General features: G+C 70.0%; 104 protein-coding genes (1 of these 104 running past the window's edge). 47 read left to right on the top strand and 57 right to left on the bottom strand.

Annotation, left to right across the window (positions count from 1 at the left end; all coding sequences use genetic code 11):
* Window positions 1-193 precede the first annotated feature (193 nt).
* Together ACFW0G_RS01320 and ACFW0G_RS01315 are read left to right on the top strand one after the other, a co-directional pair.
* The gene (locus ACFW0G_RS01320; RefSeq protein WP_378322616.1) at window positions 194-556 is read left to right on the top strand and encodes a hypothetical protein; all 363 of its coding nucleotides are present in this window, start codon (window positions 194-196) and stop codon (window positions 554-556) included.
* A 165-nt stretch (window positions 557-721) separates the two neighbouring features.
* Entirely contained in the window at window positions 722-1,492 is a 771-nt protein-coding gene (locus ACFW0G_RS01315; RefSeq protein ID WP_378322615.1) for an alpha/beta fold hydrolase, read from the top strand.
* Here the strand turns inward: ACFW0G_RS01315 and ACFW0G_RS01310 are convergent.
* Window positions 1,485-2,591 (bottom strand): S1 family peptidase, encoded by a 1,107-nt coding sequence (locus ACFW0G_RS01310; protein ID WP_378322614.1) that lies wholly within the window; start codon window positions 2,589-2,591, stop codon window positions 1,485-1,487. The two genes, ACFW0G_RS01315 and ACFW0G_RS01310, sit on opposite strands and share 8 nt — an antisense overlap.
* Before the next feature lie 302 nt (window positions 2,592-2,893).
* Here ACFW0G_RS01310 and ACFW0G_RS01305 point away from each other — a divergent pair, with 302 nt between their 5' ends.
* The 3 genes from ACFW0G_RS01305 (at window position 2,894) to car (ending at window position 8,923) form a co-directional block, all read left to right on the top strand.
* Window positions 2,894-3,691, top strand: coding sequence for a hypothetical protein (locus tag ACFW0G_RS01305; RefSeq protein WP_378322613.1), 798 nt, complete (start codon window positions 2,894-2,896; stop codon window positions 3,689-3,691).
* Between the two features lie 46 nt (window positions 3,692-3,737).
* Complete coding sequence (locus ACFW0G_RS01300) at window positions 3,738-5,081, top strand: amidase family protein (protein ID WP_378322612.1); 1,344 nt, start codon at window positions 3,738-3,740, stop codon at window positions 5,079-5,081.
* 344 nt (window positions 5,082-5,425) lie between these two features.
* Window positions 5,426-8,923, top strand: coding sequence for a carboxylic acid reductase (gene car / locus ACFW0G_RS01295; RefSeq protein WP_378322611.1), 3,498 nt, complete (start codon window positions 5,426-5,428; stop codon window positions 8,921-8,923).
* Between the two features lie 83 nt (window positions 8,924-9,006).
* On the opposite strand, the gene fahA is transcribed toward car, so the two are convergent.
* From fahA to ACFW0G_RS01255, 8 genes are all read right to left on the bottom strand, one after another.
* Window positions 9,007-10,185, bottom strand: coding sequence for a fumarylacetoacetase (fahA, locus tag ACFW0G_RS01290; RefSeq protein ID WP_378322610.1), 1,179 nt, complete (start codon window positions 10,183-10,185; stop codon window positions 9,007-9,009).
* On the bottom strand, window positions 10,182-11,009 hold the full coding sequence (locus tag ACFW0G_RS01285) for a hypothetical protein (RefSeq protein WP_378322609.1): 828 nt from the start codon (window positions 11,007-11,009) through the stop codon (window positions 10,182-10,184). The genes fahA and ACFW0G_RS01285 overlap by 4 nt, the downstream gene beginning before the upstream one ends.
* An 87-nt stretch (window positions 11,010-11,096) precedes the next feature.
* Entirely contained in the window at window positions 11,097-11,621 is a 525-nt protein-coding gene (locus ACFW0G_RS01280) for a MarR family winged helix-turn-helix transcriptional regulator (RefSeq protein ID WP_378322608.1), read from the bottom strand.
* Window positions 11,622-11,630: 9 nt separating this feature from the next.
* Window positions 11,631-12,992 (bottom strand): MFS transporter, encoded by a 1,362-nt coding sequence (locus ACFW0G_RS01275; protein WP_378322607.1) that lies wholly within the window; start codon window positions 12,990-12,992, stop codon window positions 11,631-11,633.
* On the bottom strand, window positions 12,989-14,398 hold the full coding sequence (locus ACFW0G_RS01270; RefSeq protein ID WP_378322606.1) for an FAD-dependent oxidoreductase: 1,410 nt from the start codon (window positions 14,396-14,398) through the stop codon (window positions 12,989-12,991). The genes ACFW0G_RS01275 and ACFW0G_RS01270 overlap by 4 nt, the downstream gene beginning before the upstream one ends.
* Window positions 14,395-15,174, bottom strand: a complete 780-nt coding sequence (locus ACFW0G_RS01265) for an SDR family NAD(P)-dependent oxidoreductase (RefSeq protein ID WP_378322605.1) — start codon at window positions 15,172-15,174, stop codon at window positions 14,395-14,397. The genes ACFW0G_RS01270 and ACFW0G_RS01265 overlap by 4 nt, the downstream gene beginning before the upstream one ends.
* A complete protein-coding gene (locus tag ACFW0G_RS01260) occupies window positions 15,167-15,985 on the bottom strand; it encodes an SDR family NAD(P)-dependent oxidoreductase (protein WP_378322604.1) in 819 nt (272 codons plus the stop codon). The genes ACFW0G_RS01265 and ACFW0G_RS01260 overlap by 8 nt, the downstream gene beginning before the upstream one ends.
* Window positions 15,982-16,431 (bottom strand): nuclear transport factor 2 family protein, encoded by a 450-nt coding sequence (locus ACFW0G_RS01255; RefSeq protein WP_378322603.1) that lies wholly within the window; start codon window positions 16,429-16,431, stop codon window positions 15,982-15,984. The genes ACFW0G_RS01260 and ACFW0G_RS01255 overlap by 4 nt, the downstream gene beginning before the upstream one ends.
* A 109-nt stretch (window positions 16,432-16,540) precedes the next feature.
* On the opposite strand from ACFW0G_RS01255, the gene ACFW0G_RS01250 reads away from it, so the two are divergent.
* Window positions 16,541-17,236, top strand: a complete 696-nt coding sequence (locus tag ACFW0G_RS01250) for an IclR family transcriptional regulator (protein WP_378322602.1) — start codon at window positions 16,541-16,543, stop codon at window positions 17,234-17,236.
* Window positions 17,237-17,298: 62 nt separating this feature from the next.
* Here the strand turns inward: ACFW0G_RS01250 and ACFW0G_RS01245 are convergent, their stop codons facing one another.
* The 4 genes from ACFW0G_RS01245 to ACFW0G_RS01230 all read right to left on the bottom strand — a co-directional run bounded on the left by ACFW0G_RS01245 (window position 17,299) and on the right by ACFW0G_RS01230 (window position 20,998).
* Complete coding sequence (locus ACFW0G_RS01245; protein WP_378322600.1) at window positions 17,299-18,846, bottom strand: TetR/AcrR family transcriptional regulator; 1,548 nt, start codon at window positions 18,844-18,846, stop codon at window positions 17,299-17,301.
* Window positions 18,847-18,943: 97 nt separating this feature from the next.
* Window positions 18,944-19,819: a LysR substrate-binding domain-containing protein gene (locus ACFW0G_RS01240; protein ID WP_378322599.1), complete on the bottom strand. Its 876-nt coding sequence runs from the start codon at window positions 19,817-19,819 to the stop codon at window positions 18,944-18,946.
* A 42-nt stretch (window positions 19,820-19,861) separates the two neighbouring features.
* The gene (locus tag ACFW0G_RS01235; RefSeq protein ID WP_378322598.1) at window positions 19,862-20,176 is read right to left on the bottom strand and encodes a nuclear transport factor 2 family protein; all 315 of its coding nucleotides are present in this window, start codon (window positions 20,174-20,176) and stop codon (window positions 19,862-19,864) included.
* Window positions 20,177-20,242: 66 nt separating this feature from the next.
* Complete coding sequence (locus ACFW0G_RS01230; RefSeq protein ID WP_378322597.1) at window positions 20,243-20,998, bottom strand: SDR family oxidoreductase; 756 nt, start codon at window positions 20,996-20,998, stop codon at window positions 20,243-20,245.
* A 169-nt stretch (window positions 20,999-21,167) separates the two neighbouring features.
* Between ACFW0G_RS01230 and ACFW0G_RS01225 the strand changes: the two genes are divergently transcribed.
* Both ACFW0G_RS01225 and ACFW0G_RS01220 read left to right on the top strand, forming a co-directional pair.
* Complete coding sequence (locus ACFW0G_RS01225) at window positions 21,168-21,722, top strand: TetR/AcrR family transcriptional regulator (RefSeq protein WP_378322596.1); 555 nt, start codon at window positions 21,168-21,170, stop codon at window positions 21,720-21,722.
* A gap of 30 nt (window positions 21,723-21,752) precedes the next feature.
* Window positions 21,753-22,142 (top strand): tautomerase family protein, encoded by a 390-nt coding sequence (locus ACFW0G_RS01220; protein ID WP_378322595.1) that lies wholly within the window; start codon window positions 21,753-21,755, stop codon window positions 22,140-22,142.
* A 39-nt stretch (window positions 22,143-22,181) separates the two neighbouring features.
* Here the strand turns inward: ACFW0G_RS01220 and ACFW0G_RS01215 are convergent, their stop codons facing one another.
* The 7 genes from ACFW0G_RS01215 to ACFW0G_RS01185 all read right to left on the bottom strand — a co-directional run bounded on the left by ACFW0G_RS01215 (window position 22,182) and on the right by ACFW0G_RS01185 (window position 26,731).
* Window positions 22,182-22,622 (bottom strand): hypothetical protein, encoded by a 441-nt coding sequence (locus tag ACFW0G_RS01215; RefSeq protein ID WP_378322594.1) that lies wholly within the window; start codon window positions 22,620-22,622, stop codon window positions 22,182-22,184.
* 138 nt (window positions 22,623-22,760) lie between these two features.
* Window positions 22,761-23,210, bottom strand: coding sequence for a DUF4383 domain-containing protein (locus ACFW0G_RS01210; protein WP_378322593.1), 450 nt, complete (start codon window positions 23,208-23,210; stop codon window positions 22,761-22,763).
* A gap of 24 nt (window positions 23,211-23,234) precedes the next feature.
* Window positions 23,235-23,891: a fasciclin domain-containing protein gene (locus ACFW0G_RS01205; protein ID WP_378322746.1), complete on the bottom strand. Its 657-nt coding sequence runs from the start codon at window positions 23,889-23,891 to the stop codon at window positions 23,235-23,237.
* Between the two features lie 128 nt (window positions 23,892-24,019).
* Window positions 24,020-24,715: an anti-sigma factor domain-containing protein gene (locus ACFW0G_RS01200; RefSeq protein WP_378322592.1), complete on the bottom strand. Its 696-nt coding sequence runs from the start codon at window positions 24,713-24,715 to the stop codon at window positions 24,020-24,022.
* Complete coding sequence (sigK, locus tag ACFW0G_RS01195; RefSeq protein ID WP_378322591.1) at window positions 24,712-25,308, bottom strand: ECF RNA polymerase sigma factor SigK; 597 nt, start codon at window positions 25,306-25,308, stop codon at window positions 24,712-24,714. Before sigK ends, ACFW0G_RS01200 begins: the two co-directional genes overlap by 4 nt.
* Window positions 25,309-25,460: 152 nt before the next feature.
* Window positions 25,461-26,000, bottom strand: coding sequence for a snapalysin family zinc-dependent metalloprotease (locus ACFW0G_RS01190; RefSeq protein ID WP_378322590.1), 540 nt, complete (start codon window positions 25,998-26,000; stop codon window positions 25,461-25,463).
* A complete protein-coding gene (locus tag ACFW0G_RS01185) occupies window positions 25,997-26,731 on the bottom strand; it encodes a S1 family peptidase (RefSeq protein WP_378322589.1) in 735 nt (244 codons plus the stop codon). The genes ACFW0G_RS01190 and ACFW0G_RS01185 overlap by 4 nt, the downstream gene beginning before the upstream one ends.
* 494 nt (window positions 26,732-27,225) lie before the next feature.
* Here ACFW0G_RS01185 and ACFW0G_RS01180 point away from each other — a divergent pair, with 494 nt between their 5' ends.
* Window positions 27,226-27,885, top strand: coding sequence for a response regulator (locus ACFW0G_RS01180; RefSeq protein WP_378322588.1), 660 nt, complete (start codon window positions 27,226-27,228; stop codon window positions 27,883-27,885).
* A gap of 7 nt (window positions 27,886-27,892) precedes the next feature.
* On the opposite strand, the gene lepB is transcribed toward ACFW0G_RS01180, so the two are convergent.
* The 4 genes from lepB to ACFW0G_RS01160 all read right to left on the bottom strand — a co-directional run bounded on the left by lepB (window position 27,893) and on the right by ACFW0G_RS01160 (window position 29,959).
* Window positions 27,893-28,453, bottom strand: coding sequence for a signal peptidase I (gene lepB, locus ACFW0G_RS01175; RefSeq protein WP_378322587.1), 561 nt, complete (start codon window positions 28,451-28,453; stop codon window positions 27,893-27,895).
* A 75-nt stretch (window positions 28,454-28,528) separates the two neighbouring features.
* The gene (locus ACFW0G_RS01170) at window positions 28,529-29,401 is read right to left on the bottom strand and encodes an ion transporter (protein ID WP_378322586.1); all 873 of its coding nucleotides are present in this window, start codon (window positions 29,399-29,401) and stop codon (window positions 28,529-28,531) included.
* Between the two features lie 106 nt (window positions 29,402-29,507).
* Window positions 29,508-29,819: a zinc finger protein gene (locus ACFW0G_RS01165; RefSeq protein ID WP_378322585.1), complete on the bottom strand. Its 312-nt coding sequence runs from the start codon at window positions 29,817-29,819 to the stop codon at window positions 29,508-29,510.
* The gene (locus ACFW0G_RS01160; RefSeq protein ID WP_378322583.1) at window positions 29,816-29,959 is read right to left on the bottom strand and encodes a hypothetical protein; all 144 of its coding nucleotides are present in this window, start codon (window positions 29,957-29,959) and stop codon (window positions 29,816-29,818) included. The genes ACFW0G_RS01165 and ACFW0G_RS01160 overlap by 4 nt, the downstream gene beginning before the upstream one ends.
* Window positions 29,960-30,139: 180 nt before the next feature.
* Here ACFW0G_RS01160 and ACFW0G_RS01155 point away from each other — a divergent pair, with 180 nt between their 5' ends.
* Together ACFW0G_RS01155 and ACFW0G_RS01150 are read left to right on the top strand one after the other, a co-directional pair.
* A complete protein-coding gene (locus ACFW0G_RS01155; RefSeq protein ID WP_378322581.1) occupies window positions 30,140-30,628 on the top strand; it encodes an NUDIX domain-containing protein in 489 nt (162 codons plus the stop codon).
* A 35-nt stretch (window positions 30,629-30,663) separates the two neighbouring features.
* Window positions 30,664-31,896: a helix-turn-helix domain-containing protein gene (locus ACFW0G_RS01150; protein WP_378322580.1), complete on the top strand. Its 1,233-nt coding sequence runs from the start codon at window positions 30,664-30,666 to the stop codon at window positions 31,894-31,896.
* Here the strand turns inward: ACFW0G_RS01150 and ACFW0G_RS01145 are convergent.
* The 3 genes from ACFW0G_RS01145 to ACFW0G_RS01135 all read right to left on the bottom strand — a co-directional run bounded on the left by ACFW0G_RS01145 (window position 31,871) and on the right by ACFW0G_RS01135 (window position 35,273).
* Window positions 31,871-32,467 (bottom strand): AAA family ATPase, encoded by a 597-nt coding sequence (locus ACFW0G_RS01145; RefSeq protein ID WP_378322579.1) that lies wholly within the window; start codon window positions 32,465-32,467, stop codon window positions 31,871-31,873. The two genes, ACFW0G_RS01150 and ACFW0G_RS01145, sit on opposite strands and share 26 nt — an antisense overlap.
* Before the next feature lie 82 nt (window positions 32,468-32,549).
* Window positions 32,550-34,079 carry an aldehyde dehydrogenase family protein gene (locus tag ACFW0G_RS01140; protein WP_378322577.1) on the bottom strand — a complete coding sequence of 510 codons (1,530 nt, stop codon included), beginning with the start codon at window positions 34,077-34,079 and terminating at the stop codon, window positions 32,550-32,552.
* Between the two features lie 30 nt (window positions 34,080-34,109).
* A complete protein-coding gene (locus tag ACFW0G_RS01135) occupies window positions 34,110-35,273 on the bottom strand; it encodes an NAD(P)/FAD-dependent oxidoreductase (RefSeq protein ID WP_378322576.1) in 1,164 nt (387 codons plus the stop codon).
* A gap of 100 nt (window positions 35,274-35,373) precedes the next feature.
* Between ACFW0G_RS01135 and ACFW0G_RS01130 the strand changes: the two genes are divergently transcribed.
* A complete protein-coding gene (locus ACFW0G_RS01130; RefSeq protein ID WP_378322574.1) occupies window positions 35,374-36,279 on the top strand; it encodes a LysR family transcriptional regulator in 906 nt (301 codons plus the stop codon).
* A 116-nt stretch (window positions 36,280-36,395) separates the two neighbouring features.
* Here the strand turns inward: ACFW0G_RS01130 and ACFW0G_RS01125 are convergent, their stop codons facing one another.
* Window positions 36,396-36,992 carry an HAD family acid phosphatase gene (locus ACFW0G_RS01125; RefSeq protein ID WP_378322573.1) on the bottom strand — a complete coding sequence of 199 codons (597 nt, stop codon included), beginning with the start codon at window positions 36,990-36,992 and terminating at the stop codon, window positions 36,396-36,398.
* A 377-nt stretch (window positions 36,993-37,369) separates the two neighbouring features.
* Entirely contained in the window at window positions 37,370-38,551 is a 1,182-nt protein-coding gene (locus ACFW0G_RS01120; RefSeq protein WP_378322572.1) for a cytochrome P450, read from the bottom strand.
* Between the two features lie 103 nt (window positions 38,552-38,654).
* Here ACFW0G_RS01120 and ACFW0G_RS01115 point away from each other — a divergent pair, with 103 nt between their 5' ends.
* From ACFW0G_RS01115 to ACFW0G_RS01105, 3 genes are all read left to right on the top strand, one after another.
* Window positions 38,655-39,767: a TetR/AcrR family transcriptional regulator gene (locus tag ACFW0G_RS01115; RefSeq protein WP_378322571.1), complete on the top strand. Its 1,113-nt coding sequence runs from the start codon at window positions 38,655-38,657 to the stop codon at window positions 39,765-39,767.
* 108 nt (window positions 39,768-39,875) lie between these two features.
* Window positions 39,876-41,993 (top strand): transglycosylase domain-containing protein, encoded by a 2,118-nt coding sequence (locus ACFW0G_RS01110; protein WP_378322745.1) that lies wholly within the window; start codon window positions 39,876-39,878, stop codon window positions 41,991-41,993.
* 123 nt (window positions 41,994-42,116) lie between these two features.
* On the top strand, window positions 42,117-43,727 hold the full coding sequence (locus ACFW0G_RS01105) for a PQQ-binding-like beta-propeller repeat protein (protein ID WP_378322570.1): 1,611 nt from the start codon (window positions 42,117-42,119) through the stop codon (window positions 43,725-43,727).
* A 70-nt stretch (window positions 43,728-43,797) separates the two neighbouring features.
* On the opposite strand, the gene ACFW0G_RS01100 is transcribed toward ACFW0G_RS01105, so the two are convergent.
* The 4 genes from ACFW0G_RS01100 to ACFW0G_RS01085 all read right to left on the bottom strand — a co-directional run bounded on the left by ACFW0G_RS01100 (window position 43,798) and on the right by ACFW0G_RS01085 (window position 47,390).
* Window positions 43,798-45,081 (bottom strand): acetyl-CoA hydrolase/transferase family protein, encoded by a 1,284-nt coding sequence (locus ACFW0G_RS01100; RefSeq protein ID WP_378322568.1) that lies wholly within the window; start codon window positions 45,079-45,081, stop codon window positions 43,798-43,800.
* Window positions 45,078-45,887 carry an HpcH/HpaI aldolase/citrate lyase family protein gene (locus ACFW0G_RS01095; RefSeq protein ID WP_378322567.1) on the bottom strand — a complete coding sequence of 270 codons (810 nt, stop codon included), beginning with the start codon at window positions 45,885-45,887 and terminating at the stop codon, window positions 45,078-45,080. Before ACFW0G_RS01095 ends, ACFW0G_RS01100 begins: the two co-directional genes overlap by 4 nt.
* Complete coding sequence (locus ACFW0G_RS01090) at window positions 45,884-46,414, bottom strand: MaoC family dehydratase (protein ID WP_378322566.1); 531 nt, start codon at window positions 46,412-46,414, stop codon at window positions 45,884-45,886. Before ACFW0G_RS01090 ends, ACFW0G_RS01095 begins: the two co-directional genes overlap by 4 nt.
* 79 nt (window positions 46,415-46,493) lie before the next feature.
* Window positions 46,494-47,390, bottom strand: coding sequence for a LysR family transcriptional regulator (locus ACFW0G_RS01085; protein WP_378322565.1), 897 nt, complete (start codon window positions 47,388-47,390; stop codon window positions 46,494-46,496).
* 109 nt (window positions 47,391-47,499) lie between these two features.
* Between ACFW0G_RS01085 and ACFW0G_RS01080 the strand changes: the two genes are divergently transcribed.
* Entirely contained in the window at window positions 47,500-48,642 is a 1,143-nt protein-coding gene (locus tag ACFW0G_RS01080; RefSeq protein ID WP_378322564.1) for a CaiB/BaiF CoA transferase family protein, read from the top strand.
* 7 nt (window positions 48,643-48,649) lie between these two features.
* Here the strand turns inward: ACFW0G_RS01080 and ACFW0G_RS01075 are convergent, their stop codons facing one another.
* Entirely contained in the window at window positions 48,650-49,618 is a 969-nt protein-coding gene (locus tag ACFW0G_RS01075; RefSeq protein ID WP_378322744.1) for an alpha/beta hydrolase family esterase, read from the bottom strand.
* Window positions 49,619-49,965: 347 nt separating this feature from the next.
* Between ACFW0G_RS01075 and vanY-N the strand changes: the two genes are divergently transcribed.
* From vanY-N to ACFW0G_RS01040, 7 genes are all read left to right on the top strand, one after another.
* Window positions 49,966-50,517 carry a D,D-peptidase/D,D-carboxypeptidase VanY-N gene (gene vanY-N / locus ACFW0G_RS01070; protein WP_378322563.1) on the top strand — a complete coding sequence of 184 codons (552 nt, stop codon included), beginning with the start codon at window positions 49,966-49,968 and terminating at the stop codon, window positions 50,515-50,517.
* Window positions 50,518-50,571: 54 nt separating this feature from the next.
* Entirely contained in the window at window positions 50,572-51,261 is a 690-nt protein-coding gene (locus tag ACFW0G_RS01065; protein WP_378322562.1) for a response regulator, read from the top strand.
* Entirely contained in the window at window positions 51,258-52,694 is a 1,437-nt protein-coding gene (locus tag ACFW0G_RS01060; protein WP_378322561.1) for an ATP-binding protein, read from the top strand. The genes ACFW0G_RS01065 and ACFW0G_RS01060 overlap by 4 nt, the downstream gene beginning before the upstream one ends.
* A 412-nt stretch (window positions 52,695-53,106) precedes the next feature.
* A complete protein-coding gene (locus ACFW0G_RS01055; RefSeq protein WP_378322560.1) occupies window positions 53,107-53,907 on the top strand; it encodes a RimK family alpha-L-glutamate ligase in 801 nt (266 codons plus the stop codon).
* Complete coding sequence (locus tag ACFW0G_RS01050; protein ID WP_378322559.1) at window positions 53,908-56,088, top strand: phosphotransferase; 2,181 nt, start codon at window positions 53,908-53,910, stop codon at window positions 56,086-56,088. It begins immediately after the preceding gene.
* A complete protein-coding gene (locus ACFW0G_RS01045; RefSeq protein WP_378322558.1) occupies window positions 56,085-57,956 on the top strand; it encodes an ABC transporter ATP-binding protein in 1,872 nt (623 codons plus the stop codon). The genes ACFW0G_RS01050 and ACFW0G_RS01045 overlap by 4 nt, the downstream gene beginning before the upstream one ends.
* Before the next feature lie 35 nt (window positions 57,957-57,991).
* Complete coding sequence (locus ACFW0G_RS01040) at window positions 57,992-58,459, top strand: GNAT family N-acetyltransferase (protein WP_378322557.1); 468 nt, start codon at window positions 57,992-57,994, stop codon at window positions 58,457-58,459.
* 18 nt (window positions 58,460-58,477) lie between these two features.
* On the opposite strand, the gene ctaD is transcribed toward ACFW0G_RS01040, so the two are convergent.
* Both ctaD and ACFW0G_RS01030 read right to left on the bottom strand, forming a co-directional pair.
* Window positions 58,478-60,223, bottom strand: coding sequence for a cytochrome c oxidase subunit I (ctaD, locus tag ACFW0G_RS01035; RefSeq protein ID WP_378322555.1), 1,746 nt, complete (start codon window positions 60,221-60,223; stop codon window positions 58,478-58,480).
* Window positions 60,224-60,274: 51 nt separating this feature from the next.
* Window positions 60,275-60,781: a hypothetical protein gene (locus ACFW0G_RS01030; RefSeq protein ID WP_378322554.1), complete on the bottom strand. Its 507-nt coding sequence runs from the start codon at window positions 60,779-60,781 to the stop codon at window positions 60,275-60,277.
* Window positions 60,782-60,872: 91 nt separating this feature from the next.
* Between ACFW0G_RS01030 and ACFW0G_RS01025 the strand changes: the two genes are divergently transcribed.
* On the top strand, window positions 60,873-61,328 hold the full coding sequence (locus tag ACFW0G_RS01025; protein ID WP_378322553.1) for an ATP-binding protein: 456 nt from the start codon (window positions 60,873-60,875) through the stop codon (window positions 61,326-61,328).
* Complete coding sequence (locus tag ACFW0G_RS01020; RefSeq protein ID WP_378322552.1) at window positions 61,325-62,125, top strand: SigB/SigF/SigG family RNA polymerase sigma factor; 801 nt, start codon at window positions 61,325-61,327, stop codon at window positions 62,123-62,125. Before ACFW0G_RS01025 ends, ACFW0G_RS01020 begins: the two co-directional genes overlap by 4 nt.
* Window positions 62,126-62,200: 75 nt before the next feature.
* Here ACFW0G_RS01020 and ACFW0G_RS01015 read toward each other — a convergent pair whose 3' ends face one another.
* Entirely contained in the window at window positions 62,201-62,731 is a 531-nt protein-coding gene (locus tag ACFW0G_RS01015; RefSeq protein ID WP_378322551.1) for a nitroreductase/quinone reductase family protein, read from the bottom strand.
* Between the two features lie 89 nt (window positions 62,732-62,820).
* Between ACFW0G_RS01015 and ACFW0G_RS01010 the strand changes: the two genes are divergently transcribed.
* Entirely contained in the window at window positions 62,821-63,498 is a 678-nt protein-coding gene (locus tag ACFW0G_RS01010) for a TetR/AcrR family transcriptional regulator (protein WP_378322550.1), read from the top strand.
* 3 nt (window positions 63,499-63,501) lie between these two features.
* Here the strand turns inward: ACFW0G_RS01010 and ACFW0G_RS01005 are convergent, their stop codons facing one another.
* Together ACFW0G_RS01005 and ACFW0G_RS01000 are read right to left on the bottom strand one after the other, a co-directional pair.
* Window positions 63,502-63,876: an STAS domain-containing protein gene (locus ACFW0G_RS01005; RefSeq protein WP_378322549.1), complete on the bottom strand. Its 375-nt coding sequence runs from the start codon at window positions 63,874-63,876 to the stop codon at window positions 63,502-63,504.
* A gap of 138 nt (window positions 63,877-64,014) precedes the next feature.
* Window positions 64,015-64,905 (bottom strand): glycosyltransferase family 2 protein, encoded by an 891-nt coding sequence (locus tag ACFW0G_RS01000; protein ID WP_378322548.1) that lies wholly within the window; start codon window positions 64,903-64,905, stop codon window positions 64,015-64,017.
* Window positions 64,906-65,013: 108 nt separating this feature from the next.
* Here ACFW0G_RS01000 and ACFW0G_RS00995 point away from each other — a divergent pair, with 108 nt between their 5' ends.
* Both ACFW0G_RS00995 and ACFW0G_RS00990 read left to right on the top strand, forming a co-directional pair.
* A complete protein-coding gene (locus ACFW0G_RS00995) occupies window positions 65,014-65,163 on the top strand; it encodes a hypothetical protein (RefSeq protein ID WP_378322547.1) in 150 nt (49 codons plus the stop codon).
* Window positions 65,160-66,356 carry a S1 family peptidase gene (locus ACFW0G_RS00990; RefSeq protein ID WP_378322546.1) on the top strand — a complete coding sequence of 399 codons (1,197 nt, stop codon included), beginning with the start codon at window positions 65,160-65,162 and terminating at the stop codon, window positions 66,354-66,356. The genes ACFW0G_RS00995 and ACFW0G_RS00990 overlap by 4 nt, the downstream gene beginning before the upstream one ends.
* A 68-nt stretch (window positions 66,357-66,424) precedes the next feature.
* Here ACFW0G_RS00990 and ACFW0G_RS00985 read toward each other — a convergent pair whose 3' ends face one another.
* Window positions 66,425-68,158: a pyruvate dehydrogenase gene (locus tag ACFW0G_RS00985; protein WP_378322545.1), complete on the bottom strand. Its 1,734-nt coding sequence runs from the start codon at window positions 68,156-68,158 to the stop codon at window positions 66,425-66,427.
* 111 nt (window positions 68,159-68,269) lie between these two features.
* Between ACFW0G_RS00985 and ACFW0G_RS00980 the strand changes: the two genes are divergently transcribed.
* Window positions 68,270-69,199, top strand: coding sequence for a LysR family transcriptional regulator (locus ACFW0G_RS00980; RefSeq protein ID WP_378322544.1), 930 nt, complete (start codon window positions 68,270-68,272; stop codon window positions 69,197-69,199).
* Here the strand turns inward: ACFW0G_RS00980 and ACFW0G_RS00975 are convergent.
* Complete coding sequence (locus ACFW0G_RS00975) at window positions 69,147-70,118, bottom strand: Lrp/AsnC family transcriptional regulator (RefSeq protein ID WP_378322543.1); 972 nt, start codon at window positions 70,116-70,118, stop codon at window positions 69,147-69,149. The two genes, ACFW0G_RS00980 and ACFW0G_RS00975, sit on opposite strands and share 53 nt — an antisense overlap.
* 115 nt (window positions 70,119-70,233) lie before the next feature.
* On the opposite strand from ACFW0G_RS00975, the gene ACFW0G_RS00970 reads away from it, so the two are divergent.
* A complete protein-coding gene (locus ACFW0G_RS00970; protein WP_378322542.1) occupies window positions 70,234-71,745 on the top strand; it encodes an MFS transporter in 1,512 nt (503 codons plus the stop codon).
* An 8-nt stretch (window positions 71,746-71,753) separates the two neighbouring features.
* Here ACFW0G_RS00970 and ACFW0G_RS00965 read toward each other — a convergent pair whose 3' ends face one another.
* Both ACFW0G_RS00965 and ACFW0G_RS00960 read right to left on the bottom strand, forming a co-directional pair.
* Window positions 71,754-72,743, bottom strand: a complete 990-nt coding sequence (locus tag ACFW0G_RS00965) for an amidohydrolase family protein (RefSeq protein WP_378322540.1) — start codon at window positions 72,741-72,743, stop codon at window positions 71,754-71,756.
* 43 nt (window positions 72,744-72,786) lie between these two features.
* Window positions 72,787-73,311, bottom strand: coding sequence for a 3-hydroxyanthranilate 3,4-dioxygenase (locus ACFW0G_RS00960; RefSeq protein ID WP_378322539.1), 525 nt, complete (start codon window positions 73,309-73,311; stop codon window positions 72,787-72,789).
* A 116-nt stretch (window positions 73,312-73,427) separates the two neighbouring features.
* Between ACFW0G_RS00960 and ACFW0G_RS00955 the strand changes: the two genes are divergently transcribed.
* Window positions 73,428-74,360, top strand: coding sequence for a LysR substrate-binding domain-containing protein (locus ACFW0G_RS00955; protein ID WP_378322538.1), 933 nt, complete (start codon window positions 73,428-73,430; stop codon window positions 74,358-74,360).
* Here the strand turns inward: ACFW0G_RS00955 and ACFW0G_RS00950 are convergent.
* The 4 genes from ACFW0G_RS00950 to ACFW0G_RS00935 all read right to left on the bottom strand — a co-directional run bounded on the left by ACFW0G_RS00950 (window position 74,355) and on the right by ACFW0G_RS00935 (window position 77,972).
* The gene (locus ACFW0G_RS00950; RefSeq protein ID WP_378322536.1) at window positions 74,355-74,777 is read right to left on the bottom strand and encodes a RidA family protein; all 423 of its coding nucleotides are present in this window, start codon (window positions 74,775-74,777) and stop codon (window positions 74,355-74,357) included. The two genes, ACFW0G_RS00955 and ACFW0G_RS00950, sit on opposite strands and share 6 nt — an antisense overlap.
* Entirely contained in the window at window positions 74,774-76,240 is a 1,467-nt protein-coding gene (locus tag ACFW0G_RS00945) for a 2-hydroxymuconic semialdehyde dehydrogenase (RefSeq protein ID WP_378322535.1), read from the bottom strand. Before ACFW0G_RS00945 ends, ACFW0G_RS00950 begins: the two co-directional genes overlap by 4 nt.
* Before the next feature lie 102 nt (window positions 76,241-76,342).
* On the bottom strand, window positions 76,343-77,443 hold the full coding sequence (locus tag ACFW0G_RS00940; RefSeq protein WP_378322534.1) for a serine hydrolase domain-containing protein: 1,101 nt from the start codon (window positions 77,441-77,443) through the stop codon (window positions 76,343-76,345).
* Between the two features lie 19 nt (window positions 77,444-77,462).
* Window positions 77,463-77,972, bottom strand: a complete 510-nt coding sequence (locus tag ACFW0G_RS00935; RefSeq protein WP_378322532.1) for an ArsR family transcriptional regulator — start codon at window positions 77,970-77,972, stop codon at window positions 77,463-77,465.
* A 272-nt stretch (window positions 77,973-78,244) separates the two neighbouring features.
* Between ACFW0G_RS00935 and ACFW0G_RS00930 the strand changes: the two genes are divergently transcribed.
* The 3 genes from ACFW0G_RS00930 (at window position 78,245) to ACFW0G_RS00920 (ending at window position 80,622) form a co-directional block, all read left to right on the top strand.
* Window positions 78,245-78,919 (top strand): hypothetical protein, encoded by a 675-nt coding sequence (locus ACFW0G_RS00930; protein WP_378322531.1) that lies wholly within the window; start codon window positions 78,245-78,247, stop codon window positions 78,917-78,919.
* 19 nt (window positions 78,920-78,938) lie between these two features.
* Window positions 78,939-79,556, top strand: a complete 618-nt coding sequence (locus ACFW0G_RS00925; RefSeq protein WP_378322530.1) for a transglycosylase SLT domain-containing protein — start codon at window positions 78,939-78,941, stop codon at window positions 79,554-79,556.
* Window positions 79,557-79,665: 109 nt separating this feature from the next.
* Window positions 79,666-80,622 carry a cation diffusion facilitator family transporter gene (locus ACFW0G_RS00920; protein WP_378322529.1) on the top strand — a complete coding sequence of 319 codons (957 nt, stop codon included), beginning with the start codon at window positions 79,666-79,668 and terminating at the stop codon, window positions 80,620-80,622.
* Window positions 80,623-80,648: 26 nt separating this feature from the next.
* Here ACFW0G_RS00920 and ACFW0G_RS00915 read toward each other — a convergent pair whose 3' ends face one another.
* Complete coding sequence (locus ACFW0G_RS00915; RefSeq protein WP_378322528.1) at window positions 80,649-82,013, bottom strand: NtaA/DmoA family FMN-dependent monooxygenase; 1,365 nt, start codon at window positions 82,011-82,013, stop codon at window positions 80,649-80,651.
* Window positions 82,014-82,030: 17 nt separating this feature from the next.
* Window positions 82,031-83,230 (bottom strand): LLM class flavin-dependent oxidoreductase, encoded by a 1,200-nt coding sequence (locus tag ACFW0G_RS00910; protein WP_378322527.1) that lies wholly within the window; start codon window positions 83,228-83,230, stop codon window positions 82,031-82,033.
* 191 nt (window positions 83,231-83,421) lie between these two features.
* Here ACFW0G_RS00910 and ACFW0G_RS00905 point away from each other — a divergent pair, with 191 nt between their 5' ends.
* Together ACFW0G_RS00905 and ACFW0G_RS00900 are read left to right on the top strand one after the other, a co-directional pair.
* On the top strand, window positions 83,422-84,924 hold the full coding sequence (locus ACFW0G_RS00905; protein WP_378322525.1) for an ArnT family glycosyltransferase: 1,503 nt from the start codon (window positions 83,422-83,424) through the stop codon (window positions 84,922-84,924).
* A 24-nt stretch (window positions 84,925-84,948) separates the two neighbouring features.
* A complete protein-coding gene (locus ACFW0G_RS00900; RefSeq protein WP_378322524.1) occupies window positions 84,949-85,290 on the top strand; it encodes a cupin domain-containing protein in 342 nt (113 codons plus the stop codon).
* Window positions 85,291-85,382: 92 nt separating this feature from the next.
* Here the strand turns inward: ACFW0G_RS00900 and ACFW0G_RS00895 are convergent, their stop codons facing one another.
* Window positions 85,383-85,610 (bottom strand): transposase, encoded by a 228-nt coding sequence (locus ACFW0G_RS00895; RefSeq protein ID WP_378322523.1) that lies wholly within the window; start codon window positions 85,608-85,610, stop codon window positions 85,383-85,385.
* Window positions 85,611-85,875: 265 nt separating this feature from the next.
* Between ACFW0G_RS00895 and ACFW0G_RS00890 the strand changes: the two genes are divergently transcribed.
* From ACFW0G_RS00890 to ACFW0G_RS00845, 10 genes are all read left to right on the top strand, one after another.
* On the top strand, window positions 85,876-87,135 hold the full coding sequence (locus ACFW0G_RS00890; protein ID WP_378322522.1) for a DUF222 domain-containing protein: 1,260 nt from the start codon (window positions 85,876-85,878) through the stop codon (window positions 87,133-87,135).
* A gap of 214 nt (window positions 87,136-87,349) precedes the next feature.
* Window positions 87,350-88,672 carry a helix-turn-helix domain-containing protein gene (locus ACFW0G_RS00885; protein ID WP_378322521.1) on the top strand — a complete coding sequence of 441 codons (1,323 nt, stop codon included), beginning with the start codon at window positions 87,350-87,352 and terminating at the stop codon, window positions 88,670-88,672.
* Between the two features lie 105 nt (window positions 88,673-88,777).
* Entirely contained in the window at window positions 88,778-90,079 is a 1,302-nt protein-coding gene (locus ACFW0G_RS00880; protein WP_378322520.1) for an ABC transporter substrate-binding protein, read from the top strand.
* An 8-nt stretch (window positions 90,080-90,087) separates the two neighbouring features.
* The gene (locus ACFW0G_RS00875; protein ID WP_378322519.1) at window positions 90,088-90,975 is read left to right on the top strand and encodes a carbohydrate ABC transporter permease; all 888 of its coding nucleotides are present in this window, start codon (window positions 90,088-90,090) and stop codon (window positions 90,973-90,975) included.
* Window positions 90,972-91,856 (top strand): carbohydrate ABC transporter permease, encoded by an 885-nt coding sequence (locus ACFW0G_RS00870; RefSeq protein ID WP_378322518.1) that lies wholly within the window; start codon window positions 90,972-90,974, stop codon window positions 91,854-91,856. The genes ACFW0G_RS00875 and ACFW0G_RS00870 overlap by 4 nt, the downstream gene beginning before the upstream one ends.
* Window positions 91,857-91,860: 4 nt before the next feature.
* Complete coding sequence (locus ACFW0G_RS00865) at window positions 91,861-92,952, top strand: ABC transporter ATP-binding protein (RefSeq protein ID WP_378322517.1); 1,092 nt, start codon at window positions 91,861-91,863, stop codon at window positions 92,950-92,952.
* A gap of 4 nt (window positions 92,953-92,956) precedes the next feature.
* Window positions 92,957-93,916 carry an acetylxylan esterase gene (locus ACFW0G_RS00860; protein ID WP_378322515.1) on the top strand — a complete coding sequence of 320 codons (960 nt, stop codon included), beginning with the start codon at window positions 92,957-92,959 and terminating at the stop codon, window positions 93,914-93,916.
* Window positions 93,913-94,773: an acetylxylan esterase gene (locus ACFW0G_RS00855; RefSeq protein ID WP_378322514.1), complete on the top strand. Its 861-nt coding sequence runs from the start codon at window positions 93,913-93,915 to the stop codon at window positions 94,771-94,773. The genes ACFW0G_RS00860 and ACFW0G_RS00855 overlap by 4 nt, the downstream gene beginning before the upstream one ends.
* Window positions 94,770-95,879, top strand: a complete 1,110-nt coding sequence (locus ACFW0G_RS00850) for an aminotransferase class V-fold PLP-dependent enzyme (RefSeq protein WP_378322513.1) — start codon at window positions 94,770-94,772, stop codon at window positions 95,877-95,879. Before ACFW0G_RS00855 ends, ACFW0G_RS00850 begins: the two co-directional genes overlap by 4 nt.
* A gap of 274 nt (window positions 95,880-96,153) precedes the next feature.
* Entirely contained in the window at window positions 96,154-97,365 is a 1,212-nt protein-coding gene (locus ACFW0G_RS00845; RefSeq protein ID WP_378322512.1) for an SGNH/GDSL hydrolase family protein, read from the top strand.
* Here the strand turns inward: ACFW0G_RS00845 and ACFW0G_RS00840 are convergent.
* Window positions 97,352-98,635 carry an MFS transporter gene (locus tag ACFW0G_RS00840; protein WP_378322511.1) on the bottom strand — a complete coding sequence of 428 codons (1,284 nt, stop codon included), beginning with the start codon at window positions 98,633-98,635 and terminating at the stop codon, window positions 97,352-97,354. The two genes, ACFW0G_RS00845 and ACFW0G_RS00840, sit on opposite strands and share 14 nt — an antisense overlap.
* A 100-nt stretch (window positions 98,636-98,735) precedes the next feature.
* Window positions 98,736-99,284 (bottom strand): GNAT family N-acetyltransferase, encoded by a 549-nt coding sequence (locus tag ACFW0G_RS00835; RefSeq protein WP_378322510.1) that lies wholly within the window; start codon window positions 99,282-99,284, stop codon window positions 98,736-98,738.
* Between the two features lie 166 nt (window positions 99,285-99,450).
* Between ACFW0G_RS00835 and ACFW0G_RS00830 the strand changes: the two genes are divergently transcribed.
* Window positions 99,451-100,392 carry a hypothetical protein gene (locus ACFW0G_RS00830; RefSeq protein ID WP_378322509.1) on the top strand — a complete coding sequence of 314 codons (942 nt, stop codon included), beginning with the start codon at window positions 99,451-99,453 and terminating at the stop codon, window positions 100,390-100,392.
* Between the two features lie 24 nt (window positions 100,393-100,416).
* On the opposite strand, the gene ACFW0G_RS00825 is transcribed toward ACFW0G_RS00830, so the two are convergent.
* From ACFW0G_RS00825 to ACFW0G_RS00805, 5 genes are all read right to left on the bottom strand, one after another.
* Window positions 100,417-101,109, bottom strand: coding sequence for a flavin reductase family protein (locus tag ACFW0G_RS00825; protein WP_378322743.1), 693 nt, complete (start codon window positions 101,107-101,109; stop codon window positions 100,417-100,419).
* A gap of 81 nt (window positions 101,110-101,190) precedes the next feature.
* Window positions 101,191-102,402 (bottom strand): hypothetical protein, encoded by a 1,212-nt coding sequence (locus ACFW0G_RS00820; RefSeq protein WP_378322507.1) that lies wholly within the window; start codon window positions 102,400-102,402, stop codon window positions 101,191-101,193.
* A gap of 27 nt (window positions 102,403-102,429) precedes the next feature.
* Complete coding sequence (locus ACFW0G_RS00815; RefSeq protein WP_378322506.1) at window positions 102,430-103,728, bottom strand: hypothetical protein; 1,299 nt, start codon at window positions 103,726-103,728, stop codon at window positions 102,430-102,432.
* A complete protein-coding gene (locus ACFW0G_RS00810) occupies window positions 103,712-104,188 on the bottom strand; it encodes a hypothetical protein (RefSeq protein ID WP_378322505.1) in 477 nt (158 codons plus the stop codon). Before ACFW0G_RS00810 ends, ACFW0G_RS00815 begins: the two co-directional genes overlap by 17 nt.
* Window positions 104,185-104,483, bottom strand: partial view of a hypothetical protein gene (locus ACFW0G_RS00805; protein ID WP_378322504.1) — the 3' end only. Its footprint extends 1,060 nt past the window's final position; the window shows 299 of its 1,359 coding nt (coding positions 1,061-1,359); its start codon lies beyond the right edge, outside the window — the gene reads right to left on this strand; its stop codon occupies window positions 104,185-104,187. Before ACFW0G_RS00805 ends, ACFW0G_RS00810 begins: the two co-directional genes overlap by 4 nt.

The following is a 104,483-nucleotide window of genomic DNA, read 5'->3' as shown; positions in this document are numbered from 1 at the left end:
CTCGTGTTTTTGCCCCCGTCTGCGCCGTCGGCGGCATCGCCCCCTGGGTGCCGCGGCGGTTTTCCCTGTTCTCTGCCCCCCTGCCGGCCGGGGCCCCCACGCACCTGGCACTGTGGGCGAAACGGGTTGTGTCGCTGCTCCGCCTGGCTGAGACCGCCCGCCGCGCGGCCCGGAACTGTCGGTGGTGTCGGGCATGCTGGTGAACGTGGACGACCGATACGAGGCCTACGACGATCCGCCGGCGCTTTTCGCGGTGGGCCGCACACCGTTGCGGACGTTCCGGCGCCGTATGCCACCTCATCACCGCCGAGGGCCGCTCCGTCCGGACGACCTGGCCGGCTGGGTGGCCCGGCACGGCGGTGGTGTCCGTGGCCGCGCCCCGTCCGGCACGGTGCACCGCATGCTCCCGGACGACTGGCTTCCCGCGTGCGGGGCCGGGCTGAACGGGTGGAACCCGGAGCAGCTCACCCCGGTCGACGAGCCGGTGAGCTGCGGGCGCTGTGCGGCGCTCGTCGAGCCGGACGGGCCGGGCAAGCACCAGCTCGCGCTGTTCTGACAGGCCGCGGCCTGTCCGGTAGCGTTCCACCAGGCACAGCGAAGGTGGCGCAGGGGCCCTTCATGGCACCGAAAGTCCATAAAGGACAGCCGGGAAAGCCGTGGCACAGCACAGCGTGCGTCGTGGGCGCCGGAAATGTCGGTGGGCGGGGATAGAGTTCGCGGAGTGACCATCGACCTCGGACCGATCCGCACCGGCACGGAGTCCGCCGGCGACCTGACCATCGGCTTTCGTGAGATCGGCGACCCCGCGAGGCAGCCGGTCGTGTTGCTGCACGGTCTCGGGAGCGGCGCGGTGACCTGGGACGCGTTCGCGGCCGCGCTCGCGGCGGCCGGCCGTTGGGCGATCGCCCTCGACGCCCGCGGGCACGGCGCCAGCTCGCGCCCGGGAAACTACTCGCTGGAACTGATGATCGGCGACGTGCTGGCGTTCCTCGACCACCGCGGGCTCGGCGAGGTGGACCTCGTCGGGCACTCGATGGGCGGCAGCGTCGCGCAGCTGTTCGCGGCGGGCCATCCCGAACGCGTCCGGCGGCTGGTCGTCGAGGAAGCGGCCCCGCCGCCGCACACGGTCCCGGCCGGACCGCTCCCCGAGCCACCCGCCGAACCGCCGACGCCTGTCGACTACGACTGGCGGCTGGTGGGCCCGCTGTTCCGCCGGTTCCGTACCCCCGACCCGGCCTGGTGGAGCCGGCTCGCCTCGATCACCGCGCCCACCCTCGTCGTCGCGGGCGGCCCGGCCAGCATGGTTTCCCAGGAACGGATCCGGCTGCTGGCGGAGGCAATCCCGGACGCCCGGCTCGTCGAGGTCGCCGCCGGGCATCGCGTGCACCGGGACGCGCCCGGCGCGTTCGTCGAAGCCGTCCTGCCGTTCTTGTCCGGAGACGAGAACACCCCGGCACGGCGGCCGGGGCGTTCTCCTACCGGGTTCAGTTGAGGGTGACGCCGTAGGCGCTCAGCGCGTCGCCGACCGGCTGGAAGTAGGACGTCCCGCCGCCCTTGCCGGAGGTGATGCCGAGGCCGACACTGCCGGCGAACAGGCAGCCGCCCGAGTCACCGGGGTTGACCAGCGCACTGGTCTGGATCAGCCCGCGCACCGCGCCCTCGGCGTAGTTCACGGTCACGTTCAGGCGCTGCACCGATCCCGTGGTGAGATGCGTCGTGCTGCCGCTCTTGCTGATCCGCTGGCCGACCGTCGCCGCGGCCGACGAGCTGATCTTCTGGTTGGAGCCGTTCCACAGGGTGACCGCGCCGGGCGCGCTGCCGGTTGTGTTGCGGATCAGGCCGTAGTCCTTGCCAGGGAAGGTGGAACCCTGCGACGGGCCGACGTTCCACTGCGAAACCGCACGGGTGCAGTGCCCCGCGTCGACGATGTAGTTCTGGCCGCCCTTGTTGGTGTTGAAGCCGACCGAGCAGCGCGTGCCACCGCCGGTGATGGCCTCACCGTTGTAGATCGCGGTGTGCATCTCGCCGGAGAGCCGCTCCACCCGGACCCGGTCGCCGAGCGACTCGGCGGCCTGCAGCAGTGCGTCGGTGCCCTTGGCCGCGTCGGCCACGGTCAGCACGATCTGGTTGGTCTTCGGGTCGAGGCCGATCGACGTGTGCGTGACCGCGGGCAGCGCCTGCAGGGCGTCCTGCGCGGCCGTCAGCGCCGCGCTGGAGTGCTTGACCAGCCGTGCCTGCGCGCCCGCCGCGGTGACCTGGTCCGCGGCGGCCTGGTCGAGCACGTTGACCACGGGTTTCGCCGCGGCGTCGAGGTAACCGCCGGCGGCGCGGGCACCGAGCGAGGTCGTGACCTTCTGCAGGGTTTCGGCGCTCGCGGCCTGCGTGCGCAGCAGCTGGGTCGCGGCCGCCTCGGTGATCCCGGCTTCCGCGGCGAGGTCCGCGACGGCGGCGCGCTGCACCGTGGGCGAATAGCCCTCGATGGTCGTCGCGGTGGCGGTGGCCGGGGCGATGAAGCCGATGGCCGCGCCCGCGGCTACCAAGGTGATGGCGGAGCGGGCGAGCAGACGTCGCCCTGGAGACGTTGTGCGCATACCGGCAAACTCACTTTCGCGAGGGGAGGTTCCGGCGCGAGGAATGCCGCGCCGTTCACACTGGCGTAGCCCGGACACGAACACCGTGGCCGGGACCGGTGATCCGGTGCGCTCAAGGGTGATTCCTGCCGAGATGCGGCAGTAGCGACTTTCGTCGCGATCCGCGAAAAATAGGTACCCCCGATCCGGCTACCGCATTGTTCCCGCGCAGCAACCGGCCCGGCGGGGGCGGCGTCCCGCACTGTTCGCCCGACGGCGTTTTTGCCGGTGTCCCTTCGGCTCCCGGCTGCTTGGCTGACCGGATGATCGACGGGAAGGACATGTTCACCGACCTCGGGCCGCTGCTCGGCAGGCACCGGGTGGACAACCGGAAGCGGTGGGCCAACGCCGGCTGGGCACTGGTGATCGCGGTCGCCGGCGGCTGGCTGGGACTGTGGGCGCTGCTCGGCGGCGACGCGGACAGCACGGCCGGCCGCAGGGCCGTCGGCGTGCTGCTCGGGCTCACGCTGGTCGGCGCGATCATCATGGTGTCCCAGGCGGTCCGGGCGCTGCGGGGCGGGCGGGACGAGTTCGTCGAGGTGCGGGAGCACGGCGTGGTGTACGCCGGACGGCGGCGGCTCGCGGGCTGGTCGTGGGACCGGGTCACCGCCATCACCGTCAAGGGCGGCGAGGCGCGGCACGCGCTCCAACGGCACCTGGGCACGGGGTACACCTGCGTGCTCCACTTCGCCGACGGCGAGCGGGTCCGGGTGGACGGGCTGGCCGCCGACCACACCGCCGTGGGCCGGACCGCGCTGGCGCGGTGCCCGGACGCGAAGCGGCTCACCGGTGAGGAGTGGCAGCGCGAGCGCGGCGGCTGGCTGCTGGCGGGTGCCGCCGCGTGTCTCGCCGCGATCGTCGCCGGGATCCTGTACCTCGTGACCCATCCCGACAGCGAGGAGCGGTACATCGACCCGGCCACCGGGATTTCCGGGGAACACCTCGTCCATGGCGTCTCCGAAGCCGGGATCGCCGTCATCGTGATCGGCGGCCTGGTGTGCCTGTGCGCCGCGGGCGGCTTCCTCACTTCCTACGTTCGGGGCAGAAGACTGCCGCGGTGAGCTTTTCCGTTCCCGGACCGCCGCCCGCCTGGCAAACTGCTCCCCCATGCGACACGACGACCACGACCTCCACGCCTCTGCGCCGGAATGGGCGGAGCTCGTCGAGCGGGCCCGGGAAAGCGCTACGTCGCACGGCGCATGGATCGCCGTCGGGACGGCGGCCGGCGCCCGAGCCGACGGGCCGCTGGCAGGAATTCCCTTGGCGGTCAAGGACAACATCGACGTCGCGGGGTTCGCCACCACGGCCGGTAGCCCGCTCTTCGACGGTTCCGTGGCCAATGCGGACGCCGGAGTCGTCAGCGCCCTCAAGGCAGCGGGCGCGACGGTACTGGGCAAGACGAACCTCCACGAGCTCGCGTTCGGCATCACCAGCGACAACGCGTTCACCGGGCCGGTCCGCCATCCGAGGGATCCTTCGCGGTCGGCGGGTGGTTCCAGCGGGGGCAGCGCCGTCGCCGTGGCGCTCGGCGCCGTGCCGATCGGGCTCGGCACCGACACCGGCGGGTCCGTCACCATTCCGTCGGCCTTCTGCGGGATCGTCGGGTTCCGGCCGTCCACGGGCCGCTACCCCGGCGGCGGGCTGGTCAACCTGTCGCACAGCCGGGACACCGTGGGCGTCCACGCCCGCACCGTGCACGACGTCCGGATCGTCGACGAGGTGATCACCGGGACCTCCGCGCCGCGCGAGCCGCTCACCGTGGACGGTCTGCGGATCGGCGTGCTCCGCAACCGATTCCACGACCTCGACCCCGCCGTGGCGGCCACCGCGCACGCCGCGTTGGCCGTGCTGGAAGAAGCCGGGGCGAAGCTCGTCGACGTCGAGGTGCGCGACGACCTCACGACCGCCATCGGATCCGGCATCGAGATCGTCCGGTTCGAATGCGCCCGCCTGCTGCGGCAGCGGCTGGTGCTCACGGGGTCACCGCTGGCCACCGCCGGGTTCGACGAGATCGCGTCGCGCGTCGCCTCACCGGACGTCCGCGCGTTGATCGAAGGCTTGGCCTCCGCGCCCGTGACCGCGGAGCGCTATGCCGCCGCGTGCGCTGCCCGCTGGCGGTTGCGCTCGGCGTACCGGGAAGCGTTCGAAACCTCCGGCGCCGAGGCATTCCTCTGGCCCACCTGCCCCGTCCCGCCGGCACGAATCGGCGAGAACGACACCGTCGTGCTCAACGGGCGCACGCTGCCGCGCTTCCCGGCCGTCATCCGCAACACCGAGCCGGGCACCGTCGCCGGGCAGCCCGCGCTGACCGTGCCCGCGCCGATTGCAGCCGGGGCGCTGCCGGTCGGAATGTGCCTCGAAGGCCGGATCTTCGAAGACGGTGAGCTGCTCCGGATCGCCACCGCCGTGGAAGCCGTGTTCGCCGCGGACCGGAGCGCGACAACGTACTGATCGCGGGAATTCCGGCGCGGTGCTCTCGCCATCTGGGACGTCCTTTGTGGATTCCCGCCTGTGAAATTTCACAGTGCGGTCAAGGGAATTCAGCGAATCACCGCAGCCGTGGCGCCGTGAGCGCGGAAAACACCGAGGCCAGGCGGCCCGCGCCGCGGTGTCCCCACAGGACAGTCAACCTGTACCAGCCGTGACGGATCAGACACAAGGAGTTCCAGATCACAGGGCGCTTTCCCGCGACCGTCCGAATGCGAAGCGTAAATTTAGTTGTAGTGCACATCTACTTTCCGGTGTCAGTGCCGCCACCGGAACCCAGGAGGTCGAGACCCAAGGAGGGCTGAACGATGGCGAACAACGCCGGGGCCGACGAACGGGAAGCACGCCGGATCGCCGAGCTGTCCAAGACGGACCCGCAGGTCCGCGACGCTCAGCCGCTCGCGGGCGTCACCGAAGCGATCCACCGGCCCAGGCTTGCGCTCGCGGAGCTCGTGGCGACGGTGATGGACGGCTACGCCGGCCGGCCCGCGCTCGGCGAACGCGCCGCGGAACTGGTCACCGATCCGGCCACCGGCCGGTCCACCCGGCGCCTGCTGCCGCGGTTCGACACGGTGAGCTACCGCGAGCTGTGGTCCCGCGTCGGCGCGATCGCGGCCGAATGGCAGCGTGACCCCCACGCCCCTGTCCACGACGGCGATTTCGTGGCCACGCTGGGATTCACCAGCGCCGACTACGCCGCGCTCGACCTCGCGTGCGTCCGGCTGGGCGCGGTGTCCGTCCCGCTCCAGGCCGGCGCCACCGCCGGTCACCTCAAGCCCATCATCGCCGAGACCGGCCCGCGCCTGCTCGCCGCGAGCGTCGAGAACCTGGCCACAGCCGTCGAAGTGGTCTCCGACAGCGAATCCGTCCGGCGGCTGATCGTCTTCGACTACTACCCGGAGGTCGACGACGAGCGCGAGGAGTTCGAGGCCGCGCGCGTCAGGCTCACCGAGCTGGGCAGCACCATCGCGCTGGACTCGCTCACCGACGTGCTGGCGCGCGGCAAAGCGCTGCCGCCGGCGGCGGAATTCACCGGCGCGGACGAAGACCGGCTGGCGCTGCTGATCTACACCTCCGGCAGCACCGGGACGCCCAAGGGCGCCATCTACACCGATCGCCTTGTCGTCGAGCTGTGGCGCGGCTTCTGGCCGGAACGGGCCGAGCTGCCGCTCCTCGGCGTCAACTTCATGCCGATGAGCCATCTGGCAGGCCGCGCCGTCCTGTTCGGCACCCTTGCCAAGGGGGGCACCTCGTACTTCGTCGCGAAAAGCGATCTGTCCACGCTGTTCGAGGACATCGGGCTCGCGCGGCCGACCGAGCTCATGCTGGTCCCCCGTATCTGCGACATGCTGTTCCAGCGGTTCCAGAGCGAGCTGGACGCGCGGGGCGCGGATCGCCCGGCAGTGGAGGCCGAGGTGAAGGCCGAACTGCGGGAGCACTTCCTCGGCGGCCGGATCGCCTGGGCGGGCTCCGGCTCCGCACCGCTTTCGGCCGAGCTGACCGCGTTCATGGAGTCCATTTTGGACGTTCCGCTGCACGACGCCTACGGCTCGACCGAAGCGGGTGGCGTCCTCTTCGACCGGAAGATCACGCGCGGGCGGGTGCTCGGCTACAAGCTCATCGACGTCCCGGAACTGGGGTACTTCCACACGGACTCGCCGCATCCGCGCGGCGAGCTGCTGCTCAAGTCGACCACGCTCGTGCCCGGCTACTTCAAGCGTCCCGACACCACGGCCGAGGTCTTCGACGAGGACGGCTACTACCACACCGGCGACATCATGGCGGAAGTCGCGCCGGGCGAACTCGTCTACGTCGACCGGCGCAAGAACGTGCTGAAGCTTTCGCAGGGCGAGTTCGTCGCCGCGTCCCGGCTCGAAGCGCTTTTCGCCGCCAGCCCGGTGATCCGGCAGATCTACGTCTACGGCAGCAGCGAGCGCGCGTACCTGCTCGCGGTCGTCGTCCCGACCCCGGAGGCGCTCGAACGCGCCGGCGGCGCCACCGAGAAGGTGAAGACGCTGGTCAGCGAGTCCCTGCAGCGGATCGCCAAGGACGAGGACCTCAACTCCTACGAGATCCCGCGCGACTTCCTCATCGAGACCGAGCCGTTCTCCCCGGAAAACGGCCTGCTGTCCGGGATCCGGAAGCTGCTGCGGCCCCAGCTCAAAGCACACTACGGAGAGCGGCTGGAGCAGCTGTACGCCGAGCTGGCCGACCGCGAAACCAGCGCGCTGCGCGAACTGCGCGCGACCGGGCGGGACAAGCCGGTGTTCGACACCGTCGCGCGGGCCGCGGCGGCCGTGCTCGGCTCGGCCTCCGGGGAGCTCGGCGCGGACGTGCATTTCCTGGACCTGGGCGGCGACTCGCTGTCCGCGTTGTCGTTTTCCACGCTGCTCAAGGAAATCTTCGGCGTCGAGGTCCCGGTTGGCGTCGTCATCAGCGCGGCCAGCACCCTCGGGACGCTCGCGGACTACGTCGAAAAGGCCCTCCAGCCGGGAACGAAGCGGCCGAGCTTCGCCACCGTCCACGGCGAGGGCAGCACCGAGGCCAGTGCCGCCGACCTCACGCTCGACAAGTTCATCGACCCGGACACGCTCTCCGGCGCGACGGCGCTCTCCCGCCCGGACCGTCCTCTTCGGACGGTCCTGCTCACCGGCGCGAACGGCTACCTCGGCCGCTTCCTGTGCCTGGAATGGCTGGAACGGCTCGCGCCGGACGGCGGCAAGGTGGTCTGCGTCGTCCGCGGCAGCACCGCGGAGGCCGCGCGCAAACGGCTCGACGACGCGTTCGAGAGCGGCGACTCCGCGTTGCGGTCGCATTTCCAGGATCTGGCCGCCGAGCATCTCGAGGTGCTCGCGGGCGACATCAGCGAACCGGATCTCGGTCTCGACGAGCCGACGTGGCAGCGGCTGGCCGCCGACGTCGACCTGATCGTGCACCCGGCCGCGCTGGTGAACCACGTGCTGCCCTACGACCAGCTGTTCGGGCCGAACGTGGCCGGCACGGCCGAGCTGATCCGCCTGGCGCTCACCACGAAACTCAAGCCGGTCACCTACCTGTCGACGGTGGCCGTGATCGCGGCGCAGGCCTCGTCCGGCGACGAAGAGTCCGACATCCGCGTCACCAGCCCGGTGCGCGTGCTGGACGACAGCTACGCCAACGGATACGCGACCAGCAAGTGGGCGGGCGAGGTGCTGCTGCGCGAGGCCCACGAGCGGTACGGCCTGCCGGTGGCCGTGTTCCGGTCCGACATGATCCTGGCGCACAGCCGGTACACCGGTCAGCTCAACGTGCCGGACATGTTCACCCGGCTGCTGCTCAGCCTCGTCGTCACCGGCATCGCGCCGGGTTCGTTCTACCGGACCACCGAGCCCGCCCACTACGACGGCCTGCCCGCCGACTTCACCGCCGAGGCCATCGCCACGCTCGGCGCCGGGACCACCGAGGGCTACGAGACCTACAACGTGCTGAACCCGCACGAGGACGGGATCTCGCTCGACACCTACGTCGACTGGCTGACCGCGGCCGGTTACCCGATCGAACGCGTCGACGACTACGACGAGTGGTTCACTCGCTTCGAGACGGCGATCCGCGCCCTGCCGGAAAAGCAGAAGCAGCACTCACTCCTGCCGCTCCTGCACGCCTTCGCCCAGCCCGCCGAACCCGTGGCGGGCAGCGGGATCCCGACCGCGCACTTCCGCGCCGCCGTGCGCGACGCCGAAGTGGGCTCGGACAAGGACATCCCGCACGTGACGGCGTCCCTGATCCGCAAGTACGCGGACGACCTGAAGCAGCTCCACCTGATCTGACCAGGCGGGCTGAAGGGGACTTTCCTCTCATCGCATGCGAGGAAAGTCCCCCTTCAGCTCATCCTGCGCGAGGAAAGTCCCCTTCAGCTCTCCGTCGCCGGGAGGATGCGGCCGCGTACCTCACCGAAGCCGATCCTGGCGCCGTCCGAGCCTGGGGCGGTGGCCGTGATGACGACCTCGTCGCCGTCCTCCAGGAAGGTGCGCTCCTCGCCACCCACAAGGATCGGCTCTTTGCCGCCCCAGGTCAGCTCGATGAACGCGCCGCGCTGTGCCTTCTCCGGTCCGGAGATGGTGCCCGAGGCGTACAGGTCGCCGGTCCGCGACGACGCGCCGTTGACCGTCAGATGCGCCAGCATCTGGGCGGGCGACCAGTACATCGAGCGGTACGGCGGCCGGGAGACCTCTTCGCCGTTCCACGAGACCGACAGGTCGATGTCCAGCCCCCACGGCTCGCTCTCTCGCAGGTACGGCAAGGGTTCCGGGCTCTGCACAGGAGTGGGCACGCGCGCGGCCTCCAGCGCGAGCAGCGGCACCACCCACGGCGAGATCGACGTCGCGAAGCTCTTGCCGAGGAACGGGCCCAGCGGCACGTACTCCCACGCTTGGATGTCGCGGGCCGACCAGTCGTTGACCAGCACCGCGCCGAACACCCGCCGGGAGAACTCCGCGGCGGGCACGGCCGAACCCAGCGGCGAGCCGGTGCCGACGATGAAGCCCAGTTCGGCCTCGATGTCGAGACGGCGGCACGCGCCGAACGTCGGCGCGCTCTCGCTCGGCGCCTTGCGCTGGCCGTTCGGGCGCACGATCCCGGTGCCGGAGACCACGACCGTCCCGGCCTTGCCGTGGTAGCCCACGGGCAGGTGCTTCCAGTTGGGCAGCAACGGTTCCGCGTCCGGCCGGAAGAGCCTGCCGAGGTTGGAGGCGTGGTGTTCGGAGGCGTAGAAGTCGACGTAATCCGCGACCTCCACCGGCAGGTGCAGCCGCACCTCGCCCACCGGGTGCACGGCCGTGTCCGGCACGTCCCCGCCGACCAGCTCGGTGATCCGGCGGCGCGTCTCGACCCAGAAGTCGTATCCCCGCGCCATGAACGCGTTCAGCGTCGGCCGCGCGAAGACGTCGTCGCCGAGCACGACGGCGAGGTCGACGACGGAATCGCCGACCCGCACGCCGACCCGTGGCTCGGCACCGGATGCGGAGAACACGCCGTAAGGCAGGTTTTCCTTGCCGAACAACGAATCCCAGGGGATTTCGATCCTGGTCACGCGGTCTCTCCTTCTTCCTCGGCCAGCTCGGCCGGTACCAGGCCGAGTGCCGCCAGCTCGGTGACGGGCTCGATGACACTGCAGGTGCCGAACGACCGGAACCGCTCGCGCACCGCACCATCCACAGTGGACACCCCGGCGGCGATCTTCCCGCCGTCCCGTTCGGCGAGCACGGCGACCAGCTCGGCGTCGTCGGCGCCGGACATCGCCGCCGCGGTCGCCAGCAGCAGGTTCAGGAACCCGTGCTGCTCGAATCCGGTATCCGGATCGGTGTTGCGGATCGCGTGGTGCAGCCCGGCGGTCGCCTTGAACGGCACCCCGGCCGCCACGACCGCGCGGATCGCCGCGGCCAGCTCGGCTTCGTCCGGGTACAGGTCGGCGCGCACACCGCCGGTACGGAACTTGGCCTGACGGCCGGTTTCCGCACAGGTCGCGATGAATTCCGCGCGACGCTCGTCACGGGGGATCTCGACGAACACGGGCACTTCGCCCGCCGGGGCCAGCGCGCCGAAGAACTCGGCGGCGCTCATTCCCTCCGGCGCCGCGACTTCGAGGCCCTGGAGCCGGACGGGCAGTCCGGCGGCGGCGGTCATCACGCCGGGCAGCTGCGCGGGCCCGCCCGGCGCGGTCACCGCGAGGTCGAGCGGACCGTCGAGGAGCGCGCCCAGCCCGTCCAGCGCGGGCGCGGCGAGAACGAGCGGGCCGACCATGTCGGCGTAGCGGGAACGCAGATGCCGGGCGTGGGCGGGCACGGCCTCGGGCAGGGGTTTGAGTCCCGGTGGGAACACCGCCGCGTCGTCGAGCAACCCGGCAAAGACGCTCATCGGGCAGATCCTTCCTCCGGTTCGGGCGATGTAGTCAAGGTATTTACTACCTGAGGGGGACGCAAGGGTCCGATGGTCCCCTCCTGCTCAGGTCCGGCCGCGCACGTCGAACTGGTCGCGGTCGGTGATGAGCTTGTTCAGCAACATGACGAGGATGCGCTGCTCGGCCTCGGTCAGCACGTTCGTCCATTCGTACTCGCGGCGGTTCTGCCGCTCGAACACCTCGACCATCTCGCGCTCACCGCGCTCGGTGAGGGCCAGCAGCACCGAGCGTCCGTCGTTCTCGCTCGGCGCCCGGCCCAGCAGGCCTTCCTCGACCAGGGGTTTGGCCAGGTTCGACACCGCGGCACGGCTCATCCCGGTGAGTTCGGCGGCCTTCTTCGCCTCCAGCGGCCCGGCGAGCCAGGTGACGAACAGCAGCCGGAACGCCGACCACGACCGGCCACTCGGCCGGTGCACGCTGGCCTCCAGGTCGTAGGTGACGATGCCGGAGGCCCGGTTGAGCGTGAGCAGCACCTCGGTGGCCAGCTGGTGTTCGAACCCGAACTCGTCGGCGAGACGGCGGTGGGCGAGCTCGACGAAGGACCAGAAGTCGAGCTCGCCCTCGGCCATGATCCCGCCCTAACGTCCGGACAAGTAGTTAACGTCTAAACTACCTGACACCGGCGTCTCTCGCGGACCACGGGAGACCCGCAGGAACGCGAGCATCACGGCGCAGACCACCAGGCAGCCGATCGGGAAGTAGAGCCCCACGGTCACGTTGTCGGCGGTCGCGTTCTTGCCGATCACGTAGGGGCCGAAGAACCCGCCCAGCGCGGCGATCGAGTTGATCGCGGCCAGCCCCACCGCCGTGTGCTCCTTGGACAGTATCCGCGAGGCGAGCGCCCAGTACGGAGCCAGGTAGCCGAGCACGCCGACCGCCACCAGCGACAGGCAGATCAGCGCCGCCGCCGGCGTGTGCCGGAACTGGATCGCCCCGAACAGCCCGATCGCGGCCAGCAGCATCATCGCGATGACGTGCCCGCGCCGCTCGCCCGTCCGGTCGGAGTTGCGGGCGACCAGCAGCATGCCGAGCGCGCCGACCACCCACGGGATGACGCCGAGGAAGCCGATGTTGGTGGCCGAGTACGAGGAGTCCATCTGCTTGACGATCTGCGGCAGGAAGAACGTGAACCCGTACAGCCCGCACGCCGCGAAGAAGTTGGCGACGGCCAGGTGCAGCACCCGCCGGTCCTTCATGATCCGAAGCTGGCCGAGGAAGGTTTCCTTCTGCTCCGGCACGTAGTCCTTGTCGATCTCGCCCTGCAGCCACGTTCGCTCCTCCGTCGAGAGGAAACGCGCCTGAGCGGGAGTGCTCGGCAGCAGGACGAGCACGATGACGCCGATGAGTACCGCGGGCAGGCCCTGCAGGATGAAGACCCAGCGCCAGCCCGCCAGCCCGAACCAGTGCACGTGATCGAGGATGACCCCGCCGGTGAGACTGCCGAGGATCATGGCCAGCGGCTGGGCGAGCGCCAGCGTCGCGATCGCGCGGCCGCGTTCCTTGCCGCGGAACCACAATGTCAGGTAGAGCAGGAGCCCGGGATAGAGCCCTGCCTCGGCGACACCGAGCACGATCCGCGCGATGTAGAGCTGCGGGACGTTCTGCACGAACCCGGTGACGGCGGTGACGATGCCCCAGCTGATCGCGATGCGGGCGAGCCACACCCGCGCGCCGAGCTTCTTCATGATCATGTTGCTCGGCACCTCGAAGACCACGTAGGCGAGGAAGAAGATCGCCGACGCGGTGCCGAACACGGCCGTGGTGATCGCCAGTTCGCGCTGCATGCCGAGCTGGGCGTAGCTGATGTTCGAGCGGTCCATGTAGTTGAACACGTACAGCAGGGCGACCAGCGGGAGGACGCGTCTGGTCACCTTGCGGACGGTCCGGCTGCCGATGTCGGTGTCCACGGTTTTCTCCTCGTCGTTGAGGCGGATGGTCATCGGGCGGGAAAGGCGTTCGTGGCGGCAATCCGGCCCATGGTGACGGCGTTGGCGACGGCGTTGCCGCCGCCGACGTAACGCTCGCCGAGCACGCCCGCGCCCGCCTCGCCCGCCGCGAACAGGCCGGGGATGACGTCGCCGAGTTCGTCGCGGACCGCCCCGCGCGCGTCGATCTCCAGCCCGGCGTGAGTGCAGACCAGTTCCGCGGGCAGCGTGCGCGCCGCGTAGAACGGCGGCTCGCCGATCGGCGCCGGTGGCGTGTCCGATCCCTTGTTGGCCAGTGTGCGGTGCCGCAGGAACTCGGGGTCGGTTCCCTGGGGCAGATGCTCGTTCCACCGCCGCACGGTGGTGGTCAGCGCCGGGGCGGGAACACCGATGCGCTCGGCCAGCTTCTCCAGGCTGTCGGCGCGGATGGTCCGCCCTGCCTCGGCCTCGCGCAGCACGGCGTCGGCGTCCCAGTGCGCGTACCCGGCGGGCAGCGAAAGTCGGGCGCGCTCGTCGAAGACTGTCCACACTGGACCATTCTGCGCATCGATGATGCCGCTGGAGACCGCGTAGGAAGCGTCCTCGTCCATGAAGCGGCGGCCACGAGAGTTGACGAGGATCCGGGACTTCGGCGGGAAACCGGACTGCCAGTGGTGCAGCCGCTGGAAATACGCCGTCGGCAGCATCAGCCCCCAGCCGTCGCCGGTCACCGCCGCGCCGACCTGTTCACCGAACCGAAGGTGGTCGCCTCGGCTGCCCTGCGCGGCGACGACGAACAGATCCTCGCCCGCCCGCAACGCCGCCGGGTAGTACCGCGCCAGGAGCGCGGGGTCCTGGGCGAAACCACCGCTGGCCACCACGACGGCACCGGCCCGCACCTCGACGTCGTCGGCGACCACGCCGGCGACCCGGCCGTGGTCCGAGATCAGCCGGTCCACGCGGGTGTTGAGCACGATCTCGACGCGGTGTTTCCTGGCGGCCTTCGCCAGCACTCCGACGATGCCGTAGCCCTGGTCCTTCGGCACGTGCCCTCGCCAGACGTCCTCGACTCCAGCCTGGCACAGGCCCGGCATGTGCGCGTTGCCCGAGACCCGCGCCGGGATCTCGACGCCGAGGCCCATCAGCCATTCCAGCGCGGGGCCCGCCTGCGCGCAGAATGCCGCCACCAGGCCGGGTTCGAGCATCCAGTGGTTGAGATCCATGTAGTGCTGGAAGAACTTCTCCGGCGAGTCCTCGATCCCCAGCCCGGCCTGCACGCTGGTGCCCGCCGCGGTGAACATCCCCGCGGACAGCTGCGTCGACCCGCCGAGTTCCGGCTCGGACTCGAACAGCAGTACCCGGGCGCCCCGCTCGGCCGCGGTGACCGCGGCGGCCAGCCCGGCTCCCCCGCCGCCGATCACGACGACGTCGTATTCGCTCACAGGTCTCCTCCCGTTTCCGCGAGAATCCGGTGGTACAGCCCGTTCGAGACGAGCCCTCCGTCCACTGTGACCTCACTTCCGGTCATGTAGCTCGAGCGGTCCGAGAGCAGGAACAGCACCGCCTCCGTGACTTCCTCCGGCCGCGCCATCCGCCCGGCGGGGACGCTGGCGAGCGCGGCGTCGACGAACGAGTCGGATCCGGCCAGCAGCGCCGTGTCGACCAACCCGGGATGTACCGAGTTGACCCGGATCCCCCAGCGCGCGAAGTTCCCGGCGGCGGATTTCGACAGGCCGGTCAGTCCCCATTTGCTCGACGAGTACGCGGGCGAAAAGTAGCCGATCTGGCCGGAGATCGAGGAGATGTTGACGATCGAGCCGCCACCCGAGTCCCGCATCGGCTCCGCGACGGCCTTCATGCCGTGGAACGGGCCGAACAGGTTGACCCGCAGCACCCGCTCCCAGATTTCGTCGGTGGTGTCGAGGAATTCCAGCCGCCGCGAGATCCCGGCATTGTTCACCAGGCCGCCGAGCGAGCCGTGGGCGGCGTGAATCCCGGCCACCACCCGTGCCCAGTCTCCCGGCTCGGTGACGTCGAGCCGGTGCGCGGACGCGGACCCGCCCGCCGCGATGATCTCCTCGGCCACTGCACCGGCGTCCGCGACGTCGGCGAGGCATACGTGCGAACCGCGGGCCGCGAGTGCGCGGGCGTGCCCGGCACCCATGCCCGCGGCGGCACCGGTGATCAGCACGACGTCCGGGTACTCCCCGTCAGACATGCCGCGAACCGCCGTCGACGGCGATGCTGTGCCCGGTGACGTACCGGGCGCTGTCCGACAACAGGAACAGCAGCGGGCCCGCCACCTCCTCCGGCGAGCCGAGCCGGTGCAGCGGCACGACGTCCAGCGCGTGCTGGAGCGCGGCCGGATCCTCCTTGACCCAGCGGGTCATCTCGGTGTCGACGTAGCCGGGAGCCAGCGCGTTGACCCGGATGCCGCGGTCACCGAACTCCACGGCGAGCGATTCGGTCAGATGCGCGACCGCGGCCTTGGAGGTGCAGTAGGCGCCCCGGCCCCGCCGCACCCGCACCGCGGAAACCGAGGACATGTTGACGATCGCGCCGCCGGGCTCCATGTGCCGCGCGGCGGCCTGCGTACCGAACAGCACACCCTCCACATTGACCGAAAGCGTCGCGCCGATCTGTTCGGCGGAGATCTCGTCCGCGAGCGCGAACGGGAAGATTCCCGCGTTGTTGACCCAGAAATCGAGGCGGCCGAACTGGTCCAGCGCCAGTTGCGCCACGGTCTCGTGGTCCTCGGCCTTGGTGACGTCGGCGCGGGTGCCGATGACAAGGCCGGGCTTCTCGTGCACCGAACCGGCCGCCAGCTCGCGGTTCAGTTCCTCGGCGGTGGCCGCCATCCGCGCCTCGTCGATGTCGGCACCGACCACGTGGACGCCGCGAGTGGCCAGCGCCGCGGTGAACCGCGCGCCCATCCCCTGTGCCGCGCCGGTGACCACGGCGACCTTGCCCGGGAACTCCGGGTAGACCGCGGTCGCCGGCTCGTGCCGCACACGTCCGATTTCGCTCATCGAGTGCTCTCCTGTTCATCGTCACGACGCACGGTCCGGCGGCGGATCCGCCAGGCCCCGGCGTCGAGGACCAGTTCGTCGGTGATCGTGGTCTGGCGGACCAACCGTGACGGCCCACCCACGGGGGTGGCCACGATCTGCAGATAGGCGTACGCGGTGGCCGCCTCCGGCCCGGCGGGCACCACGAAGACATTCGTGATGACGTGCCGGGTGACTTCCCCGGCTTCCTGCCCGCCGGTGAAGAACCGCTCGGCGAACCGGGTCAGCTCCGCCGTTCCCACGACGGGTGCCGGGTAGCTCGGCGAGTGGAACTCGCCGTCCACGGTGAAGGTGCCCGCCCACGCCCGAGCGTGGCCGTTGTCGATGAAATGGCTCTGCGCACCGTAAAGCTGGTGAACGCGGGCGAGCGTCGCGGGATCGACGTCGACGACAACATCTGGTGGCACGGCCTACCTCCATGGCTTGCACGTCCCGCTCGACGTGCTATTATCGCACGCATCGTGCGAACTGCGGAAACAGTAGGTCGGCTTCCGCGGGCCCGTCAAGAGGAGCGTCATGTCCGAAAACCCTGTCCAGCTCGACTCGGGTATGTCGAAAACCCTCCACAACGGACTGGAGATCCTCGAACTGCTCGTGACACACCCGCGGGGACTGACACTCACCGAGATCGCCGACGAGATCGGCGTCCACCGCACGGTCGCCCACCGGCTGGTGCGCACGCTGGAAGCGCACCAGCTGTGCCGCCGCGACCGCTTCAAGCGCATCTCGCTGGGCAACGGGCTGGTGCGGCTCGCCGAGCCGGTCGAACAGGATCTGCGTACCCTCGCCCGGCCGATCCTCGAAGAACTGACGGAGCTGGCGCAGTCCACCGCACATCTGGTGGTCCGCGAGAACGAACGGCAGGTCCGGATGCTGATGATCGTCGAGCCGCGGCAGGCGCGAATGCACGTCAGTTTCCGGCCGGGGCAGGTCGACCCGATCGACCGCGGCTCGGCGGGGCTGGCGATGCTGGCCGCCGCCCCCGCGACGCCGGACGAACGGGACGAGATCGCGCGAGCACGCGGACGGGGTTTCGCCGTGTCCTACGGCGAAATCGCGCCCTCGGTCATCGGCATCTCCGCGACGGTCCCGCAGCGCGACCCGGCCGGGGGCATCAGCATCGGCCTGTCCCTGTTCGAGGCACCGGACGAAGAGCGGCTCGGCCAAGCCGTGGTCGACGCCGCACGGCGGCTCGGCGCCCTGCTGCGCTGACATTCGCTCCCGGACTGAACCGCCGCTCGGACTTGAGAACAGGCTCGCTGCGAGCGTGCCGGTCAGGCGAAATCGAGTTCGTAGCTGGTCGCCCGGCCGTCACGGGACGCCAGTACCAGCTCGATCTCACCCACCGCGTCGGTGAGCCGGTTGACCGTGATGGTCAGCTCCCGCTCACGCAGCACAGCCTTGCCGCTGTGGTCCGCGTGGACGTGGGTCACCCCTGGGGACAAGGGAACTCGGCCGTTTCGCTGGCCGAAACTGACTTCGTAGCTGTTCGCCGGGCCACCGTCCACGGTGACGGTGAGACCGACGCAGCCCTGGTCGTCGGGACGTCGCACGGTGACCCGCGCCGCGCCGTCCTCGACGGTGACCTGGTCCGCCTTCCGCGAGCTGTGTGCCTGTTCGTCCAGTGCGGCGAGCACCTCTCGCGGCGAGCCCAGCAGCCGGGAGTTCCGTTCGAGGAAGGCCATCTCACGCTGGGTAAGATTCCGGGCGGCGATGGCGCCGTCCACCTTCAGCAGGAACACCGAACCGGCTTGGATGCAAGCGTTCTGCTCCGAGCCGAGCGCGGTGATCAACTTCGCGACCGCGTCGGCCCGCGCCGCGTCGATCTCCGCCTGTGGCTTGTGCAGGGTGGGCATCTCGATCGCGCGCTCGATGCGCGTCATGATGTCCGCCATCTCGGCCGAGGTCACCGCTTTCTTCGTGCGCCCCAGCATCAGTTTGAACCACGAACCGATGACCGGTGGCCGTTCCTCGACGATCTCGATCCCGGACGCGTCCAGCACCTCCAGGACCGCCTGGCGAACCTCGTCCGCGTCAGCCCCGGACTCCAGGTAGACCGACACCGGTACCGGACGGACGACGGCGGGCTCGACCGGCCCGGACTGTACCAGGTGCCGCCGCCCTTCCTGGGCCGCCGCGTAACGCCGGTCCAACTCCGTCACGGCGGTCCGCTGTGCCACCGGGGCCAGTGCCCCGGTGGCAGCATGCCCGGCCACCCGCGCGATGAACCGCTCGGCCTCCTGCCGATCGAACGAGGCCGAATCGCTGTCACGCCACAATCGGACGGCCGAGTCGATGGCGCCGGTCAGCATCGCACCGAGGAGGGCAAGCTGCTCCTGGTCGAGTGCGTCGTCGGCCGCCACAGCGTCGATGACCACCTCGGCGACTTCCCGCTCCACGCGGCGAAGTACCTCTTGTACCGCAGGTTCCCCGCGCACGTCGGAATCGAGCAGCAGCCGCCCTGCCCCGTCGCCCCCGGTGGCGAATTCGAGGTATGCGTGCGTAACCGCGCGCACCCGTTCTTCGGCGCCGCCCGCCGTGGCCGCCAGCACCGTGCCGACGGTCTCGACCAGGTGGTCACCGACCACGTTCAGCAGTTCCAGGTACATCTCGAGCTTGCCCTCGAAGTGGCGGTACAGCACCGGCTTGGTGATACCGGCCAGTGCGGCGATCTCGTCCATGGGCGCGGCGTGATAGCCGTCTGCCAGGAACACCTCCCGCGCGGCCGTCAAAATCTGGGCACGACGCTCGCCTTGCCACCGCGACCACCGATCCCTCCGCTGCAGGCGCGTTTCCGTTTCGGTCTGGTCGCGGGAACTCACGATCGCTCACCTTCCGCCCGGATGGCATCGGTGCGCATTCTTCCGCGCGACCCTGGCCTGCCACCATCACCTCGACCGATCTGGACGACGACCGCCGTCACTGACCGTTGGAGGCGAGGAATTCGTCGCGGATCTCGCTGCTTGTGTGCGGATTCCACAGTGCGTGCAGCGGCGCGTGGATCGCGGGCCGCACCTCGAGGACGTGTACGCGCCCATCCGCGACAGTGCCGGGCCGCGCCGTCACGAAGGCGACGTGCCGGGTGCCGAGCACGGCGGTGACCGGCGGGGTGCCCTGGATCGGGTTCCGGGTGACGCGCGGTTCGAACCCGGCCCCGCGGCAGTGGTCGAGCAGGAGATCGGTGTAGCCGGACCGGCCGGGTTCGCCCCACACCACGAGCTGCTCGCCGGCGAGTTCGGGCAGGTCGACGTGGTCCCGGCCGGCGAGCGGATGGTCCGCGTCGACGGCTATCGCCAGCCGGTGCCTGGCCAGCGTGGTGCGCGTCAGCCCGTGCGGCGGCCGCGTTCCCCGGCACAGCCCGATCTCCAGCTCGCCACCGAGAAGCTGTTCGACGAGCTGGCCGGGATACCGCTGGTTCACCTCGGTGCGCAAGTCGGGCAGTTCCACGAGCACGGTCCGGAGCAACGCGGTGACCTCCTCGCCGGTCACCGCCGGGGTGTGCCCGATCCGCAGCGTCGCGGCCTCTCCCCGGCCGATCCGCCGCGCCCGCCGGACGGCGGACCGGGCGACGCCGTGCAGCACACGGGCGTCCTCGATCAGGGCCAGCCCGGCGGGCAGCGCGGTGACGCCGGTGGCGTCGCGGTCCAGCAGCGGAACGCCGACCTCGCGTTCGAGGGTGCGGATCGAGGTGCTCAGCGCCTGCTGGGAAAGGTGCAGACGCGCGGCGGCGCGGGTGAAACTGCCTTCCTCGGCCACGGCGATCAGATGGTCCAGCTTGCGCAGATCCAAGCCCATCTCACCCTCCCGCGCGTTCCGCTCGCCCGCCGGGCGGCGGGGTCAAGCCTGCCCGGTGTCGAACCGGGCGATCCTGCCGTCCCGCACGGTGAACCGCCAGCGCGTCCGCATCGCGCCCCACGTCGAGTTCGTGAACGTGGCCACCAGTGCCATTCCACCGTCCTCTTCGGACTCGACGGCCATCCGCCCGTCCGCGGAGAAGATCTCCTTGTCCACCCACGCGGCCAGATCCCGGTCCGAGCCGTCGTCGGACATGCTCGCGTCGTCGGTCAGCAGGGCGTCGAACGCGGCCCTGTCCCCGGCGTTGATCGCGGTCACGAACGCCTTGACGACCGGGTTCGTCGGTTGCTGCGTCATTTCCTGCTCCTTCTCGTGCGCCGGACGACCCGTCGATCATCACCCATCCGGCGCCGCGTGGCGTGGTCAGCGGGTGGTGTAACCGCCGTTGGCGAAGATCGTCTGACCGGTGATCCACCAGCCGTCGGTGGCCAGGAACCGGATCAGCGGCACGATGTCCTCGATCCTGGTGAGCTGGTTGCCCAGCGCCTGGGACTTGTGGAACTCCACCCGTTCGGGGGTCTCCTGCGGGTAGAAGAACGGGGTGTCCATCGGCCCGGGGGCGACGTTCGTGACCGAGATCCCGCGTGCCGCGAACTCCTTGGACGCCGCGCGGGTGAAGTGCTCCAGCGGTGCCTTGCCGCCGGCGTAGGTGGAGTAGCCGTCGGTGTAGGCGGCCAGCAGGGAGGTGGCCAGGCTGATGATCTTGCCGTGGTCGTTGAGCCTGCGGCCCGCCTCCTGAAGGAAGAAGTACGCGGCCTTGGCGTTGATCGCCAGCATCGTGTCGTACTCGTCCTCGGTGGTCTCCAGGATCGGCTTGCGCAGCACCATCCCGGCCGTGTTCACCGCCACGTCGACGCCGCCGAACTCGTCGACCGCGGCGTCGAACAGCCGCCGCACCTCCCCGACCCGCGTCAGATCCGCCTGCACGGTGACCGCCTGCGAACCCGCGGCGCGCACCGCGTCGGCGGTCTTCTCGGCGTCCGCTTCGGAACCGTCGCCGTGGTAGTGGATCACGATCTTCGCACCGGCGTCCGCGAACGTCGTGCTCGTCAGCCCGCCCAGGTTCTTCGCACCCCCGGCGATCACCGCGACCTTGCCCCGCAATGTGTGTTCCGTCATCGATCCGCTCCTTTTTCCCTTGCACCCGGCGAATTTCCGGGCCTGTCCCCACGCTAGGCAGCGGAACCGGGCGCTGGGAAACACAAAGATCGGGTGTCCCGACAAGGCCGATGGATACCCCCAGGCCGACGCCCTCCGGCCTGTACCTACTAGTATGTATACTGAGGGCATGGACACGAGGGAGCGGCTCATCGAGAGCACGCGCGCACTGCTGTGGGAACGCGGTTACGTGGGCACCAGCCCGAAGGCGATCCAGGAGCGGTCCGGCGCGGGGCAGGGCAGCATGTACCACCACTTCCAGGGCAAGCCCGACCTCGCGCTGGCCGCCATCGACCGGAGCGCGGCGGATCTGCGGGCCAGGGCCGAGGCCGAACTCGACGGTCCTGGCCCCGTGCTCGACCGGGTCACCGCCTACCTGCGGCGGGAACGGGACGCGCTGAAGGGCTGCCCGGTCGGACGTCTCACCCAGGACCCCGACGTCATGGCGGATCCCGAACTGCGCAAGCCGGTCGAAGAGACCTTCGCCTGGCTCACCGGCAAACTGGCCGCGCTTCTCGCCGAAGGCCGGGAGAACGGCGAACTCGACGTCGCACTCGATCCGGCCGCGACGGCCACCGCACTCGTCGCCGTACTGCAGGGCGGTTACGTCCTGGCCCGCGCCGCCGGTTCGGCCACGGTGTACGCCAAGGCCGTCGACGGCGCCCTCGGCCTGCTCGCCCGCTGATCCCCCACCCCACCGAAGGAGAACACCGCCATGCCTTTCGTCCGCATCGACGCGCTCAAGGCGGACACCGCCCGGCTCGACGCGCTCGGCCGCGCCGTGCACGAGGCGATGACCGAGACGATCGACATCCCGGCCGACGACCGGTTCCAGGTCCTCACCAGTCACGACGGCACCCGCGGCACGCTGCGCTACGACGACGGTTACCTCGGCATCCGCCGCGACGACGACCTCGTGTTCGTCTCGATCACCATGCGGCGAGGGCGCACGCCCGCGCAGAAACAGGCGCTGTACCGCCGGATCGCCGAACTCGCCGAGGAGTACGCGGGCACCGAGCCGCGGAACGTGTTCGTCCGGCTGACCGAGAACGAGCCGATCGACTGGTCGTTCGGCGACGGCGTGGCCCAGTACGCCGCCGGATGACGCCGATCGCGGTGTCCGAAGTGGACGGAAGCGCGAGGCTCAGCTCAGCCACTGGAAGCCGGACGGGCGGGCTGGCGGCATGTTGCCCGCGGCGACCATCTTGAACACGGTCACCACGTTCACTTCCTCGTTCTGGTCGGCGAGCATCGTCATCACCCGGCTGACACACGGATAGACGAGCTGTTCGTCCGCTGTGGTGACCGCGAAGCCCTGCCAGGCACCGTCGGTGACGTACCGCCACCGCCAGCCGAGCTTCAACCGCCACTGCTCGCCGAGCAGGTATCCGAGCGCCGTGGCCTCCGCGACGAGCTCGTCCTCACCGAGACAAGTGGTGCGGCGTCGGGAAATCCGCTTCGCGACCGCCCGGACGACACGGCGCGGGGAGGCGTAACGCCGAAGCCCGAGTTCGACGCGGGCACGTGCGGCCTTCCGGGTGATCTCGACCCGTTCCGGCTCGGTCGGTTCCCGTGCCCAAGCCATCGCGGCCCCCGGTTCAGCCCGTCATCGTCGACGACTCCCGGGATACCACATGGCGGCCCCGAACACGAGGCCGCCGATGAACATCCGCCCGAGCGCCACGGCGGCCCGACCCGTTCGCCGGACCGGGCCGCCCGGCGATCACCGCGTGCTCGCCACCCGCTGCCGGGTGAGCACACCGAGCGCGATCATCACGACACCGAGAGCGAGATGCAGCCAGTTGTCCGCGGTGTTGACCGGGACGAAGTTGGCGGCACTGCCCTGATCGACGATCAGGCCGAACAACCACAGCACGAGGTAGACCGCTCCCCCGCCGAGCAGGAAGCCCCTGGCCCCGCCCGCACTGCGGGCCAGCGCCAGTCCGGCGACGCCGAAGAGCAGGTGCACGACGTTGTGCAGGCCCGAAACCGAGAACACGCCCAGCAGCAACGCCGTCGAGTGATGCCCGAACATCGTGAAGCCGTCCATTCCGGTCGTGACACCGGGGACGAATCCCAGGATCCCGACGAGCAGGAAGACCGAACCCACTCCCACCGCGACGATCTGTGCGGCGGCTCGCGCGGTGAGCAGGGAACGCGGCGCGTTCGTCATGACTTCTCCTTTCCGCGCGACGGATTACTTGTTCGTCCCCGGGGCGAGGACCTTGTCGATGACGAAAACGGTGGCGTTCCGGGTCGGAATGTTCCCGCAGAGGATCTTGGCGCCGTTGACCGTCATGGTCTCGCCGGAACCCTCGATCTTCAGTGGCCCTCCCGTGCTGTCGAGGGAGGTGACACTGCCCGCCGCGGCGAGTCCCTTGGCGTCGTAGCGTTTCCCGGAGACGTGGTACTGCAGGATGGGGGCCAGTTTGTCCGGGCTCGCCGCCAGTTCCTTGAACTTCGCGTCGCCCAGCGCGGCGAACGCCGGATCCGCCGGGGCGAACACGGTGATCGCCTGCTGACTGTTGAGCGTGTCGACCAGGTTGGTCGCCTTCACCGCCGCGACCAGCTTGGTCAGCAACGGGTTCGTCGACGCCGCGCTCGCCACCGGCATCGGCCCCATCGAGTCCAGGCTGCCGGGCGCGTTCCCTTGTGGCAGCTGGGAACACGCCGGGCCGAACACGTCGGCGTTCGTGGTGACACCGGCGGCCGCCGCAGGCGCGCTCGCCGGATTCGACGGAGCGGGAGCACTCGAACCGCTGCCCGGGGAAGCGCTTCCACCGCCGCAGGCGGCGACCGAGAAAACACCGGCGACGGCGACCGCGGTCCCGGCGAGACGAATCTTCACGTGAATCCCTCCACTGTGCGATGCACTGCCCTGTAGTGGATCGTGCTGTGAGTAATTCGTTGGCGCGCCCGAAAAGGATTGCCACCCATACGGGTGATCTTATGTCCTTTGTGGATATCTAGACGTAATCCGTGTCAGACAAGGGAAATCATCGTGACGGCCGGAGTGGTCGGACGCGCCGAGCCACCGGTGGGCTCGACGGTGATCCCCACCCGGTCGGCTCCCTGAGGTATCGCCGCGAGTACCGGAGGGGCCTGTTGCCCGGTCAGCAGGCCGGCCGAACGCGGACCGTCCTGGCCGATCAGCCACACCTGGTACACCCGGGCCGGATCGAGCGCGGGCAGCCCCGCCGCCAGCACGACGATCTCACCTCGCGCTCGCGAAACCACGACCCGCGTGCCCGCCCCCGACCCGGTGCCGTGCAGGGTGACGGCGTCGGGCGCGGTGAGCACGCTGCCGACCGCCGCCTCGTACCGCTCTGCGGGATCCGGCGTCTGCCCCGGTCCCGCCATGACGACCCCGGCGACGACCGCCGCCGCGGCCGCGATGGCCCAGCGCCGCCACCGCCGCGCGGACCTGCCGTCCTCGGCCGTCACGATCGGCGGCCGCTGCCGCGTCCGGGCGATCCCGTCGAGCACGGCCGCACGCAGCAGGGCCGGTGGGTCCACCACCGACGCCACACCCAGCCGTGCGGCGGTTTCCCTGAGTTCGAAGACCTCCTGACGGCACGTCGCACAGTCGGCGAGGTGCCGCTCGAAGGCGATCCGTTCGGTCTCCGAGACGGCGTCGAGCGCGTACGCGCCGGTCAAGGTGTGGACGTCGGCGTTCATCGTCCCACCCCCAGGCAGTCCCGCAGCCGGATCAACCCGTCGCGGATCCGTGTCTTCACCGTCCCGGCCGGGGCGCGGAGCACTTCGGCGACCTCGGCGTAGGTGTAGCCGTTGAAGTAGGCCAGCACGATCGACTCCCGTTGCAACCCGGTCAGCGCCGACAGACAGCCCCGCACCCGCTCGCGTTCGAGGTTCGCCAGCACCGACTCGGTCACCGAATCGAACGGCCGTTGCCGGTCGAGCACACCGGCGCGCTCCTCGCGCTCGTCCGCCGCGGACTCCGAACGCAGCCGGTCCACCGCCCGCCGGTGGGTGATCATCAGCACCCACGCCATGACGTTCCCCCGCTCCGGCGAGTACCGCGCCGCGCGGCGCCAGACGTCCACCAGCGCCTCCTGCGCCACCTCCTCGGCCTGCGCCCGATCCCGCATCACCCGTACGGCCAGCCCGAACACCGCGCCCGACACCGCGTCGTACAGTCGCGAAAACGCGGCCTCGTCCCCGGCGCCGACCCGCTGCACCAGCTCCGCGAGCTCGGTGCCCGCCGTCCGTTCACCGTTTCCGGGCGCGGAAAATCCCACGCGCTCACCCATGCTCGTCCTCACCGCCCGCATCGGCCCCCGCCGGACCGACACCTCCACCGGACATTCGTCACGGATGCCGGACGCGGATTGGCCGGGCCGGGAAACGAGGGCGCCGCCCGTACCCGATGTCCGGTACGGACGGCGCCGTCGAGCGGTGCGGTTCAGCGGTAGACGCGCATGCCGTTGGCCGCCGCGGCGGCGAATCCGTTGGCGAAGTTCTCGTCGACCTGCGCGCGTTCCCGCGCGTCGGGAATCGCGTTCTTGCAGGAGATCCCTGGCCCGTGGCCGGACATCAGCTCGGAACAGGGACCGGTGTAGTGATCGGGAAGACCGAGGTTGTGCCCGATCTCGTGGGCGAGGATCCGGGTGGGATCGTTGCCCTCGGCCACCTGCTCGGTGTCGATGTAGATGTCGCCCCTGCCGTGCCCGTCGGTCTGCGTGTACGAACCGCCGCCGGTCACCTCGTGGATCAGGATCGTGGCGGCGCCGCCCGCGTCGAGATGCACGTTGTGCACCGCGCCGTTCCAGTTCGCCGCGGCCTGGGTGGCCTCGGCCTGGTAGTCGGGTGCGTCCGAGGCGTCGTAGTACAGGTTCACCACCAGCGGCGAGGCTTCGGCGGCGGTCGCCGCCTGGACGCCCGAGAGCGGGAGCAGGACGGCCGCCAGACCGGTCGCGGCGTAGGCGAAACGACGCCGGTTCATCGCGTGCCTCCCGCGAAACCGCCGATCTGCCCGTCGATCCACGAGCGGTACTGGGCGATGCCGGTGTAGAGCGTGCTCGTCGCGCACTCGCCCCCGTTGTCGCCCGGCCCGTGGGTCTCGCCCACGAGCGTCCAATTGCCCGAGGAGCCGACGACCGCCGGACCGCCGGAGTCACCGTGACAGGCGGAATGCGCGTAGTCCCCGGAAATGCAGACGTCCTCGGCGCCGCCGCCACCCTCGGCACACGAACCGCTGTCGAGAACGGTGAGGTCGATTTCCTGCAGCGTCTCCGGAGTCTGGCAGCTGGGCCAGCTCAGGCAGCCCCAGCCGAGCAGACGGGCGCTGGTGCCCGGCGCGGGGTTGCTGTCGGCCATCCGGACCGGGGCCGACCGGGCGGGCTGCGAAAGGTGCATCAGGGTCAGGTCGGTACCCGGGTTGGTGATGGTGCGGTCGATCCGGCCGACCTCGCCGCCGGAACTGTGCTGAGTGGAGCCGATGCGCCCCTGGGAAGCGCTTCCACAGTGGTGGGCGGTCACGATCCACTGCGGAGCGACGAGACTGCCACCGCAGCCGTTGCTCAACGCCACCATGAACGAATACGTTTCGGTGGCGTCACCGCCGCCGATGATGGACGGCTGGGCGGTGTCCGGCGACGACGACGCCGACGCCGGGACGGCGAGTGCGAACACCACGGCGCACGCGCCGAGTGCTGCCAACAGGATTCTGCGCACAGCGATTCCCTCCATACGTAATCAAGTGCCCTAAACGGACAACCGACACAAGCGAGACAGCCACGCACCGGACGTTCGGTGGGGAGCGGTGCATTCGTCCGGCGGCCACAGGATTGCAGGGTTCGAAAAACCCGGACACCTTCGAAGGGAGGGAATTAACCGACCATCGAGGCCGCCTCGCGCGCCTGAGATTTTCACCGGGCCCCGCGCTCTCGTATTCCGGAATTCCCGGCGAATTTTCCGCGGGGTACCGTGAATCCCCGGAACTCCGGAACACCGGCCCGTGCGATCCCGCAGGAAAAGCGGATATCACAGGACCCGAGGTCAAGAGGAACACGAACTCCGCGGGGATCGCACGACCGCGGCGCCGGTGGCGGCGACGGCCGTCGCCGCTAGGGCACGAAGTCCCTTCGCCCGGTGACTTTGTCGCCGGGCTCAGCGTGCTTCCGGGCGAGTACCGTCATGGCGCGACGTCCGTTGCTTGGAGGTGGTGCGTGGTGACCCGGGTGTTCCTGGTCGACGATCACGAAATCGTCCGGCGTGGCCTGGCCGACCTGCTCGGCAGCGAGCCCGACCTGGAGATCGCCGGAGAAGCCGCTTCCGCGGCCGAAGCGCTGACCCGGATTCCCGGCAGCGACACCGACGTCGCGGTCCTGGACGTCCGCCTGCCCGACGGCAACGGCGTCGAACTGTGCCGCGAACTGCTCTCCACCGTGCCGGGCCTGCGCTGCCTGATGCTCACGTCCTACGCGGACGACGAGGCCCTGTTCAACGCGATCATGGCCGGCGCCGCGGGCTTCGTGCTCAAGCAGGTACTCGGAAACGACCTCGTCTCCGCCATCCGCACCGTCGCCTCCGGCGGCTCGCTGCTCGACAGCCGCACCACCGCCGCGCTGCTCAACCGCATCCGCAAGGAACGCGACACCAGCGACCCCGTCGCCGCCCTGTCCGAGCAGGAACGCGCCGTGTTCGACCTCATCGGCGAGGGACTCACCAACCGCGAGATCGGCGAGCGCCTCTTCCTGGCCGAGAAGACCGTCAAGAACTACGTCTCCCGCCTGCTCGGCAAACTCGGCATGCAGCGCCGCACCCAGGCCGCCGTCCTCGCCACCGAACTCCGCCGCGCCGCGGGCCAGGCGCGGCCGCCGGAATAGGCGCTGCCTACCGCGGTGGGTCCAGGACGCCGATGACGTTCCCGGCGGGGACCGCGCCACGCGGCCCGCCCGCACCCCGGACCCGCGAGTCCGCCGCTTCGGCGCGGTTGTCACCCAGCAGCCACAGGCTGTTCTCCGGGATCATGACCGGGCCGAACCGCCGCTGCCCGCCGTCGGCCTCGCCCGGCTTCGCGTGGACATACGGTTCGTCCAGCGGCGTGCCGTCGACCAGCATGTGATCCGCCGGGTCGCAGCACACCACGGTCTGGCCGCCGGACGCGACGACACGCAGCATCATCCGGTGCCCGTCGCCCACCCGCCAGGCGGGCGGCGGGGCGAACAGCACGATGTCCCCGGGATGAGCGCGATACGTGCCCGGCACCACCGAGCGGAAGGTGACGTTCTCACCCTCACGGAGCGTGGGCGCCATCGCCGCCGAGTCGACCGGCCTGCTTTCCGTGGTGGCCGGGGCGGGAGCCGGGGCGCCGTCCACGGCCTCCGGTCCGCATCCGGTGAGCAGGGCGACCGCCACGAGCCCGGGTAAGAACCGCATACGCTGCTGGACCATCGTTTCCTTCCAGGTGACCGACGTTCACCCGGATCCTGCCGACGGCGGATGAATTCCCGATGACACGCGACCGCGTCACGCCCCGGGCCCGCGGTGCTGCTCGTCGAACTCCCGGCCCGCCGAACGCTGCGTCCGCACCCGCAGCAACCGCTCCTTCTCCGCGGAATCCTCCTCGTTGAGGCCCAGTTCCACGGCTCGCCGGATCTGTTCGCGGTTGTCGCGCACGACCGCCGAGAAGAAGTCGTCGATCCTCGGGTCCAGCAGCACCTCGAGGATCACACGGAACGAGGTGTCCACCGCGCTGCGCACGATCTCGTCGTGGAAGGGCAGCCGCCGCAGCTTGCCCAGCTGCGGGTCCTCACTCAGCTTCTCCCGGATGATGGCCTGCAGCTCGGCCCGGTTCTCGCTGAGCGACTTGGCGAGGTTCTCCGGATAGTTCCCGGTCTCCAGCACCTTGACCACCTCGTCGAGCACCGCGATCGTCACGGGCTTCTTGATGGCCTGCACGATCGGCTCGGACAGCTTGTCCACGAGCCGGTAGGTGAACTGCTCGCCGAGCGCCCGGTCGGCGGCGCGGCCGATGCGGACGAGCAGCAGCACGACCACGACGAACCGGTGCGCGCTCATCGCCGGATGCGCCACGGGGATCATCGCGAACAGCTCGTACCAGTTGCGGACCAGGAACCGCACGTCCCAGCCGCGTTTGCGCCAGCGCCACAGGAATTCGAGGAAGAACACCGCGCACACGCCGCAGTCGACGTAGAAGATCACCATCCCGACGCGGTAGGAAGGCGGGCTGAGCAGCATGAAGCCCAGCAGGCCGACCGAAACCACCGAGAGCGTGAACATCACCCAGTCGTCGGCGTGCACGTTCCCCGGGAGGATCCCGCTGTTGAGCTCCGGCTGCGCCGTGCCGCCACGCGCGCCGGACCCACGGGTCGTAGCCATACCGAACGTCTCCAGACTCGCACCATCGGACCGCTGATGTCACCGCACACCACTGACAGCGGTCGATCATGGCACGAGCCGGCGCGTCACCGGCCCGACCCGCCGGTCACCGTGACCGGGATTCGCTTCTTCTCCGCCGGGCGCCCCGGCCCGGCTCGGCCCGCGGGATGCCCGGATGCTGCGGGAGTACGTCGATGCCGTGTTCACGCCGGTACACGAGATCGCAGTCCCAGCACTGTTTCGGCACCCCGTGGACCTCGTGCTCCCTCGGCCCTTCGAACTCCGCGTCCGCGGTGACACCGCACAGCATCGTGATCTGTTCGCCCGGCCGGGGGACGCTGGTCAGCCGGGCACGATGCCAGCGGCCGTCGATGACGGGATGGACGGCGTCGAGGTTGAGGTAGATCAGCGCGCTCATCGGCCGGTCTCGCCGCTCGGCCGGGCGGCTTCGGCCGCCCGCGCACGGTCCTCGGCGAGCTTGCGCAACAGTTCGGGGTCCGTCTCCACCGGCGGAGCCCCCGAGTTCTTGAAATCCGAGACACGCCACTGGTCTGTCACGCCCGGCCTCCCGGGCAGCTCCCGAAGTGCTCTCTTCGTGTCATCATACGAGCAACTCTGGCGCAGAGTGATGACAAGAAACACTGCCTGTGACCATCAATTGGCCCGGCATCGGAAAGTGATCTGTGCGTCGGAGGCATAGAGCACCCGATCGGGTCTTCCGGCGGTAGCCTCGGCGACGTGGACCTCCTGCCGTTCGACGAGTACGTCCGTTCGCTGAACCGGAAGCGAATGTCCGCGGGAGTCCTCTACTACGACGACGCGGACCGGGTGCTGCTGGTCGAGCCCTCCTACAAACCGCACTGGGACATTCCCGGCGGCGCGTGCGAGGCCGAGGAATCGCCGTGGCGGACGGCGGCCCGCGAAGTCGGCGAGGAACTGGGCGTCACCGCCACTCCGGGCGATCTGCTGGTCATCGACTACATGCCCACCAGCGACCGGATGCCGGAAGGTCTCGCTTTCATCTTCGACGGCGGCACCATTTCCGAGGCCGAGGTCAAAGCGCTCGAGATCACCGATCCGGAAATACTGTCCGCGGAGCTCGTTTCGCTCGCGGATGCCGCCACCCGGCTCAAACCGTCACTCGCTCGCCGTCTGGCCATCGCACTCGAAGCGGCCCACACTCGAACTTTGGCCATCTGCGACAACGGGGTGCGCGCACAGCGATAGGGTCGTCCTCCTGCCGCGCACCGCCGGAGGAAGAAATGACGACAACCGCTTCACTGGCGGAAAATCTCGCCCGTTTCCGCAAGGCGAGGGATATGTCGCAAGAACAGCTCGCGGAAGCGGCGTCGGTCGGGGTCGACACGGTCGCCAGGATCGAGCAGGGCACCCGCAAGACCAGCAGGCCAGCCACCCTGCGCAAGCTCGCCGCCGCGCTCGGCGTGTCCGTCGACGCGCTGCTGGGCAACCTCACCGCGCCGCATTCCCGCGACGTCGACATCACCCCGCTGCGACGCGCGATCAACACGGATTCCCACGTCCCCGGGCTCGACGACTTCGCCGACACCACCGAGCTGCTCTCGCTGCCCGAACTGACGGCGAGTGCCCACGCGGCGTGGCGCGCCTACGTCGACGGCCTGCACGGGCAGCTCCTGCACGCGCTGCCTGCCGTGCTGACCGACGCCCGTCGCGTCGTCCGGGACACCGCCGACGACGAACGCGCCGGGGCGCACCGCGTGCTGTCCACCGCCTACCGGCTGGGCGCGGGCATAGCGGGCAGGCTCGGCTTCGACGACCTCGCCTACTCGTCGGCGGCGAAGGCCGTGACGGCGGCGAGGGAATCCGACGCGCCCGACGTCGAAACGGCGATTTCCCTGCGGTACCTGGCCTGGACGCTGGTCCGGCAGGGCCGCGCCGGTGACGCCGAGCGGGTGGCCACCACCGCCGCGGCCGCGATCGAGCCCCGCATGCTCGACCGCGATCCGGTGCGTGCGGGCGTGTTCGGCAATCTGCTGTTCAATGCCGCGACCGCGGCGCTCACCGCCGGCGCCCCGCACCGCGCCGAGGATCTGCTCGTGACCGCGAACGCCGCCGCCACACGTTCCCGCGGCGACACCGCGACGGAGGCGGCGATCTTCGGCCCCCGGGTGGCGGCGTTGCACCGCGTCGACTGCGCGGTCCGGTCGGGTGACCCCGAGAAAGCGCTCCATCTCGCCGACGCCGTCCCCGAAACGTCCGGCGACGTCCCGGCGTTCTGGGAGGCCGGGCACCGGTTGTTCCTGGCCGCGGCCGCCGCCGAACTGCACCGCGACAAGGAGGCGGTCGGGTGGCTTGCCGAAGCGCGGGACCTCGCGCCGGACTGGGTCCGCTATCAGCCGCTCGGGGCGGGTACCCTGCGCCGCCTGATCGACAGGGCGCCCCGGCGGCGTGGCCCCGCCTACGCCGCACTCGCCGCGCACTACGGCGTCATCACGCCGGACTCCGCCTGTTCCTAGCCCCGGAACGTCCATTGTGGACAACAGGCGCCCGCTCGACCAGCCGCGTCGCCGTTGCCGCCGAACGGGTGATGACACGCGCACTGTGCCAGCCCCGCGGCACACTGCCGGAGAGCAGCGCCGCGCGGGTCTTGGCCGCCCGCCGGACATGCCGCGCGAAGGATCGTTCCCGGATCAGGCGGCCGCGGTCGCGCTGACCGGCCAGCGCCTCGTCGGCGGTGGCGTCCAGCCAGAGCAGGCGGACCCGCCGCCCGGTCAGCCTGCCGAGCGCGGCCAGCAGCGCCCTCGTCGAAGCCCGGGTGGCCGGCTCGTGCACGACGACCGGGCCGCCGGCCAACGCCGCCCGCCCGACGACCCGCACCCGGTGGCCCGCGTGCACCAGCGGCCGGTACCAGCGATAGGCCACCGAGCCGGGCAGCACCTCTCGGAGTCTCAGGCGCACCTGGTCGGAGTCGAGCACCGGCAGCTCACCCGCGGCGTGCCGCAGCATCGTGGTCTTGCCCGCTCCGGGTAGCCCGGCCACGACGAGCAGGTCACGGCCGTCCAGTTCGATCGTGGTCGGCTCACGCATACCCCCACAACGCGAAGCGAAAAGTAAAGGTTCCTTTACCGCACCTTGACGTGCTCGCTCCCGCCCGGTGTCAGCGGGCTGCTCAGAGGAAGCTGACGTTCTGCGCCAGGGTCAGGCCGCCCGAGTAGTTCACGGTGTTGGTCGCCCGGCGCATGTACGCCCGCCAGGCGTCGGAGCCGGATTCGCGGCCACCGCCGGTTTCCTTTTCCCCGCCGAACGCACCGCCGATCTCCGCCCCCGAGGTCCCGATGTTGACGTTCGCGATACCGCAGTCGGAACCGTCCGAGGCGAGGAACCGCTCGGCCTCCTGCTGGTCCCGCGTGAAGATCGACGACGACAGGCCCTGCGGGACGTCGTTGTGGAGCGCGATCGCCTCCTCGAACGTGTCGTAGGTCAGGACGTACAGGATCGGCGCGAAGGTCTCCTCGCGGACAACGCCGGTCTGGCCGGGCATCCGCACAATCGCCGGTTCGACGTAGGCGGCGTCCGGCGCGACCTCCGCGAGCCGCCGCCTGCCCCCGGCGAGGATCTCGCCGTTTTCGGCCTGTGCCCGGGAAAGCGCGTCGCGCATCTTCTCGTGCGCCGGAACGGAAATCAGCGGGCCGACGAGCGTGGTGTCGTCGAACGGGTTGCCGATGGGCAGTTTTTCGTACGCCGCGGCCAGCCGGGTCACCAGCTCCTCGGCGATGTCGTCTTGCACAATCAGGCGGCGCAGCGTGGTACACCGCTGTCCGGCGGTGCCCGCGGCGGCGAAGACGACGCCGTGGGTCACGAGATCGAGATCGGCCGATGGCGCGACGATCGTCGCGTTGTTCCCGCCGAGTTCGAGCAGCGACCGCCCGAACCGCGCCGCGACCCGCGGGCCGACCTCCCTGCCCATCCGCGTCGAACCGGTGGCGCTGACCAGCGCGACCCGGGAATCGCCGACGAGCCGTTCGCCGAGGGCCCGGTCGCCGAGCAGCAGCCGATGCACGTCCCGCGGAACGCCGGCGTCCTCGGCGGCCCGCTCCAGCAGCCGGGACGACGCGAGCGAGATCAACGGGGTCAGCTCCGACGGCTTCCACACCACGGTGTCCCCGCAGACCAGGGCGATCGCGGTGTTCCACGACCACACCGCGGCCGGGAAGTTGAACGCCGAGATGACGCCGACGACGCCGAGCGGATGCCAGGTCTCGGCGAGCCGGTGGCCGGGCCGCTCCGACGCGATCGTGCGGCCGTAGAGCTGGCGGGACAGGCCGAGCGCGAAGTCGCAGATGTCGATCATCTCCTGGACCTCGCCGAGTGCCTCGGACCGGATCTTGCCCGCCTCGATCGTGATCAGGTCGGCCAGTTCGCTCTTGTGCTCGCGCAGCAGGTCACCCAGCCGCCGGACCAGTTCGCCGCGTGCCGGTGGCGGAGTGGTCCGCCAGGACCGGAACGCTTCGGCCGCCGCGGCGACGACGTCGTCGGCCTCCTCGGCGGTGGTCGCCTTCAGCCTGAACAGGTCCTCGCCGGTGATCGGCGTCCGCGCGGCGAAGCCATCGCCTTCGACGAGCGTGACACCGACCCGCTCCAGTGCGGCACGCGCCCGGTCCCGCAGCTCGGCGGTGCTCGGCAAAGTGGTGTCGGGCATGGGAATCCTTTCCGGAGCGGCGCTCCTGGTTCAGACGATATGGGCTTCGGGCCGGGTCAGCGCGCCCCCGGCGAAGCGCGACGCGCTCAGCGGGCCGACGTCCAGGAACGGCTCCCTGCCGAGACACAGGTCGCGCAGCACCTCGCCGACAGCGGGTGCCTGCAGGAAACCGTGCCCGGAAAACCCGGTGGCGTAAAGGAAGTTCGACGGGCTCGCGGCCCGGCCGATGAGCGCGTTGTGATCGGGCGTGACCTCGTACAACCCCGCCCAGCCCGGCCGCAGCCCGACGTCGGCCAGCGCCGGCGCGCGGCGCGCCATGGCCGCGCCGAACCGCGGCAGCCAGTCGTCGGAGTAGTCGAGCCGGAACCCGGGCTCCTCCTTCGGATCGGACATCCCGAGCAGCAGCCCGCGCCCCTCGCGGTGGAAGTAGAACGAGGACGCGAAGTCGATGGTGAAGGGGACCGCTCCGGGCAGTTCCGGCAGTGGTTCGGTGAACATCACCTGCCGCCGCACCGGTGTCACCGGCAGCTCGACGCCCGCCAGCTCGCCGACCGCGGCCGACCACGCGCCCGCCGCGCAGATCACGGTGCCCGTCCGGATACGTCCGTGGTCGGTGACGACGGTCCTCGCCTCGTCGCCCTCGGTTTCGATGCCGACCACCGACGTCCCGGTAAGCAGTGTCGCGCCGAGGCGCCGCGCTGCCGTCGCGTACCCGAGTACCACCGACTCCGGCGTGCAGTGCCCGTCGTCCGGGGAGAACGCGGCGCCGAGCAGGCCGCCCGTGTCGATCAGCGGCGAGAGCCGCCGCGCCTGTTCGACGTCGATCATCCGGCTGGTGACGCCGAGTTCGTTCTGCAGCGCGACATCCCGTTCGAAGGCCGCGACATCGTCCGATGTGGACAGAAGGAACAGGTAGCCGACGCGGTGCAGGTCGATCTCCTGACCCGGCCGCCGCCCGAACCGGGTGAAGGCCTCCAGGCTGCGGGCGCCGAGCTGGATGTTGAGTTCGTCGGAGAACTGCGCGCGCACCCCGCCCGCGGCCTTGCACGTCGAGCCCGAGCCCAGCTCGGCGCGTTCGACGAGGACGACGTCGCGGACCCCGGCTTCGGCGAGGTGGAAGGCGATGCTGGTGCCGATCACACCACCGCCGATGATCACGACGGTGGCGCTCGGCGGGACGGCTGAAACCGGCAACGGCGGGTCCCCCTTCCGATCGCGCTCCGGCCGATGGTGCCCGTCACCGACCGTTGACGTCCACTCACAGTTTCTGCGCTCGATCTATTAGATTTCCTTGATGGAGTGGACGAGTGTGCAGGTGCGCTCACTGGTGGAGCTGGCTCGCCGGGGCACCGTCACCGCCGTCGCCCAGGCGCTCGGCTACACGCCCGGCGGCGTGTCCCAGCAGCTCAGCGCGTTGGAGCGGGCGGCGGGCGTGCCGTTGCTGCGCCGGGTCGGCCGCCGGGTCGAACTGACCGACGCGGGGATCGCGTTCGCCGGGCACGCCGAACGCATGCTCGCGGTCGAGGCGGAGGCCGTCGCGGCGCTCGAACGGACCAGGGGCGTGATCGCCGGGGAACTGGAGATCGGCCTGTTCGCCACGGCGGCCGCGGAGATCCTGCCGGTCGCGCTGGCCGGGGTCGCCCGCCGCCATCCCGCGCTGGCGGTGCGCAGCCGGGACATGGACGTGGACGAGGTCTACGACGCGGTCGCCTCCGGCGGAGTCGATCTCGCGCTCGGGCTCGACTACCCGGACACGCCGATCCCGCGTGATCCGGTGCTGCGCCTGGATCGCCTCTACCGCGAACGGTTTTCCCTCGCGGTCCCGGAGGGCACACTCGCCGGGCGGGAGCGGATCGGCCTCGCCGACACGGGATCGCTGAACTGGATCCTGCCCGGCGCGCACAGCCACTACGGCCGGGCGATCCGCACGGTCTGCCGCCGCGCCGGGGTGGAACCCGTGGTGCACCACGAAGTCACCGACACCGCCGCCTCCCTCGCGCTGGTCGAGGCCGGGGTGGGGGTGTGCCCGGTGACCGAGCTGATGCTGCGGCTCAGGCCGTCGCGGGTCGACGTCGTGCCGCTGGCCGAGACGTTCGAGCGGCACATCGTGGTGATCGTGCGGGCGTCCGCGCAAAGCCGTCCCACGGTGGCCTCGCTGGTCGAGGTGCTGCGCGAGCTGGCGGGCGACGGAGCACCCTGACCGCCGCGGCGGCCTTGCCTGTCGCGAACGCTCCGTTCGCGACGATCAACGTCTCGAACGGAGCGTTCGCGGCAAAGGGACGTGGCGCCCCCTCGCGGCGCCGAAGTCAGCGACGTTCAGGACAGCTGGCCGTCGTAGTCGGGCAGCTTGAACCCGCGCTCGTAGTTCTTGTACTCCAGGTCGCCCGGCCGGTTGCCGACGTTCGCGATCAGCGTGTATCCCTCGGAGACGAACTCCTTGCGGCACCGGATCTTCACGTCCACCGCGTGGCTTTCGTCCTTCTTCAGGCAGATCTCGGTGATCGCCGGGTACCCGGCCTTCTTCAGCTCCGCGAGCGCGCCCGACCTGCCGCTTTCCTTGCGGGCGGTGGCGACCAGCACCGACACGCCCTTGTCCGCGGCGGCCTTGGCGAAGGCGAGCACCGGCTTGTTCGGCGCGCCGCGGTGGTATTCGGTCTCCAGCGACGTGTTGTCGATGTCGAGCACGATGGCGAGCTTCTTCCCACCCTGGGCGACGCGGTCGTTCAGGTACGGGATCGCCGGGTCCATCACCTTCCGGACGTCCGCCTGCCACTGCTCGTAGCTCGGCAGCCCGCTGTCCCTCGCCGCCGTCACCTCGTGCTCGCCCGCCACGGCCACCGGTGCCGCGGCCAGCACCCCGCACAACGCCATTCCCGCACCCACGACCCCGAACACGACCCTCTGGGAATTCATTTCCACACCCTTCACGAGCACCGGCGGCGAATCCGCGGCACCATCGGATAATCGGTCCTCGCGAACGCTAGCACGCACTTTTCGGCGGTGACCCCGTTTCCGTCCAGCATTGTTTGACATCTTCGACGCCGCCAGGGAAACGATTCATGAATTACCCTGCCGCCAGGCGGATTTCGGACTCGCCGAGCCCGAAATCCGCCCGAATCGCCTTTCCGTGGCGCCCGGTCGAAAAGCAGTTCGGCGGCGAGGTGTCGTCGAGGAGCCCCCGCTGGGAAACGCCCGTCACACCACCTCCAGACAAGATCGCCGCGGTGCGCACCCTACGACTTCCCCGCCACCCCTCGGAACCTACGAACGACGGGAGGAGCCGACCCTCCTCACAACGTCACCGGCAGCGCTCCCAGCCGCCAGGTCCCCGGGTCCGGCGTGCGGCTTGGCTCGGCTGCCGGCGCCAGCTTCGGGAAGCGCCGGAACAGCCCGGTGAGCGCCACCTCGGCCTGCACCCTGGCCAGCGCCGCGGCGAGGCAGAAATGCGGCCCGTACGCGAAGCCGAGGTGCGCCGCCGCGCCCGCCCTGGTGATCTCCAGCCGGTCGGGATCGGCGAACACCCGCGGATCCCGGTTCGCGGACACGATCGCCGCGGTAACCGCCGTGCCTGCCGGAATCACCGTCCCGCCGAACTCGACGTCTTCGGCCGGGAACCGCGGCGTGGTCAGCAGTTGCGGGCCGCACCAGCGCATCAGCTCGTCGACCGCGCCCGCCGCGAGCCCGTCGTCCGCCCGCAGCGCGGCGAGCTGCTCCGGGTGGTCGAAGAGCGCCGCGACACCGTTGGCGATGAGGTTCGCCGGGGTCTGGCCCGCGAGGACCAGATGCCAGACCAGGGTGACCAGTTCGACGTCGCTCAGCCGATCGCCGTCCTCGGCCTGGACGCCGATCAGCTCCGACACCAGGTCGTCGGCCGGTTCCACCCGCCGCCGCGCCACGATCGCCTTGGCATCCGCGATGATCGCGGGAATCGCCTCGACGAACCCCTTCCCGAAGCCCGAAGCGACCATCGAGCCGTATTCTCTCCACTGTGGACGGTCGGCAGCCGGGACGCCGACCAGCTCGCAGATCACGTCCATCGGCAACGGCTTCGCGAAGTCCCGCAGCAGATCCACCGGCCCGCTCGCCGGCAGCGTGTCGAGCAGGGCTTCGACGATCCGCTCCATCTTCGGCCGGAAGGCGAGGGCCCGGCGTGCCGTGAACGCGGGCGCCACCAGCCCGCGCAGCCGGGTGTGCTCCGGGCCGTCCTTCTCCTGCATCGTCCGCAGGTAGGCCGTGCAGTCCTCCGGGATGCCGGGCGGGGTCAGGTAGCTCCCGGAGTTCAGCTCGAAGCGCGCGTCGCCAAGCATCGCCCTGGCCTCCTCGTGGCGGGTGACCGCCCACATCTCGCCCATTCCGGGCACCAGGAGCCGCGCCAGCGGGGCGCGTTCCCTGGCCTCCCGGTACGCGGCGAACGGGTCGAGCAGCACTTGCGCGCCGGACACGTCGATCTCGGGCAGCTCGGCGCCGATCATGACTCCTCCAGTTCGGATGTTGTTAACAGATGTTCTTGTCATCTCGATGGTCAAGGTATCTTGCTTCGGGACGGACGGCAAACAGCCCCGATCGAGGAGGACGATGAACCGGCTCAGCAGGGCGGAGCTACAGGAGCGCAACCGCGCGAAGGTGCTCGCCGCGGCGCGCGACGAGTTCGCCGAACGCGGCTTCCGCGAGGCCAAGGTCGACCGCATCGCCGAACGGGCCGGGTTCACCCGCGGCGTCGTCTACTCCAACTTCCCCGGCAAACGCGCGCTGTACTTCGCCGTCCTGGCCGAGGACGCCGAGCGGTCGCCGGAACAACCGCACGCCGAACGCGGCCTGACCGCCCACGACGCACTCGGCGCGTTCGCACGTGCCTGGGTCGCCCGGCTGCCGCTGGCCGAGGCCCCGTCGGCCCGGCTCGATGTCGACGTGCTCCCCGAGGTGCTCGCCGACGAGCAGACCCGCCGGCCGTTCACGCAGCTGATGAAGCTCGACGCGCTGCTGCTCAGCCTCGCGCTCGAACGCGTCCGCCCGCCGGAGGTGCCGCCCGGCGCCCCACCCGCCCGCCTGGTGCGTGTCGCCGAGATGGTGCTGACGACGTTGCAGGGCGCGAGTCAGCTGTCCGCCGCCGCGCCCGGGTTCCTCGAACCGTTCGACGTGGTCAGCGCCTGCGAGCAGCTGGCGAACCTCGAACTGAGCGACTGGTGGGCTCCCCCGCCCGTCGTCCCCCCGGCGCAGCCCGCGAGCGAACCGTGGACCCCGCCGTCCACTGTGGACGCGGTACGCGGCGAGGCTGTTTCACTCGCCGACGACGGCGTGGTGGCGATTCTCGGGCTGCATCGGCTTTCCGCCGTCGAAGCGGCCGTGCGCGCCGCGCCGCCGGGGGCGGACGTCACCGCCGTCCTGGTCTCCGGCGAGCCCGCCGAACTGATGCCGCTGGCCCGGCTCGTCCTCGCCGAGCTGGTCGGCTGCCTGCACCAGGCCTTCCGGCCCGAACACCGGCCGCGGTTGCGCGTCGTGTACGACCCCACCGGCGCCGTCGCCGCGGCCGCCGGAGTACCCGCGGTCAGCGACGCGACCGAGGTCGCCGTCCGCGTCGAGGCGGGCAGGATCGTCACGAGGGCCGAGGGACTTGGCGCCTGCCACGCCGCCGCGAGCACCGGAAAAACGCACGGAAAGGCGGCGCCCCGTACGCCACGAATTTCGTGAAACGACGTCGTCCGCCCCTTTGTCCATTTCGGCCGCCCGTTGCCTCGGTGCTGTATTCCTCACAGGCAACAGCGCTCTTACCTCTCCGTATTTATCGTGGATTCCGTGATGCGTCGCCGGGGTACCGTGACTTTGGCCGGTTTGTGCGCTTTGGCCGGAGTGCTCGTCGCCGGTCTGCTGGCGCCCGTCGCGCTCGGCGCGGGGCTGCTGTCCAATCAGGTCAGTGACTCGGTCGGCGCGATCTCCGCGGATCTCGCCACCGGCAGCCCGCCGCTGACGACCACGGTGACCGATCGGGACGGCAATCCGATCGCCACGCTCTACGACCAGTACCGGCTCCCGGTGACCGCGGCCGGGATCGCGGACACCATGAAGGCCGCGATCGTGTCCGTGGAGGATCGCCGGTTCTACACCGAGGGCGGCGTCGATCCGCAGGGCATGCTGCGGGCGGCCCTGCACGACAGCGCGGGCGGGAACCTCCAGGGCGCGTCGACGATCACCCAGCAGTACGTCAAGAACTACCTGATCAACGTCGTCGACCGGAACGACAAGGCGGCACAGCTCGCCGATCAGGAGGATTCGATCGCCCGCAAACTGCGCGAGGCGAAAATCGCGGTCGAGCTGAGCCAGAAGATGTCGAAGGACGATATTCTCGCGGGCTACCTCAACGTCGTCGAATTCAGCGGAACCGTTTACGGCGTCGGCGCCGCTGCGAAAGCGTATTTCGGGACCACTCCGGACAAACTGACCGTTTCCCAGGCCGCCTTGCTGGCCGGGATGGTGAACAACCCCGGCATGTTCAACCCTTACACCCATCCCGCGGAGGCGACCCAGCGCCGTAACCTGGTCATCGACGACATGGTGTCCGGCGGCCTGCTGCCCGCGAACTACGGCGCCTCGGCGAAGAACGAGCCGCTCGGGGTGCTGCCGGACGGACCGGTGACCCCATCCGGAAGCTGCATGGGCGCCGCGCCGGACGCCGGGTTCTTCTGCGCCTACGCCGAAAGCTATCTGGAGCAGGCCGGGTTCACCGCGGATCAGCTGGCCACCGGCGGCTATGTCATCAAGACCACGATGGACCCGAAGGTCAGCCAGGTGACCAAGGACGCGGTCGACGCGAACGTGCCGACCACCCAGGACGGTGTCGCCAACACCTTCGCCGTCGTCCAACCGGGACAGAACGGGCACCAGGTGCTCGCGATGGTCGCGAACCGGGACTACGGCAACGATCCTGGCAGGGGCCAGCGCTCGACGAACATCGTGGCCGACGCCGCCAACAAGTTCGGCGCGGGCTCGTCGTTCAAGATCTTCACCGCGGCCGCGGCGCTGGTCGCGGGCAAGGCCGGGCTGAACACGCCGCTGCCGAACCCGGCCAACGGCTGCTTCACGCCGCCGAACGCCAACCAGTACACCGCGTGCTACCCGGTGGGCAACGACGGCACGAACTACCCGAACCCGATCTCCCTGGCCGACGGGCTCGCGACGTCTCCGAACGTCGCGTTCGTGGGCCTGGAGTCCCAGGTCGGCATGCCCGCCGTGCTCGACATGGCCCGCAAGCTCGGGCTGCGGACCACGTTGACCACCAACGACGCCGGGAACCCGCCGATCACCGACCCCGTGAACCCGTTGTCGAAGAACCCGCAGTACAACCAGCCGCAGTCGCGGTACTTCCGGAACCTGCTCTCGTTCACCCTCGGCAACAGCCCGGTGAGCCCGCTGGAGATGGCCAACGTCTCCGCGACGATCATGAGCGACGGCGTGTGGTGCCCGCCGGACCCGATCCTTTCGGTGACCGATCGGGCGGGCAAGCCCGTACCGATCGAGCGCCAGCCGTGCGAACAGGCCATCCCCAGCGGCGTCGCGCACACGCTCATGGCGGGCCTGAGCCAGGACACCAAGCACGGCACCTCCGCGCTCGCCGCCCACGAGGCGGGCTGGACCCGGCCCGACATCGGCAAGACCGGGACCACCGAGCAGAGCGAATCGGTCGCGTTCGTCGGCGGGGTGAACGACTACGCGGTGTCGTCCATGGTCTTCGCCGACGGTTCGCGTCCTCAGGAGATCTGCCCCGGCAATCCGGTCCACCTCGGCGACTGCGGCGCCGGCGCTTTCGGCGGCACGGTCGCGGCGCCGCCGTACTTCCACGCGATGAACCAGTTGCTCGCCGGGCAGCCGGACAAACCGCTGCCCGCGCCCGATCCCGCCTACCTCGGCACCCACAGCTGACCGGCCACGCGCATCCACCTATCGGCTGACCCCGGATCCACCCGTAAACCGATCGACGCGGTTCCCGCCACCTGGCAGGTTGGGGACGACCTGGAATCGTCCAGCAACCTCGGGGGGCTTGTCTTGTTCTCCTTTACCCGTGCCCGAAAACGCGTCCCGCTCGCCGCGGCCGCCGCTGTCGTCCTGTTCACCAGTCTCGGGAGCGGAGTGGCCCTCGCGGACCCGGAAACCGCGACAGCTGGCCGCTCCGGCGACTGGTCCACCTGGCAGAAGGATCCGCGCGGAACGCGGCACAACCGTGCCGAACGGGCCATCACCCCACGGACCGTCGGCAATCTGAAACTCAAGTGGGCGTTCGCCTATCCGCCGTCGCCCGGCCTGCCGACGCGCAGTGAGCCCGCGGTCGTCGGCGACACGATCTACTTCGGCGGCCCCGACGGCAAGTTCTACGCCCGCGACGCCCGTACCGGCGCCGAGAAATGGGCCTTCGACCTGAAGACCGTCGACCCGGCGGCCACCAACGCGGTGACCTGGGATGGACCGGCGGTGTCTGGCGGAAAGGTCTACTTCGGCGACCTGCGCGGGTACTTCTACGCGCTGGACCAGCACACCGGAACCCTGCGCTGGGCGAAGCGGCTCGACGCGCACGTCGCCGCGATGGTCACGAGTTCGCCGATCGTCTCGGACGGCCGCGTCTACGTCGGCGTGTCGAGTGGCGAGAACACTCTGCCGAGGGACTATCCGTGCTGCACCTTCCGCGGGCATCTCGACTCGCTCGACGCCGACACCGGTGAGCTGGCCTGGCGTTACTACACCGTCCCCGAGCCGAAACAGAACGGGACCTGGCCGAGCGGCGCCGCGAAGTTCGAGCCGTCCGGCGCCGGGGTGTGGAGTTCCCCGGTGATCGACCCGGCCAGCGGCACGCTCTACGTCGGCACCGGCCAGAACTACACCGGGCACGGCGGCGACTTCGACACCCTGCTCGCCCTCGACGCCCGGTCCGGCGCGGTGCGGTGGAAGAACCAGGTGACGAAGGCCGACACCTGGCGCACGGCGTGCAACGATCCGGACCCCGAGGGCTACTGCCCCGGCCTGAAGGACGGCTCGGCACTCGACTACGACATCGGCGCCACGCCGAACATCTTCCGCGCGGGCGGGCGCACACTTGTCGGCGTCGGCCAGAAAGTCGGCGTGTACCACGTGTTCGACGCACGCACCGGCGAAGTCGTCTGGCGCCGCCAGCTCGGCGTGCCCCTGCCCAGCGGCGGGATCTCCGGCATCCAGTGGGGATCGAGCTTCGACGGCGAAAAACTTTACATCGCAACATACTTCGCCAACCCCGGCACGCTGTTCGCGGTCGACCCGGCCACCGGCAAGGTGCTGTGGAAGACCCCCAACCCCGCCGACGGCTGCACCACCGGCGGAGCCGCGCACCATCCGAAGAGCTGTTCACTGGCCCATGGCCCGGCGGTGACCAGCAGCCCCGGCGTCGTCTACGAAGGCAGCAACGACGGCAAGCTGCGCGCGTACTCCTCCGCCGACGGCAAGGTGCTGTGGAGCTACGACACGATTCGGGACTTCACCGGCGTCAACGGTCTCGTCGGCCATGGAAGCTCGATCTCGGGCACCGGCGGCGGCGCCGTCGTGTCCCACGGAATGGTGTACGTCCAGTCCGGCTACTCGCCCCAATACCCCGGCACCGGCGGCAACGTCCTCCTAGCCTTCGGGCTGTAGCGCAATGGTCCGTGAATGCCACATTGAGAGACTCTGAGTCTTTCAATGTGGCATTCACGGACCACCGCAGTTACGGGAGCAGGCCGGTTTTGCGGGCGTCGGCGGTGAGGCGGTCCCGGTGCTCGGGGTGAGCGATCGCGATGAGCGACTCCGCGCGCCGTGCCAGGCTCTTGCCGCGTAGTTCCGCGACGCCGTATTCGGTGACGACGTGGTCGATGGTGTTCTTCAACGTCGTGACCGCGCTGCCCGGCGTCAGCTGCGCGTTGATCCGGCTCTTCCCGTCGTGGGTGGCCGAGTGCAGCACCAGGAACGCCTGCCCGCCCGGCGAATACATCGCTCCCCTGGCGAAGTCGGCTTGGCCGCCGGAGGACGACCAGTACCGGCCGGCGATGGTCTCGCTCGCCGCCTGCCCCATCAGGTCGACCTCGCTGGTCGCGTTGATGGACACGAAGTTCGGCTCGCGGGCCACCACACGCGGGTCGTTCACCCAGTCGACCGGTTCCATCGTGACCGCGGTGTTGTTGTGCAGCCAGTCGAACAGCCGCTTCGTCCCCACCGCGAACGTCGCGACGTGCTTGTTGCGCTCCTGGTGCTTCCGGGTCCCGTCCAGCGCGCCACTGTCCACAAGGTCCAGTACGCCGTCCGAGATCGCCTCGGTGTGCAGGCCGAGGTGCCGGTGCCCGCGCAACGACGACAGCAGCGCGTTCGGGATCCGGCCGACGCCGACCTGCAGGCAGGCGCCGTCCGGGATCCGGTCGGCGATGAAGCCCGCGATCCGGTGGTCGCGCTCGTCGGGCCGCGCGGGCGGGGACTCGTGCAGCGGGCGGTCGGCACGGCACCAGCCTGCGACCTGGCTGATGTGGACCTGGTTGTGCCCGAAGGTCCTCGGCATGTTCTCGTTCACTTCAAGGAAGAACGGGACTTCGCCGATGAACGCCGCGGTGTAGTCGGCGTTGGTGCCGAGGCTGAAGTAGCCGTGCTCGTCAGGTGGGCTGGCGGCGGCGAGCACGATGCTGAGCTTCGTCGACTTCCGCAGCAGCAGCGGCATTTCGCTGAAGTGGTTCGGCACGAGGTCACAGGTGCCCGCCCAGAACGCCTCCCGCGAACCGGCGCCGAGAAAGTAGTCGACGTGCTCCAGCCTGCCTGGGAACGCGCCCTCGATGTAACGGCGCTTCAGGTACGGGTCCATCCGGTGGATGTGCACGCCCGCAAGAGAATCCGCGTGCGCTTCGAGCGTGTCGAGCAGGGTGATCGGCTCACCCAGCTGGATCGGCACGATGATGTCCGCGCCGGGCGGGATGTGCGCCAGCACGTCCTCCGGAGCGTTCGGGTGGTCCAGTGTGGCCTCGGTCATTTTCCGTTCTCTCCCAGCAGCCTGCGCGCCAGTTCCAGCCGCGGCTTGTCGATCATCTGCCCGTCCACCCGCACCGCCGCGCCACCCGACGCACCGGCGGCCTCGACGACCCGGCGCGCCCAGCGCAGCTCCGTCTCATCGGGACTGAACGCCGCGTTCACCGGCTCGACCTGCTTCGGGTGCAGGCACAGCTTGCCACCGAAGCCGAGGCCGCGTCCCCGCCGCGCGGCGGCGCGGGTGAGGTCCGGATCGTCCAAAGTGGTCGTCACCCCGTCGATCGGTGCCACGAGCCCCGCAGCCCGCGACGCGATCACCAGCCGGGAGCGCGCGTAGAGCAGCTCCCGCTCCCCCGCGTCCGACACCGTGATTCCCGCGTCCAGTCCGAAGTCGACGTTCCCGAACACGAGGCGCGTCACGCCGGGGACCTCGGCGAGCCGGTCGGCGTCCCGGATCCCTCGCGCGCTTTCCACCAACGCGTACAGCTCGACGCCTCCGTCCAAACGCGACACCGTGGCACGCAGCGCGTCGACGTCCTCGGCCTTGGGCAGCACCACCGCGCGCAGCCCCGGCACCTCCCCCAACACGGCCAGATCGTCCTCGTACCACGGGGTGCCGGCCGCGTTGATCCGCACCGCGGCGCGGTTCTGCCCTGCCCACGCGGCCACCTCGGCCCGCGCCCCTGCCTTGTCCTCCGGCGCGACGGCGTCCTCCAGGTCGCACAACACCAGATCCGCGCCGCTCGCCGCCGCCTTGGGGAAGCGCTCGGGCCGGTTCCCCGGCACGAACAACAGCGAACGCGCGGTCATTTCGGCTCCTCGATCCCGGCCGCGCGGCGCGACCGTTCGTCCCACACCGGTTCGACGTCGGCGAAGCCGGGCCCGTGACCGCGCCGGTACACCAGCAGCGTCCGTTCGAACGTGATCACGATGACGCCGTCCTGGTTGTACCCGATCGTGCGAACCTGAACGACCCCGACGTCAGGGCGGGACTTCGACTCGCGGGCGCTCAGGACCTCGGACTGTGAGTAGATCGTGTCGCCTTCGAACACCGGGTTCGGCAGCCGGACGCGGTCCCAGCCGAGGTTCGCCATCACGTGCTGGGAGACGTCGGTGACGCTCTGGCCGGTGACCAGTGCGAGGGTGAACGTCGAGTCGACCAGCGGTTTGCCCCACTGCGTCTGCCCGGCGTAGTGCCGGTCGAAGTGCAGGGGCGCGGTGTTCTGCGTCAGCAGCGTCAGCCAGGAGTTGTCCGTCTCGGTCACCGTGCGGCCGAGCGGGTGGCGGTACACGTCGCCCACCACGAAGTCCTCGAAATACCTGCCCTGCCAACCCATCTCGTCCTCCTTGCCGTTCTCTCACCGCTCACTCTGCCCCTCGACGGCCCATACGTGAAATGACCAGTTTGTGCGGGGTTCATACCCGGGAGGCATGATCGACCGGCCAGGACCGGACGAACTCGTGAAAACGGGCGATCGCGGGTGCCTGATGCCGCCCGGCCAGCGCCGCGACGCCGACCGTGCGCTGTGCCTCCGGATCGGACAACCGCAGCCGGACCGGCGCGTCCGGGCTCGGTTCCCCGCGCGGCGTCGGCATGATCGCCACCCCCAGCCCGGCCGCGACCAGGCCCTGGATCGTGGCGAGCTCGGTGCTCTCGAACGTGATCCGCGGGGTGAACCCGGCCCGGCGGCACAGCTGGTCGGTGATCTGCCGCAGGCCGAATTCCGGCTGCAGGGCGATGAAATCCTCCTCGGCGAACTCCGCCAGCGAGACCTTCTTGCGCCGTGCGAGCCGGTGCCCGGCGGGCACCGCGACACACAGCCGCTCGACGCCGATCGGTGTCCAGTCCACATCGGACCCCGCGGGTTCCGGGCTGGTGACGATGAGATCGACGTGGCCGCGCCGCAGATCCGCGAGGATCGAATCCGCCGCGTCGCCGCGCAACAGGAAATGCGCCCGGGGCACGCGCTCGCGGTAGGTGCTGATCAGCTCCGGGATCAGCCAGGTGCCGAAGGAGTGCAGGAACGCCAGCGAGACCGTGCCCCGCTCCGGGTCGATCAGCGTGGCGATGCGGTGTTCGGCGGCGGACAGCTCGCCGAGCGCCTTGAGCGCGTGCGCGCGGAACACCTGCCCGTACTGGTTGAGCCGCAGCCGGTGCCCGGTCCGGTCGAACAGCGGCGTGCCGAGACGGCGTTCCAGCCGCGCGACGGCGCGGGACAACGTCGGCTGCGCGATGTTCAGCGCGGCCGCGGCGTCGGTCACGTGCTCGGTCTCGGCCAGGGTGGTGAACCAGGTCAGCTCGCGGACGTCCATGCCTGGCGATTATGCCTGGGACGCATCACACCGCCGGAGAACGGTAATTTCCGGTATCGCCGCCGACCGCTCATGCTGGAGGTGAACGTACGAGCTAGGAGGCCCTCGGATGCCGGGACCATTGGCCGGGATTGTGATCGTTTCACTGGAGCAGGCGGTGGCGGCGCCGTTCGCGACCCGTCAGCTCGCCGACCTCGGTGCGCGGGTGATCAAGGTCGAACGACCGGACACCGGGGACTTCGCCCGCGGCTACGACCGCACCGTGCACGGGATGTCCAGCCACTTCGTCTGGCTCAACCGCGGCAAGGAGAGTGTCGCGCTGGACGTCAAGAGCGCGGACGGCCTGCGGGTGCTGCGACGGCTCATCGACCGGGCGGACGTGTTCGTGCAGAACCTCGCCCCCGGCGCCGCCGACCGCCTCGGGGTCGGCTCGAAGGCGCTGGCGGAAAGCCATCCGGCGCTGATCACCTGCGACGTCTCCGGCTACGGCAGCACCGGCGCGTACCGGGATCGCAAGGCCTACGACCTGCTGATCCAGTGCGAGGCGGGGCTGGTGTCGATCACCGGCACGCCCGATTCGCCCGCGAAGACCGGAGTGTCCATCGCGGACATCGCGGCGGGGATGTACGCCTGCACCGGCATCCTCACCGCGCTGTACGAACGCCGCGACACCGGGCGCGGGACGAACCTCGAGGTCTCGATGCTCGAGGCGCTCGGCGAGTGGATGGGTTACCCGTACTACTACACGACCTACGGCGGCGAACCGCCCGCGCGGACCGGGGTGAACCACGCAACGATCGCCCCGTACGGCGCCTTCACCGCGGGCGACGGCACCACCGTCCAGCTGGGCATCCAGAACGAGCGCGAATGGCGGACGTTCTGCGAGTCGGTGCTGCGGCTCCCGGAAACGGCGGGCGATCCGCGGTTCACGTCCACTGCGGACCGGGTCGCGCATCGCGCCGAACTGGACGAGATCATCGGCAAGGTGTTCGCCGGGCTGACCGGCGAACAGCTGGTCGAACGGCTGGACGCCGCGCGGATCGCGTTCGCGCGGCAGCGGTCCATGGCCGAGTTCGCCACCCACCCGCAGCTCGCGGAACGTGACCGCTGGCGGCGGGTCGCGACACCGGCGGGCGAGGTCGACGCGCTCGTCCCGCCGGTGACCGTGCCCGGCCGCGAGCCGGAGATGGGACCGGTGCCCGCGCTCGGCGAGCACACCGGCGACGTCCTGCGATGGCTGGCCGAGGACTGAACCGGCGTCAGCGGAGGCCGGACCGCAGGGGGTGTTCGGCGAAGAACCGCTCGATCACCGGCGTGGCGTCCATCGCCGCGGGTTCGTCGGAGTCGAGGTTCGGCTTCGTGCTCGGCCAGTCGTGCCCCAGCCCTTCGAGCCGGTAGTGCTCGACCTTCGCGCCCCGTGCGCAGCCCGGCCACGTGCTGACGCTGACGCCCTTGCCCAGGTCACGCACCACCGGGGTGGCCGCGCAGCCGTCGCGCCGGGCCCATGCGGCCAGCCAGTCCGGAATGGACGGTAGCTTCCGTTCGGCGTTCCCGGCGTACGGGATGGTCTGGTCGGCGGTGCCGTGGAAGTCGAGAATCGGTGCCGGGCGCGTCGGGGAACACCCGGCACCGACGTCGTAGAACGCCCCCGAGACCGGGGCGAAGGCAGCGATCCGTCCGCTCAGGCGGCAGGCGAGGACGCCGGTGAACCCGCCGCCGTTCGACTTGCCCGCCGCGTAGATCCGCGCGGGGTCGACGCACAGCTGCCGCTGCAGCTGGTTCAGCAGATCGCTGACGAACAGGACGTCGTCCGCGCGGTTCGAGTACGGCGCGCCGGTCCACGCCGTCTCGCCGTCGGTGCCGGCCAGCCCCTGCGGATAGACCGCGATGCTGTCGCCGGAATCGAAGCCGGACAACGACTCCTGATAGGCCGAGGTCCGCTTGTGCCCATGGAAGGACAGGATCAGCGACGTCGGCCGGTGCGGCCGATAGCCCCGCGGAACGTGCAGCAGATAGGTCCGCTCGATCCCGCCGGAGACGACCTTGCCGGAAACGGTGGCCCCGGGCGTGACGGCCGAAGGCTGAAGACAGCCCGTCGAAGGCCGGGCGAAATCGAGCACCCGGGCCGGCGGTGCGGCCGTCGCGGCGCTCGAACAAGCCGCCAGCAGCCCGGCCGCCATCGCGGCAGCCACCGCCAGTCGTCCCACCACGCGTCGGCGTCCCGGCATCGTCGCCATCACGGCCTCCCATCGGATCCCGCGCCGCCACGGCGCGACCTGCACACCTTCGGCAGCCACGTGACCGCTGTCACGGTTGTGTTCATTGAGTTCACCACGCCGTCTCCCGGCGCGCAGACCGCCCTTGAGCGATCGCTCAACATCGCCTACGCTCCCGTTGAGCAGTCGCTCAAACCGTCCGATGGGGGATGTCATGAACGAGCAAGAGACGGGCCGCTGATGCCCGGCTGGACGTACCTGTGCGCCAGGGCGGGAGCGTGCGAAACCGTCACATTTCGTCGTGGTGCTGTCATCGGGCGACGGACGGCGTCGCACAGTCCCGGCCGAGAGTGGACGCCATGACCGAGACCGGTGTCCTGCCCGACCGCGCCCGCGACCGGGTGTTCCAGGCGATCACCCGCATCCTGGCCGTGCTGCTGCTGCCCGTGGCGTTCGCACGCGCTCCTCGCCGCGCCCACCATCTCGCCTGCCAATGGGCGCTGGCGGTGCGTTTCCCTGCCGAGGACCTCACCGGGCTCACCCCGGTGACTTCGGCGGCGTTCACCGCCGCGCGGGCCGAGGCGTTCTGGCGGGACGGCACGCTCATCGGGCTGACCTCCGGCCATCGCGACGCCGCCGAGCAGCACCGGCTCTTCACCGAGGAGGTGCGCCGGACCGGCTCGGCCGAGGCGGCGCGGCTGCACGTGCTGCCGCCGCACGAGTCCCGGCACGTCGCCGGGACCGCGCTCGACGTGCGTCCCGCCGAAGGGGCACGCTGGCTGGAACGCCACGGCGCGCGCTACGGCCTCTACCGCGTGTACGACAACGAGTGGTGGCATTTCGAACACCACGACCGCGTGGTCGCGCGGATGCCCCACCCGGGCGCGACGATGAGCGGCCGTCCGGCGTAACCGGTGGTATACCGTTTTCCCGCATCCGGTCATGATCAGCGAGGAGGTCCCCTGGTGCCCCGGCTCCTGCTCGTCGAGGACGACGCCGTACTGGCGGAGACGCTTTCCCGCGCGCTGCGCGGGCTCGGCCACGAGGTCGAGGTCGCCCCGACCGGTGAACAGGCGCTCGACGCCCTGGCCGAGCGCCGCGCGTCGCTCGATCTCGTGCTGCTCGACGTGATGTTGCCCGGCATCGACGGCTTCGAGGTGTGCCGCCGGATCCGCGCCGGCGACACGATCCCGGTGGTCCTGCTGACCGCGCGCGGCGATCCGGTCGACATGGTGGTCGGCCTGGAAGGCGGCGCCGACGACTACGTGGTCAAGCCCGCCGAGCCGCGGGTGCTCGACGCACGCATCAAGACCATCCTGCGCCGCGCGACCATCACGCCCGCGCCGGCGTCGACGGTGCACGTCTTCGGCGATCTGGCGATCGACAGCGAGGCCATGCTGGTCACCAAGGGCGGCGCCGAACTGCACCTGACGTCCACGGAACTGCGGCTGCTGCTGGAGTTCGCCGAACACGCCGGCCAGGTACTGAGCCGCCAGACGCTGCTCAAGCGCGTCTGGGACTACGGTTTCGCCGGCGACTCCCGGCTGGTGGACGCCGCGGTCGCGCGGCTGCGGTCGAAGATCGAGCCCGACACCGGCAATCCGACGCTGCTGCGCACGGTCCGTGGTCTCGGGTACCGCCTGGTCAAGCCGTGAAGTGGCGGCCAGGGCTGCGGGAGAGCATCGCGTTCACGGTCGTCCTGATGACGGTCGCCGCCACCGTCGCGATGGGTTTCGTCGCCTACGAGATCCAGGCCGGGTCCGCGCGGCACAGGTTCGTGGAATCCGCGCGGGCGGGCATCCTCGCGGACGCCCAGCAGGCGTACGACCGCACCCGCGACTCCCGCGCCCCCGCCATGTCCAAAGTGGACGAAGTGGCGCACTTCATGCAGGGCAGGATCGGGCTCACCTGGGCCGTGGTCAACAGGCACGGCACCGCGGGCCCGATCTCGCAGATCGAGCACGGCCAGTACATCGCCGTCGCCAGCACGAACAGCCGCGCGTTCGGCCAGGACCTCCCGGTGGACGTGATCGACAGCGTCCGGGGCACCCAGGCCGTGATCACCTACACCCCCGACACGCCGGACAGCCCGCAACTCGCGGTCGTCCGGGAGATCTCCACGGATCTCGTGCTGGCCGAGTTCTACGATCTGCGCCCGCTCGACGACGAACTCTCCTTGCTGCGCAAGCGGCTCGCCCTGGTCGGCACCGGCGTCGCCGTGGTCGCGGCGCTGCTCGGCGTCCTCGCCGCCCGGGGCATCCAGCGCCCGGTGCGGGCCGCCGCCAACGCCGCCCAGCGGTTCGGCTCCGGCGACCTCGGCACGCGGGTTCCGGTACGGGGCAACGACGAGCTCGCCGATCTCGCGGGTGCGTTCAACGCCATGGCAGAGCGGCTCGGCGAATCGATCGACCAGCTGCGGATGAAGGAACAGCAGCAACGCCGGTTCGTCGCCGACGTCGCGCACGATCTCCGCACTCCCCTGGCCTCGATGATCGCGGCCACGGAAAGCCTGCACAGCACCGACGTCGCGGACCGCGAGCGCTCCGCCGAACTGCTGGGCACCCAGGTCCGGCGGCTGAGCAGGCTCGTCGAGGATCTGCTGGAGATGTCCCGGTTCGACGCGGGCGCGGCGGATTTCCGGCCGGAGACCGTCGACCTGGAAGCACTCGTGCACGACGCGATCGCGTTGAGCGCCCCCGACACGGACATCCGGGTGCACGTAATCGCCGACGCCGTCGTCGTCGGTGATCCCCGCCGCCTGCACACCATCGTGCGGAACCTGGTGACCAACGCGGTGCGGCACGGCGCACCGCCTGTCGTCGTCACCGTCGACGGCACCGCGTCCGGCCACGCGACGGTGGCGGTGGCCGACTCCGGGCCCGGTCTGCCGCCCGACCTCGCTCCGTTCGTCTTCGACCGCTTCGTCCGGGGCGACCACGCGCGGGGCGAAACCGAGGGCAGCGGACTGGGACTGGCCATCGCCCACGAAAACGCCGTCCTGCATGGGGGACGGCTCGAAGTCACCGGCCCGCCGGGCACCGTGTTCGTCCTCACCGTGCCGAGAGGAACGCCACCGGGCGAGGCATGAGGACGTCGAGTGTCGCGGGACTCGGAACACCGTGTGACGACAAGGTTATGGTGGCCGGTTATGGCGCTGTTCGTCAGCGCCGGACAGCAGGGCTACGGCGGAGCTTTCCTTAGTCCGGCCGTGCCGCCGTGTCATTGTCAAGGCCGCCTTCGAGGTTTGTCTGGTGTTCTTCACGGTTAACCGCCGGTTCGAAAACCGCAGCGAACCGGTTGCCGCACGTGGTCCATCCGCCGCCCAGGCGGGAGATGCGGCCCGCCGATCGGACCACGAACAACCGACCACTGGCCGCTTGTTAATCTTCTGATAACCACTGGAGACTGGTCGTTAACCTTGGCTTTACCAGTAACGGTGTGAGGGCGGCGGCGCGATGAAGGCTTGCTTTCTCGTTGAAGATCGCTATCGAAATGAACGAATGCCGCTCGCCGTGGCGAGGAAGCTGACCGCCTGGGGGCACGAGGTCGATGTCGTGGAGCCGGGGAGAGCGGTCTCGCGGGTCACGGAATTGTTGCGTGACCGCGGGCACGACGTGTGGGTCCTCAAGACGGTTTCCGGCGGTCCGGGACTGAGCCTGCTGGAAGCGGCCGCGGCGGCCGGGGTGATGACGATCAACGACGCTCGCGCGATCCGGCCGGTGCGGGACAAGGCGGTGGCCGCCGCGGTGGCGCGGAAGCACGGTATTCCTTTTCCGGTGACGTATTTCGCGGCGGTCCCGGATTTGCTGCGGGATATTCCGGACGACCTGTATCCGGTGGTCGTCAAGCCGGCCGCCGGCAGTTCTTGTCGTTCGGTTCATCTGGTACGCAGGCCCGACGATCTGATCGACCTGCGGGACAGGCTGATCGGCGAGGGTTTTCTGCTGGCACAACCTTATGTGATGAATCCGGGTGCCGATGTGAAGGTGTATTGCGTCGGGGACGAACTGTACGCCACGGAGCAGCCGTCGCCGTTGCATCCGCGGCGGATCGTCGAAGGGCGGGCGATTCCACTGGCGGCCGAGCTGGCGGCGCTGGTTTCCGGCGTCGGCGCGGTGTTCGGGCTGAGCCTTTACGGGGTGGACGTGCTCGAGGGGCCGGACGGCTGGGTGGTCGTGGACGTCAACGACTTTCCCAGCTACCACTGGGTTCCGGACGCCGTCACCAAGGTCGCGCGGAGCATCGTGCGGACGGTGGCGGGCGAGCTGCCCCGTCCGGGTGCGCTGGGGCGGGCGAGCTGAGTGAAGGTCTGCCTGCTGACCGACCGTCCGGGGCACCCCACCCTGTCCCGGTTCGCCGAGCTGATGGATCCGGCCCACACCGTGGCCGTGTTCGATCCGGACGCGGAGGGCGCGTCGAGCGTGGAGCCCGCGGATGTGTATCTGCTCAAGTCCCATTCGCCGCGATCGCTCGAGCTGGCGTCGGCGCTGCGCGGACGCGGTGAGCGCGTGGTCAACGACCCGGTCGCGGCGGCGCTGTGCCGGGACCGGGTCGCGATGGCGCGGCTGGCCCACCGGCACGGGCTGCCGTTCGTGGACACTGTGAGCTTCGGCAGGTTGTCGGGCCTGCTGGCCCATCTCGCTCATCTGTCCACAACGGTCGGTGTCCGGTTCCCGGTGATGGTCAAGAGCCGCTACAGCCGCCGACGCGACATCGTGACCTCGGTCGGGGACCTGACCCGGCTGCGGGCGCTGGCCGCGGGCTGGGCTCACGAGCCGGTGGTGCTGCAGCCGTTCGTCTCCCACGACGGCTGGGATCACAAGCTGTGGGTCATCGGCGGCCGGGCCTTCGCGACACGACGGGGAAGCCGGCTGGGCACCGCGCCTTCGCCGGGTGCGGAACGCGTGCCGCCGCCCGGCTGGCGGGGGCTCGCCGTCGAGGTCGGCCGGGTGTTCGGCCTGCAGGTGTACGGCGTGGACGTCCTCGCCACCAACCGAGGGCCGGTGATCGTCGACATCAACGCGTTCCCCGGCTTCCGTGACGTCCCGGCGGCGCCGGGGGCACTCGCGGCCCTGGTCGAGGGAATGGCCACGGCGCCAGGACCGGAGCAGGCGGTGGCCGACGCGTTGCGCGCGGTCGTGCGTGACCTCGTCGCCGACGAGGATTCCCGCCGGTTCGGCGCGGTCTCGGTGCGTGAGCGCTATCTCCGCCGCAAACCCGGAAACGGGTTGGTGGCGAGCTACCGCGTCCTCCGGGAGCCACGGGACCAGAACGATCCGGGTGCCGGGGACCTGGTGACGGCACGCTTGACCGAACGGGCACTGACCGAACCGTCCCGGCTGCCGGACCAACTCGGCTCCCTCACCGCGGCGGACCTGCACGGCACCTGGTCCGGGGTGCTGCGCTGCCGGCGGTTCGGCCTTGCGGTGCAACGATTTCCCGTCGACGAGCACCTGCCCGCGCTCCCCGCCGCGCTGTCGCCGCGCACCGGCGGCAAGCTCGCCAGGGAACTGCGGTCGGGTTTCCGGTTGATCACCGGCCGTCCCGCCCCGGGCATCGCCGCGGTGTACGCGACGCCGGTGCGCTACAAGCCGGGGACACGTTGCGTGATCCGGTACCGGATCATCGAGGTCCCTGGCCCCGGGCCGCACCCGACGGTGTACGGCAAGATCTACCGGGAACCCGGCGACGCCGTGACAGCGCATGGACTGCTCGAACAGCTCTGGCGCGCGCGCCCCGGCGAGCAGGCCTTCGTACCACGGCCGATCGCGCTCGTCGAGGGGCTGAACCTGGTACTGACAGCGGCCGCCGGTACTCCAGCCGTGGCCCGTCTCGACGAAGCCGCGCTCACCGCTTCCGCAAGGGCACTGGCGTGGCTGCACACCCGAACTATCCACAGTGGACTGTCCACGACTTCCTCCGGCGCGACGTACGCGCACCACGCCGCGGAGTGGACCACCGCGCTGACCACGGCCGCACCACTATCCACAATGGACCTGGGCGAGACCGTCCGCGAGCTGTCCCGCGCGTTGCGTGAGACCGTGCCGGAGTCGCCCGGCCTGGTGCACGGCGCGTTCAAGCCCGCTCAGCTCGTCTTTCCCGCCCCCGCGCACCCGGTGATCACCGACTTCGACAAGGCCTGCGCCGGGGATCCGGCACTCGACGTCGGCTACTTCCTCGCCTACCTGCGTCCGCCCGAGCTGTGGCGGGGCTGTCCCGAGGGGCACGACTGGTTCGCCGCGGCCGCCCGCCTGTTCCTCCGCGGCTACGCCGACGCGTTGCGCGCTCACGGCACCCCGGCCGCGCACCTCGAAAGCCTGGTGCGACGCAGCAGCCTGTATGAGGCCGCCGCACTGCTGAAGATCGTGTCGCGCCCCGTCCGGCGGCTGGGCACCCCGGGGGCCGCCGAGCTGGCCACCGCCCTCGCCGAAATCACCCGGTGCGCACGGCGATACGGCACAGGGAAGGACCGCTGGACGTGATCCGTTTCCTGTACCGGCATCTGGAAGGCAGACGGCTGCTGGTCGCGGCGGCGATCGCGCTGACGTTCGTCACCGTGGCCAGCAACGTGTTCATGGCGTTCCCGCTCAAGTTCATCCTCGACAAGATCGTGCACCACCGTGATCCGGGGCTCCCGGTCTTCGACCCGCTGATCGCCCGCCTCGACCGGCTGGGTGACCGGACCGGGCTCGGTACCGCCGAGACGCACACCCAGCTCGGAGTGATCCTCTTCGCCGGCGGGCTCCTGCTCGCCCTCGGCCTGACCGACGCGGTGGTGTCGTACGCGCAGCTGTCCATCAGCACCTTCATCGGCCAGGACCTCGGCGCGCGGCTGCGCACCCGGGTGTTCGTCCACCTCGAGCACGTCTCCCTTGCCTGGCACAGCCGCCAGCGGATCGGCGAGGTCGTCCAGCGGCTCACCGGCAACGTCTCCGAGATCGAAAAGATGGTCACCGACGGACTGGTGAACCTGCTGTCGGGAATCCTCACCCTGTTCGGGATCCTCGGCGTGCTGGTGCTGACCAACTGGCAGTTCACGCTGCTGTCGATGTGCGTCGTCCCGCCGCTGTTCCTGATCGTCGCCTGCTACACCCGCTGGATCAAACGCGCCTCGCGGGAGACGGCGCGCGCCGCGGGCCAGGTCGCCGAAGTCGCGGCCGAGAACCTCAACGCCATCGCCGAGATCAAGGTGTTCACCGTGCAGGCGTGGGCGGCGGCCACCTTCGCCGGACGGGTCGGCGCCCAGCGACGCTCGGGCCTGCGCGCCGGACGGCGGCAGGCCGAGTTCAGCCCGATGGTCATCGTGCTCATCGCCGTGAGCACCGCGGTGATCATCATGCTCGGCGCGTGGATCGCCGCCGGGCACGCGGGGTTCGGCCTCGGCGTGCTCACCGTCCCGGCGGGCAGCGTCACCGTCGGGACCCTGACGGTGTTCCTGGCCTACTCCAAGCTGCTGTACCAGCCGATGCGGGACCTGTCCAAGCTCATGCTCCTGTCCTCCGCCGGAGCGGCGGCCGCCCAGCGCATCCAGGATCTGCTGGACCAGCCTTGGGAGGAACCGGAACCCGCGGAGCACGCCGAGCCGATCCGGGTACGCGGCGAGCTGGCCCTGCGCGATGTCGTGTTCGGCTACGACCCCGGCAGGCCGGTCCTGCACGGCGTCGACCTCGAAGTACACGCCGGCACCCGGATCGCCCTGGTGGGCCTGTCCGGCAGCGGGAAGACCACGCTGGTCAAGCTGCTGCCCCGGTTCCACGAGCCGTGGTCGGGGACGATCACGATCGACGGCACCGACGTCCGCCTCTACCCGCTCGACGTGCTGCGCGGCAACATCGGGATGGTGCTCCAGGATTCGGTGCTGTTCGAGGGCACGATCCGGGACAACATCCGCATCGGCCGCGCGGACGCCTCGCCGGACGAGATCGTCGCGGCCGCGCGGCAGGCCTCCGTGCACGAGACGATCATGGCGATCCCCGAAGGCTACGACGCGCAGGTCCGGGAGCAGGGCAGGAACTTCTCCAGCGGGCAACGGCAGCGAATCGCCATCGCGCGTGCCATCCTGCGCGACGCCCCGATCCTCATCCTCGACGAACCCACCGCCAATCTGGACGTGGAAGCGGAGGTGGAGGTCATGCGCGCGATCGAGCGGCTCACCGCGGGCCGCACGGTCATCATGATCTCGCACCGGCTCAGCACGCTCGGCCATGTCGACGAGATCGTCGTCCTCGACGCGGGCCGGATCGTCGAACGCGGTACCTACGCGCAGCTCAAGCAGGCGGGCGGCGCCTTCGCCCGCCTGCTCGCCGAGCAGAACCGCTACGCCGCCGAACCGATCACTCTCGCGCGATGAGAAGCGGGCCCGGCCGCGTGGCTAGAATCGCCGGCATGGTGTCAGAAATCGCGATCCGCCACGCCGCGCCCGCCGACTACGACCGTATCGTCGGAGTCGTCGACGACTGGTGGGGCCGGGCCGTGCACACCCTGCTACCGCGGTTGTTCCTCGATCACTTCCACCGCACCAGTTTCGTGGCCGAGCGCGACGGTGTGCTCGCGGGTTTCCTGATCGGCCTGCTGTCACCGTCCATTTCGGACGCCGCGTACATCCACTTCGCCGGTGTGGCCCCGGAGTGCCGCGGCAGCGGGCTGGCCCGCTCGCTGTACGAACGGTTCTTCGCGCTCGCGCGGGCGGATCGGCGGACCATCGTGCGGGCGATCACCTCACCGCAGAACGAGGGTTCGATCGCCTTCCACGGTTCACTGGGTTTCAGCGTCTCGGAACCCGTGACCGCCTACGACGGCGCCTCGGCCGATCGCGTGGTCTTCGCCCGTCACCTCACCGACGCGGCAGGCTGAGTCACTTCTGCTTCACCTTCAGTTCTGCTTCGACACCGCCTTCGCGCGGTACCGGCGGGACCGGACGTGCCCCTCCTCGCGCATCCGCTCCACCATGTGCGGATAGTGCAGTTCGAAGGCGGGCCGTTCCGAGCGGATCCTCGGCAGTTCGAGGAAGTTGTGCCGGGGCGGCGGGGTCGTCGTCGCCCATTCGAGCGAGTTCCCGTAGCCCCACGGGTCGTCCACCGTGACGACCTCGCCGAACCGGTAACTGCGCACCACGTTCCAGATGAACACGATCATCGAGGCACCGAGCACGAACGCGCCGATCGTCGAGATGGTGTTCAGCCACGTGAATCCGTCGGTGGGCAGGTAGTCGGCGTACCGGCGGGGCATGCCCTCCGCGCCGAGCCAGTGCTGGACGAGGAACGTGGTGTGGAATCCGAGGAACGTCGTCCAGAAGTGCCATTTCCCGAGTGGCTCGTCGAGCATCCGGCCGGTGATCTTGGGGAACCAGAAGTAGATCCCGGCGAACGTCGCGAACACGATGGTGCCGAACAGCACGTAGTGGAAGTGCGCCACCACGAAATAGCTGTCGGTGACATGGAAATCCAGCGGCGGCGACGCCAGGATGATCCCGGTCAGCCCGCCGAACAGGAACGTCACCATGAACCCGATCGACCAGAGCATCGGCGTCTGGAAACTCAGCTGTCCCTTCCACATCGTGCCGATCCAGTTGAAGAACTTGATCCCGGTCGGCACCGCGATCAGGAACGTCAGGAACGAGAAGAACGGAAGCAGCACCGATCCGGTGGCGAACATGTGGTGGGCCCACACCGCCACCGACAACGCCGTGATGCCGAGCGTCGCGAACACCATGAGCCGGTAGCCGTACAGCGGTTTCCTGCTGAACACCGGGACGATCTCGGTGATGATCCCGAAGTAGGGCAGCGCGACGATGTAGACCTCGGGATGACCGAAGAACCAGAACAGGTGCTGGAACATGATCGCCCCGCCGTTCGCCGGGTCGAACACGTGCGCGCCCAGCTGACGGTCGGCCTCCAGCGCGAACAGCGCGGCGGTGAGGATCGGGAACGCGAGCAGCACCAGTACCCCGGTGAACAGGATGTTCCAGGTGAACAGCGGCATCCGCCACATCGTCATCCCCGGCGCGCGCAGGCACAGCACCGTCGTGATCATGTTGACCGCGCCGAGGATCGTGCCGAGCCCGGACACGATCAGGCCCATGATCCACAGGTCGCCGCCGATGCCCGGCGAATGTGCCGCCTCCGACAGCGGGGTGTACGCCGTCCAGCCGAAGTCCGGCGCGCCGCCCGGCGTCAGGAACGAGCTCAGCACGATCAGCCCGCCGAACAGGTACAGCCAGTAGGAAAAGGCGTTCAGCCGGGGGAACGCGACATCCGGGGAGCCGATCTGCAGCGGCAGCACGAAGTTCGCGAAACCGAACAGGTTCGGCGTCGCGTACAGCAGCAGCATGATCGTGCCGTGCATGGTGAACAGCTGGTTGAACTGCTCCTGGGAGAGGAATTGAAGACCGGGGCGCGCCAGCTCACCCCGCATCAGCAGCGCCATCGCGCCACCCGCCATGAAGAACGCGAACGACGTCACCAGGTAGAGCTGCCCGATCACCTTCGGGTCGGTGGTGCGGGCCAGCGACAGCAACACGGCACCACGCGGCCCGCGGGGGCGACCACCGAATCGGATCGCCTCCGGCCCCGGCGCCGTGGTCACCTCACCCACGACGTGCCCCGAGCGGACACCCATCCGTCCAAGATACGCCGTCGGCGCAAGGGCCACACCGCCCGAACCGGTCCATCACTGGTCCATCGGATAGGTCGCGCCCCGCTCGAGATCCGGGCTGACCTGGGCGGGACGGCCGCGCTGCCCGGGCACCGGGTTCACCACCGGCTCATTCTGTGACCACGTCGCCGTCCCCTGCGTGACCTCGGCGTGACGTGCTTCCTGCTTGCGCGTCACCAGCGTCTCGCCCACCTGGTCGTCGCGGATCTTCGCCAGCACACTCAGCGTGACCCCGTGCGCGAGCGCCAGGATCAGCAGCACGATGCCCAGCCTGCCCACGATCGCGGTCGGCCCCGGTCCGTCGAACATCGGCACCGTCGAGATCAGCGCGACCACGCCGAGCACCGCGAAATGGAACATCACGGTGATGAGGCGCGCCATCGCGACACCCGCGTCACCCGCGTCGGAGCCCCCGTAGGAGTTCTGAAGGTACCTTCGCCCGCTGCGATAGATGATCTGCCCGTCCAGCGCCACGAGCACCACGGCGATGAGCAGGAACGTGAGGTATCCGTTCGTGTCCATACCCGGCGGATAACCCGGTGTGGCGGCGCGTAAACGCGACACACCCGCCCGATCACGAATGGGCAACGACGTCCGTGGGTACCTTTTCTCCATGGACCACAGCACGACCGCGAACGTGGACGGGGCGGTCCCAGCCGCCGTGTCGGCCGGGACCGTCGACCTCCGGGTACCGCTCGATACGAGCCTGCTGTTCCTCGTCCGCATGGTGGCCGAGGGCATCGCCGTGCGCGCCAAGCTGGATCTGGACGAGATCGCGGATCTCCGCATGGCGGTCGACGAGGGAGCGGGCTGCCTTTTCCCGCGCGCACGGCCGGGGACCCAGCTGTGGTGCCGGTTCGAGGAGTCCGGGCGGTCGGTCACGGTCCAGCTCACCGCCGCGACGACATCCGCGACCACACCCGGCACGGGAGGTTTCGAATGGCACGTGCTGCGCACGCTCACCGACGCCCTCACGACCTGGATCGAGCCCGGTCCGGCGGTCGACGCAGGGGAAACGTGGTTCCTGCACCTCCGGTTCACCAAACGGTCTTGGACAGGAGGACCATGACGACCTCCTATCGACGACGGAGCGACACCTATCGCCACTGTGCGGTGCTGTTCGACGAAATGCACGCGCTGCCCGACGGTGACGCGCACCGGAAACGCCTGCGCCAGAAGCTGATCGAGGAGCACCTGCCGATCGCCGAGCACATCGCCCGCCGCTTCTCGGGGCGCGGCGAGCCACGCGAAGACCTGGTGCAGGTCGCGCGGCTGGGGCTCATCAACGCGGTCGACCGCTTCGATCCCGCGCGGGAGAACGAGTTCCTCTCCTTCGCCATCCCGACGGTGATGGGCGAGGTCCGCCGCTACTTCCGGGACGCGTCCTGGTCGCTGCGGGTACCGCGGCGGCTGAAGGAGCTGCACCTTTCGATCAGCCAGGCGACCACGACGCTGGCCCAGCGCTGGGGCCGCGCCCCCAACGCCACCGAGCTCGCCGAACATCTCGGCATCGGCGTCGAAGAGGTCACCGAAGCACTGATCGCCGGGAACGCCTACCAGACCGCGTCGACCGACCGGCCCGTGCACGACGAGACCGAACCGGTTTCCCTGGCCGACACGCTCGGCGAGGAGGACTCCGCGCTGGAGAAGGTGGAGAACTGTGAAGCGCTGCGGCCGTTGCTGCGGCGGCTGCCCGCCCGTGAACGGTCGATCCTCGTCATGCGGTTCTTCGGGAACATGACGCAGTCGGCCATCGCCGCGCGGGTCGGGCTCTCCCAGATGCACGTGTCGCGGCTGCTTTCCCAGACCCTGCAGACACTGCGCGAGAAGATCCTCGAGGAGGACCCGGCCGACGAGCCGGAATGACCACAGCGCCGAAGTGACCATAAAGGACGGAACGATGGCGGGAAAGCCTTTCCCGCCATCGTTGTTTTCGCAGGCTCACCGCAGACCCGGTTCCTGGTCTCGTTCCTGGACACGCTCCAGCACTACGACGGGGATCTGCCTGCCGGCGGCCGCTTCGAACTCGGCGAACTTCGGCACGAGCGCGACCTCTTCCGCCCAGATCCGTTCGCGCTCCGCGCCCTGCGCGAGCCGGGCCACGACCGGCACTCGTTCCGTGCCCACCTCGACCGTGGTCCGCGGATTCGCCATCAGATTGTGGTACCAGACCGGATGACGCGGACTGCCACCGTGGGTGCCGAAGACGGCCCAGCCATCGCCGACCGGCTGGGAGAACAACGGGCTGATCCGCTCGCGCCCGGTCTTGGCCCCGATGTGGTGCACCAGGATCAGTGGCAGGCCTTGCTCGTCGAAGCCGGGCATCCGGGGCGGGACGGGGCGACCCGCGGCGAATTCCTCGTCGCTGCTCCAAGACACATAGCCGGCGTTCGCGCGGAACTCGGCGATGATGCGGTCGTTCCAGCTCGTGATGTCGGCGACCTTGGCCTCGGTCGTGGACGGTTCGGACACGGCATCCCCTTTGTTATCCGGAGCACTTGCTCCGCACAGTAGCACAGATGGGGAGCAACTGCTCCGGATAAGGCGGTAGACTCGGCCGCATGGCAGTGACCGAACCGGAAAGCACCACCCGGCGCCGCGCACCACGCGTGGACGCGCTCCGAAACCGCGAAGCGATCGTCGCGGCCGCTACCGCGGTACTGGCCGAGCAGGGCACCGCGGTGGACGTGCGCGAGATCGCCCGCCGCGGCGGGGTGGGCATGGGCACCCTCTACCGGCACTTCCCGAAGAAGGAGGACCTCGTCCGCACGGTCCTGCGCAAGGAATTCTCGGACTGGGCCGAATCCGCGCGCCAGGCGGCGATCGACGCCGAACACCCCTGGGCGGCACTGGCCGACTTCTACCAGCAGGCCCTGACCGGTTGCGCGCGCCACCGCGCGATCATGGAGAACTTCTCGTTGACCTGGTCGGTTCCCGATCTGGAGGGCATCCAGCAGCTTCGCCTCGTCATCGAGGAACTGTGCGCCCGCGCTGGTGCCGCGGGTCTGCTACGCCCCGGCGTGACCACCGACGACCTGCTGCTCCTGCTGGTCTCACTGGGCCACGCCGTCCAGGTCGGCGACGAGTGCCACCGCCCGGACATGTGGAAAAGGCTGGTGAGCATCTCCCTCGACGGCCTGCGCGCCTGCCACCACGAACCACTTCCGGACGACACCCCGCCGAACCCGGGCAAGAAGCCGCGGTCATCCAGGCCTTCTCGCCCGGCGGCGAGGTCGTGAAGCTCAGGAACGGACCAGTTCCGGTAGCACGCCGCGGACGTCCAGCCCGCGTTCGGCGCCGGTGACCTTGAGCGCGCGGCGCACGGCGTGCCCGCTCGCGACGACCACCATTTCGGGATTGCGCTCCCCCGCGTTCAGCAGGGCGCGGACGCCCGCACAGCCCAGGAAGTCGACCCGGGAAAGGTCGACCACCAGGCCCGAGCACCGCGCGTCGCAGCGCAGCAGCGCGGCCCGGAACTGATCGGCCGTGGCGACATCGATGTCACCCACGACCGTCAGGACGGCCGTGTCGTCACCACGACGGGTGATGGTGAGGAAGAGTTCCCCGGTACCTCGCGGATCCGCGCCCGCGCTCGGCCTTGACATCGGTACTGGCATCGGCACTCCTTCTCGCAGCAGAATTCACCGGAGCTGACCGGAGCACGTGTCTGAACAACAGTCAGTACACGAACGACCATACGCCTGTCGCGGTGACGGTCAAGTCACACCACCGCTTTGAGTCCACAAAGGACGGTCTCAGCCCGCGACCCGGCGTTCGGCGGGGCGACGCGGCTGTTCCGCCAACCGGAGCCCGGACTCGACCTGCGTCGGCACCACCGCGCGCTCGCGCAGCACCCATGGCAGGCCACGCAGCGCGTCGAGCAGGGCCCCCGCCGTGGTGCGATCGGCGGGGGCTGTCGAAAGCAGGGTGACCGTGCGCCAGAAGACCACCGGAAGCGGCCGCCGCAGCCAGAGTGTCCACAGCGTGTTGCGCAGCCGCATCCGGCGACGGCGTCCGGGATCGCGCAGCCGGGACGGGGCGTGGATCACCACGTCCTCCAGCCAGCACAGCCACCAGCCGCGGGCCGCCAGGTCGAGGGCGAGCAGCTCGTCCTCCCCGCCCAGCCACATCCTGGCCGAGAACCCGCCCGCGTCGGTGAACGCCGCCACCCGGAACGCCGAAAGTCCCGCCAGCAGGTTCAGCAGCGCGGGCCCTGGCAGCCACGCGGGCCCCGGTACTGGGGAAGCACGCAGTTCCGGGATGAGCGGATCCTCCGCCAGGTCCGGTTCCAGCAGGCATCGGCCGATGACCGCGGCCAGTGCGGGATGGCCGTCGAGCGTGTCGGCGGCGACCGTCAGCGAGCCGGGCTGCCAGCTCGTGTCGTCGTCACAGAAGGCGACATACGGGGTCCGCACCTGCCGCACCGCCACATTGCGCGCGACCGCGCCGATGTTCTCCTGGAGGTGGATCAGCCGGACGTCGGGATGGATGTCGGCCACGGCTTCCGCCGTACCGTCGGTGGATCCGTTGTCCACCAGGATGATCGGTGCGGCGTCGGGCAACGCGGTCATCCGCGCCAGTGTCGCCATCAGCTGCCGGCGCCTGTTGTGGGTGATGATCACGACCGTGATCCGCGGCGCCGTCATCCTCGGTTCCCCTCCACGCAGGCACCTCTGCGTATTCCGGGTACCCCGGTACTCGTCCGGTCAAGCAGCGTGACCCCGTTTGGAGCAACCCCGGCCGGCGGAGTTCGGGTGAACCGGATCGGCGCCGGGGCCGTATCCATGATCGGAGTCCGTGAGACCGAGGAGGCCTGGCACATGAGCGAAGATTGCGAGCGAATCATGGAAATCATGCGCCAAAAAAGATCGAACGCTGTCTCGCGCGGCGAGGCGATCGCATGAGTCGACATCGCTATCGGCGGAAGGTAGTCATTCCGATCATCTGCACGGCGGCGGCCGTCGCCGGCCTCGCGGCCGCCATAGCGGTCCCCGCGCTCGCCCGCCCCGCGCCACCGCGAGCCGTGGCAGCGGGCGACGTCCTCGCCGCCCTGCAACGGGACCTCAAGCTGCCCCTGGACAAGGTGAAGCAACGGCTCGACAGCGAATCGTCGGCAGCACAACGGATCAGGGAGCTGCGCCAGGGCGTCGGCGACAGCTACGCCGGGGCGTGGTTCGACGCGGCCACCGGGAGACCGGTCATCGGGGTGACCGATCCACGGCAGGCCGCCCGGCTGCGGTCCACCGGCGTCGAGTCCACAGTGGTCACTCATCCGCTGACGACGCTCGCCGCCGCCAAGAACCGCATCGACCGGCTCGCTGCCACCGCGCCCGACGCCGTCACCAGCTGGTACGTCGAGCCGAAGAACAACGATGTGGTCGTCGAGATCGACCCGGCGAAACAGGACGCGCGCACGACCGACTTCGTCAGCAGGGCGAAGGGGACCGACGGCGTCGTCCGCGTCCAGCGCGCCACGGCCCGGCCCCGCCCACTCGCCGACATCGTCGGTGGCGCACCGTTCACCTTCGCCGCTGGCGGCGGCGAAGCCCGGTGTTCCATCGGCTTCGCCGCGACCGATTCCGGCGGCGGCAAGCATTTCCTCACCGCGGGACACTGCACCGAACAGGGCGGAACCGCCGTCGGCGCGGACGGCGGCGAGATCGGGCCGATCACCCAGAGCACGTTCGGCCGCGACGGCGACTTCGGCCTCGTCGACGTGACCGATCCGGACGCCCGGCTCCAGCCCGCCGTCCTGCGAAGCAGGCAGTCCGTCGTTCCGGTCACCGGCTCCTCCCCCGCCGACGTCGGTTCGACGGTCTGTCGTTCGGGATCCACCAGCGGATTCCACTGTGGAGAGATCCAGGCGCTTAACCAGACCGTGAACTACGGGAACGGGAAGATCGTGCGCGGCCTGACCAGGACGACGGCGTGCGCGGAGGGCGGCGACTCCGGCGGGCCGTTCGTGTCCGGCGGCCAGGCCCAGGGCATGACCTCGGGCGGTTCGGGCGACTGCGCGTCCGGCGGAGTCACGTTCTTCCAGCCGGTCGGCGAGGCACTCCAGCGGTTCGGCCTGACGCTGGTGACCAGCGGCGGCTGAGTGCGGTGCCGTGAAAGGGGCCTTACCAGCGCTGAGCGCTGCGAAGGCCCCTTCACGGCAGGCGTACGTCAGGGACGGGGAATGTTGCGCAGGTTGCTGCGGGCGAGTTCGACCATCTTGCCGACGCCGCCGGTGAGGACCGTCTTGCTCGCCGCGAGCGCGAAGCCCCGGACCATCTCGCCGGTGATCTTCGGCGGGATCGACATCGCGTTCGGGTCGGTGACGAGTTCGACCAGCGCGGGCCCGGGGTGGGCGAACGCCTTGGCCAGGGCGTCCCGTACGTCGCCCGGCTTCTCGACGCGGGTCGCGTGGATGCCGCACGCGGCCGCGATGGCGCTGAAGTTCACCGGGGCGTGGTCGGTCTCGTAGTCGGGCAGCCCGTCGACCAGCATCTCCAGCTTCACCATGCCCAGCGAGGCGTTGTTGAACAACACCACCTTGACCGGGACGTCGTAGGTGGACAGCGTGAGCAGATCACCCATCAGCATCGCGAGACCGCCGTCGCCGGAGATCGACACCACCTGACGGCCCGGATGCGACAGCTGCGCGCCGATCGCGTGCGGCAAGGCGTTGGCCATGCTCCCGTGCCGGAACGAGCCGATCACCCTGCGACGGCCGTTCGGAGTGAGGTAACGGGCCGCCCACACGTTGCCCATACCGGTGTCCACCGTGAACACCGCGTCGTCGGCGGCGAGGTCGTCGAGGATGTCGGCGGCGTACTCCGGGTGGATCGGGGTGCGGTGCTCGATCTTGTCCGTGTAGGCGTCGACGACCTTTTCCAGCCGCCGCGCGTGTTCGCGCAGCATCCTGTCCAAATAGGACCGATCGGTGCGCCGTTCCAGCAGCGGCAGCACGGCCTGGAGGGTTTCCTTGACGTCGCCGTGCACCGCGAGGTCCAGCGGCGTGCGCCTGCCCAGCCGCGACGTCTCGTGGTCGATCTGGACGGTGCGGGCCTGCGGCAGGAAGTTGTCGTAGGGGAAGTCCGTGCCCAGCAACACGATCCGGTCGGCCTCGTGCATCGCGTCGTAGCAGGCGCCGTAGCCGAGCAGCCCGCTCATGCCGACGTCGTACGGGTTGTCGTACTGGATCCATTCCTTGCCGCCCAGTGAATGCCCGACCGGCGCGGCGAGGGCGTCGGCGAGCTCCATCACCTCGGCGTGCGCGCCCCGGGTGCCCGCGCCCGCGAAGAGCATCACCTTTTCCCCGGAGTTCAGCACCTTCGCCAGTTCGGCGATCCGGTCGGCGGAGGGCACGACGGGCGACGGCGTCACCGGCGTGATCCGCTCGAACCCCGCCACCGCCGCCTTCCGCTCGGAGACGTCGCCGGGGATGCTCAGCACCGACACCCCGCCCTTGCCGACGGCGGTCTGCATGGCGATCCGCAGCAGGCGCGGCATCTGCTCGGGCTGCGAGACCAGCTCGCTGTAGTGGCTGCATTCGGCGAACAGCCGGTCCGGATGGGTCTCTTGGAAGAACCCGGTCCCGATCTGCGGCGACGGGATGTGCGAGGCGATCGCCAGCACCGGCGCGCCGCTGCGGTGCGCGTCGTAGAGCCCGTTGATGAGATGCAGGTTGCCGGGGCCGCAGCTACCCGCGCACACCGCCAGCTCGCCGGTCAGCTGCGCCTCGGCCGCCGCCGCGAACGCCGCGGTCTCCTCGTGCCGCACATGTACCCAATCGATACCTTCCGTGCGCCGCACGGCATCCACGATCGGGTTGAGACTGTCGCCGACGATCCCGTAGATCCGCCGCACCCCGGAATCCCGCAGGATCCGTACCAGTTGCTCGGCCACCGTGGCCATCGTCGTCCTCCCTTGCCCTCCGCTGACGTTCCGAGATCATCGTCGCGCGGTTTGCCGTATGCGTCCAATGCCTAGTAGACGTCGCATCCATGTCCTGAGAGCATGGACCTTATGGATCTCCAGGTACTGCGCCTCTTCCAGGCGGTGGCCCGCGGCGCGACCGTGACGGAGACCGCAGCCCAGGCGAACATGACACAACCCGCGCTCTCCCGCGCGCTGGACAAGATCGAACGGGAGGCCGGCGCCGAACTGTTCCAGCGCGTCGGCCGGGCGCTGCGGCTGACCCCGATCGGGACCGTCTTCGCCCGGCACGTAGAGGCGCTGCTGGAGGACTACGACCGCGGGCTGCGCGCGGTCCAGGACATGATCGACCCCGAGGCGGGCCTCGTCCCGCTGGCCTTCCTGCACACCCTCGGCACCTGGCTCGTCCCGCCACTGCTGAGCGGTTTTCGCGACAGGTTCCCGAAAACCCGGTTCGAACTGCACCAGCACGGCGAGGAGGGACTCGTCCGCGAACTGCTCGACGGCGGCGTCGACCTCGTGCTCACCAGCGGCGACCCGGGCAACCCGGCCATCCGCTGGAAGCGCCTGCTCGTCGAGCCGCTGCGGCTGGCAGTGCCCCCGCACCACCGGCTCGCCGGACGCAGGAGGATCCGCCTCGCCGAGGTCGCGGACGAGACGTTCGTGCTGCTGCGGCCCGGCTACGGCCTTCGCGACACCACGGAACGGCTGTGCCGCGAAGCCGGCTTCACGCCCCGCGTCGGCTTCGAAGGCGAGGAGGTCGAGACCTTGCGCGGTCTCGTCACCGCCGGACTCGGCGTCTCCCTGCTCCCGCTGCCTCAGACCGCCACCTTCCCGTCGTCCCGCGCCGAGCCGCTGGCACCGCACCTCACCGTCACCGACGTCCAGAGCAGCCGCGACCTCGGGCTGGCCTGGCTCGCCGACCGCAGTCTCCCGCCCGCGTCGGCCGGTTTCCGCGACCACGTCCTCAGGAGCGTCGAGGCAGCTCCGGCGGGTCCAGCAGCCGGACGCCGTCCTTGACGAAGCCGGAGCGCTTGACGTTGCGGATCAGCGGGCTCGTCTCGACCGTCCGCACCTCGGGCATGGCGCCCAGCGTGGTGGTCAGGTAGTCGTAGAAGGCGTCGGCGTCCCGGCAGACGAGCATCGCGACCAGGTTGGCCGGACCGGTGATCGCCGCGACGTAGCTGATTTCCGGGTGACCACTCATGGTCCGGCCGACGTGGTCGAGATCGGCGGGCGCCACCGAAAGCCACAGCACGGCCTCGGTCTCCATGCCGAGCAGCGACGGGTCGATCTCCGGGGCGAAGGCCACCGCGCCCACGGCGATGAGCTGCTCCAGCCGGCGTTTGACCGTGGTTTCGGAGCGTCCGGTCACCTCGGCCAGCTCGGTGTAGGTCGCGCGGCCGTCCCTGGCCAGCGCGCGCAGCAGCAGTTCGTCGTTCTCGTCGAGACGCGGCGAGGCCGCGCCCGGCGGAACCGGCGCGGGTTCCCGGAAGAAGTGGCGGAGCACCGACTGCGCGGACACCCCGACCACCCGGCCGCTGCGGGGAAGCTTGTCCAGCAACAGATCATTGCGTTCCCGGACCGAGCGGGCGTGCGGAAAGCAGATGATCTCGGTGCCGCCCGCCAGCAGGTCGATCCACAGGATGTCCGGCCGCCCGGCCAGCGCCAGCGCGACCGCCGGTGCCGTGTTCGGCGTGCACTGGATGCGGAACAGCCATTCGGAATAGCCGAGGCGCCTGCCGATCGGGATGCCGACGACCCGCAGCAGCCCGGCCGAGTGCAGTCGCCGGTACCGGCGCGCCACCGTCTGCTCCGAGATGCCCAGCACGGCGGCGAGCTGGGTCCAGGAGGCGCGGCCGTCGACGCGCAGCGCCGCGACCAGCGCCTGATCCGTTTCGTCGAGGGTGTCGTAATCCACTGCTTCTACGTTCTTCATGGAGGAATCCAGCATATCAGGCCGAATATTGCGCAGGGAGCGCCGAGCGCACTGATATCCAGTTCCCGATCGAGGCCGTCGGTGGCCTCCGGAACTTTCCTGGGAGATAGGACAGATGCGCAACTGGTGGCCCTTGACGGCCGTCTGCCTCGGCACGTTCATGTTGTTGCTGGACATCACCATCGTGAACGTCGCCCTCCCGGCGGTGGCCGTGGACCTGCACGCGGGCTTCGGCGATCTGCAGTGGGTCGTCGACGGCTACGTGCTCGGCCTGGTGGTGCTGCTGCTTTCCGCGGGCTCGCTGGCCGACCTGCGGGGCAGGCGGCGGACCTACGTCGCCGGGCTCGCGTTGTTCGCCGCCGCGTCGCTGGGCTGCGGGCTCGCCTCGACCCCGACGGTGCTCGTCGTGGCACGCGGCCTGCAGGGCGTGGGCGGCGCGCTCATGTTCGCGACCACGCTGGCCTTGCTGAGCAACAGCTACCGCGGGCGCGAGCGCGGGATCGCCTACGGCGTCTGGGGCGCGGTGAACGGCGCGGCGACGTCGATCGGCCCCATCCTCGGCGGAGTACTCACCGAACACCTCGGCTGGCGGTGGATCTTCCTGGTGAACGTGCCGATCAGCGTGGTCGCGATCCTGCTGGCGCTGCGGGTGCTGGCCGAGTCGGCCGATCCGGGGGCACGGCGCGTCGACTGGGCCGGGGCGCTGACCTTCTCGGTCGCCATGGCCGCGCTGCTGCTCGGCCTGATCGGCACCGCCTCGTGGTCGCCGTGGATGTACCCGGTGGCCGCGCTGGCGCTCGCCGCGTTCGTGGTCGTCGAACGGCGGAGCGCCGAGCCCATGCTGGATCTGAAACTGTTCACCAGGCCCGCGTTCCCGGCCATTTCGTTCACCGCGATGGCGATGCCGTTCGCGCTCTTCTCGCTGTTCCTCTTCCTCGCGTTGTGGCTGCAGTCCGTGCTCGGGTTCTCGCCGGTCGAGGTCGGGCTGGCCTTCCTGCCGCTGAGCCTGGTGGCGCTGGTCGTCTCACCACTCGCGGGCAAACACCTCACACCCCGGATCTCCGCGCGGGCGCAGATCGGCGCGGGGCTCGTGGTCTGCGGTGTCGGCGTGCTGCTCTTCCTCGGGCTGGACAAGGATTCCACCGGCATGGCGCTGCTGCCCGGTCTCCTGGTCGGCGGCCTCGGTGTCGGCGTCGCCAGCCCCCGGTTGTCCGCGACGGCGATGAGCGTCGTGCCGCCGCAACGCGCGGGGATGGCGGCCGGTGCCAACAACACCTTCGCCCAGCTCGGGAACGCGCTCGGCATCGCGATCCTCGGCGTCCTGTTCACTCGCCATGTCGAAGCGAGCCTCGCCGTTTCCGGTGTGGGAGCGGGAAATCCGGGGTTCGCCGCGGCCGTGGCCGGAGGTGGCACGCCCGGTCTGCTCGCCGCGACGCCCGAGCCGCGACGGGCCGCGCTGACGGAAGCCGTGGACACCGCCTTCACCGCGGGTCTGAACCACGTCTTCCTCGTCGCGGCCGTGGTGGCCTTCGCCGCGGCGGCGGCGACCTGGTTCGTCACCGTCCCCGCCGAGCCGAGGCAGGACGACCGGCCCGCGGCTCTCGACAACGCGGAACCCGTTTCCTGACAACAGTTTCAGGGCAGCCCGAGGAACTTCGCCGCGTTGCCCCCGAGGAGTTTCCGGCGGTCCGTGCCGGCGAGGAAGGTCGCCCTGCGCACCACCTCGCCGACCGGCCGCTCCCCCAGCGGGTACGGGTAGTCACTGCCCAGCAGCACGTGGTCCGTACCCATCGTGTCGACCAGCAGCCGCAGCGCCCGTTCGTCGAACACGACGGAGTCCACGCTGAACCGGTCGAGGTAGTGCGAGGGCGGGAACTCCGACGAACCGAACACGTCGGGACGCTGGTGCCAGGCGTTGTCCATCCGGCCCACCCAGAACGGGAACGAACCGCCGCCGTGTGCGAAACACAGCCGCAGCGAGCCGGGCAGCCGGTCGAACGCCCCGCCCAGCACCAGCGCGAGGATCGACAGGTGGGTTTCGGCGGGCATCCCGGTGAGCCACTGTGACATCCAGCGGTCCAGCCGGGGCGAGCCCGGCATGTCCCACGGGTGCACGAACACCGGCGCCCCGACGGCCGCGCAGTGCTGGAGGAACGTGACGATCCCGGCGTCGTCGAGGTCCCGGTCGCCCACGTGGTTCCCGATCTCGACACCGCGGTGCCCGGCGGCGAGACAACGATCCAGTTCGGCGCACGCGGCGTCCGGATCCTGCAACGGAACCTGGCAGAACGGCAGCATCCGCTCCGGCGCGGGCGCGCAGATCTCCAGCGCCAGATCGTTGAAGATCCGCGCCGCCTTCGCCGCTTCGGCACCGGGCCGGAGGTAGGAGAAGAACACCGGCGTCGGGGACACGACCTGGACGTCCACGCCGTCGGCGTCCATGGCCGCCAGCCGCTCGCCCGCGTCCCAGCAGTCACTCCGGATTCGCCGGAACTCCTGTGACCGCAGCATGATCGTGGCGTCCTTTTCGGACTCGACGCGCAGCCACGGCCAGCCGTCCCCGAGCTCGGGCCAGCCCCGCGGGACGTAGTGCGTGTGCGCGTCGATGACCGGTTCCCGTGCCAACGCTTGAAACCCCTTCTCGTGAATCCTGCCGCCGGAATTCCGCTCAGCCCTTGCCAGGGTGCAGCGCGCCGCACGCCCGGCAGGTCCTGGCCGCTTCGTCGCCGTAGAACCGCTGGAACACCGGGGGCAGGTCGTCGACGATGTCCCGCACCTGGAGTTCGACCTCGTGCACGAGCGCGGCGCAGTCCGGGCAGTACCACTGGAACTTCTCCAGCGTCCCCTCGTCCCGGATCCGTTCGATCACGAGCCCGATCGAGTCCGGGTCCGGCCGCTGCGGCGAATGCGGCACATTGCCGGGCAGCAGCCACATCGAGCCCTCGGCGATCTCGACGGTGTGCGGGCCGTCCCCGGTCATGAGGTTGACGTGCATGTCGCCCCTGACCTGATAAAACCATTCCTCGTAGGGATCGACGTGGAAGTCGGTGCGCCGGTTGGGGCCGCCGACGACCATCACGATGAAATCCCCCGTCCGCGTCCACAGTTGCTTGTTGTTGACCGGCGGCACGAGCAGGTGCCGGTTTTCCTCGACCCACGCCACGAAGTCGATCACCGGGGGAATCTCGGACAAGTCGCCTCCTTCGCCGAACTCTCTTCCGCTCCGATGCTCGCGCATCCGGCCATGCCTGACCAATAGCATTGCGCGCCATGGCTATGCTCGGATCGTCATAGCGCGGAAGGGGTGCGATGCATCCGGACAAACTGCTCGACGGACGGCTCAAACTGCGGCATCTCGTGCTCGTCACGACCATCGCCGAACACGGCAGCGTGCTGCGCGCGGCGAGACAGCTGCACGTCACCCAGCCGGTGGTGACCCGCGGCCTGCGCGAACTGGAGACGATTCTCGGGGCCGAGCTGTTCGAACGCGGGCCGCGCGGTGTCGCCCCGACCATCTACGGCACCGCGTTCGTCGAACACGCGCAAACCATCCTCGCCCAGGTCCGCACGGCCGGGCAGCATCTCGGGGAACTCGCCTCGGCACAGGTCGGCACGGTCACCGTCGGCACGCACCTCGCCGGGTCGAACGTCCTGCTGCCGCGGGCGATCGCACGGCTCAAGCGCGAACGGCCGCAGGTCACCGTCGTTGTCCGCGAAGCGACCCCGGACACCCTGCACGCCGAACTGCTCACCGGCCGGATCGACCTGATGGTGGGCAGGCTGACGACGTCGGGCGACCGCGACCACGTCACCCAGCACCGCCTCTACCACGAGCCGGTCCGGCTGGTGACCCGCGCCGGCCACCCCGCGCAAGAGCTGTCCTCGCCCGGCTGGGCCGATCTGCTCGGCTATCCGTGGATCGTCCCGGTGCGCGAAACGGCGCTGCGCGAAGAACTCGAACAGGTCTTCTTCGCCGAGGGGCTCTCGATCCCGGAAAACCGCGTCGAATGCACCTGCATGATGACGTTGAAGACCCTGCTCGCCGAGACCGACGCGATCGCGGCGCTGCCGATACTCGTGGCGACCGGCTCCGGCGAGCTCGCCCTGCTGCCGCCGCTGCTGCCCTCGGTGAGCAGGCTCGTCGGTGTCACGCTTCCCCGCGACCGGTCCGCGAGCCCGAGCGCGAGCCTGCTGCTGGGCTGCCTGCGGGCGGTGGCCGCCGAGATCCGGGACCGGCTATGACTGCGGAAGCAGTGCCACCGCCTGGATTTCGATGAGCAGGTGCGGATGCGGCAGCTGATGCACCGCGACGCTCGTCCTCGCCGGACCGGTTTCGTCGAAGAAGCTCCCGTAGACCTCGTTGTACCCGGCGAAATCGTTCATGTTCACCAGGTACGCGGTCACCTGGACGACGTCGGCGAGGCTCGCCCCGGCGTCCGCGAGGATCTCCCCGATGTTCTCGATCACCGCGGTGGTCTGCGCCCGGATGTCGAGCCGGGTCGTGCCCATCGCGTCCACCTCGGCGCCCACGATGGTGTTGTCCGGACGGCGGCTGCTCGTCCCGGACACGAACGCGAACCCGCCCGCCAGCCGCACGTGCGGGAACCTGCCGCGAGGTTTCGCCTTGCCCGCCACCACTCGCGCGTCCGCCCCGCTCACAGCTGCACGCACACATTCGTCGGCTCGCTGTAGAACGCGAGCGAGTGCGCGCCGCCTTCGCGGCCGATGCCGGAGAGCCCGGAGCCGCCGAAGGGAGACCGCAGGTCGCGCAGATACCACGTGTTCACCCAGGACATCCCGGCCCGCATCCGCTGCGCGACCCGGTGCCCGCGTTCCAGATCGGTCGTCCACACGGCGGCGGCCAGCCCGTAGTCGGTGTCGTTGGCCAACGTGACGGCCTCTTCCTCGGTGTCGAACGGGATCAGCGCGGCGACCGGGCCGAACACCTCCTCGCGCAGCACCCGGGAACCGTGATCGAGCCCGGTCCATACTGTCGGCTCGATCCAGGCGCCCCCGGCGAGTTCGTCACCGAGTTCCGGCACGCCGCCGCCGGTCACCACTTCGGCGCCGTCGGCCCTCGCTTGGTCCAAATAGGACATTACCTTTTCCCGGTGTCCTAACGAGATCAGCGGCCCGGTGGTGGTCAGCGGATCCTCGGGCCTGCCGAGCCGCAGCTGTTTCGCGGCGGCCGCCAGTCCAGTGACCACTTCGTCGAAGACGCCGCGCTGGACATACACCCGTTCGGTACACAGGCACACCTGCCCGGTATTGGTGAACACCGAGCGCGCAAGCCCCTCGACGGTCCGTTCCAGCTCGGCGTCGTCGAACACCACCGCCGCGTTCTTGCCGCCCAGTTCGAACGAAACCGGCCGCACGCGGGCGGACGCGGCCCGCATGATCGCCGCGCCGGTGGCGGATTCGCCGGTGAACGTGATGCCGTCCACGCCGGGGTGCGTGGTGAGCAGTTCCCCGGCGGAGCCCGCTCCGAAGCCGTGCACGACGTTATACACCCCGTCCGGGACACCGGCCTCGGCGAGGATCTCGGCGAGCAACGCCGCGCTCGACGGCGTCTCCTCCGACGGTTTGACGACCACGGTGTTCCCGCAGGCCAGCGCCGGGGCGACCTTCCAGGTCAGCAACAGCAGCGGCAGGTTCCACGGCACGATCACCGCGACCACGCCGAGTGGTTTGCGCACTGCGTAATTCAGCGCACGCCGGCCGCCGGGCAACTCGGTGAGGTACGAGTCGAGTCCCGCCGCCGCGATGACGTCCGCGAACGCGGCGAAGTTCGCAGCGGCTCGCGAGACCTCGAAATCCCTTGCCTGCGCCCAAGGTTTGCCGGTGTCCTCGACCTCGGCCCGCGCGAGATCGTCCGCCCGTTCCTCGATCCGCCTGGCGATCCGGCGCAGCAGCCCCGCCCGCTCCGGGACTCCCATCGCACCCCACGGGCCGTCGAACGCCTTACGCGCCGCGGCGACGGCCCGGTCGACCAGCGGGCGATCCGCTGTGGCAACCCGCGAAACGGGCCTGCCGTCGACCGGGCTCACGTTCGGGAAGCAGCTTTCCGCCTCCTCGACGTACTTTCCCTCGATGAAACACCACGTCGTGCGCTCTGCCGTCACGGCCACCTCCGGTACTGGTGTCCGCATCGTGGCCCCGACCAGCCATACCCGTCCAATACCCAATCAGGCCGTCGGTATAGCGGGGTCGTCATAGTGCGTGGACTAGCTGACGGCGTCCAGCAGCTCGACCGCGATCGGGTCGACCTCCTTGGCGATGTTCGTCAGGATGGCGACACCCGTTCCGCTGTCCGGGCAGAAGCCGGCGAAACTCCGGAATCCGCCCGTACCGCCGTTGTGCCACACCAGCTGCCCGCCGCTGCGCGGCAACGGCTGCAGGAGCCAGTTGACGCCGATGTTCCGCACCGGATCGATGGCGAACCGCGGCTGGCGTACCAGCCGCATCGCCTCGCCGAGCAGACCCCGCGCCGGAGCGAGGTAGGCACGGACATACCGCAGCAGGTCGTCCACCGTGCCGTACAGGGCGCCGGCGGCGGCACAGGTCCGGACGTGCCAGTCCGGTGTGACCGCGCCGGATTCGTTGTGGCCCACCGCCTTCCGCGCGCACTGCTCCCCGCGGACCGCCGTGCTGGTGTCCCGCAGACCGAGCGGACCGGTGATACGCGGCCGGACGACCGACTCGTAGGCCGCCTCCTCCCCGATCGCGAGTGACTGGCCCTGCAGGCCCGTCGCCAGGTTCGAGTAGTCGAAGACCTTGCCCGGTTCCCTGGGCAACGTGGTCTCCCGCAGAGCCTCGGCCACATCCTTCAGCGTGAAGATCGCGTACGGGTCGCGCCAATCGACGTCCGGCCGCTTCTTCCAGCTCTCCGGAAAGGACGGGATACCGGACGTGTGCGTCGCGACGTCGCCGATCGTGATCTGCTTGCCCTGCCAGGTGGGTAAACGCAGCCAGCCCGGCAGGTAGCGCTGGAGCGGATCCTCGAACCGGCGGCGCCCGTGGACGACCTCCAGCGCGACAGCGAGCCCGGTGAACGTCTTGGTGATGGACCCGATCTGGTAGACCGTACGCCCATCCGGCCTGCGTCCGTCGGGCTGACCGCTGTTCCCGGTACCCGCGACGTACTGCCCGTGCCGGTCGAACAGGCCGATCACCAGGCTGGGATACCCCTTCCCTGCCGCACCGGCGAGCTGACTGTCCACAAGGGACTTGAGCCTTTCCGCGGTGCCCGCGTTCGCGATCCCGGGCACCACCGCGCCGAGTGCCGCGATCCCCGCCCCCGCGAGGAATGTCCGACGGTTCGTCATGATTCTCCCCTTCCCGTGCTCATCCCGGGTCCGCCCCGATGGCGAGCAGCACGAGCAACGGCACCACCCGCGCCCCGGGCACGGTGTACTGACCGCGCCCGCCCGCGAGCAGCCAGCCGGCGGCGACGAGCTGCCGGAGATGGTGGTAGAGCTGCCCCGTCGTCCCCAGCGATTCGTGCTCCCGCAGCTCGGCGACCGTGCGCGCGCCGCCGAGCACCTGCCGCAGCAGCAACAGCCGCACCGGATGCCCCAGCGCGGCGAAGGCTCCGCTCAGCTCGGACCAGTCCCGCGCCAGCAGGTCCGCCCCCAGCGCGCCACGCTGCCATTCGTAGAACTCCCCGGTCGGCAGCCGCACCGACCCGGTGAACAGCACACCCCCGTCGGTGTCCCGCAGCCGTTCCTGCAGCCCGCGCAAGGCCCAGAACGTCTCCGGATCGGGCCCCGCCGGACGCTCCCGCGTCCCCTCCAGCCGCGCCATCCGCTCCTCCAAGGCGGCGACGCGCTCGGCCAGTTCCTCGTGCTCACTCATGGACGAGGATATTACGTAACTACGTAATTCCGCAACGACCGCCCCGGGCCCCTGCCGCCGGATGAGCTGAAGGGCGCTTTCAGTGCGCTCGATGCAGTGAAGGGCGCCTTCGATGCGTTGGATGCACTGAAGGCGCCCTTCAGCACCCGACTCCCCGGGAATTCCGTTATCGTGTCCGAGCGACGGGACCGGAAACGAAATCGTGCATTCCGGCCAGCGGAGCATTTTCACGACACCGCGTCCGGAATTCCGGAAAGAATGGGGAGAATGGCGTGAACACGACATCACGTCGGCGGGCACTCGGGATTTTCGGTGCCGCCGTCGCGGCGGGCCCCGTCCTCGCCGCCTGCGGCAAGGCGACCGCCACCGCGGCGGTCCCGCCCGGGAATCCCCAGCAGGGTGCGGACACGATCATGATCATCCGGCACGCGGAGAAGCCCGACGGCTCCTCGCCCGCACAAGGCGTCACCGCGGACGGCGAGCAGAGCGACGGTTCGCTGACCGTACGCGGCTGGACGCGGGCGGGCGCACTGGTCGAACTGTTCGCCCCGGCGGGCGGCCAAGCCGTGCGGACCGGGCTGGTCCGTCCCGCCGCCGTCTACGCGGCCGCGCCCAACGGCGACAAGAGCCAGCGCCCTTCTCAGACGGTCACGCCCGTCGCGGCACGGCTCGGCGTCAAGCTGGAGATGCCGTTCGGCAAGGGGGACGAGAAGGCACTGGCCGCGAGGCTCACCAGTCTCCACGGCGCGACGCTGGTTTCCTGGCAGCACGAGGAAATCCCGAACATCGCCAAGCACCTCGGTGCCGTCACCCCCGCCCCGCCCGCGAAGTGGCCGGATGAGCGCTTCGACGTCGTCTGGGTGTTCACCCGGACCGCCGGGGGCTGGACGTTCGGCCAGGTCCCGCAGCTACTCCTGGACGGGGACCTCGACAAGGTCATCACCTAGTTTCGCTAGGCTCGCGGATGTGAAGGCGGTCCGGTGGGTGCTCGTGTCGGCAGCGCTCCTCGTCGCGGGATGCGACGGGACGCCCCCGAAAGCGGCCCCGCCGCCGGCCACCACGAGCACGCCCGCCCCGTCCTCGGCCGCACCCACCACCACGAACCAGGATCCGGCACGCTTCGCGAAGCAGGTCGTCGCCCGCGCCCGTGAGGCCGGCGTCGACGCGCAACTGGTCATGGCGATTCTGTACAACGAGTCCTACAAACCACATGATCCGGACATGGAACGCGCCTGGCAGAAACTGAAACCGGACGCCGCGTTCGGAATCGCCAATATGCACAAGGCCGCCTTCGACGAGACCAAGAAGGGCAGGCCGTTCGCGAACCGGGAATGGCCGGAGCTGCCCGACGATCCGGACCTGGCGATCCAGGCCGCCGCCTGGTACCTGCACGACCTCGCCGCACAGCTCCCCTCGGCGCACCCGGGCCAGAGCACCGCCGACCTGCTCGCGGCGGGCTACAACGCCGGACCGGGGACGATGAAGACGATCGCCCGCGGCACGAAACCGGGCCCCCAGGTACAGACCTACCTCGACACACTGCACGGCAACTGGGCCAAGGCGGGCCAGGCCGTCACCTCCTGACCCCGGCGGGTGCACCAGGTCACACCACCGGAGCGTGATCACGTCTTGAACATATAGAGATATGCGCATATATTCGCAGATGGAGTGAGGCGAACGGGAGGACGAAGACGTGAGCAGCGGACACGGCCACAACGGCCACGGGCACGGCGTGTCGGCCAATGCCGATCAGCGCTGGCTACTGGGCGCGCTCGGGCTGATCGTGGTGTTCATGGCCGCCGAGGTCGGCATCGGGATCGCGGCGGGCTCGCTCGCCCTGCTGTCCGACGCGGCGCACATGCTGACCGACGCCGCCGCCATCGCGCTCGCCGTCTGGGCGATCCGGCTCGCCGCGTTGCCCGCGAAGGGCCGGATGACCTACGGCTGGAAACGCGCCGAGATCCTCTCCGCGCTGGCCAACGGCCTTACCTTGCTCCTGCTGGCCGCGTGGCTGGCCTACGAGGCGATCGAGCGGCTGATCACGCCGCCCGAGGTCACCGGCGGGCTCGTGCTGGTGACCGCGCTCGCGGGTGTCGTGGTCAACGTCGCCGCGACGTGGATGATCAGCAAGGCCAACCGCTCCAGCCTCAACGTCGAGGGCGCGTTCCAGCACATCCTCAACGACCTGTTCGCGTTCATCGCGACCGCGGTCGCGGGGCTGGTGATGCTGCTGACCGGATTCGCCCGCGCGGACGCCATCGCGTCACTCGTCGTCGTCGCGCTGATGATCAAGGCCGGGGTCTCGCTCGTCCGCGAGTCCAGCCGCATCATCCTCGAAGCGGCGCCCGCCGGACTCGACCCGGTCGCCATCGGGCAGGTCATGGCGGGCAGGCCGGACGTGTCCGAGGTGCACGACCTGCACATCTGGGAGATCACGTCCGGCCAGCCCGCGCTGTCGGCCCACGTCCTGGTGCGGCCGGGCCGCGACTGCCACGCCGTGCGCACCGACCTGGCCACCCTGCTGGCGGCCAAGCACGACATCGAGCACACGACGCTGCAGGTCGACCACGCCACGCCGAGCCCGCGTGCCCCCGGAGAGCACTGCGACACCGCGCACGGCCCCGTGCACCGGGCCACCGCCACACCCTGACGCCGCACTGTCCTCTGTGGACTCAGCTAGCCCAGCGGGCGCGGGGCGCCGATGCCAAGGTGATCGCGCAGCGTCGTCCCGCTGTACTCGGTGCGGAACACCCCGCGTTCCTGCAGGAGCGGGACGACGTCGTCGGCGAAGCGGTCCAGCCCGCCCGGGGTCACGTGCGGGACGAGGATGAAGCCGTCGGAGGCGTCGGCCTGCACGAGTTCGTTGATCGACGACGCCACCGTGGCGGGCGAACCGATGAAGTTCTGCCGCCCGGTGACCTCGATGATCAGCTCCCGCAGCGAAAGGTTCTTCGCCGCCGCCAGCTCCCGCCACTGTTTCGCCGTCGCCAGCGGATCGCGGTACATCCGGACGCTGGCGCGGCCCTTCGCGATGGTGTTCTCCCCCACCACCGGATCGACGTCGGGCAGCGGGCCGTCCGGGTCGTAGCCGGACAGGTCCCGGTTCCAGAGCTGTTCGGCGAACTTGATCGCCGTCTGGCCGCTGACCTGCTGATGCCGGACGACGTCGGCCAGTTCCTGCGCCTCGGCGTCGGTGTCGCCGAGCACGAACGTCGCCGCGGGCAGGACGACGAGGTCCTCGTTGCGGCGACCGTATTTCGCCAGGCGGCCCTTGACGTCGGCGTAGAACTCCTGGCCCGCTTCGAGAGTCCCGTGCCTGCTGAAGATCGCGTCCGCGGTCGACGCGGCGAACTCGCGCCCTTCCTCGGAATCACCGGCCTGCAGGATCACCGGACGCCCCTGCGGGGAGCGCGGCACGTTGAAACGGCCCGCGATGTCGAAATGCGCGTCACGGTGTTCGAACGCACCGGCCCGCGGATCGACGAGGAAGACACCGTTCTCCTTGTCCGCCACCACTTCCCCGCCGTGCCACGAGTCGAACAGCTCGGCCGCGGTGGCCAGGAACGCCTTGGCCCGTTCGTACCGCTGCTCCTGCGGCAGGAAACCGCCGCGCCGGAAGTTCTCCCCGGTAAAGGCGTCCCACGAGGTCACCACGTTCCACGCGGCCCGGCCCGCCGAGAGGTGGTCGAGGCTGGCGAACTGCCGGGCCACCTCGTAGGGCTCGTTGAACGTGGAGTTGATCGTCCCGGCGAGACCGATACGGTCGGTGACCGCGGCGAGCGCGGCCAGGACGGTGAAGGTGTCCGGCCTGCCCACGACGTCGAGGTCGTAGATCTCGCCGTTCTGTTCCCGCAGCCGCAACCCCTCGGCGAGAAAGAACAGGTCGAACTTGGCGCGCTCGGCCGTCCGCGCGAGGTGGACGAAGGAGTCGAACTCGATGTGGCTGCCCGCCTCGGGATCGCTCCACACCGTCGTGTTGTTGACGCCGGGGAAGTGCGCGGCGAGATGGATCTGCTTCAGCGGCTTACCGTCTGTACTCATCGCGAAGTCCTCGTTCTCTAGGCGGCGTAACGGTTCGCCGGCCGGGGCAGGCCGAGCAGCCCGCGCAGGGTGGTGGCTTCGTACTCGTCGCGGAACACGCCGCGGGCCCGTAGTTCGGGGACGAGCGCCCGGGTGATCGCCTCGAGGTCGTGCGGGATCGCGCCGGGACGCAGCCGGAATCCGGAGAGCCCTTCGTCCCGCCACGCGACGAGCTGGTCCGCGAGCCCCGCCGCGGTGCCGGTGAAGATCAGCGTGTCGGACGTGTACTCGGCGCCGTCCACCGCGTCCAGCCGGGCCTTGCGCTCGGCCGCGGCCGATTCGGTCTCGTCGAGGAACACGAGGATGTCCGCGAACACGTGCACCTGTTCGCCCGCGCGCCCGGCGTTCTCCTGTTCGGTGCGGACCTGATCGACGATCGGCCGGATGTCCCCCCGCTCCCCCGGCGTCACCAGCACCACGTCGGCCGCCCGCGCGCCGACGCGGTACGGCAGCCCGGCGTGCGCCAGCGTGACCACCAGGGGTTGCCCCTGCGGCGGGCGCGGGGTGATCGACGGGCCGCGGACGCTGAACCAGCGGCCCTCGAAGTCGATGTAGTGCAGCTTCTCCCGGTCGACGAACCGGCCGGTCGCGACGTCGCGGATCTCGGCGTCGTCCTCCCAGCTGTCCCAGAGCCTGCGGACGACCTCGACGTAGTCCGCGGTCTCTTCGAGCAGATCCGCGATCGCGCTCTGACGGTCGAAATGCGCGACGTCGTCCCAGCTGATCTCACCGAGTTCGCGGCGGCCGAAGTGCGCGGCGTCGACGTGGCGCGGCGCGACCTGGGCGCGCAGACCGCCTCGGCCGTTGCTGACGTAGTCGAGCGTGGCGATCGCCTTCGAGAGGTGGAAGGGTTCGGTGTGCGTCACGACCGCCGTCGGCACGAGACCGATGTGCCGGGTCAGCGGGGCGATCCGGGACGCCACAAGCACCGCGTCGAGCCGTCCGCGCACCTGGTCGGCCCGGTCGTCGAAGCCGTCCGGGAGGCTCGACTGGACGCCGAGGGAGTCCTCGATCGTCACGAAGTCGAGCAGCCCGCGTTCGGCCTCGCCGACCAGGTCCGCCCAGTAACGGGCGGTGAACAGCTCGGCGGGCCGGGCATCGGGTTCGCGCCAGGCGGCCGGGTGCCAGCCCGCCGCGTCCAGCGCGACCGCGAGGTGGAGTTTCGGCACTGGGGACATGTCCGGTGTCCTTCCTGGTCGCCGTGCGACCTCATCCGTGCCGAACTCGTGCCGCCGCGCGATATTCCGGCTCCCGGATGCTGGGAACCGGTCCGGCAACGATCTCGGGCGAACCGGCGACCACGGCCGTTCCGATCGGCTAGCGTCGCGAGCGCGGGTGCCGGGCTTCCGGCACGGACTGGGAGGCCGCGTTGGGCGAAGCCGCCGTATCACTCGAGAGACCGTTGCTGCCGCGGTTCGCGGCGGGGCCGATCGCGGCCGTCGTCGTCGCGCAGGTCGCCGTGCTCACGGCACTGTCCGGCCGCTACGGCTTTCACCGCGACGAGCTGTACTTCATCGCCGCGGGCCGCCGTCCCGCCTGGGGCTACGTCGACCAGCCGCCGGTCACGCCGATGCTCGCGAGGTTGGCCACCGCGCTCTTCGGCGAGACTCCCTCCGGGTTGCGAGTGGCCGCGACGTTCTGCGGAGCCGCGACAGTGGTGCTCGTCGCGCTCGTCGCGAGGGAATTCGGCGGCGGGCGTGGCGCGCAGACCGCGGCCGCCGTGGCGACGGCGTTGTCCGGGTATGTGCTCGTGGTGTCCCACATGGTTTCCACGAACAGTGCGGACATGCTGCTGTGGACGGTGATCGGGCTCCTCGGCCTCCGTCTGCTCCGCACCGGCGACGGCCGGTGGTGGCTCGCGATCGGAGCGGCCGTCGGTGTCGCGTTCGCGAACAAATGGCTCGTGCTCCTGCTGCTCGCCGCGCTCGGGATCAGCCTGCTGATCACCGGCCCGCGCGCGGTCCTCGTCAGCGGCTGGATGATCGGCGGGGTCGTGATCGCGGTGGTGCTGATGGCGCCGGTGCTGTTCTGGCAGGCGGGTCACGAGTTCCCGATGCTGACCGTCGCCGGTGGCATCAGCACCGACGACGGCACGAAGAACCGGCTGCTGTTCGTCCCGATGCAACTGGTCTATCTGTCCCCGGTGCTCGTCCCGGTCTGGCTCACCGGTCTCGTGCGGCTGTGGCGCGATCCCCCGTTGCGCTGGGCCCGCGCGTACGCGCTGAGCTACCCGCTCGCCTGCGTCATCTTGCTGCTGGTGGGCGGAAAACCGTACTACGCGGTACCGCTGCTCCTGTTCCTTCTGGCCGCCGGTGCGGAGCCCGCCCTCCGGTGGCTGGCCCGTGGTGTGCGGCGTGGTTGGGCGGGTGCGCTCGCCGTCGCGGGTGCCGCCATCTCGGTCGTGATCGGACTGCCGGTGCTCCCGGTGTCCGCGCTCGAGGGACCGGTGCTGGCGTTCAACAAGGACCAGGGCGAGCAGGTCGGCTGGCCGGAGCTGACCGCGACCGTCGCGCGGGCCTGGCAGCGCATCCCGGCGGAACGCCGCCCGGTTTCGGTGCTCCTCACCGGCAACTACGGCCAGGCGGGCGCCCTCGAACGGTTCGGCGCCGGGTTCGGCCTGCCGAAGCCGTACTCGAACCACATGTCCTACGCGGACTGGGGACCGCCGCCGGACACGATGACCGGTCCGGTGCTGTTCGTCGGCCGTCTCCGGCCCGCGGTGCGGAACGTGCTCAGCGGGTGCGAGCGGGTAGCCGTCCAGAACAACGGTTTCGGCCTCGGCAACGACGAGCAGGGCACCGAGATCTCGCTGTGCTCGCCACCGTCCACCCCGTGGTCGCGCGTCTGGCCGCGGCTCCGGCAGTTCTATTGACCGAAGGTCCACAGTGGAGGATTCATGAACGTGGTCGAGATCGCCGACCTGACCGATGAGAGCGGCAGGCCCCTGCCCGAGTTCGAGGGCAGGACGCACGGTTCGCCGGTCTCCTTCATCATGGTGAGCACCGACGTCGACGGCGCGGGGCCGCGGCTGCACCGCCATCCCTACACCGAGACGTTCCTCATCCGCTCCGGCGAGGCGCTGTTCACCGTCGGCGACCGGACGCTGATCGGACGGGGCGGGCAGATCATCGTCGTCCCGCCGGACACCCCGCACAAGTTCGCCAAGACCGGGCCGGGGCGGCTGGAGATGACCGACATCCACGCCAGCGACGTATTCATCACCGAATGGCTCGAATGAGATTCGGTCGCATGGGCCCAGTCGGTCAGGCCCTGGCTAGCGAGTTCGTCCGGAAGTGTCCGGTGCTACGCACGCTACAGCCCGGCCTTCTCTCACTGGGGGAAGCGCCGTGCGCGGTGTGGAACGGCACACCGGACGACCACGCCAGATCCCACCGCACATCCGCTGATCAGCACGTACACGATGGCGGTGAACTCCGCACGCGCGTCCAGCGGCGCCGTACCGCCACCTTGTGGACGCGGCTCGAACGCCCGGAGCAATGGCTTCACCAGCGCCCACATCTCGTCCGGCACCAACCGCAACGACAACCGAACAGCCACAACCAACATCACCACCTACGACAGACCACTGCGTGAGACACGCTCTTACAGTCGCTTGGCGGCTTCCTTCGCCTCGCCACTATCCACAAAGGACTTTCATGACAGATCCCGGGCGAGCACGGCTGGACGAGACGACGAGGTCCGTGAATTCAGAACCAGCTCACCATGTAGTTGCATAAACCCCTTACACAGCAAGGAAAATACGGCGAACAGGTTCACCCGATCGATAGCACACATGTTCGATCGGGCGGAGTAAAGTGGTGTTGTGGCCGTCCAGAGCAGCACCCAGAGTTCGCGCACCGAGTGGTGGCGCGAGGATGTCGGCTGCCTGCTCGACAGGTTCTTCGACTCCGAACGCGTGCAGCGCCGTGAAGCTGCCGTGCAGAGCGAGATCATGGCCGAACTCGAACGCCGCGGAGTGCGGGACACCACCGGCTACGGAAGTCTTGTGCGACTGTTGCAGGAGACGCTGAACATCCCCTTCACCGAAGCACGAGCACGCGTGACGCGGGCGCTGGCGTTGAACAGCACCCACGATCTCACCACCGGCGAACAACCACCCACGGCACCCGCGACCGCACAAGCCGCATCCGAGGGCGCGATCGGCGCCGCCCAGATCGACGAGATCCTGCGGGTACTCGACAAGCTTCCCAAGACGGTTCCAGCGGATCAGCGGGAGCAGGCGGAGAAGATCCTCGCCGAACTCGCCCGCGCCGCCGGGCCTCGGGAGATCCGTGCCGCCGGACGACGCCTGCTCGCCCAACTCGACCCTGACGGACGCGAACCCAAAACCCGCGAACCGAAACCCTTCCAACCCGAGTTCTCGATCGCCCCGCATCGTGACGGCGGGCACCAGATCAAGGCCCGGGTGGACGACGAAACCTCCGCCCGGCTTCAGGCAATGCTGGACCCACTCGCCAAACCCCGCCCCGCCACCGAAGAAGAAGGACGCGACACCCGAACCCAATGGGAACGGCGAGGTTGCGCGTTCTCGGAGCTGGTGCGGATGTGGGCCGAACACCCCGACCTGCCCACGCAGGCCGGAGAAGCCACCCACATTGTCGTCACCGTCGGGCTCAAGGAACTGCGGACCGGGATCGGACAGGCCACCCTTGATCTGCTCGGCGAGATCACCGCATCCGAAGCACGGCGACTCGCCTGCGACGCCAAGATCATCCCGATGGTCCTGGGCTCACACGGCCAACCCCTCGACGTCGGCCGCGCCCAACGCCTCGCCACCCCCGCCATCCGACGCGCACTGATCCGCCGCGACGGCGGCTGCGCCTTCCCCGGCTGCGACGTCCCCGCCTACCGTTGCACACCGCACCACGTGACCTACTGGGCACACCATGGTGAGACCAAAGTGGACAATCTCGTCCTCCTCTGTTCCGTCCACCACAAGGTAATCCACCACTCCGAATGGGAAGTCCGGATCGCCAGCGACGGACTACCGGAGTTCGTACCGCCCGCCTGGCTCGACGCCACCCGCACACCACGACGCAACACCATCCACCTCAGAACCTGAGGTGACTTCACCCTGTTCCCGCACCGCCGTCTGTGGACTGACAGACGGTTGTGGGAATTCGTGAAACCGGTTTTCCACCGCTCGGTCCGTCTCTCGCCGCCACGAGGTCCATGTGCACAGCTGAGCGGGCGGGAAACTCGACGTCTCGAATGCGAGTTGACCATCGCCGCTCCGGCGGTCACGCTGAGCCACGACAAGCGAAGGTGGTGAAGCGATGACCGTGACCGTCGGCCTGGTGCTGCACGCCAAGAGCGTCCCGGTGTTCGAGGAGGCCGCGCGGACGCTCACCGGGGTCACGTGCAAATGGGCGGTCTATCCCCACGACGACGACATTCCCGAGGCCGCGGCGAAGATCCTCGACGGTGACCGGCTCGACGGGCTCCTCATGGGGCTGCTCCCCCACGACGCCTGCCGTCACCTGCTCCCCGACGATCTCGCCGTCGCGGTCGTCCGGCCGCCCGCGCTGTCGCTTTCCCTTGCCTTCGCCAAAGCGCTGACCCGCAATCTGCGGCCGGGCACGGTCAGCATCGACACGTTCGCCGAGGACGCGGTCGACGAGGTCAGCACGGCACTGGGCCTGCGAGCCCGGCAGGTCGTGTCGCTGCCGTACCGTGCCGGGCAGCCCGCGGCCGAGATCGTGACGCACCATCTGCGGGCGGTGCGGCGTGGCGGGTTCGTGATCAGCGCGCGTACCGAGGTCACACATCGGCTGCGCGGCAAGGTCCCGGTCGTGCAGAGCCTCACCGTGCCGTCCACCGTGCGGGCCGAACTGCACGACCTCGTCCTGCGCCTCCAATCCCGCCAGGCCGCCGAGTTCCGCTTCGCGGCGGGGGTCTTCCTCGTCGCCGCGCCCGAGCGTGACGTCGACCGCGCGCGGATCGGCCTGATGAACCTGCTGCTCAACACGCCGGAGTTCGCCGACGCCTGGATCGAGAACCGGGGCAGGCGCGGCGTGATCGTGCTGGCGCACCAGGCGTTGTTCGACCGGATGACCCATCAGTGGCTGACCGTGCCGGTGCTGGGCGCGGCGACCGAGAAACTCGGCGTCCGGGTCGCCGCCGGGTTCGGCATCGGTGGTTCGGCCCGCACCTGCGTCACGCTCGCCGAACGCGCCGCCGCGCGGGCCGAGGCCGAGGGACGTCCGTCCGGCTACCTCATCCAGGACACCGGCGTGATCATCGGGCCGATGGGCCCCGACGGCGTCCCCGCCGAATTCACCTACCGCGACCACGGCGCCCGTCTCGAACAGCTGGCCCGGCGGGTCGGGCTGAGCGCGGCGACGTTGTCGCGCCTGGTCGCCGTGGAACGCGGCAGGAGGGGCCGGACGTTGTCCTCGGCCGAACTCGCCAACGCGCTCGGCATCACCGACCCGAGTGGGCGCCGGCTACTACGTACCCTGCTCGCCGGCGGCCTCGTGACGCCCGAGGGCAGCGAGCAGACCCATCGTAAGGGCAGGCCCGCCACGTTGTTCCGGCTCGGCATCGAGCGCGCACTTCAGCAGGAATCCCCAGCGCTGTCAACGAACCTGGATACATAAATGCGGATCGGCCGCGCGGCCATTGACCTGCGCGCGACACCGGGTCATGCTGCTCGAATCGTCGAAACGCACTACTTCCGAACGTAGGTCGCGGGACGGAGGCCGATGGATCGCCGCAGCTTCCTGAAGGCCGCTTCCCTCGGTGCCGCCCTCCCCCTGCTGTCCGCCTGCGGCCGCACAGTCCGCGACGGCAAGGTCCGGTTCGAGGGTTGGGACTACGAATCCCAGCTGGTACAGCAGAACGTCACCCGGTTCACCACGCTCAATCCGGACGTCGGGGTGTCCTACACGCCGATCACCAGCTCGCAGTTCATCCAGAAGATCACCGCCGAGTTCCTCGGTGGCGGCGGACCGGACGTGCTCTACATGTACGACGATTCGCTCGCCGGTTCGGTGGAAGCCGGATACCTCCAGCCGCTCGACGGCATCGCGGGCGTCGATGAGATCTACGACGCCGTCTACCCGTCCAACGCCGCGGCCATGACGTATCAGGGGAAACGCTACGGGCTGCCGTACTACACCGACATGCAGTCGCTGGTGTACAACGCGGAAATACTCGGCCGGGCGGGGATTTCCGCGCCACCGAAGACACTCGACGAACTCGAAGAGCAGGCGCTGCGGATCAAGCGGGCCGGGATCCTCGAGTTCCCCATCGGGGTGGCCGCCCAGCTCTCCGACACCGCCGGATTCTGGTTGTGGGGACTCGTGTACGCCAACGAGGCCGATCTCTTCGACGAGCGGCTGCGGCCGGTGATGAGCGCGTCCGGTTCCGCGCTCACCGGCGTGTTCGCATGGCTGGAGCGCGTCAGCCGCCGCTCGCGAGTGCTGGACCCGGCGTGCCTGCAACTCCTGCCGGTGCCGATGGACAACGCGGTGATGGCGGGCCGCTACGCGTTCGTGATCACCTCCCGTTACACCCTGCGCAACTACAACGACCCGGCGAAGTCCAAGACCGCGGGGAAGATCCGGCTCGCGCAGCTCCCCAGCCTCGACGGCCGGACGCGGGGCACGGTCAGCAGCACCCGGATGTACTGCCTCGGCGCCCGCACCGAGGTCCGGGAGAAGGCCCTCCGGCTGCTCAACTATGTCGGCGGGTTCGACGCCGAGGGAAAGCCCTACACGGCGAGGTTCTGGTTCGTCCAGCGTGGACTGGGCTACGCCTACCGCGCCCTCGCCGACGACCCCGAGATCACCGGGGTGCTGCGGAAGTTCGCCGATCCCGAGGTGTACGCGCAGCTCGCCCACGTCGCGAAGGCCCGCGCGGTCACCGCCGTACCCTGGTACCCGGAGTTCGAACAGAGCCTGCAACGCGCGACCCAGCGGATTCTCGTCGGCGCGACCACGGCCGCCGCGGCTTCCGCGAGCCTCGACGACACCGCCCGTTCCCTCGCGAAGCGTTACGAGTAGGGGGCGGGATGCCGAAACTGACCGACACCCACCGCGCCTATCTCCTCAACGGGCCCGCGATGGTCGTACTGCTGGCGCTGGTGGCCTATCCGATCGGTTACTCCTTCTGGGTCAGCCTGCACCGGCAGAACCTCAAGCGCCCCAAGGCGACCCGGTTCATCGGACTGGACAACTACCTTTCGCTCTGGCACGACCCCGCCTTCCTCGGCTCGCTGCGTACCACCGCGCTGTTCGTCCTGGTCGTGGTGTCGATGACAGTCGTACTGGCGATGACACTGGCACTGGTACTCAACGAGACGTTCCTCGGCCGCGGTGCGCTGCGCAGCCTGGCGCTGCTGCCGTGGGCGATGCCGGGCGTGGTCAACGGCCTGATGTGGCGGACGATCTTCGATGCCAAGACCGGTGTCCTCAATGGACTGCTCAGTAGCCTCGGGTTGATCGGCCATTACCAGGCCTGGTTGTCGTCGGCGGGCGGGGCGTTCTTCCTGACCGCGTTCGCCCAGGTGTGGAACACGCTGCCGTTCGCGGTGATCCTGTTGCTCGCCGGGCTCTCGACTATTCCGAAGGATCTGTACGACGCGGCCACTGTGGACAGAGCGGGCGCGATCCAGCGGTTCCGCCAGGTGACGCTGCCCTGGCTGCTGCATCCGCTGCTGATCGTGCTGATCCTGGAGACGATGAACGCGTTCAAGGCGTTCGACACGATCTACGTGCTCACCGGCGGCGGTCCCGGCGACGCGACCGACGTCATCGCCGTGCTGAACATCCGCACCGCGCTCACCTACACCGACTTCGGCCTCGGCAGCGCCTACGCGTGGGTGATCACGCTCATCACGTTGCTGGTGTCCGTCGGTTACGTCGCCACGCTCTACCGGAAGGGGAGTTTCGAACTGTGAGCACCGTTCCCCTACGGTACCGACTGCCGTGGAAGAAGATCGTCGTCTACGCGATCGCCGCGTGCTTCGCGCTCTATCTGCTCATGCCGTTCTACTGGATCTTCGCGATGAGCTTCATGCACGAGGTCGACGCGATCGCCGTCCCTCCACAATGGATTCCCGCGAAGCCGACACTCGAGAACTACCTCAGCTTTCTGAAGCCGAACGCGGGCGAGGCGCTGGTCGGCGGCCGGGCCATCGAGGAGACCCCGTTCGCGCTGGGCAACAGCCTCGTCGTCGCGGTCTCCACCGCGGTGCTGAACCTGGTACTGGCGGTGCCCGCGGCGTATGCGTTCTCCCGGCTGAAGTTCCGCGGCGGCAAGCTCCTGCTGATCGGCTACCTGCTGACCCGCATGGTGCCCAGCGTGGCGATCATCATCCCGGTCTACCTCATGATGCGCTCGCTCGGCCTGCTCGACACCTACGGCGCGCTGATCCTGAGCTACCTGACCTTCTCCCTGCCGGTCACGATCTGGGTGCTCAAGGACTTCTTCCGCGCGGTACCGAGGGAACTGGAGGACGCGGCGCGGGTCGACCGCTGCGGCTGGTTCCGTACCATGTGGACGGTCTTCCTGCCGGTCGCCGCGCCAGGACTCGTGGCCGCCGCGGTGTTCTCGTTCATGACGGCGTGGAACGAGTTCATGTTCGCCCTGTTCATGACCTCGACGAAGGCGGCGAAGACGATGCCGGTCGTCGCCGCGAACTTCGCGACCGACCTGAACACGCAGTTCACGCTGATGGCGGCCGCGGGCGTGCTGGCCGTCCTCCCGCCGCTGATCCTGGTCCTGATCTTCCAGCGGCTGCTCGTACAGGGCATGGCGGCCGGTTCGGTGAAGGGGTGACGTCATGGCGCACGTGAGGTTGACGGGCCTGCGCAAGGCCTACGGCGACGCCGTCGCGGTGGCCGGGCTCGACCTGGCCGTGGCCGACCGCGAGTTCCTGACGCTCGTCGGCCCGTCCGGCTGCGGGAAGTCGACGACACTACGGATGATCTGCGGACTGGAAAGGGCCAGCTCGGGCCAGGTGTTCTTCGACGACGAGCCGGTCGGCCACCTGCCCGCCAACAAGCGCGACGTCGCCATGGTGTTCCAGAGCTACGCGCTCTATCCGCACAAGACCGTCGCGCAGAACATCGGGTTCGCCTTGCGGATGATGCGGGTGCCCAAGGACGAGATCGCCCGCCGCGTCACGGAAACCGCTCGCTCGCTGGACATCGGGAAGCTGCTCGACCGCAAACCGAAGGAACTCTCCGGCGGCCAGCGTCAGCGGGTGGCGCTCGGCCGGGCCATCATCCGCGACGCCGGCGCCTACCTGCTGGACGAGCCACTGTCCAATCTGGACGCTCAGCTGCGCGTCGACATGCGGGCGGAGCTGAAGCGGCTGCACGCCGACCTCGCCAGGACGTTCATCTACGTCACCCACGACCAGGTCGAAGCGATGACGATGTCGGACCGGATCGCGGTGCTCAACGAGGGCGAACTACAGCAGTGCGCACCGCCCGAGGAGATCTACCGGCGCCCCGCGAACATGTTCGTGGCCTCCTTCATGGGCAGCCCGGCGATGAACTTCCTGCGTGGCCGGATCGTCGACGACGGCGGGCGCCGGCTGTTCCGCGGCCCGGCCTGGGAGCAGGAACTCCCGGCCGGGGCCGGAGACGTCCCCGATCGCGACGTCGTGCTCGGCGTCCGTCCCGAGGACCTCCGGCTCAACGGCCCGGACGGCGAGGGCCGCCGGGGAAAGGTCTTCGTCGCCGAACCACTCGGTGCCGACGTGCTCGTCACCGTCGATATCGGCGCGCTGGTCAAGGCCCGCGTTCCGGCGCCCTTCCGCACCTCCCATGACGATCCGGTGTCGGTCGTGTTCCGGCCGGACCGGCTCTACCTGTTCGACGCCGAGAGCGGCGCCGCGCTGTTCGCACCCGCCCACACGGAAAGGTGAACTGATGACCGGGGCACCTTCGCCCAGAAAACCGGAGACCGCCGCGATCACCATCGGGAAACCCGGCGACTTCGACGAGTTCTGGGCCGAAACGCTGCGTCAGGCCGAAGCCGTCGACCCGGCTCCCGAGCTGATCCACCGCCCCGACCTGTCGACCGAGCGGGTCACGGTCGGCGAGCTGAGCTACACCAGTTTCGGCGGCGTCCGGGTCACGTCGTGGTACGCCGCGCCCGCCGAACCGGCGCCGCCCGGCGGTTATCCGGTGGTGCTGCACATTCCGGGCTACATCTCCGAACCCGCGATCATGAAGTCGTGGGCGGCACGCGGCTACGTCGCCATCGATCTGGCCCCGCGCGGGAAGCTGCGGGCCAACGCGGTGGTGAACCCCGGCTTCCCCGGGCTGCTCGTCGACAACATCACCGACCGGTTCTCCTACACCTACCGCGGGTTCTACGTCGACGTCGTCCGCGCGCTCGATGTCGTGGCGGACCTGCCGGACGTGGACGGCGGCCGGATCGGGGTGTGGGGGTCGAGCCAGGGCGGCGGGCTCGGCATCATCTCCGCCGCGCTGCGGCCCGGCCTGGTGCGCTGCGTCGCGGCCGGGGCGCCGTACCTGTGCGGGATCATGGCCGCGACCCGGCTGACGCATTCCTACCCGTACGAGGAGATCACCGAGTACCTGCGGGTGCGTCCCGACGACGAAGCGCTGATCACCGAGACGGTGTCCTATTACGACGGTCTCAACTTCGCCGGCGCCGTCCGCGCGCCGATCCTGGTCTATCTGGGCATGGAGGACGACGTGTGCCCGCCCGAAACCGGGTTCTCGGTGTTCCGTCTGCTGCCGGAGCCGAAGACGCTGCTCACCTATGAGCGGTGCGCGCACCACGCCGGGCTGCGGTGGGTCGTGCCCGAGGTCGAAAAGTTCCTGGACGGATTCCTCGAGCCGAGCGGAGCGATAGCGTGAACTTCGACGAGTACTGGGCGGCCCTCGACGCGGAACTCGCCGACGAGCCCGCACACGCGGTCCTGACCCCGATGCCGTCACGGTCCACAAAGGACTTTTCCGGCTACGAAGTGCGGTTGACCAGTCTGGGTGGCTATCGCATCTTCGGCTACCTCAGCGTGCCGACCGGCCCCGGCCCGTTCCCCGGACTGCTGGAGCTTCCCCGGCACGGCAGCGTGAACAACGCGCCGCATTACCACGAGCGGCTGCGGTACGTCGTGTTCACGCTCATGCACCGGGGACAACGGCGAGCCGACGAGCCGTTCGCCGCGGCCTACCCCGGCCTGTTCACCCGCGGTATCACCGATCCCGCGACGTACGTCTACCGGGACATCGTCGCGGACTGCCTCCGCGGTGCCGAATTCCTGTGGGGACGCCCGGAACTCGACCCGGGCCGGGCCGGTCTGGTCGGCGACGATCTCGCCCTGCTGACCGCGGCCCGCCGTCGCGGTTTCACCGCGGTCGAGGTCACCGGGCCGCTGCTGCACAACGCGCTGCGGCTACGCCATTCCACCAGCGAGTATCCGCTCGAAGAACTCAACGACCATCTCCGGCGGCATCCCGGCGACGAGGAGCGGATCGTCGACACGCTCTCGTATTTCGAACCCGCGCGGCACGCGCTCTCGGTCACCGCGCGGACGTTGATCACGCTGCCCGGCGGCCCCCCTCGGCACTGGACCGACGAGTTGCTCAGCGCGTTCGGCGGCCGGATGGACACCTACCGCCGGACCGACGAGGACGCCATCGACATGCGTGCCCTCGACGCGTGGCTGGCGGGCTGGCTCGGCGTCGAGCCGATGGCGAGGTTCACAGCGTGAGAGCCGAACGGTACCGGCAGCTGGGGCTGCGCCCGGTGATCAACGCGGCGGCCACGCTGACCCGGCTCGGCGGGTCGCGGCTCGCTCCCCCGGCGGTGGTCGCCATGGCGGAGGCCTCGTGCGAGTTCGTCGACGTGCCGGAGCTGCAGCGCCGGGTCGGTGCCCGGCTGGCCGAGCTGACCGGGAACACCGCCGGGTACGTGACTTCCGGCGCGGCCGCCGGGATCACACTCTCGGTGGCGGCCTGCGTCACCGGCCCGGAACCGTCCACTGTGGAGGTATTCCCGGCGATGACCGGGATGACCAGGACCCGGGTTGCGATGTTCCGGGGGCATCGCAACCCGTACGACTACAACGCGCGGCTGCTCGGTGCCGAGATCGTCGAGTTCGGCGCCGACCTCGCCTCGATGGAGGCGGCGATCGGCGCCGACACGGCGTGTGTGCTCTGGTTCGCCGGCGCGCACTACGCCGAAGGCGCGCCACCACTGTCCGAAGTGGTCGCACTGGCCAAGGCCCGCGGGGTGGCCGTACTCGTCGACGCCGCCGCGCAGATCCCGCCGATTTCGTCGCTCTGGGACTTCACGGCCGGGCTCGGTGCCGACGCCGTACTTGTCAGCGGTGGCAAGGGTTTGCGCGGTCCGCAGTCCAGCGGGCTGGTGCTCGGGAGCACCGCGGTGATCGAGGGCTGCCGGGCGCACGCGTCGCCGCGGCACGGCGTCGGCCGGGGCATGAAGGTCGGGAAGGAGGAAATGCTCGGGCTGCTGGCCGCGGTCGAGTGGTCGCTACAGCAGGACGAGCCCGCGCTGCTGGCCGAGTACGAGAAATCCGTGACGCGCTGGGTGGAAGGCCTCGGCGGCCTGCCTGGTGTCCGGGTCGAACGCGGGTACCCGAGTGAGGCGGGACAGCCGCACGGCCGCGCACTCGTCCACGTCTCGGCGGCCACCGGCTGGACGACGGAGACACTGGTGAAGGCGTTGTGGGAGAACGATCCGCGGATCGCGGTGAACGTGGTCGGCGACGCGATCGCCCTCAATCCACAGACCCTCGAACCCGGTGAGGACGTCCTCGTGCTCTACACGCTGCGTTCGCTGCTGGGCGCCCGATGAAGACCGTGCTGAACCGCCGGGGCCCGGCGGCCGTGCTTGGAGGTGAGGGCCTCCCGCAGCCCTCCGGGGTCGCTTCGCGGAGACCGCCGGGCCAGCCTCCAGGCCCGCGCCGGTCCGGGCCACCCCAGGACCGGCGCGGTCGCGGCAACCGGCCGGTCCGGCGGGCCCGTCCGGACGACCTCAGCCCGGGCGGGCCCGCCCCCTCCCGTCCAGCGGGACGCCGTCACCTGATCAGCGGTCGCCCGCTTCCGAGGCTCCGGCGCACTGTTTCGGTATGCGACGGCTACTGGGGTTGACCGCGGCGGTTGTGCTCACCTTCGGCACCCTCACCACGGCGAGCAGCGCGCACCAGGAACCGACACCGGGTGGGTGGGTCGGCACCTGGTCCGCGGCCCCCGCGGCGGGCGTGCCGAACACCCCGGACGGCTACCCGGACTACTCCATCCGCAACGTGGTCCACAGCAGCGTCGGCGGGACCGGGGTGCGGGTCCGGCTGTCCAATCTCTTCGGCGCGGCACCGCTGACGTTCGGTCACGTGACCGTCGCACTTGCGTCCACTTCGGACAGTCCACGTGCGACACCGGGAACGGTGCGGACGCTGACCTTCGGCGGATCCTCCACGGTGGTGGTGCCCGCCGGTGCCGACGTGCTCAGCGACGCGGCCCCGCTGCGGATCCCGGCCGACGCCGACCTGCTCGTCACCACCTTCGTGCCGGGCAAGTCCGGCCCGGTGACCTTCCACCCGCTCGCCCAGCAGACGTCGTTCTTCACCCGCGCCGGCGACTTCACCACCGAGGAGTCCGGTGCGTCGTTCACCGAGCGGACCGCGGTGTGGCACTACGTCACCGGCGTTGAGGTGCAGAATGGCGGCCAGGGCGCGGTCGTGGCACTCGGCGACTCGATCACCGACGGCGCGGGCTCGCGGGCCGGGGCGAACCACCGCTGGCCGGACTACCTCAGCGACCGGCTGCGCGCGGCGCACCGGCCGCTCGGGGTGCTGAACGCGGGCATCAGCGCGAACCGCCTGCTGCTCGACGTCCCCGGTTCCGGGGCGGGCCGCAACGCGCTGGCCCGCTTCGGCCACGACGTGCTGGGCTTCGGCGGCGTCCGGACGCTGATCGTGCTCGAAGGTATCAACGACATCCAGCAGGACCCGCACCAGACCGACCCGGCGCGGATCATCTCGGCCTACCGCCAGCTCGTCGCGCAGGCCAAGGCACACGGCATCCGCGTCCTTGGCGCCACCCTGACCCCGTTCAAAGGCTGGCGTGTCTACAACGAGAACCTGGAGCGGACACGGCAGGCGGTCAACGCCTTCATCCGCACCGGCGGGGTGTTCGACGGCGTCGTCGACTTCGACGCCGCGGTGCGCGATCCCGCCGATCCGCTGCGGATGCTGCCCGCCTACGACTCCGGTGATCACCTGCACCCCGGCGACGCGGGCTACCAGGCGATGGCGGCCGCCGTCGACCTCAACCGGCTTTAGCCGTCCGGCGCGGCAACGCGAGCACGGCCGCCAGGCTGATCAGGCCCACCGCGACCATGTACAGCGACACCGACAGCGAAGTCTTGGTCGCGTCCTGCAACGCCGTCGCGATCAGCGGTGCGAACCCGCCGCCGAGCACCGCTCCCACCGCGTACGAGAACGACGCGCCGCTGTAGCGGTAGCGCGGCTCGAACAACTCCGCGTACAACGCCGCCTGCGGCCCGTACGTCAGGCCGAGGCCGATGTTCAGCACCACGACGGCGACACCGAGCAGCCACGCGGCACGCGTGTCCACGAGCCAGAAGAACGGGATCGACCACACCACGAGCAGAACCGACCCCAGCAGGTACACCGGCCGCCGCCCGACGCGGTCGGACCAGATCGCCGAGCCCACGATGCTCACCAGCCACGTCACGCTGCCGACGATCACCACCACGAGCATCGTGGTGCGGCTGACCTTCAGCACCGAGGTGCCGTACGAAAGCAGGTAGGCGAGGAACACGTAACCGATCGCGGTGTTGGCGATGAAGCTCCCGGACGCGATCAGCAGTTCCTTCGGCCGCTCGCGCAGCACGTCGAGCATCGGCTTGGTGCTGCGCGCCCGATCGTCCCGCAGCGCGGCGAACACGGGTGACTCCTCGATCCGCAGCCGGATCACCAGGCCGACCGCGACCAGCACGATGCTGAACAGGAACGGCAGCCGCCAGCCCCAGCTCTCGAACTGGGCCTTGGTCAGTGCCGCGTCGAGCACGAAGAACACCAGCTGCGCCAGGATGAGCCCGGCCGGGACACCGATCTGCGAGAACGAGCCGTACCGCCCGCGACGCCCCTCCGGCGCGTGCTCCACGGCCATCAGCGCGGCGCCGCCCCACTCGCCGCCGGCGGACAGTCCCTGCAGCAGCCGCAGCGCCAGCAGCAGGATCGGGGCCGCCACGCCGATCGTGCCGTAGGTCGGGAGCACGCCGACCCCGACGGTCGCGACCCCCATCAGCACCAGCGACAACACCAGCATCGCCTTGCGGCCGATCCGGTCCCCGAAATGCCCCCACACGATGCCGCCGACCGGGCGCGCGAGGAACCCGACGCCGAGGGTCGCGAACGCGGCGAGGGTGCCGGACGCGGGCGAGAGCGTGGTGAAGAACTGGCGCCCGAACACGAGCGCGGCCGCCGTGCTGTAGATGAAGTAGTCGTACCACTCGATGGTCGTGCCGATGGCGCTCGCCACCGCCACCCGCCGCAGCTGCGCCGGTTCCGTCTTCAGTTGCACCACCGTGGCACCCCCAGGATCCCGCCGACCACCTCGTCGGCCGTGCGACATGATGACACGGCGGATCGCCCCGGTCGACCCGTTCGGGTGAGTGGCGCGGCGGCTACCGACGATCGTCGGGCTCGGGCCCGGCGAGGTCGTCGGCCAGGAGGTCCATCAGCAGCCCGTCGTGCCAGGTGCCGTCGCTGCCCCGCTCGTAGCGGCGCATCGTGCCGACCGGGCGGAAACCCAGCGACTTGTACAGCCGGATAGCCTGCTCGTTCTCCGCGGCGGGGTCGATCACCAGCCGGTGGTGGCCACGCTCGGTGAACAGGTGGAGCGCGAGCGTACGGATCGCGTCGGCACCGAGGCCGCGGTGCTGCCAGTCCGGATGCAGGGCGATGTCGATCCCGGCGTGCCGGTACTGCGGATCTGTCTTCTCGAACGCGAGCACGACCCCGACCGTGGCACCCTCGAACTCGATCGCGAACGTGCTCGTGTCCTCCTCCGGGTCGACCAGGTACTTCACCTGCTCGGCGACCGGCTCCTCGGCGTCCGCCCACCAGCGGGCCACCTCCGGATGCGACAGGATCTCCTCGAACCGGACAGCGTCCGCGGCGCCGGCGGGCCGGAGGCGGACGCGGTCACCGATGATCTGGCCAGCAGCGGTCATCGGACCAGTTTCGACCCCCATCCGCCCGCTGTCGACCCGAAGCGGCGGCCGCCCGGTCCTTTGTAGACCCCGCACCGGGGTGCCCACAGCGAAACCACAGCAAGACACAGGGAACCTACAGGTCGTTTCGGGCGACGGCGGGTCCGCTCCCGGCGTTGGACGGGGCATGAGCAGACGCATCCGCTGGACACTGGCCGGGGCGGGAATCTCGGGGCTGGTCCTCACCTCGGGCTTGTTCGTCACCGCGGGCGCGCACCCTATCGCCGATCCGCCACCGCCTCGGCCGTCGCCCGTCGCGTCGAAGTCCTCGGCCCCGCCCAGCACGTCAGCGCCTTCGAGCACGCAGGCCACCACCTCGACGGCTCCCCCGCCCAGCCCGGACGAGATCGCGACCGCGGTCACCAACGCGGTGAAGGCCGCGTCACCCGGCACCGAGGTCGGCTTCGTGATCCGTGACCGCGACACCGGGCAGACCCTCGCCGCTTCGGGCGCCGACCAGTCGTACTACACGGCGTCCGTGGTGAAGCTGCTCATCGCCCTCGACGTCGTGCACAGCGGCGGCTGGCACGTCCCGGACGCCGCCACCGTCGCGGATCTGACCGACATGCTCGCCGGGAGCAACGACGCCGTCGCCTCGCAGCTGTGGGAGGAGGACGGCGGGAGCGACATCGTCACGCGGATGGCGGAGCTGATCGGGCTCACCGCCACCACCCCCGCCGACGATCCGGGACAGTGGGGCATGGCCCGCACCAGCCCCGACGACGTCGTCCGGGTCTACGACTACCTGGAAGACACCGTCCCGCACGACGTCGCCCAGCCGGTCCTCACCGCGCTGGCCGACGCCCGCCCGACCGCCGACGACGGGTACCAGCAGTATTTCGGGATCCCGGAAGGACTGCCCGGGTCGAGCTGGCTGGTCAAGCAGGGCTGGATGATCCTGGACTCCTCGCTCGTGCTCAACACGACCGGCGTCGTCGACGGCCGCTACGTCGTCGCCCTCCTGACCGAGCAGCCCGCCGCGACGGCCGACGCCACCGCCCGCGCCGCCGTGACGGCCGGGATCGCGGCCGCCGCCCCAGCCTTCACCGCGCCGACGCCGTCGAACTGAAAAGGTCCACAAAGGACACTCAGGTCAGGACACCCGGGCGCCCACCTCGCGGGCGCGTTCGATGTCCGGGCTCCGGTACAGCCGTTCGGGGATGCTCGCGAGCGTCGACGGCCGCAGCTTGGGGCCGAGCCCGTACAGCTCCTGGAAGCTCATGATGAGCGGGCGCCAGGCGTCCGGGTCGATCCGGTTGTCCGTGCCCGCCATGCGGACGTCGTCGTGCGCGCCGACCCGCTGGACGCGGACCTCGATGGCGACGATCCCGCCGCGCTGCGCCTCGTCGTCCTCCGCGATCGGGTGCACCCCTTCGACGAGAGCCTCCATCACCACCGGGCATTCCGCGACGCGCGGCGCCTCGACGGTCTCCGCCGGGATCGGCGTCAGCCCCGCGCGGCCGAACTTGTCCGGCTCGTACCGGTAACCCCGCTTCCGCTTGTTCGGCGGCACCGGGTCGGATCCGGTGGTCAGCGCGAGCCGGTCGACCGCGTCCGCGAGCGCGTCCGAGGGCAGGTTCAGCACGCATTCGCCGGTGCGCAGCATGTTCTGTGTCGTCTTCGAGCGGGCACCGAGGCCGAGCATGGCACGCCAGCCGAGCCAGAACACCGAGGACATCGGGGCCAGGTTCGCGGTGCCGTCCTCGTTGCGGGTCGAGATCAGCACGACCGGCGTGCCGAAGTAGAGGATGCCGGGTTCGATCGGGGTGTGTACTGGAGAATTCACGTTCACACCGGCCAGTCTGCTGTCCGGTGCGGACGTCCGGCTGGCGGTAATCGGACGTGGCGATCACCGCCCGCCGGTCCCCTACCGCCCGGCCAGCGGCACGACCGCCCCGTTCCGCTGGCCGTTGCGCCGGTCGTTCCCCGCGGCGGCACGCGCCCGCCCCGGCCGCTCGCCTCGCCGCGGTGCGGGCGTCGCCACCCCGGCGGGCTGTTGCCGGTCGAAGGGCAGGATCTGCCGCGACGACGTCCGGTCGGCCACCCGCAGCGACTGCGCGGAAACCAGCCACTCCTCGGCGGGTTCGGCGATCTCCAGCAGCAGCGCCTCGAATTCCGAACGCGTCGTCTCCAGGATGTGCGGCGCCGCGAGCCAGCGCAGCACCTGCCTCCCGGTGACCGCCATCCGCTGCCGGGGCGAGGAGATCAGCCGCTCGTCGAAGTAGCGGATCAGCACCTCGTCGACGGTGTCCCACGCGCTGGTGGCGCCGAACAGGTCGAGCACGTCCTCCGCGCCGAGGATCGCGAACGCCTCCGCCAGCAGCTGCATGACCTCCACCCGCAGCACGTTGAGATGGCCGTAGGAGGTGAACTTCAGGTTGTTGCGCAGGTCGAGCCCGCTGCGGCGGACCACCGCGATACTGCCGAAGCTCGGATCGTTCGCCCGTTCCCTGATCACGTCCGAAACCCGCTTGTCCCGCCAGAACAACGCGACCTGGTTGGAGAACTGGGTGAACAGCTGGTGGAAATCGGTGTTCGGCCTGGCGTTCGCCGAACCGAGGCCCCTGCCGTAGCCGAGGACGCGCCGGTACGCGCTGAGCCGGTCCTTCTTCGTGTAGCGCAAGACATCCCGGCGGTCGAAGCGGTACAGGCCGAACGCGCCCGGCCCGTCCGAAAGCCGGATCGCGCCGCGCTGGAACAGCTCCTGCAGCTTCTGCACGACCCGGAACACACCGCTCGCCTCGTGCTGCCACAGGTAGTACAGATCGCCGACGGCGATGATCCGTTCCGACGCGACCGTCTCGTCGTAGGGCTCGACCCCGGGCGGCATGCTGGTCTGGCCCAGATCGCCCGCCGCCTTGTCGCCGAGGCCGACGAGCTGGGCGAGACCACCGTCCGGCGGGCCCGGCTTCGCGCGCTCCGCGAGCTCGACGGCACTGAGCATGTCGTCCAGTTGTTTCAGGATCGCGTCGCCCAGTTTCGGGTCGCTGCCCAGCTCGTTCGACAGTTTGCCGGCGACCTGGCCGCGCAGCGCGGCCACCCGGTCGAACAGTTCCCGGTATTCCTTCTCGGTGCCCATCACGTTCCTCCAAGTTGCCGGGGCCGGCTACTGCCCGGTCTGCTTCCGTTGCGGGGGCGCGGGCGGCGGTGTCGGGCCGCCACGGCCGTCCGGGCCACCGGGGCCGGGGTCGTCCGGGCCGCCGGAATCGGTCCCTTCCGGACCGCGGATCGGCTGGGCGATCCGGACGATCTCCTGGAGGTGGTCGTCGAGTTCGTCGATGGCCCGCTGCACCCGCGAGCTGAAGAAGCCAGGGGGCAGGGTCGCGCGGTAGTTGCCGGGGATGTCGCGGTTGTCACCGTTCGGGCTCTGCCTCGGCAGGAACGCGACGATCCGCTGGAGCCGCACCGCGACCTGGAGGAACGCCGTGCTGACGCCCTCCTTGCCCGCGGACTCGATCAGCTGGCCACCCTCGAAGGTGGCGAAGTCGCGGACCCACCGCAGCAGGCCGCCCAGCGACATCGAACCGCCGTCGGGATCGGGCACGCGCAGCACCTCGAGGTCGGCCTGCTGGATGTAGACCAGCCGGAGCATGTCGACGACCTCGTCGACCTGCTGCGCGGTGGCCGCGAGCAGTTGCGAGAGCGCCACGACGGCGGGGCCGAAGAACGGCGATCCGCCCGGCGGCTGGTTGAACGGGTCGATCCGGTCACGCGCGTCACGCCAGCCTCGGAACAACGAGACCACCCAGTCCGTCAGTGTGATGAAGGAGGTCTGGATCCGCTCCTCCTCGATGGTGTTCACCTGGCCGCCCACCAGCCCGAAGGCGTCGCGCAACTGGCCGAGGTGGCCGCCGACGCGATCGGGGTCGGTACCGGGCGGAACCGTCAGCGCGGCCGCGTTTCCCAGCAGCAGCAGGAAGAACTGATCCACCCTCGGCACCCGGATGAGCGGGCTCTCCAGTTCCTGCCGGATCTGTTCGAGGTCGTGGCGGACCAGCGACCGGAAGCCCTCCGCGTTCTCCGGGTCCGCGTTCGTCCGAAGTGGACGGAGCGAGTCGAGCAGGGCGACCGAGTCCTTCACCGCGCTCCTCGCCCGCGCCGCCATCGAGGCCTGGCCACCGGTCACCGCGCCCAGATCGGCCTGGATCGCGTAGCCCCGCGGCGTCCACGCCGCCTCGGTGTGGCCGCGGACCTCGGTCAGCTTGAAGCTCCCGGTCAGCGCGGCCACGAACCCCTTCGTGTCGCCCTCCCGCCATTTCCAGCCCAGTACGTCACCGATCGCCTGTTCGGCGAGCTTGCCAGGGTTGACCGGCGCGACGGTCAGCTGGCCGGGCGGAATCGGATACGCGCTGTCAATGTCCTGCGGTCGCGGCAGCGTCGCACCGCGGTCATCGTTGATCGTCATCGGATGCCCCACACTTGTCGAGTTCGGCCACTTCTCCTACTTCCCGCCAGCAACGCAGCATCGCCGTTTCCGCGTCCGCCAGCGGTTCCGCGCAGCGGTCCACGCCGCGCCGGACGCTCTGTGCCCAGCCGCGCCAGTCCGCCCCGCGCCCGCGCACCGCGCGCATCAGCTCGCTCACTGGGGTGTACGCGCTGAATTCGTCGTCGAGCCGCCGCCGCGTCCGCAGCAGCGCCGCCGCCGCGGCGTGCAGCGGCGCGGCACCCGGCGGCCCCTCGATCGCGTGCACGGCGGGCACCAGCTCCGCGGAGCCGTCGGTGACCACCTCGGCGAGGTGATCGGCCAGCGCGAGGCCCACCCCGGACGGGCGATCCGTCACGACGCTGACGCCCAGTTCGCGCCATGCCTCGGCCAGCCGCCGGATCTCCTTGCCCAGCAAGGCGAATGCGTCGGCCAGCGTCATCGCGACTCCCTCCCCAGCTCCTCCATGAAGTAGCCGACCAGCCGCTTCGGCGGTGCCAGCCGGTGTGCGAGCGCGAACCGGACCGCGCCGATCAGGAACCGCTCCGGCACCACCCCCGGCGAGACACCCTCGGCCAGCCGCTGCGCCGACTCCTCGATCATCGCCTGCTCCTTCGGTTCGAAGCGCAGGACTTCGGCGAGCGCCCGGTGCCCGAGCGAAGGGAACGACGTGAAGCACATCGCGTCGACCACGGCCGGGATGGCGCGTCCCGCCGTGGCCAGCAGCCCCGCCGGCG

This window comes from Amycolatopsis sp. NPDC058986 (genome assembly GCF_042741125.1).
In the GTDB taxonomy this organism is placed as follows: domain Bacteria; phylum Actinomycetota; class Actinomycetes; order Mycobacteriales; family Pseudonocardiaceae; genus Amycolatopsis.
This window is presented reverse-complemented; position numbering and strand designations above follow the sequence as displayed.

Excerpts from the sequence above, each read along its gene's own strand:
- ACFW0G_RS00910 (WP_378322527.1), bottom strand. The coding sequence starts at position 83,230 with ATGTCCCCAGTGCCGAAACTCCACCTCGCGGTCGCGCTGGACGCGGCG.
- ACFW0G_RS01020 (WP_378322552.1), top strand. The coding sequence starts at position 61,325 with ATGACGACCTCCTATCGACGACGGAGCGACACCTATCGCCACTGTGCG.
- ACFW0G_RS00875 (WP_378322519.1), top strand. The coding sequence starts at position 90,088 with ATGCCGAAACTGACCGACACCCACCGCGCCTATCTCCTCAACGGGCCC.
- ACFW0G_RS01225 (WP_378322596.1), top strand. The coding sequence starts at position 21,168 with ATGGACACGAGGGAGCGGCTCATCGAGAGCACGCGCGCACTGCTGTGG.
- ACFW0G_RS00900 (WP_378322524.1), top strand. The coding sequence starts at position 84,949 with ATGAACGTGGTCGAGATCGCCGACCTGACCGATGAGAGCGGCAGGCCC.
- ACFW0G_RS01090 (WP_378322566.1), bottom strand. The coding sequence starts at position 46,414 with ATGGGTTGGCAGGGCAGGTATTTCGAGGACTTCGTGGTGGGCGACGTG.
- ACFW0G_RS00980 (WP_378322544.1), top strand. The coding sequence starts at position 68,270 with ATGGATCTCCAGGTACTGCGCCTCTTCCAGGCGGTGGCCCGCGGCGCG.
- ACFW0G_RS01140 (WP_378322577.1), bottom strand. The coding sequence starts at position 34,079 with ATGCCCGACACCACTTTGCCGAGCACCGCCGAGCTGCGGGACCGGGCG.
- ACFW0G_RS01115 (WP_378322571.1), top strand. The coding sequence starts at position 38,655 with ATGAACCGGCTCAGCAGGGCGGAGCTACAGGAGCGCAACCGCGCGAAG.
- ACFW0G_RS01200 (WP_378322592.1), bottom strand. The coding sequence starts at position 24,715 with ATGAACGCCGACGTCCACACCTTGACCGGCGCGTACGCGCTCGACGCC.
- ACFW0G_RS00990 (WP_378322546.1), top strand. The coding sequence starts at position 65,160 with ATGAGTCGACATCGCTATCGGCGGAAGGTAGTCATTCCGATCATCTGC.
- ACFW0G_RS01010 (WP_378322550.1), top strand. The coding sequence starts at position 62,821 with ATGGCAGTGACCGAACCGGAAAGCACCACCCGGCGCCGCGCACCACGC.
- ACFW0G_RS01320 (WP_378322616.1), top strand. The coding sequence starts at position 194 with ATGCTGGTGAACGTGGACGACCGATACGAGGCCTACGACGATCCGCCG.
- ACFW0G_RS00820 (WP_378322507.1), bottom strand. The coding sequence starts at position 102,402 with ATGGGCACCGAGAAGGAATACCGGGAACTGTTCGACCGGGTGGCCGCG.
- sigK (WP_378322591.1), bottom strand. The coding sequence starts at position 25,308 with ATGGGTGAGCGCGTGGGATTTTCCGCGCCCGGAAACGGTGAACGGACG.
- ACFW0G_RS01230 (WP_378322597.1), bottom strand. The coding sequence starts at position 20,998 with ATGACGGAACACACATTGCGGGGCAAGGTCGCGGTGATCGCCGGGGGT.
- ACFW0G_RS00810 (WP_378322505.1), bottom strand. The coding sequence starts at position 104,188 with ATGACGCTGGCCGACGCATTCGCCTTGCTGGGCAAGGAGATCCGGCGG.
- ACFW0G_RS01095 (WP_378322567.1), bottom strand. The coding sequence starts at position 45,887 with ATGACCGCGCGTTCGCTGTTGTTCGTGCCGGGGAACCGGCCCGAGCGC.
- lepB (WP_378322587.1), bottom strand. The coding sequence starts at position 28,453 with ATGGTCCAGCAGCGTATGCGGTTCTTACCCGGGCTCGTGGCGGTCGCC.
- ACFW0G_RS00880 (WP_378322520.1), top strand. The coding sequence starts at position 88,778 with ATGGATCGCCGCAGCTTCCTGAAGGCCGCTTCCCTCGGTGCCGCCCTC.
- ACFW0G_RS01025 (WP_378322553.1), top strand. The coding sequence starts at position 60,873 with ATGGACCACAGCACGACCGCGAACGTGGACGGGGCGGTCCCAGCCGCC.
- ACFW0G_RS01150 (WP_378322580.1), top strand. The coding sequence starts at position 30,664 with ATGACGACAACCGCTTCACTGGCGGAAAATCTCGCCCGTTTCCGCAAG.
- ACFW0G_RS00970 (WP_378322542.1), top strand. The coding sequence starts at position 70,234 with ATGCGCAACTGGTGGCCCTTGACGGCCGTCTGCCTCGGCACGTTCATG.
- ACFW0G_RS00915 (WP_378322528.1), bottom strand. The coding sequence starts at position 82,013 with ATGAGTACAGACGGTAAGCCGCTGAAGCAGATCCATCTCGCCGCGCAC.
- ACFW0G_RS01220 (WP_378322595.1), top strand. The coding sequence starts at position 21,753 with ATGCCTTTCGTCCGCATCGACGCGCTCAAGGCGGACACCGCCCGGCTC.
- ACFW0G_RS01300 (WP_378322612.1), top strand. The coding sequence starts at position 3,738 with ATGCGACACGACGACCACGACCTCCACGCCTCTGCGCCGGAATGGGCG.
- ACFW0G_RS01000 (WP_378322548.1), bottom strand. The coding sequence starts at position 64,905 with ATGACGGCGCCGCGGATCACGGTCGTGATCATCACCCACAACAGGCGC.
- ACFW0G_RS01125 (WP_378322573.1), bottom strand. The coding sequence starts at position 36,992 with ATGAATTCCCAGAGGGTCGTGTTCGGGGTCGTGGGTGCGGGAATGGCG.
- car (WP_378322611.1), top strand. The coding sequence starts at position 5,426 with ATGGCGAACAACGCCGGGGCCGACGAACGGGAAGCACGCCGGATCGCC.
- ACFW0G_RS01120 (WP_378322572.1), bottom strand. The coding sequence starts at position 38,551 with ATGATCGGCGCCGAGCTGCCCGAGATCGACGTGTCCGGCGCGCAAGTG.
- ACFW0G_RS01165 (WP_378322585.1), bottom strand. The coding sequence starts at position 29,819 with ATGAGCGCGCTGATCTACCTCAACCTCGACGCCGTCCATCCCGTCATC.
- ACFW0G_RS00935 (WP_378322532.1), bottom strand. The coding sequence starts at position 77,972 with ATGAGTGAGCACGAGGAACTGGCCGAGCGCGTCGCCGCCTTGGAGGAG.
- ACFW0G_RS01285 (WP_378322609.1), bottom strand. The coding sequence starts at position 11,009 with ATGAGCGTCTTTGCCGGGTTGCTCGACGACGCGGCGGTGTTCCCACCG.
- ACFW0G_RS01100 (WP_378322568.1), bottom strand. The coding sequence starts at position 45,081 with ATGACCGAGGCCACACTGGACCACCCGAACGCTCCGGAGGACGTGCTG.
- ACFW0G_RS01275 (WP_378322607.1), bottom strand. The coding sequence starts at position 12,992 with ATGACCATCCGCCTCAACGACGAGGAGAAAACCGTGGACACCGACATC.
- ACFW0G_RS01240 (WP_378322599.1), bottom strand. The coding sequence starts at position 19,819 with ATGGGCTTGGATCTGCGCAAGCTGGACCATCTGATCGCCGTGGCCGAG.
- ACFW0G_RS01250 (WP_378322602.1), top strand. The coding sequence starts at position 16,541 with ATGTCCGAAAACCCTGTCCAGCTCGACTCGGGTATGTCGAAAACCCTC.
- ACFW0G_RS00845 (WP_378322512.1), top strand. The coding sequence starts at position 96,154 with ATGCGACGGCTACTGGGGTTGACCGCGGCGGTTGTGCTCACCTTCGGC.
- ACFW0G_RS01215 (WP_378322594.1), bottom strand. The coding sequence starts at position 22,622 with ATGGCTTGGGCACGGGAACCGACCGAGCCGGAACGGGTCGAGATCACC.
- ACFW0G_RS01260 (WP_378322604.1), bottom strand. The coding sequence starts at position 15,985 with ATGAGCGAAATCGGACGTGTGCGGCACGAGCCGGCGACCGCGGTCTAC.
- ACFW0G_RS00955 (WP_378322538.1), top strand. The coding sequence starts at position 73,428 with ATGCATCCGGACAAACTGCTCGACGGACGGCTCAAACTGCGGCATCTC.
- ACFW0G_RS00885 (WP_378322521.1), top strand. The coding sequence starts at position 87,350 with ATGACCGTGACCGTCGGCCTGGTGCTGCACGCCAAGAGCGTCCCGGTG.
- ACFW0G_RS01235 (WP_378322598.1), bottom strand. The coding sequence starts at position 20,176 with ATGACGCAGCAACCGACGAACCCGGTCGTCAAGGCGTTCGTGACCGCG.
- ACFW0G_RS01145 (WP_378322579.1), bottom strand. The coding sequence starts at position 32,467 with ATGCGTGAGCCGACCACGATCGAACTGGACGGCCGTGACCTGCTCGTC.
- ACFW0G_RS01190 (WP_378322590.1), bottom strand. The coding sequence starts at position 26,000 with ATGAACCGGCGTCGTTTCGCCTACGCCGCGACCGGTCTGGCGGCCGTC.
- ACFW0G_RS00835 (WP_378322510.1), bottom strand. The coding sequence starts at position 99,284 with ATGACCGCTGCTGGCCAGATCATCGGTGACCGCGTCCGCCTCCGGCCC.
- ACFW0G_RS01040 (WP_378322557.1), top strand. The coding sequence starts at position 57,992 with ATGGTGTCAGAAATCGCGATCCGCCACGCCGCGCCCGCCGACTACGAC.
- ACFW0G_RS01210 (WP_378322593.1), bottom strand. The coding sequence starts at position 23,210 with ATGACGAACGCGCCGCGTTCCCTGCTCACCGCGCGAGCCGCCGCACAG.
- ACFW0G_RS01305 (WP_378322613.1), top strand. The coding sequence starts at position 2,894 with ATGATCGACGGGAAGGACATGTTCACCGACCTCGGGCCGCTGCTCGGC.
- ACFW0G_RS01130 (WP_378322574.1), top strand. The coding sequence starts at position 35,374 with ATGGAGTGGACGAGTGTGCAGGTGCGCTCACTGGTGGAGCTGGCTCGC.
- ACFW0G_RS00940 (WP_378322534.1), bottom strand. The coding sequence starts at position 77,443 with ATGACGAACCGTCGGACATTCCTCGCGGGGGCGGGGATCGCGGCACTC.
- ACFW0G_RS01030 (WP_378322554.1), bottom strand. The coding sequence starts at position 60,781 with ATGGACACGAACGGATACCTCACGTTCCTGCTCATCGCCGTGGTGCTC.
- ACFW0G_RS01080 (WP_378322564.1), top strand. The coding sequence starts at position 47,500 with ATGCCGGGACCATTGGCCGGGATTGTGATCGTTTCACTGGAGCAGGCG.
- ACFW0G_RS01265 (WP_378322605.1), bottom strand. The coding sequence starts at position 15,174 with ATGTCTGACGGGGAGTACCCGGACGTCGTGCTGATCACCGGTGCCGCC.
- ACFW0G_RS00985 (WP_378322545.1), bottom strand. The coding sequence starts at position 68,158 with ATGGCCACGGTGGCCGAGCAACTGGTACGGATCCTGCGGGATTCCGGG.
- ACFW0G_RS01005 (WP_378322549.1), bottom strand. The coding sequence starts at position 63,876 with ATGCCAGTACCGATGTCAAGGCCGAGCGCGGGCGCGGATCCGCGAGGT.
- ACFW0G_RS00815 (WP_378322506.1), bottom strand. The coding sequence starts at position 103,728 with ATGACGATCAACGATGACCGCGGTGCGACGCTGCCGCGACCGCAGGAC.
- ACFW0G_RS00860 (WP_378322515.1), top strand. The coding sequence starts at position 92,957 with ATGACCGGGGCACCTTCGCCCAGAAAACCGGAGACCGCCGCGATCACC.
- ACFW0G_RS00830 (WP_378322509.1), top strand. The coding sequence starts at position 99,451 with ATGAGCAGACGCATCCGCTGGACACTGGCCGGGGCGGGAATCTCGGGG.
- ACFW0G_RS01055 (WP_378322560.1), top strand. The coding sequence starts at position 53,107 with ATGCCGCTCGCCGTGGCGAGGAAGCTGACCGCCTGGGGGCACGAGGTC.
- ACFW0G_RS01170 (WP_378322586.1), bottom strand. The coding sequence starts at position 29,401 with ATGGCTACGACCCGTGGGTCCGGCGCGCGTGGCGGCACGGCGCAGCCG.
- ctaD (WP_378322555.1), bottom strand. The coding sequence starts at position 60,223 with ATGGGTGTCCGCTCGGGGCACGTCGTGGGTGAGGTGACCACGGCGCCG.
- ACFW0G_RS01280 (WP_378322608.1), bottom strand. The coding sequence starts at position 11,621 with ATGGCCGAGGGCGAGCTCGACTTCTGGTCCTTCGTCGAGCTCGCCCAC.
- ACFW0G_RS00975 (WP_378322543.1), bottom strand. The coding sequence starts at position 70,118 with ATGAAGAACGTAGAAGCAGTGGATTACGACACCCTCGACGAAACGGAT.
- vanY-N (WP_378322563.1), top strand. The coding sequence starts at position 49,966 with ATGACCGAGACCGGTGTCCTGCCCGACCGCGCCCGCGACCGGGTGTTC.
- ACFW0G_RS01085 (WP_378322565.1), bottom strand. The coding sequence starts at position 47,390 with ATGGACGTCCGCGAGCTGACCTGGTTCACCACCCTGGCCGAGACCGAG.
- ACFW0G_RS01310 (WP_378322614.1), bottom strand. The coding sequence starts at position 2,591 with ATGCGCACAACGTCTCCAGGGCGACGTCTGCTCGCCCGCTCCGCCATC.
- ACFW0G_RS01110 (WP_378322745.1), top strand. The coding sequence starts at position 39,876 with ATGCGTCGCCGGGGTACCGTGACTTTGGCCGGTTTGTGCGCTTTGGCC.
- ACFW0G_RS01075 (WP_378322744.1), bottom strand. The coding sequence starts at position 49,618 with ATGCCGGGACGCCGACGCGTGGTGGGACGACTGGCGGTGGCTGCCGCG.
- ACFW0G_RS00865 (WP_378322517.1), top strand. The coding sequence starts at position 91,861 with ATGGCGCACGTGAGGTTGACGGGCCTGCGCAAGGCCTACGGCGACGCC.